General features: G+C 72.2%; 105 protein-coding genes and 1 pseudogene (1 of these 106 running past the window's edge). 71 read left to right on the forward strand and 35 right to left on the reverse strand.

What is annotated here, in order from left to right; genetic code table 11:
* Positions 1-554 precede the first annotated feature (554 nt).
* A protein-coding gene (locus JNK12_09210) for an IS3 family transposase (protein MBL8776098.1) occupies positions 555-1,723 on the reverse strand; the annotation gives its coding sequence in 2 pieces (ribosomal slippage) (positions 555-1,439 and positions 1,442-1,723; 1,167 coding nt in all).
* On the opposite strand from JNK12_09210, the gene JNK12_09215 reads away from it, so the two are divergent.
* The gene (locus JNK12_09215; GenBank protein ID MBL8776099.1) at positions 1,628-2,440 is read left to right on the forward strand and encodes an alkaline phosphatase family protein; all 813 of its coding nucleotides are present in this window, start codon (positions 1,628-1,630) and stop codon (positions 2,438-2,440) included. The two genes, JNK12_09210 and JNK12_09215, sit on opposite strands and share 96 nt — an antisense overlap.
* Before the next feature lie 36 nt (positions 2,441-2,476).
* Here JNK12_09215 and JNK12_09220 read toward each other — a convergent pair whose 3' ends face one another.
* The 3 genes from JNK12_09220 to JNK12_09230 all read right to left on the reverse strand — a co-directional run bounded on the left by JNK12_09220 (position 2,477) and on the right by JNK12_09230 (position 6,627).
* On the reverse strand, positions 2,477-3,685 hold the full coding sequence (locus tag JNK12_09220) for a PD40 domain-containing protein (protein ID MBL8776100.1): 1,209 nt from the start codon (positions 3,683-3,685) through the stop codon (positions 2,477-2,479).
* Between the two features lie 371 nt (positions 3,686-4,056).
* Positions 4,057-4,956 (reverse strand): SDR family oxidoreductase, encoded by a 900-nt coding sequence (locus JNK12_09225; protein MBL8776101.1) that lies wholly within the window; start codon positions 4,954-4,956, stop codon positions 4,057-4,059.
* Positions 4,957-4,995: 39 nt separating this feature from the next.
* Positions 4,996-6,627: an acyl-CoA synthetase gene (locus tag JNK12_09230; protein MBL8776102.1), complete on the reverse strand. Its 1,632-nt coding sequence runs from the start codon at positions 6,625-6,627 to the stop codon at positions 4,996-4,998.
* A gap of 146 nt (positions 6,628-6,773) precedes the next feature.
* Here JNK12_09230 and JNK12_09235 point away from each other — a divergent pair, with 146 nt between their 5' ends.
* The 3 genes from JNK12_09235 to JNK12_09245 are packed head-to-tail and all read left to right on the forward strand — an operon-like array spanning position 6,774 to position 9,876.
* Positions 6,774-7,949, forward strand: coding sequence for an acyl-CoA dehydrogenase family protein (locus JNK12_09235; GenBank protein ID MBL8776103.1), 1,176 nt, complete (start codon positions 6,774-6,776; stop codon positions 7,947-7,949).
* Positions 7,950-7,956: 7 nt separating this feature from the next.
* Entirely contained in the window at positions 7,957-8,799 is an 843-nt protein-coding gene (locus tag JNK12_09240) for a sugar nucleotide-binding protein (GenBank protein MBL8776104.1), read from the forward strand.
* Between the two features lie 39 nt (positions 8,800-8,838).
* Entirely contained in the window at positions 8,839-9,876 is a 1,038-nt protein-coding gene (locus JNK12_09245) for an LLM class F420-dependent oxidoreductase (GenBank protein ID MBL8776105.1), read from the forward strand.
* Here JNK12_09245 and JNK12_09250 read toward each other — a convergent pair.
* Together JNK12_09250 and JNK12_09255 are read right to left on the reverse strand one after the other, a co-directional pair.
* On the reverse strand, positions 9,857-11,113 hold the full coding sequence (locus tag JNK12_09250) for a geranylgeranyl reductase family protein (GenBank protein ID MBL8776106.1): 1,257 nt from the start codon (positions 11,111-11,113) through the stop codon (positions 9,857-9,859). The two genes, JNK12_09245 and JNK12_09250, sit on opposite strands and share 20 nt — an antisense overlap.
* 34 nt (positions 11,114-11,147) lie before the next feature.
* Complete coding sequence (locus tag JNK12_09255) at positions 11,148-12,548, reverse strand: DUF1298 domain-containing protein (GenBank protein ID MBL8776107.1); 1,401 nt, start codon at positions 12,546-12,548, stop codon at positions 11,148-11,150.
* A 136-nt stretch (positions 12,549-12,684) separates the two neighbouring features.
* Here JNK12_09255 and JNK12_09260 point away from each other — a divergent pair, with 136 nt between their 5' ends.
* Positions 12,685-13,401 carry a TetR/AcrR family transcriptional regulator gene (locus tag JNK12_09260; GenBank protein ID MBL8776108.1) on the forward strand — a complete coding sequence of 239 codons (717 nt, stop codon included), beginning with the start codon at positions 12,685-12,687 and terminating at the stop codon, positions 13,399-13,401.
* Here the strand turns inward: JNK12_09260 and JNK12_09265 are convergent.
* Positions 13,398-13,964: a hypothetical protein gene (locus tag JNK12_09265; protein ID MBL8776109.1), complete on the reverse strand. Its 567-nt coding sequence runs from the start codon at positions 13,962-13,964 to the stop codon at positions 13,398-13,400. The genes JNK12_09260 and JNK12_09265 overlap by 4 nt on opposite strands.
* Before the next feature lie 52 nt (positions 13,965-14,016).
* Positions 14,017-15,786, reverse strand: coding sequence for a VanW family protein (locus JNK12_09270; protein ID MBL8776110.1), 1,770 nt, complete (start codon positions 15,784-15,786; stop codon positions 14,017-14,019).
* Between the two features lie 119 nt (positions 15,787-15,905).
* On the opposite strand from JNK12_09270, the gene JNK12_09275 reads away from it, so the two are divergent.
* Entirely contained in the window at positions 15,906-16,811 is a 906-nt protein-coding gene (locus JNK12_09275; protein ID MBL8776111.1) for an SDR family NAD(P)-dependent oxidoreductase, read from the forward strand.
* A gap of 68 nt (positions 16,812-16,879) precedes the next feature.
* Positions 16,880-17,722 (forward strand): MaoC family dehydratase N-terminal domain-containing protein, encoded by an 843-nt coding sequence (locus tag JNK12_09280; GenBank protein ID MBL8776112.1) that lies wholly within the window; start codon positions 16,880-16,882, stop codon positions 17,720-17,722.
* Positions 17,723-18,207: 485 nt separating this feature from the next.
* Here JNK12_09280 and nucS read toward each other — a convergent pair whose 3' ends face one another.
* On the reverse strand, positions 18,208-18,867 hold the full coding sequence (gene nucS, locus JNK12_09285; protein MBL8776113.1) for an endonuclease NucS: 660 nt from the start codon (positions 18,865-18,867) through the stop codon (positions 18,208-18,210).
* A 92-nt stretch (positions 18,868-18,959) separates the two neighbouring features.
* Here nucS and JNK12_09290 point away from each other — a divergent pair, with 92 nt between their 5' ends.
* Positions 18,960-21,590 (forward strand): AAA family ATPase, encoded by a 2,631-nt coding sequence (locus JNK12_09290; GenBank protein MBL8776114.1) that lies wholly within the window; start codon positions 18,960-18,962, stop codon positions 21,588-21,590.
* Positions 21,591-21,609: 19 nt separating this feature from the next.
* Positions 21,610-24,246: an AAA family ATPase gene (locus JNK12_09295; GenBank protein MBL8776115.1), complete on the forward strand. Its 2,637-nt coding sequence runs from the start codon at positions 21,610-21,612 to the stop codon at positions 24,244-24,246.
* Between the two features lie 72 nt (positions 24,247-24,318).
* On the opposite strand, the gene JNK12_09300 is transcribed toward JNK12_09295, so the two are convergent.
* Positions 24,319-25,989: an AarF/ABC1/UbiB kinase family protein gene (locus tag JNK12_09300; protein MBL8776116.1), complete on the reverse strand. Its 1,671-nt coding sequence runs from the start codon at positions 25,987-25,989 to the stop codon at positions 24,319-24,321.
* A 24-nt stretch (positions 25,990-26,013) separates the two neighbouring features.
* Here JNK12_09300 and JNK12_09305 point away from each other — a divergent pair, with 24 nt between their 5' ends.
* Genes JNK12_09305 through JNK12_09315 form a run of 3 tightly spaced genes read left to right on the forward strand, consistent with a single transcriptional unit; the run spans position 26,014 to position 29,527 of the window.
* Positions 26,014-27,747 (forward strand): hypothetical protein, encoded by a 1,734-nt coding sequence (locus JNK12_09305; protein ID MBL8776117.1) that lies wholly within the window; start codon positions 26,014-26,016, stop codon positions 27,745-27,747.
* A complete protein-coding gene (locus JNK12_09310) occupies positions 27,744-28,916 on the forward strand; it encodes a CoA transferase (protein MBL8776118.1) in 1,173 nt (390 codons plus the stop codon). The genes JNK12_09305 and JNK12_09310 overlap by 4 nt, the downstream gene beginning before the upstream one ends.
* Positions 28,917-28,924: 8 nt before the next feature.
* Positions 28,925-29,527, forward strand: a complete 603-nt coding sequence (locus JNK12_09315; GenBank protein ID MBL8776119.1) for a hypothetical protein — start codon at positions 28,925-28,927, stop codon at positions 29,525-29,527.
* 43 nt (positions 29,528-29,570) lie between these two features.
* Here JNK12_09315 and JNK12_09320 read toward each other — a convergent pair whose 3' ends face one another.
* Together JNK12_09320 and JNK12_09325 are read right to left on the reverse strand one after the other, a co-directional pair.
* Positions 29,571-30,152: a hypothetical protein gene (locus tag JNK12_09320; protein MBL8776120.1), complete on the reverse strand. Its 582-nt coding sequence runs from the start codon at positions 30,150-30,152 to the stop codon at positions 29,571-29,573.
* A complete protein-coding gene (locus tag JNK12_09325; GenBank protein MBL8776121.1) occupies positions 30,149-30,979 on the reverse strand; it encodes an enoyl-CoA hydratase/isomerase family protein in 831 nt (276 codons plus the stop codon). The genes JNK12_09320 and JNK12_09325 overlap by 4 nt, the downstream gene beginning before the upstream one ends.
* A gap of 24 nt (positions 30,980-31,003) precedes the next feature.
* Here JNK12_09325 and JNK12_09330 point away from each other — a divergent pair, with 24 nt between their 5' ends.
* On the forward strand, positions 31,004-31,933 hold the full coding sequence (locus JNK12_09330) for an SHOCT domain-containing protein (GenBank protein ID MBL8776122.1): 930 nt from the start codon (positions 31,004-31,006) through the stop codon (positions 31,931-31,933).
* 28 nt (positions 31,934-31,961) lie between these two features.
* Positions 31,962-33,398, forward strand: coding sequence for an RNB domain-containing ribonuclease (locus tag JNK12_09335; GenBank protein ID MBL8776123.1), 1,437 nt, complete (start codon positions 31,962-31,964; stop codon positions 33,396-33,398).
* Between the two features lie 92 nt (positions 33,399-33,490).
* On the opposite strand, the gene JNK12_09340 is transcribed toward JNK12_09335, so the two are convergent.
* Entirely contained in the window at positions 33,491-34,243 is a 753-nt protein-coding gene (locus JNK12_09340) for a 3'(2'),5'-bisphosphate nucleotidase CysQ (protein MBL8776124.1), read from the reverse strand.
* 275 nt (positions 34,244-34,518) lie between these two features.
* Here JNK12_09340 and cysD point away from each other — a divergent pair, with 275 nt between their 5' ends.
* The 4 genes from cysD (at position 34,519) to JNK12_09360 (ending at position 38,128) form a co-directional block, all read left to right on the forward strand.
* The gene (cysD, locus tag JNK12_09345) at positions 34,519-35,424 is read left to right on the forward strand and encodes a sulfate adenylyltransferase subunit CysD (GenBank protein MBL8776125.1); all 906 of its coding nucleotides are present in this window, start codon (positions 34,519-34,521) and stop codon (positions 35,422-35,424) included.
* Positions 35,425-35,426: 2 nt separating this feature from the next.
* Complete coding sequence (cysN, locus tag JNK12_09350) at positions 35,427-36,683, forward strand: sulfate adenylyltransferase subunit CysN (protein MBL8776126.1); 1,257 nt, start codon at positions 35,427-35,429, stop codon at positions 36,681-36,683.
* A gap of 85 nt (positions 36,684-36,768) precedes the next feature.
* Positions 36,769-37,374 carry an adenylyl-sulfate kinase gene (cysC, locus tag JNK12_09355; GenBank protein MBL8776127.1) on the forward strand — a complete coding sequence of 202 codons (606 nt, stop codon included), beginning with the start codon at positions 36,769-36,771 and terminating at the stop codon, positions 37,372-37,374.
* 7 nt (positions 37,375-37,381) lie between these two features.
* Complete coding sequence (locus tag JNK12_09360) at positions 37,382-38,128, forward strand: hypothetical protein (protein MBL8776128.1); 747 nt, start codon at positions 37,382-37,384, stop codon at positions 38,126-38,128.
* Here the strand turns inward: JNK12_09360 and JNK12_09365 are convergent.
* The 3 genes from JNK12_09365 to JNK12_09375 form a co-directional block, all read right to left on the reverse strand.
* Positions 38,094-38,459: a hypothetical protein gene (locus JNK12_09365; protein ID MBL8776129.1), complete on the reverse strand. Its 366-nt coding sequence runs from the start codon at positions 38,457-38,459 to the stop codon at positions 38,094-38,096. The genes JNK12_09360 and JNK12_09365 overlap by 35 nt on opposite strands.
* A gap of 165 nt (positions 38,460-38,624) precedes the next feature.
* A complete protein-coding gene (gene ettA, locus JNK12_09370) occupies positions 38,625-40,337 on the reverse strand; it encodes an energy-dependent translational throttle protein EttA (protein ID MBL8776130.1) in 1,713 nt (570 codons plus the stop codon).
* Positions 40,338-40,568: 231 nt separating this feature from the next.
* A complete protein-coding gene (locus JNK12_09375) occupies positions 40,569-41,855 on the reverse strand; it encodes a hypothetical protein (protein MBL8776131.1) in 1,287 nt (428 codons plus the stop codon).
* Positions 41,856-41,916: 61 nt separating this feature from the next.
* On the opposite strand from JNK12_09375, the gene JNK12_09380 reads away from it, so the two are divergent.
* A complete protein-coding gene (locus tag JNK12_09380) occupies positions 41,917-43,257 on the forward strand; it encodes a M20/M25/M40 family metallo-hydrolase (GenBank protein ID MBL8776132.1) in 1,341 nt (446 codons plus the stop codon).
* Positions 43,254-44,690, forward strand: a complete 1,437-nt coding sequence (locus JNK12_09385) for a sulfatase (protein MBL8776133.1) — start codon at positions 43,254-43,256, stop codon at positions 44,688-44,690. Before JNK12_09380 ends, JNK12_09385 begins: the two co-directional genes overlap by 4 nt.
* Before the next feature lie 124 nt (positions 44,691-44,814).
* On the opposite strand, the gene JNK12_09390 is transcribed toward JNK12_09385, so the two are convergent.
* Positions 44,815-46,398, reverse strand: coding sequence for an SMP-30/gluconolactonase/LRE family protein (locus JNK12_09390; GenBank protein MBL8776134.1), 1,584 nt, complete (start codon positions 46,396-46,398; stop codon positions 44,815-44,817).
* Positions 46,399-46,516: 118 nt separating this feature from the next.
* Positions 46,517-50,323, reverse strand: coding sequence for a multifunctional oxoglutarate decarboxylase/oxoglutarate dehydrogenase thiamine pyrophosphate-binding subunit/dihydrolipoyllysine-residue succinyltransferase subunit (locus tag JNK12_09395; GenBank protein MBL8776135.1), 3,807 nt, complete (start codon positions 50,321-50,323; stop codon positions 46,517-46,519).
* Position 50,324: 1 nt separating this feature from the next.
* Here JNK12_09395 and xth point away from each other — a divergent pair, with 1 nt between their 5' ends.
* Both xth and JNK12_09405 read left to right on the forward strand, forming a co-directional pair.
* Positions 50,325-51,113, forward strand: a complete 789-nt coding sequence (xth, locus tag JNK12_09400) for an exodeoxyribonuclease III (protein ID MBL8776136.1) — start codon at positions 50,325-50,327, stop codon at positions 51,111-51,113.
* Positions 51,110-51,871, forward strand: coding sequence for a PaaI family thioesterase (locus JNK12_09405; GenBank protein ID MBL8776137.1), 762 nt, complete (start codon positions 51,110-51,112; stop codon positions 51,869-51,871). The genes xth and JNK12_09405 overlap by 4 nt, the downstream gene beginning before the upstream one ends.
* A 16-nt stretch (positions 51,872-51,887) precedes the next feature.
* Here the strand turns inward: JNK12_09405 and JNK12_09410 are convergent, their stop codons facing one another.
* Positions 51,888-53,978, reverse strand: a complete 2,091-nt coding sequence (locus tag JNK12_09410) for an ATP-dependent DNA helicase UvrD2 (GenBank protein ID MBL8776138.1) — start codon at positions 53,976-53,978, stop codon at positions 51,888-51,890.
* Between the two features lie 55 nt (positions 53,979-54,033).
* On the opposite strand from JNK12_09410, the gene JNK12_09415 reads away from it, so the two are divergent.
* The 3 genes from JNK12_09415 to JNK12_09425 are packed head-to-tail and all read left to right on the forward strand — an operon-like array spanning position 54,034 to position 55,868.
* Positions 54,034-54,804, forward strand: coding sequence for a hypothetical protein (locus JNK12_09415; GenBank protein MBL8776139.1), 771 nt, complete (start codon positions 54,034-54,036; stop codon positions 54,802-54,804).
* A gap of 25 nt (positions 54,805-54,829) precedes the next feature.
* Positions 54,830-55,177, forward strand: coding sequence for a metallopeptidase family protein (locus JNK12_09420; protein MBL8776140.1), 348 nt, complete (start codon positions 54,830-54,832; stop codon positions 55,175-55,177).
* A 58-nt stretch (positions 55,178-55,235) separates the two neighbouring features.
* The gene (locus tag JNK12_09425; protein ID MBL8776141.1) at positions 55,236-55,868 is read left to right on the forward strand and encodes a PH domain-containing protein; all 633 of its coding nucleotides are present in this window, start codon (positions 55,236-55,238) and stop codon (positions 55,866-55,868) included.
* Between the two features lie 25 nt (positions 55,869-55,893).
* Here the strand turns inward: JNK12_09425 and galK are convergent, their stop codons facing one another.
* The 4 genes from galK to JNK12_09445 form a co-directional block, all read right to left on the reverse strand.
* Positions 55,894-56,895, reverse strand: a complete 1,002-nt coding sequence (galK, locus tag JNK12_09430; protein ID MBL8776142.1) for a galactokinase — start codon at positions 56,893-56,895, stop codon at positions 55,894-55,896.
* A gap of 66 nt (positions 56,896-56,961) precedes the next feature.
* Positions 56,962-57,888 carry a hypothetical protein gene (locus tag JNK12_09435; GenBank protein MBL8776143.1) on the reverse strand — a complete coding sequence of 309 codons (927 nt, stop codon included), beginning with the start codon at positions 57,886-57,888 and terminating at the stop codon, positions 56,962-56,964.
* Positions 57,889-57,890: 2 nt separating this feature from the next.
* Positions 57,891-58,793 carry a TIGR03560 family F420-dependent LLM class oxidoreductase gene (locus JNK12_09440; protein ID MBL8776144.1) on the reverse strand — a complete coding sequence of 301 codons (903 nt, stop codon included), beginning with the start codon at positions 58,791-58,793 and terminating at the stop codon, positions 57,891-57,893.
* Between the two features lie 44 nt (positions 58,794-58,837).
* Complete coding sequence (locus tag JNK12_09445) at positions 58,838-59,269, reverse strand: GNAT family N-acetyltransferase (GenBank protein ID MBL8776145.1); 432 nt, start codon at positions 59,267-59,269, stop codon at positions 58,838-58,840.
* 54 nt (positions 59,270-59,323) lie between these two features.
* On the opposite strand from JNK12_09445, the gene JNK12_09450 reads away from it, so the two are divergent.
* Genes JNK12_09450 through JNK12_09465 form a run of 4 tightly spaced genes read left to right on the forward strand, consistent with a single transcriptional unit; the run spans position 59,324 to position 63,361 of the window.
* Positions 59,324-60,220: an alpha/beta fold hydrolase gene (locus JNK12_09450; GenBank protein ID MBL8776146.1), complete on the forward strand. Its 897-nt coding sequence runs from the start codon at positions 59,324-59,326 to the stop codon at positions 60,218-60,220.
* Positions 60,217-61,389: a CoA transferase gene (locus JNK12_09455; protein ID MBL8776147.1), complete on the forward strand. Its 1,173-nt coding sequence runs from the start codon at positions 60,217-60,219 to the stop codon at positions 61,387-61,389. Before JNK12_09450 ends, JNK12_09455 begins: the two co-directional genes overlap by 4 nt.
* A 35-nt stretch (positions 61,390-61,424) precedes the next feature.
* Positions 61,425-62,234, forward strand: coding sequence for a PIG-L family deacetylase (locus tag JNK12_09460; GenBank protein MBL8776148.1), 810 nt, complete (start codon positions 61,425-61,427; stop codon positions 62,232-62,234).
* A complete protein-coding gene (locus JNK12_09465) occupies positions 62,231-63,361 on the forward strand; it encodes an iron-containing alcohol dehydrogenase (protein MBL8776149.1) in 1,131 nt (376 codons plus the stop codon). The genes JNK12_09460 and JNK12_09465 overlap by 4 nt, the downstream gene beginning before the upstream one ends.
* On the opposite strand, the gene JNK12_09470 is transcribed toward JNK12_09465, so the two are convergent.
* Positions 63,355-65,730, reverse strand: a complete 2,376-nt coding sequence (locus JNK12_09470) for an EAL domain-containing protein (protein ID MBL8776150.1) — start codon at positions 65,728-65,730, stop codon at positions 63,355-63,357. The two genes, JNK12_09465 and JNK12_09470, sit on opposite strands and share 7 nt — an antisense overlap.
* 77 nt (positions 65,731-65,807) lie before the next feature.
* Between JNK12_09470 and JNK12_09475 the strand changes: the two genes are divergently transcribed.
* Together JNK12_09475 and JNK12_09480 are read left to right on the forward strand one after the other, a co-directional pair.
* Positions 65,808-66,221 carry an antibiotic biosynthesis monooxygenase gene (locus tag JNK12_09475; protein MBL8776151.1) on the forward strand — a complete coding sequence of 138 codons (414 nt, stop codon included), beginning with the start codon at positions 65,808-65,810 and terminating at the stop codon, positions 66,219-66,221.
* A gap of 9 nt (positions 66,222-66,230) precedes the next feature.
* A complete protein-coding gene (locus tag JNK12_09480; GenBank protein MBL8776152.1) occupies positions 66,231-66,584 on the forward strand; it encodes a hypothetical protein in 354 nt (117 codons plus the stop codon).
* A gap of 7 nt (positions 66,585-66,591) precedes the next feature.
* Here the strand turns inward: JNK12_09480 and JNK12_09485 are convergent, their stop codons facing one another.
* Entirely contained in the window at positions 66,592-66,828 is a 237-nt protein-coding gene (locus JNK12_09485; GenBank protein ID MBL8776153.1) for an Lrp/AsnC ligand binding domain-containing protein, read from the reverse strand.
* Between the two features lie 91 nt (positions 66,829-66,919).
* Between JNK12_09485 and JNK12_09490 the strand changes: the two genes are divergently transcribed.
* Both JNK12_09490 and JNK12_09495 read left to right on the forward strand, forming a co-directional pair.
* Complete coding sequence (locus JNK12_09490) at positions 66,920-67,768, forward strand: hypothetical protein (protein MBL8776154.1); 849 nt, start codon at positions 66,920-66,922, stop codon at positions 67,766-67,768.
* Between the two features lie 10 nt (positions 67,769-67,778).
* Complete coding sequence (locus JNK12_09495) at positions 67,779-69,005, forward strand: hypothetical protein (protein MBL8776155.1); 1,227 nt, start codon at positions 67,779-67,781, stop codon at positions 69,003-69,005.
* 75 nt (positions 69,006-69,080) lie between these two features.
* Here the strand turns inward: JNK12_09495 and JNK12_09500 are convergent, their stop codons facing one another.
* The 3 genes from JNK12_09500 to JNK12_09510 form a co-directional block, all read right to left on the reverse strand.
* Positions 69,081-70,874: a phosphoenolpyruvate carboxykinase (GTP) gene (locus JNK12_09500; GenBank protein MBL8776156.1), complete on the reverse strand. Its 1,794-nt coding sequence runs from the start codon at positions 70,872-70,874 to the stop codon at positions 69,081-69,083.
* Positions 70,871-71,161, reverse strand: coding sequence for a hypothetical protein (locus JNK12_09505; protein ID MBL8776157.1), 291 nt, complete (start codon positions 71,159-71,161; stop codon positions 70,871-70,873). Before JNK12_09505 ends, JNK12_09500 begins: the two co-directional genes overlap by 4 nt.
* Before the next feature lie 122 nt (positions 71,162-71,283).
* Positions 71,284-71,478, reverse strand: a complete 195-nt coding sequence (locus tag JNK12_09510; protein ID MBL8776158.1) for a 50S ribosomal protein L28 — start codon at positions 71,476-71,478, stop codon at positions 71,284-71,286.
* 136 nt (positions 71,479-71,614) lie between these two features.
* On the opposite strand from JNK12_09510, the gene JNK12_09515 reads away from it, so the two are divergent.
* The 13 genes from JNK12_09515 (at position 71,615) to JNK12_09575 (ending at position 84,748) form a co-directional block, all read left to right on the forward strand.
* Positions 71,615-73,276, forward strand: coding sequence for a DAK2 domain-containing protein (locus JNK12_09515; GenBank protein MBL8776159.1), 1,662 nt, complete (start codon positions 71,615-71,617; stop codon positions 73,274-73,276).
* The gene (gene recG, locus JNK12_09520) at positions 73,273-75,435 is read left to right on the forward strand and encodes an ATP-dependent DNA helicase RecG (GenBank protein MBL8776160.1); all 2,163 of its coding nucleotides are present in this window, start codon (positions 73,273-73,275) and stop codon (positions 75,433-75,435) included. The genes JNK12_09515 and recG overlap by 4 nt, the downstream gene beginning before the upstream one ends.
* 1 nt (position 75,436) lies before the next feature.
* Positions 75,437-75,604, forward strand: a complete 168-nt coding sequence (locus tag JNK12_09525) for a hypothetical protein (GenBank protein MBL8776161.1) — start codon at positions 75,437-75,439, stop codon at positions 75,602-75,604.
* Positions 75,605-75,681: 77 nt separating this feature from the next.
* Positions 75,682-76,161, forward strand: coding sequence for a pantetheine-phosphate adenylyltransferase (gene coaD / locus JNK12_09530; protein MBL8776162.1), 480 nt, complete (start codon positions 75,682-75,684; stop codon positions 76,159-76,161).
* Between the two features lie 52 nt (positions 76,162-76,213).
* Positions 76,214-76,810, forward strand: a complete 597-nt coding sequence (locus JNK12_09535; GenBank protein ID MBL8776163.1) for a hypothetical protein — start codon at positions 76,214-76,216, stop codon at positions 76,808-76,810.
* A gap of 4 nt (positions 76,811-76,814) precedes the next feature.
* Positions 76,815-77,354: a DUF177 domain-containing protein gene (locus JNK12_09540; GenBank protein MBL8776164.1), complete on the forward strand. Its 540-nt coding sequence runs from the start codon at positions 76,815-76,817 to the stop codon at positions 77,352-77,354.
* Between the two features lie 95 nt (positions 77,355-77,449).
* Entirely contained in the window at positions 77,450-77,629 is a 180-nt protein-coding gene (gene rpmF, locus JNK12_09545; GenBank protein ID MBL8776165.1) for a 50S ribosomal protein L32, read from the forward strand.
* 16 nt (positions 77,630-77,645) lie between these two features.
* Positions 77,646-78,638, forward strand: a complete 993-nt coding sequence (plsX, locus tag JNK12_09550) for a phosphate acyltransferase PlsX (protein MBL8776166.1) — start codon at positions 77,646-77,648, stop codon at positions 78,636-78,638.
* A gap of 92 nt (positions 78,639-78,730) precedes the next feature.
* Positions 78,731-79,018: an acyl carrier protein gene (locus JNK12_09555; protein MBL8776167.1), complete on the forward strand. Its 288-nt coding sequence runs from the start codon at positions 78,731-78,733 to the stop codon at positions 79,016-79,018.
* Positions 79,015-79,749, forward strand: a complete 735-nt coding sequence (rnc, locus tag JNK12_09560) for a ribonuclease III (protein ID MBL8776168.1) — start codon at positions 79,015-79,017, stop codon at positions 79,747-79,749. The genes JNK12_09555 and rnc overlap by 4 nt, the downstream gene beginning before the upstream one ends.
* Positions 79,742-80,578, forward strand: a complete 837-nt coding sequence (gene mutM, locus JNK12_09565) for a bifunctional DNA-formamidopyrimidine glycosylase/DNA-(apurinic or apyrimidinic site) lyase (GenBank protein ID MBL8776169.1) — start codon at positions 79,742-79,744, stop codon at positions 80,576-80,578. The genes rnc and mutM overlap by 8 nt, the downstream gene beginning before the upstream one ends.
* A gap of 56 nt (positions 80,579-80,634) precedes the next feature.
* Positions 80,635-84,105, forward strand: a complete 3,471-nt coding sequence (gene smc, locus JNK12_09570) for a chromosome segregation protein SMC (protein ID MBL8776170.1) — start codon at positions 80,635-80,637, stop codon at positions 84,103-84,105.
* Positions 84,106-84,145: 40 nt separating this feature from the next.
* Positions 84,146-84,748, forward strand: coding sequence for a hypothetical protein (locus tag JNK12_09575; GenBank protein ID MBL8776171.1), 603 nt, complete (start codon positions 84,146-84,148; stop codon positions 84,746-84,748).
* On the opposite strand, the gene JNK12_09580 is transcribed toward JNK12_09575, so the two are convergent.
* The 3 genes and pseudogenes from JNK12_09580 to JNK12_09590 all read right to left on the reverse strand — a co-directional run bounded on the left by JNK12_09580 (position 84,663) and on the right by JNK12_09590 (position 87,818).
* The gene (locus tag JNK12_09580) at positions 84,663-85,652 is read right to left on the reverse strand and encodes a VWA domain-containing protein (protein MBL8776172.1); all 990 of its coding nucleotides are present in this window, start codon (positions 85,650-85,652) and stop codon (positions 84,663-84,665) included. The genes JNK12_09575 and JNK12_09580 overlap by 86 nt on opposite strands.
* Positions 85,649-86,593 (reverse strand): DUF58 domain-containing protein, encoded by a 945-nt coding sequence (locus JNK12_09585; protein ID MBL8776173.1) that lies wholly within the window; start codon positions 86,591-86,593, stop codon positions 85,649-85,651. Before JNK12_09585 ends, JNK12_09580 begins: the two co-directional genes overlap by 4 nt.
* 256 nt (positions 86,594-86,849) lie before the next feature.
* Positions 86,850-87,818 (reverse strand): annotated as a pseudogene (locus JNK12_09590) (AAA family ATPase).
* Positions 87,819-87,962: 144 nt separating this feature from the next.
* On the opposite strand from JNK12_09590, the gene JNK12_09595 reads away from it, so the two are divergent.
* Positions 87,963-88,826 (forward strand): phosphotransferase, encoded by an 864-nt coding sequence (locus tag JNK12_09595; protein MBL8776174.1) that lies wholly within the window; start codon positions 87,963-87,965, stop codon positions 88,824-88,826.
* A 45-nt stretch (positions 88,827-88,871) separates the two neighbouring features.
* On the opposite strand, the gene mtnA is transcribed toward JNK12_09595, so the two are convergent.
* Positions 88,872-89,870, reverse strand: a complete 999-nt coding sequence (mtnA, locus tag JNK12_09600) for an S-methyl-5-thioribose-1-phosphate isomerase (protein MBL8776175.1) — start codon at positions 89,868-89,870, stop codon at positions 88,872-88,874.
* 50 nt (positions 89,871-89,920) lie between these two features.
* Between mtnA and JNK12_09605 the strand changes: the two genes are divergently transcribed.
* From JNK12_09605 to JNK12_09655, 11 genes are all read left to right on the forward strand, one after another.
* The gene (locus tag JNK12_09605) at positions 89,921-90,613 is read left to right on the forward strand and encodes a response regulator transcription factor (protein MBL8776176.1); all 693 of its coding nucleotides are present in this window, start codon (positions 89,921-89,923) and stop codon (positions 90,611-90,613) included.
* 5 nt (positions 90,614-90,618) lie between these two features.
* Positions 90,619-91,884 carry a HAMP domain-containing histidine kinase gene (locus tag JNK12_09610; protein MBL8776177.1) on the forward strand — a complete coding sequence of 422 codons (1,266 nt, stop codon included), beginning with the start codon at positions 90,619-90,621 and terminating at the stop codon, positions 91,882-91,884.
* Positions 91,885-91,962: 78 nt separating this feature from the next.
* Entirely contained in the window at positions 91,963-93,192 is a 1,230-nt protein-coding gene (locus JNK12_09615) for a trypsin-like peptidase domain-containing protein (GenBank protein ID MBL8776178.1), read from the forward strand.
* Between the two features lie 142 nt (positions 93,193-93,334).
* Entirely contained in the window at positions 93,335-94,429 is a 1,095-nt protein-coding gene (gene ftsY, locus JNK12_09620) for a signal recognition particle-docking protein FtsY (protein MBL8776179.1), read from the forward strand.
* A gap of 174 nt (positions 94,430-94,603) precedes the next feature.
* On the forward strand, positions 94,604-96,007 hold the full coding sequence (gene ffh, locus JNK12_09625; GenBank protein ID MBL8776180.1) for a signal recognition particle protein: 1,404 nt from the start codon (positions 94,604-94,606) through the stop codon (positions 96,005-96,007).
* Positions 96,008-96,158: 151 nt separating this feature from the next.
* Positions 96,159-96,482 (forward strand): 30S ribosomal protein S16, encoded by a 324-nt coding sequence (gene rpsP, locus JNK12_09630; GenBank protein ID MBL8776181.1) that lies wholly within the window; start codon positions 96,159-96,161, stop codon positions 96,480-96,482.
* A complete protein-coding gene (locus tag JNK12_09635; protein ID MBL8776182.1) occupies positions 96,479-96,838 on the forward strand; it encodes a KH domain-containing protein in 360 nt (119 codons plus the stop codon). Before rpsP ends, JNK12_09635 begins: the two co-directional genes overlap by 4 nt.
* Positions 96,839-96,857: 19 nt before the next feature.
* Positions 96,858-97,319 carry a 16S rRNA processing protein RimM gene (gene rimM / locus JNK12_09640; GenBank protein MBL8776183.1) on the forward strand — a complete coding sequence of 154 codons (462 nt, stop codon included), beginning with the start codon at positions 96,858-96,860 and terminating at the stop codon, positions 97,317-97,319.
* 44 nt (positions 97,320-97,363) lie between these two features.
* Positions 97,364-98,143 (forward strand): tRNA (guanosine(37)-N1)-methyltransferase TrmD, encoded by a 780-nt coding sequence (gene trmD, locus JNK12_09645; GenBank protein MBL8776184.1) that lies wholly within the window; start codon positions 97,364-97,366, stop codon positions 98,141-98,143.
* An 81-nt stretch (positions 98,144-98,224) separates the two neighbouring features.
* Entirely contained in the window at positions 98,225-98,572 is a 348-nt protein-coding gene (gene rplS / locus JNK12_09650; GenBank protein ID MBL8776185.1) for a 50S ribosomal protein L19, read from the forward strand.
* Between the two features lie 4 nt (positions 98,573-98,576).
* Positions 98,577-98,921, forward strand: coding sequence for a YraN family protein (locus JNK12_09655; protein ID MBL8776186.1), 345 nt, complete (start codon positions 98,577-98,579; stop codon positions 98,919-98,921).
* Between the two features lie 31 nt (positions 98,922-98,952).
* On the opposite strand, the gene JNK12_09660 is transcribed toward JNK12_09655, so the two are convergent.
* A complete protein-coding gene (locus JNK12_09660) occupies positions 98,953-99,189 on the reverse strand; it encodes a hypothetical protein (protein ID MBL8776187.1) in 237 nt (78 codons plus the stop codon).
* Between the two features lie 241 nt (positions 99,190-99,430).
* Here JNK12_09660 and JNK12_09665 point away from each other — a divergent pair, with 241 nt between their 5' ends.
* A complete protein-coding gene (locus JNK12_09665) occupies positions 99,431-100,939 on the forward strand; it encodes a YifB family Mg chelatase-like AAA ATPase (protein ID MBL8776188.1) in 1,509 nt (502 codons plus the stop codon).
* Positions 100,940-100,955: 16 nt separating this feature from the next.
* Positions 100,956-102,155: a DNA-processing protein DprA gene (locus tag JNK12_09670; protein ID MBL8776189.1), complete on the forward strand. Its 1,200-nt coding sequence runs from the start codon at positions 100,956-100,958 to the stop codon at positions 102,153-102,155.
* Positions 102,156-102,181: 26 nt separating this feature from the next.
* Here JNK12_09670 and JNK12_09675 read toward each other — a convergent pair whose 3' ends face one another.
* The gene (locus JNK12_09675; GenBank protein MBL8776190.1) at positions 102,182-103,594 is read right to left on the reverse strand and encodes a hypothetical protein; all 1,413 of its coding nucleotides are present in this window, start codon (positions 103,592-103,594) and stop codon (positions 102,182-102,184) included.
* Positions 103,595-103,689: 95 nt separating this feature from the next.
* Between JNK12_09675 and JNK12_09680 the strand changes: the two genes are divergently transcribed.
* The 3 genes from JNK12_09680 to JNK12_09690 all read left to right on the forward strand — a co-directional run bounded on the left by JNK12_09680 (position 103,690) and on the right by JNK12_09690 (position 105,961).
* Positions 103,690-104,565 carry a tyrosine recombinase XerC gene (locus JNK12_09680; protein MBL8776191.1) on the forward strand — a complete coding sequence of 292 codons (876 nt, stop codon included), beginning with the start codon at positions 103,690-103,692 and terminating at the stop codon, positions 104,563-104,565.
* A 12-nt stretch (positions 104,566-104,577) separates the two neighbouring features.
* Positions 104,578-105,354 carry an RNA polymerase sigma factor WhiG gene (gene whiG / locus JNK12_09685; GenBank protein ID MBL8776192.1) on the forward strand — a complete coding sequence of 259 codons (777 nt, stop codon included), beginning with the start codon at positions 104,578-104,580 and terminating at the stop codon, positions 105,352-105,354.
* A gap of 106 nt (positions 105,355-105,460) precedes the next feature.
* The gene (locus JNK12_09690; GenBank protein MBL8776193.1) at positions 105,461-105,961 is read left to right on the forward strand and encodes a M23 family metallopeptidase; all 501 of its coding nucleotides are present in this window, start codon (positions 105,461-105,463) and stop codon (positions 105,959-105,961) included.
* A gap of 423 nt (positions 105,962-106,384) precedes the next feature.
* Here JNK12_09690 and JNK12_09695 read toward each other — a convergent pair whose 3' ends face one another.
* Positions 106,385-107,002: a cytochrome b N-terminal domain-containing protein gene (locus tag JNK12_09695; GenBank protein ID MBL8776194.1), complete on the reverse strand. Its 618-nt coding sequence runs from the start codon at positions 107,000-107,002 to the stop codon at positions 106,385-106,387.
* Between the two features lie 167 nt (positions 107,003-107,169).
* Here JNK12_09695 and rpsB point away from each other — a divergent pair, with 167 nt between their 5' ends.
* The 8 genes from rpsB to ispG form a co-directional block, all read left to right on the forward strand.
* Positions 107,170-108,168 (forward strand): 30S ribosomal protein S2, encoded by a 999-nt coding sequence (rpsB, locus tag JNK12_09700; protein MBL8776195.1) that lies wholly within the window; start codon positions 107,170-107,172, stop codon positions 108,166-108,168.
* A 204-nt stretch (positions 108,169-108,372) separates the two neighbouring features.
* Positions 108,373-109,173, forward strand: coding sequence for a translation elongation factor Ts (gene tsf / locus JNK12_09705; GenBank protein MBL8776196.1), 801 nt, complete (start codon positions 108,373-108,375; stop codon positions 109,171-109,173).
* A gap of 17 nt (positions 109,174-109,190) precedes the next feature.
* The gene (locus JNK12_09710) at positions 109,191-109,925 is read left to right on the forward strand and encodes a UMP kinase (GenBank protein MBL8776197.1); all 735 of its coding nucleotides are present in this window, start codon (positions 109,191-109,193) and stop codon (positions 109,923-109,925) included.
* Positions 109,926-109,991: 66 nt separating this feature from the next.
* Positions 109,992-110,561: a ribosome recycling factor gene (gene frr / locus JNK12_09715; protein ID MBL8776198.1), complete on the forward strand. Its 570-nt coding sequence runs from the start codon at positions 109,992-109,994 to the stop codon at positions 110,559-110,561.
* A gap of 38 nt (positions 110,562-110,599) precedes the next feature.
* The gene (locus tag JNK12_09720; protein MBL8776199.1) at positions 110,600-112,486 is read left to right on the forward strand and encodes a phosphatidate cytidylyltransferase; all 1,887 of its coding nucleotides are present in this window, start codon (positions 110,600-110,602) and stop codon (positions 112,484-112,486) included.
* Positions 112,487-112,535: 49 nt separating this feature from the next.
* The gene (locus JNK12_09725; protein MBL8776200.1) at positions 112,536-113,696 is read left to right on the forward strand and encodes a 1-deoxy-D-xylulose-5-phosphate reductoisomerase; all 1,161 of its coding nucleotides are present in this window, start codon (positions 112,536-112,538) and stop codon (positions 113,694-113,696) included.
* Positions 113,693-115,099: a site-2 protease family protein gene (locus JNK12_09730; protein MBL8776201.1), complete on the forward strand. Its 1,407-nt coding sequence runs from the start codon at positions 113,693-113,695 to the stop codon at positions 115,097-115,099. Before JNK12_09725 ends, JNK12_09730 begins: the two co-directional genes overlap by 4 nt.
* A 19-nt stretch (positions 115,100-115,118) precedes the next feature.
* Positions 115,119-115,343: the start of a flavodoxin-dependent (E)-4-hydroxy-3-methylbut-2-enyl-diphosphate synthase gene (ispG, locus tag JNK12_09735; protein MBL8776202.1), read on the forward strand. 1,053 nt of this gene lie beyond the right edge of the window; 225 of the gene's 1,278 nt are visible here — the first part of the coding sequence; the start codon lies at positions 115,119-115,121; its stop codon lies beyond the right edge, outside the window.

Genomic DNA, 115,343 nt, shown 5'->3' on the forward strand with positions numbered 1-115,343 from the left:
CCATCGCCCGCCGCTACCTCTCCGAGACCTCGATGGCCCTCCTCGACCACCCGCGCGACACTGACCACGACCAGCCCCAACTCAAGGGCTGAACACACCGAGGATCACCCTCGAAACCCCACCACCTCACGGGACTCTGTCGACAGAAGCAGCACGATCGGCGGCAGGCCGCCTCAGCTAGTGCCGTTCCTGGGCACCGAACCCGAGCCATGGGATCCCCCTGTCAGCGGCGCCGTGTCCGGCATTTGTCCACCAGCACACGACACCTAACCCATGAGCGCGACCTGTCCTGGAACTGGAGGGCTGGCAGTCGTCGTCGTCGTACGGTCTTGGGTGTGGCACGGGGTGCGGCAGAGGTGCGAGGCCCGACGTATTTCCGGGTCTACCAATCACTGAACCTGTCTGTGGGATACGACGATTTCTGCGTCGTCTGCGAAACACAGGGTCTCCCGACACCGAGTCGGCGGATGTTCCAACACGTTCGGCGGCTGCTCCGCGCTCGCAAGTCCGCATACATGACCAGGGACTGCCGCGCGTTGAGGTGACACGGGTTGTCAGGCGGCGGTTGCCGTCTGTGGGGTCATGATCATCTCGAACTCGATGGGGGTCAAACGTCCGAGCCGGGCCTGGCGGCGACGGTGGTGGTAGGTGCGTTCGATCCAGGTGACGATCTCGATCCGGAGGTCGTCGCGGGTGGCCCAGCGGTGTCGACGGTCGAGGACGTTCTTCTGCAACAGGGCGAAGAACGATTCCATGGCGGCGTTGTCGCCGGCGGCACCGACCTTGCCCATCGATCCGACCATGCCGTAGCGGGCCAGCACCCGATGCACCTTGCGGGACCGGAACTGGCTGCCCCGGTCCGAGTGCAGGATGCAGCCGGCGACGTCGCCGCCACGACGGGCGACGGCCATCTCGATCGCGGCGACGACCAGGCGGGCCTTCATGCGGGAGTCGATGGCCCACCCGACGATCCGGTTCGAGAACACGTCTTTGATCGCGCAGCAATAGAGCTTGCCCTCGGCGGTGCGGTGTTCGGTGATGTCAGCCAGCCACAGCCGGTTCGGGGCCTCCGCGGTGAACACCCGGCGGACCAGATCGTCGTGCGACGGCGCACCGGGCTTGGTCGCCTTGCGGTTCTTGGGTTTGCCGAACGCCGACCACCACTGGTGGTCCCGGCAGATCCGCCACACCACCCGATCGGATACCTCAGGATGGTCGCCCTGGCGGACCTCGTCGGCGAGGAACCGGTAGCCGAACTCGGGGTCATCGCAATGCGCGTCGAAGATCGCGTTCGCGAGGTACGCCTCGTCGAGCTGGCCGGCGGTCACCGGCTCGTTGAGCCACCGGTAGTAGGGCTGACGAGCAAGGCCGAGTACCCGACACGACACCGTGACGGGGATCCCGTCGACGGCGAGCTCACGCACGAGCGGGTACATCATCCTTTTGGGAGGCTGGCCTGCCCCAGATACGCGGCCGCCCGTCGCAGCACCTCGTTCTCCTGCTCGAGGAGCCGGATCCGCTTCTTCGCCTCGCGCAGCTCGGCCATCTCGCCACGCGCCGAGGGATCCTGGCTGTCGTCGCGGTCCTGGGCCAGCCAGTTCCCCAGACACGACTCCGTGATCCCGAAATCGGCGGCGATGTCTTTGATCCGCACGCCGTCCTCGCGGTTCTGGGCGACCCGGACGACCTCCTCGCGGAACTCCTTCGGATACGGCTTGGGCATGGTGCACATCCTCTCCCGTGGCACCACTCAGCACCACAGATCAGATGTCACCCCGCCGCGCGGCAGTCCCCCTGGTGGGACCGGGCCCGCCAGCAGCAGGTCATCACCAACTCACCGGCCACTTGGCACCAGGCCATGGCCGACCTCGACCCCTCGGTGGAGACCCTCTACGCCGCCTTCGAACGCAACTGGCCGGGCGCCTTCACCGCCTCCATCAACGAGCCGTGCGACGCCGGCGCCGCCTACTCCACCTTCGGTGTCATCCGCGACGGCGGCCAGATCGACCGCCCGCCCCGCGCCGACGAGCTGCCCGACGCCACCGAGCGCTTCGTGCGACCCGTCAAGGAGTACGAGTGGTCGTCACGGGTGGACCACACCAGCGTCACCCAGGCCCGCCAGGCGTTCTCCGGTGAGCTCGGCGCCCTCCCGAAGTTCTGCTGGGTGAACTTCACCCTCACCGACGCCGCCTTCCACGAGGGCGGGCCCTACTCGGAGATCGCCGAGGCCAGCGTCGTGGACTCCGACGCCCGCCTCGGCCAGGTGCTCGATGCGGTGGAGGCCGCCGGCGTGTTCGACCGCACCGCCTTCTTCCTGGTGGCCGACCACGGCATGCAGGAGTCGAACCCCGAGGTCCGCGGCGACTGGGGCGACGCCCTGAAGGCCACTGGTCTGGCGTACCGCGACGAGGGCTACGGCTTCATCTACGTCAACCCCTGAAGGGGACGGTGTGCCGATCGACCTCACGGGCCGAGGTCAGGGCGCAGGGAGCCGCCGGGCGACATAGACCTGCCCCTGCCTGCAGCAGGGATCCGACCAGTGGACGAGCGCCAGTAAGTCGCCGGCTCGGGCGTAGGCGGCGCCGTACCCCGTGTCTGGCGTGACCCGCGTGATCGATCCCGCGACCAGGTCGCGCTCGAAGAGGTCGAGGCTGTCGGCTTCGTCGCCGGCCACTAGCGGTGCCGTTGACGTGAAGGTGAGGAACCGTCCGTCGGCGGTGAGGTCCCCCACCTGGCTGCTGCCGAGCGAATCCTGACCGATGGCGTCGACGCTGATCCGCGCCGTGGAGTTGGCCCGAGTGTCGCGGAGGAAGACATCTCGTCCTGAGTGGTTGGCGTCGGCGTTGTCGTCACCGGCGACGAGATCCGTCGCCTCTGAGTCAAACGCGACCAGACGCCCGTTCGGTGAAACCGCCAGACGGCCTTCGGGCTTGTTCCGCTGACCCGACGGCGGGCCCGCTTCGGTGCGGCTGATCAGTCGGGTGGTACCGGTGAGGAGATCACGAAGAAAGATGTCGGTGGTCCCGTTGTCGTCGTGGCGAACGAGGTTCGACGCGTCGGACGCGAACGCGACGAACCGACCGTTGGCCGAGATCGACGGCGCGTACGAACGTGCGTTGCCGAGTGCGCCGGCGCTCGAGCGGCTCACTGCGGTGGTGCGGCCGGTGCTCCGGTCGCGGACGAAGATGTCGCTGGCGATGTTCAGGTCGTCGCTCGCCAGATTCGCCCCAGTTGATGTGAAGGCGACATACCGTCCATCGTCCGAGATGCTTGGGCCAGAGGAGCTTCCGTCCGATTGGGTGCCGGCTTTGCTCACGCTCACGAGGTGGGTGGTTGCAGTGCGGAGGTCACGGACGAAGACGTCGGAGCCGCGACCGCGGTCGCCGGGAACGAGGTTCGAGGCCTCGGACGAAAACGCGACGAGACGTCCGTCGGCCGTGATCTGTGGTTCGTACGAGTTCCCGTTCGGGTAGTAACCGTTGCGGAGCGCCCGGCTGACCAGCCGGGTGACGCCTCGACGACGGTCCCGCACGAACACCTCTGGTCGGTGATCGGGTTGGTGGGCGACGAGGTTTCCCGCCTCCGAGGTGAACACGACGAACCGGCCGTCCTCGCTGATGGAAGGCAGCCACGAAGATTCGTCGCCGGACGCCCCGCTGGAGCTGACGCTCTGCTGCTGCCCCAACTGCCAGGTGCCCTGATCGTCAGTCAGGATTCGGCCCGCGGAGGCGGGGGGGGGGCCACGCCGGCGGCCACGCCGACCATCAGAAGACCGAGGAGAATCCGGCGCGCCATCGTGCAAAGGGTACCGGTCGGCGCACGGGGGGTTGCGAGACGGAGACTGACAACTACTGCCACCACAGTCCGTGGTCGCGGGCGACCGACCGTCTTCGTTGGAGGAAATAGCCCCCGGAATCCGGGAGCTATTTCCTCCAACGGCCTCGTCGCCAGGGGGTTGCGGTCCGCGGGACTCACGCTCGGTGGCCGGAGGGGGTCCTGGCGCGATCGGGCCCCTGGCGCAGTGCCAGGGGCCCGATCGTCCGGTCTTGGCGGTGGTCAGCTCTTGAAGTGGGCGAGGACCTGCTGGAGCTCGTCGCTGAGGCTCGAGGGGGTGATGTAGCCCTCCTCGCTGCGGATCTCGTCCCAGTGGTCGCGCACGTCCTCGAGAGTGAGCTCGGGGTTGTAGTAGCCGTGGGTGAGCCCGATGAACATGCGGGCGATCCGCCCGCCGGCGGCGGAGTAGATCTCGCCGCTGACGTCGCAGTCCTCGTGGGCGAGGAAGGCGACGAGGGGCGACACGAGCGCGGGGTCGAGCTTCTCGGCGAGGGGGCCGAGCAGCTCCTCGGTCATGCGGGTGCGGGCGATGGGGGCGATGGCGTTGGCCTTGATGTTGTTGCGGGCGCCCTCGACCGCGAGGACCCGGGTGAAGCCGACCAGGCCCATCTTGGCGGCGCCGTAGTTGGTCTGGCCGAAGTTGCCGAGGATGCCGGCGTTCGACGAGGTGTTGATGACCCGGCCGTAGTTCTGCTCTCGCATGAGCTTCCAGGCGGGGCGGGTGACGTAGAAGGCGCCCTTGAGGTGCACGTCGAGCACGGGCTCGAGCAGGTCGGGCGTCATGTTGTGGAACGCCTTGTCCCGCAGGATGCCGGCGTTGTTGATGACGATGTCGACCTTGCCGAAGGCGTCGACCGCGGTCTGGACGATGGCCTCGCCACCCTCGGGGGTGGCCACCGAGTTGGTGTCGGCCACGGCCACGCCGCCGAGGTCGTTGATCTCCTTGGCGGTGGTGTGGGCGGGGCCCTCGGTGCCCTCGCCGGAGCCGTCGACGGTGCCGCCGAGGTCGTTGATGACGATCTGCGCGCCACGCGAGGCGAGGAGGAGGGCGTGCTCGCGACCCAGGCCGCCGCCGGCGCCCGTGATGATCGCGACCTTGTTGTCGAAGCCGATGTCAGCCATGGCCGTCGAAGGTAGTCAGCGCACTCCCAGGCGCGTAAATCAGCCGGTGATGCCGAGCGCCTCGGCGGCCTCGCCCTTCAGGCGCTTGTAGTCCACCTTGCCGTTGGGGGCGCGGCCGATGGTGTCGATGACCACCACCCGCTTGGGGGCCTTGTAGTGGGCCAGGTGGGCCTTCACGTGGGCGATCACGTCGGCCTCGTCCACGGTCGCGTCCGGGAGGGGCTCGACCATGGCGGTGATGGCCTCGCCGAACTTCTCGTCGGGCACCCCGACGGCAACGGCGTCGGCGATGGCGGGGTGCTCCTTCAGCACCTCCTCCACCTCCTCGGGGAAGACCTTCTCGCCGCCGGTGTTGATGCACACCGACCCCCGGCCCAGCAGCACGAGGCCGCCGTCGGCGTCGACCTGGGCGTAGTCGCCGGGCATCGAGTACCGCTCGCCGTCGATCTCCACGAACGTGGCGGCGGACTTGGCCTCGTCCTTGTAGTACCCGATCGGGGTGACGCCCTTGACCGCCACGCGGCCGATCTCGCCCGACCCGGGGGCCACGTCGTTGCCGGCGTCGTCGATCACCCGGGCGTTGGCGCCCAACATGAACTTCGCCGTACCCGACGTCCCCCCGGCGCTCGATACCGACTGGCCCATGCCGAGCGCCTCGGACGACGAGAACGCGTCCATGAGGAACATCCCCTCGTTGTGGGTGAGCAGGCCCTGCTTGACGGGCTCGCTCCACATCACCCCGGACGAGATCATCAGGAACAGGCTGGAGATGTCCCAACGGTCGGGCTCGGCGTCGAGGGCCCGCAGCATCGGCTTGGCGAAGGCGTCGCCGACGATGACGATCATCTGGACGCCCTCGGCCTCGATGGTGTCGAAGAGCTCGGGGATGTCGAGGTGGCGGGACTCGAGGGTGACGACCAGGCCGCCCACGCTGAGGTTCTGCAGCATCATGAACCAGCCCGTGCCGTGCATGAGGGGGCAGGCGGGCATGGCCACGGGGCGACCGGGCTCGGCGGCCAGGGCGCGGACCGCGTCGAGGTCCTGCTCCTCGCCGTAGGTGGGGACGGTGGCGCTGGTGATGGCGACGAACAGGTCCCGCTGGCGCCACATCACGCCCTTGGGCATCCCCGTGGTGCCGCCGGTGTAGAGCATGAGGATCTGGTCGCCGGATCGACCCCATGGCGCCTGCACCCGCTCGGTGGCGGTGGCCGCGGCGGTCTCGTACGGGACGGCCCAGTCGGGGCAGGGTCCGCTGCCGTCGTCCACCCAGAGCCAGACGCGGACGCCCGGCACAGCGTCGCGGATGCCCTCGATGCGCTCGGCGAAGGTGCCGTGGAACACCACGGCAATGGCGTCGGCGTTGTCCCAGAGGTAGGTCAGCTCGGCGTCGGCGTAGCGGTAATTGGTGTTGACGGGCACGAGCCCGGCCTTGAAGCAGGCGAACACCGTCTCGAGGTACTCCGGGCAGTTGTGGACGTAGAGCGCGACCTTGTCCTGGACCGCGGTCGGCGTCTCGTCCGTGCCCGAGTCGAGGATGGTGCGGGCGATGCCGTCGGCCCGACGGTCCATCTCGCCCCAGGTGATGACGCGCTCGCCCTGGCGCTGCGCCGGTGCGTCCGGGATGGTGTCGGCCACCGCCTCCCACACGTCCGCGAAATTCCATCCCCCCATGGGGACCCCCCTGTCGATCGTCCGGTCACCCGCAGGCGGCGGGCGATCGGGTGAGTGTAGGAACGTTTACGCTGCGCAGCGGAGCGGAGCTGCCGCAGGGACGAACCGGATCCCGAAGGGGCGCCGACGAAGGAGGCGCAAGGCAGATGGATTTCGACGTGGCGCCCGACGACGACCCTCGGCGGCTCGCGGTGCGGTCCTGGCTGGCCGAGCACCCGGACCCGTCGGGCGCCCAGTTGGCCGAGGCGGGCTACGTGGCCCCCCATTGGCCCGAGCCCTTTGGCCTCGACGCCGACCCCATCCACCAGCTGATCATCGACGAGGAGCTCCGGGCGGCGAAGGTGCGGCGGCCGGAGAACCCCATCGGCATCGGCTGGGCCGGTCCGACCATCCTCCACGGCGGCACGGACGAGCAGCAGCGCCGCTACCTCCCCCACCTGCTGTCGGGCGAGGACCTCTGGTGCCAGCTCTTCAGCGAGCCGGGCGCAGGGTCGGACCTCGCCGGCCTCGGCACCCGGGCGGTCCGTGACGGCGACGAGTACGTGGTCAACGGCCAGAAGATCTGGACGTCGCTCGGCCACGTGGCCCGGTACGGCATCCTCATCGCCCGCACCAACCCGGACGCCCCGAAGCAGAAGGGCGTGTCCTACCTGATCTGCCCCATGGACACCCCGGGCATCGAGGTGCGTCCCATCGTCGAGATGACGGGCCTGCACCTGTTCAACGAGGTGTTCTTCACCGACGTGCGCATCCCCGTCGAGAATCTCGTGGGCGACGAGAACGAGGGCTGGTCCCTGGCGAAGGTCACGCTCGGCAACGAACGCGTGAGTCTCTCGAGCCCGGGTGCGCTGTGGGGCCGCGGTCCGACCGCCGACGACCTGCTCGACCTCGTCCGCGATCGCGGCGGCTGCGCCGACCCGATCGTGCGTCAGCGCCTCGCCCGCCTGCACACCGAGTCCGAGCTGCTGCGCCTCATCCGCCTACGCACGGTCAGCGCCCGCATCAAGGGCGAGCAACCCGGCCCTGAGTCGTCGATCCGAAAGGTGCTCGCCGACGAGCACGGCCAGCACATCATGGGCCTGGCCAAGGACCTCGCGGGCACCGCGGGCCTGCTCAGCGACGCCGGGCCCATGGGTGCGCCGGTCGACCTCTGGGAGTACGGATTCTTGTTCGCTCCGGCGCTGACCGTCGGCGGGGGCACGGGAGAGGTGCAGCGCAACATCCTCGGCGAGCGGGTGCTGGGCCTGCCCCACGACATCGACGTCGAGGCCAACCAGACCTGGGCCGAGACGCGCTCCCTCGTCGGCCGCGGCGCCGGCTGAGCCCGCGGTGCGCGTCCTCGTCACCGGCGGCGCCGGCCTTCTGGGGGCGCGCCTGGCCGTGGACGTGCCCGCCGGCGTCGACCTGCACTGCACCTGGCACCGCACCGCGCCGGCGTCGGGTGACGGCCTGGGGGAGTGGCACGAGGTCGACCTGGCCGACCACGAGGCCACCGCGGCGCTGGTCGCCGGCGTTGCGCCCGACCTCATCATCCACACGGCGTACGCGATGGCCGACGGCGATCGTCACATCGTCGCCGCCACCGCGCACGTGGCCGACGCCGCCGCTGCCCTCGGCGCCGGCCTGGTCCACCTCAGCAGCGATGTCGTCTTCGACGGCGAGCACGCGCCCTACGCCGAGGCCGATCCGCTGCTTCCCATCTCGCCCTACGGCCGCCACAAGGCGGAGGCCGAGGCCCACGTCCGCGCCGCCTGCCCGGACACTGCCGTGGTGCGCACGTCGCTGATCACCTGGGCGAACCCGTTCGACGCCCGCACGGCGTGGATCGTCGACACCCTCCGCGCCGGCGATCCGCTCACGCTCTTCACCGACGAGATCCGCTGCCCCGTGCGCCTCGACGACCTGTCCGCCCAGCTGTGGGACCTCGCCGCCCTCGACCCCGAGGCGCGGGCCGGGGCCTGGCACCTGGTGGGCTCGGAGGCGCTCTCCCGCCACGAACTCGGCGTGTGCATCGCCCGCCACGCCGGCCTCGACCCGGCGGGCATCACCGCGGCGTCGAGCCACTCGCAGCCGGTGCCCCGGCCCAGGGACCTGCACCTCACCACCGCCCGCGCCGACGCCGCCCTGCCCACGCCGTCCCGCTCGGCGCGGACGCTGTTCCCGCCCCGCTGATCCGGGCCGTCGCCGGCCGCGGGGCTACGGTCGACGGCCATGAAGATCAGCATGCAGCTGCAGTACTCGGGCGGGTTCAAGGAGTCGGCGGCCCGGGTGGTCGAGCTCGAGAAGGCCGGCCTCGACATGGTGTGGGTGGCGGAGGCCTACGGCTTCGATGCCCCCAGCCTCATGGGCTACCTGGCCGCCGAGACCGAGACCGTCGAGATCGCCGCCGGCATCCTGCCGATCTACACCCGCACGCCGACGCTGCTGGCCATGACCGCGGCGGGCATCGACGCCCTCAGCGACGGACGCTGCGTGCTGGGTCTCGGCGCCTCCGGCCCGCAGGTGATCGAGGGCTTCCACGGCCTCCCCTACGACAAGCCCCTCACCCGCACCCGCGAGATCATCGAGATCTGCCGGGCAGTCTGGAAGCGTGAGCGGGTCACCTACGAGGGCAAGGTGTACACCCTGCCCCTGCCGCCCGAGCAGGGGACCGGCCTCGGCAAGCCGCTCAAGATGATCACCCACCCGGTGCGCGAGCAGATCCCGATCTACGTCGCCTCGCTCGGCCCCAAGAACGTCGAGCTCACCGCGGAGCTGGCCGACGGCTGGCTGCCGATCTTCTACCACCCCGAGAAGGCCGCCAGCGTGTGGGGCGACGACCTCGCCGCCGGCCAGGCCAAGCGCCCGGCCGAGCTCGGCCCGCTCGAGGTGGTGGCCGGTGGTGCCGTGGCCATCTGCGGGCCCGACGAGGCCAAGGCCGTGCGGGACTTCGCCCGCCCGATGGTCGCCCTCTACGTGGGCGGCATGGGCGCCAAGGGCCGCAACTTCTACAACGACCTCGTGTGCCGCTACGGCTACGAGGCCGAGGCCGAGAAGATCCAGGACCTCTACCTCGACGGCAAGAAGCAGGAAGCCGCCGCCGCCGTGCCCGACGAGCTCCTCGACTCCCTGTCGCTCTGCGGCGACGAGGGCTACGTGCGCGAGCGCATCCAGGCCTTCAAGGACTCGGGGGTCACCAACCTCAACATCAACCCGATCGGGGCCGACCCCGTGGGGCTGACCGCCAAGATCAAGGAGTGGGTGTCTTGAACGCCCCGGCGGCGTCCAGCGCCCGGTAGGCCCCGGGCGAAGAGAACATGTGCCGGTGCCACCGGCCGGGCGTGGCCAGCAGGGCGCGGGGGTAGTCCTCCCAGAGCCAGCGGGCGAAGTTGCGCCGGGTCCAGTCGGAGGCGCCGGCGACCGCCACGGAGGCCCTCGCCCCCTTGCGGTGGCGCAGGGCCCGCACGAGCAGCGTCGACATCGCGTGGTCGGCGAAGAAGTGGTGGCGGACCGCTGCCTCGTAGCCCGTGGACGCGAGGCGCTGATCGGTGGGGCCGGCGTCGAGCAGGGCGTCGGCCGCGAGCACGCCCGTGAGCAATGCCTGGCCGATGCCCTCACCGCTCATCACGTCGCACGCGGCGGCGGCGTCGCCCACGAACAGGGCCCGGCCCGCGGTGAGGGGCACGCCATCGATGCGGGCGGGAATGGGCCACGCCCGGTGGGGCGCCTCGGGGGTGGCGCCGTCGCCCAGGACCGCTCGGACGGCGGGTCGCTCGAGGAGCTCGGGCCAGAGCTGCTTCATGGCGGGCACGGGCACCTTGCCGCCGCGGTGCACGCCGAAGCCGACGTTCGCCCCGCCACCGGGCAGCGGGAACGACCAGACGTAGCCCGGGAGGATGTCGGCCTCGAACCACACGAAGAGGTCACGGGAGGCGTCCGGCGAGACGTCGGTGAAGTACTGGCGGAAGGCGTGCCATTCGCCGCGGTAGTCGGGCAGCGCGGCGCCGAGGAACTTGCGCATGGGCGACCACATGCCGTCGGCGGCGACCGCATAGCGGGCGTCGAGCCGGCCGGCGCCGTCGGGGCCGTCGAACTCGAGGCGGATGCGCTCGTCGTCGGGGTGCGAGGCGCCGGTGACGGCGTGACCCTCGAGGACGGTCGCGCCGGCGGCGCGGGCAAGGTCGAGCACGGCCGCGTCGAGCTCCTCGCGACGGGCCACGGCGGCGTAGAGCCCGCGGCCCTCGGGGAGACGGAAGCGCACCTGGTGGCCTGAGGGGGAGGCGACGGCCACCTCGCCGACCACCTGCCACGACGGCACGTCGGCCGGGTCGAGGCCGAGCGTCTCGAGCAGACGGAGGGCGCCGGCGGTGAGGCCGTCACCGCAGATCTTGTCCCGGGGGAACCGGGCCTTGTCCACGAGCACCACGTCGAGCCCGGCTCGCGCCAGGACGGTGGCGGCGGCAGCACCCGCAGGGCCACCGCCGACGACGGCGACGTCGGTGATCACGGGAGCCAGTGTGGTGCGGTGGTGGGCGCTCGCCTCAAGCGAGGGCGAGGATCTCGTCGAAGCTCTCGCGCATCGACGTCATGAGCGTGTCGGGGTCGGCCACGGCGGCCGGATCGGTGTTGAAGCCGATGTTGAGGTCGTTGAGGTAGCTGAGGAGGGTGATGTTGCAGGCGGCGCCGGCCATGGGGCCGAAGGCGTACTGGCCGAGGAACTCGCTGCCGGCCAGGTAGAGCGGGATGGGGGCGCCGGGGACGTTGCTGGCGGTGAAGTCGATGCCGCGCATGATCGAGCCGAACAGCCCGGTGGCCACCTCCTTCGGGAAGCGGTTCAGCAGGCCGGCCATCGGGTCGAGCAGGGCCAGCGCGGGCTCGGTGCGGGCTTCCTCGACGAGGCGGCGAAGCGTGCGCATGCGCTCGACCGGGTCGGCGATGTCGAGAGGGACGGCGAAGCGCGCCGGGGCGAACTGGTTGCCGGCCTGGTCGGCGGTGTCGTCGGACCGGACGTTGATGGGCATGGACATGCGCAGGGCGGACACCTCGTGGCCGTGGCGGTCGTGGTAGCGGCGCCACCCGCCGACGAGGCCGGCGAGGAAGGCGTCGTTGAGCTTTCCCTCGGCCCGCTTGGCGGCCCGCTTGGCCTCGTCGAGCGGGATCGTGAGGGTGTCGAAGTGCACGCTCAGCGAACGGTCGCGCATGACCGGGCTGAGGGGGTCGTTGGCGGGCTGCAGCATGCGCAGCACCGACTGGGCCGTCTCGGTCACGGCCTCGGAGGTGCCGACGGGGTCGGCGGCCGCCAGGCCCAGCGCGCCCACCACCGTGCCCACCGAGCGCTTGGCGATACCGGCGCCGCGGCGGCCCTCGTGGGCCATGGCGTCGAGGAACCGCTCGCGCTGGTTCATCACGTGCACGGCCGGCGCCTCGGGCACGGGACCGCGGTCGCCCGGCTCGTGTTCGAGGTCGAAGGTGGCCAGCATCAGCGCCACGCCACCCACGCCGTCGGTGATGGCGTGGTGGATCTTCATCACGAGCCCGGCGCGACCGTCCTGGAGGCCCTCGACCACCGTGTACTCCCACAGCGGGCGGGCGCGGTCGAACCCCTGCATGGCGATGGGCTCGGCGATGTCGAACAGGTCCTGCACCGAGCCGTCTCCGCCGGCCCGCACCCAGCGGAGGTGGAAACCGAGGTCGAAGTTGGGATCGACCTCCCAGCGCGGAGGGGCCACCGAGAGCGGGTTCGACACGACGCGCTGGCGCAACCGGGGGACCGTGCGGCTCGCCCGGTCGATGATGTCGGTCATCACCGCACGATCAGGGGCTCGGTCGAGCAGGACCACCGACGTGATGGTGCTGCGCAACATGGGGTTGTGCTCGATCGTCCACATGAGCTTGTCCGCGTCGCTCATCCGGGACTCGTAGCGGATCTCACCGTCGGCCATGGCGGCAGGGTACGTCACGACCCCGCAGGGAGGGGGTGGCGTGGTGTGTCACAGCGCTCGCATACCCTCGGTCGCTGGCGGGCACCACCGGACGATCACGACCGACCACGACGAGAGGACCGAGAGGCAACCGCAGATGGCGCCCCAAGGACGAGACACGCGCGAGGCCCTGCTCGAGGGCGCCATGAACCTGCTCGCGGAGTCGAGCCGTGACCACCTGCGTCGGGTCCTCACCGCCGGGGCGGTCGCAGAGTCGGCGGGCCTGCACCGCCAGACCTTCTACCTCTACTGGAGCACCCAGGCGGAGTTCGTGGAGGACTTCGTGCGCTACGTCACCGACCCGGCGCACTCGTCGTCCTCCGAGCGCCTGACCCGGATCGACGACGATCTGGAGGACGCGTCCGACGACCCCGCCGCAGAGGTGCGTCGCATGAGTGCCCGCACGTATCAGAGCTGGGTCGACGACCCCGTGCACTTCGCTCGCATGGTGCTCTGGGCGACCCACCCGAACGACGAGTTGGTGCGCGAGTGCATGCAACGGCTCTACCAGGCCAACGACGGGGCCGCGGCCGAGGGCTTCGCCGCCGTCGGCGAGGCATGGGGCATCGAGCCCCGCCCTCCCTTTACCATCGAGACCGTCGCTCTGTTGTTCAACGCCCTGCGCGACGGGCTCATGCTCCAGCTGATGATCCGAGGCGACGAGATCCCCGCCTCGTTCTTCGGGGACGTGCACCTGGCCATGAGCCGGATGGTCACCCGGCCCATCGGCGAGACCGACACGCCGTCGCTGGACGACGCCTACCGCGCCCACGTGCGGGGCGCCCAGGTCGACGACGAGGGCGCGTCGACCTAGGGGACCAGCTTCCGCACGCGGTCGCCGGCGCGGACCACGCCGGCGGTGACCACCTTGGCGTTGACGCCACGCAGGTGGAGGGAACGGCCCTCCTCGGAGTTGACGAGGCGCATGGCTTCGACGCCGAACCGCTCGCGGAACTTGGGGCAGCCCCGGTGGGGCTGGTCGGTGACCTCGATCACCGCCCCGCCGAGCGCGAGTCGGGTGCCGGCGGGCAGGTTGTCCGCGCTGAGGTCGAGGTCGAGGTGCAGTTGGTCACCGGCGAGGGCGCGGTGGTCGACGTCGTTCGAGATGAGGCGGGAGAACCGGGCGCCGATCAGGTTGAGCTGCATGTCCGGGTGGGGCGCGCCGTCGGGCGTGCGCTTCGAGGGCCGGATGTCCCAGGTGTCACCCACGAGGCCGACCGCGGGATCCAGCGCTCCCTCGACGAGCACCTCCCGCTCGCCGAAGCCGGGACGGCGCACGATGAGCTCGACCGTACCGTCGTCCGCGGGAGCGGCCCGGACCTCGTCCAGTCCGGCCTGCAACTCGTCGTTGGTGCGGTGCTCCACCGGTGCGTCCACGCTTCCCAGCATGGCCAGTGGCGGCGTCGTCACCAAGCGGTTTCCCGCGCCGTCAGCAGGTGGGGCCGGCGTTGCGGTAGTAGCCGTGGAAGGTGTCGTTCTCGGTCCGGCCGTCCACGAACGTGCGCGTCCGCGTGGTGGTGACGTCGGTGCAGCTGCCTCGTGGGCTGGTGCTCTGCCCGGTCTGGGCGCCGACCGCGTACCGGGTGGAGTACATGGTCATGGTGATGCTGGTGTCGGTGTAGGTCGGCCACAGCAACACGCCGTAGGGGGTGTTGTTCTCGATGATGAAGTTCGGCTGCGGGTACGACACCGTCGATTCGCGCCCATAGGGGTAGCGGCTGATGTGCTCGGTGTGGAACTGGTAGCTGGGGATGTCGAGGCCCGCGAAGAAGGCGGCGTTGAACGAGGTGGTGGCGAACTGCGACACGCCACCGCCCACGGCGTCGACGTGCACGCCGTTCTCGATGGCGCCGGCGGCCACGAAGCCGTTCTCGACGGTGCGCGGCCCGACGACCTCGTTGATGGAGAACTGGCCGCCCGGCATGATCACGTAACCCCGCACCAGGTCGGCCATGCGGTTGATGTTGGTGTTGCGGCCCTCGCAGCAGTTGTGGTGGGTGGTCTTCCGGCACCCCTCGGCGGCGCCCGAGTTGCAGGGCTCCTCGTCGGGGAGGGTGATCTCCTCGACGATGCCCAGTGCCTCGGCCTCTTCGGTGGTGAGGTCCGGCTCGCGCGGGCCGAGCTCGAGTTGCACGCTCGTCTCGCCGCTGCGCAGCGCCGTGGCCACCTTCACCGCCGAGCCCGCCGCACAGCAGCCCGTGCCCGGCCGGCCGGGGATCACCTCGGGGCCGAACGCGCCCACCGTGAAGCTGGCGTCGACCGGCGCCTCCCCGAAGGCGGGCAGGATGAGGGGCAGGTCGGTCTTGATCTTCTCCTTGTCGATCTTCAGCTTCAGGCGCTCGGCGCCGACCTTGGCGCTGATCCAGTTCTGGAGCTGTGCCGTGGTGGCCGAGGCGGTCTCCCCGCCGGCGGTGATCTGGAGCGGCTCGTCGGTCATGTCGTTGGCCTGCACGGCCAGTGCCTCGGCGTCCGAGTCCGGGAAGCGGGGCGGGATGGTCTTGTTCTCGACCGTGAGGCTGATGGTGGCGTCGGGCCCCGCGCTGTCGACGCCGTCGGCGTTGAGGCCGGTGAGGATGTCGGCGGGGTCGATGCCCTCGCCGTCGACGCCGGGGACGACCTCGTAGCGGCCCTCCACCAGCTCGAGGCCGGGCTCGACCGGCGGCGTGCGCTCCTGGCCCTGGAGCGTGACGAGCGCCTCCTCCACCCGCACGGGGTTGGCCCGGAAGACGACCGGCGACACCTCGCCGTCGAGGAAGGACTGCCACCACGCGACCGGTTGGGCGACGACGGAGCCGTCGCGGCCGATCTCCATGGCCGCAGCGACGGTGGCCTCCTGGTCGACCCTGGCCCCCAGCTCGCCGACGGTGGTCTCGATGGTGCGCTCGGGCGTCTCGAGCGTGACCGGCGTGTCCTGGTACTCGTCGGCGAGCTCGGCCACGGTGTCGGTGAGCTCGGCCTCGGTCATCGTCCCGACGTCCACGCCGGCCACCGTGACGTTGCGGACGACGCGTCCGTCGTCCTTCGTGTCGACGGCCCACGCAGCCACCGCGGCACCGAGCAGCAGCACGGGGATGACCACGGCGAGGGTGAGCACGATGCGCCGGCCACGGCGCCGCTTGGCGCGGCGGAGATCGCCTCGCATCTCGGGGATCTCGTCGGCGAGATCCGAGATCTGCTCGTCAGGTTCGAAGACGCTCATTGGGGGGCGCGGGGTGGGGGAAGGGGGCGCGGGCCGCGCGTGCGACCGGGTGGGTCCACACACGCTAGACATGCCATCATCGCTGGCGGTCGCGCCCACGAGGGGGATTTCGGAAAAACATGTCAGGCATCTGCGAAGGACGAGTGGCAGTCATCACCGGCGCCGGCCGGGGCATCGGGCGTGAGCACGCCCTGATGCTGGCGGGTCAAGGGGCCAAGATCGTGGTCAACGACCTCGGCGGTTCCATGGACGGCACGGGCAAGGGCGAGGGCCCGGCCCACGACGTCGTGGCCGAGATCGAGGCCATGGGCGGCGAGGCCGTCGCCAACGGGGACGACGTCTCGGACTTCGAGGGCGCCGGCCGGCTCATCCAGCAGGCCATCGATCACTTCGGCGGTCTCGACATCCTCGTCAACAACGCCGGCATCCTGCGGGACCGGATGCTCACCAACATGACCGAGGCCGAGTGGGACGCCGTCATCAAGGTGCACCTCAAGGGCACGTTCGGCCCCACCCGCCACGCCGCCGCCTACTGGCGCGAGCGGGTGAAGGCCGGCGAAGACAACGACGCCCGGGTCATCAACACCAGTTCCGCGTCGGGCATCTACGGCAACGTGGGCCAGACCAACTACGGGGCGGCCAAGGCCGGGATCGCCGCCTTCACCATCATCGCCAGCCAGGAGCTGGGCCGATACGGGGTCACCGTGAACGCCATCGCTCCGGCCGCACTCACCCGCATGACCGAGGGCCTCGGCATGGGCGAGGCCTCGGAGGAGATCAAAGAGCAGATGTCGCCGCGGTGGATCGCGCCGATCGTCACGTGGCTCGCCAGCCCCGAGTCGAAGGACGTCACCGGGCGGGTGTTCGACGTGTCCGGCCGGGCGCTGTCGGTGGCCGAGGGCTGGCACATCGGCCCGTCCGTGGCGCCGTCCGACGATCCCACCGAGCTGGGCCCGCTCGTCGCCGACCTGATGTCCCAGGCGCGGCCGAACGCGGACATGAGCGGCCGCGACGCCCGCAGCTGAGCGGCCGCCCAGCCGAGCACGATCCGAACGATCCGAACGACCCTCGATCACGCAATTAGGAGATCCGCATGCCCATCAACCTGGATGCCGTCGGCGTCGAGTCCGAGCCCGGTGAGCGCTCGTGGGACTCGAAGGACTGCCTGCTCTACGCCCTCGGCGTGGGCGCCGGCACCGACGAGCTGGCCTTCACCACCGAGAACAGCGCCGACATCGACCAGAAGGTGCTCCCCACCATGGCGGTCGTGCTGAACGCCATGGGCTCGGGCATGCCCAGCCTCGGTGACTTCAACCCCGCCATGCTCGTACACGGCGAGCAGAGCGTCGAGCTGCACCGCGAGATCCCCGTCAAGGGCACCCTGCGCAGCACCGGCAAGGTCGAGGCCATCTACGACAAGGGCAAGGGCGCCGTCATCGTGATGTCCACCAGCGCCGTGCTGGCCGACACGAACGAGCCCCTGTTCACCAACACGATGTCGGTGTTCATCCGCGGCGAGGGCGGCTTCGGTGGCGACCGCGGCCCCTCGGGCCCGCAGAACGTGCCGCCGGACCGGGCGCCCGACCACTCGGTCACCTACCAGACCCGCGAAGACCAGGCTCTGCTCTACCGGCTGTCGGGCGACCGCAACCCGCTGCACTCGGACCCCAAGTTCGCCGAGATGGGCGGCTTCCCGAAGCCGATCCTCCACGGCCTGTGCACCTACGGCTTCACCGGCCGCGCCCTGCTGCACACCCTCTGCGGCGGCGATCCCGCCCGCTTCGGGAAGATGGAGGGCCGCTTCTCGTCCCCCGTGTTCCCCGGCGAGGCCCTCACCGTGAACCTGTGGGTCGACGGCGACGCCGCGGTCTTCCAGACCTGCGGTGACGACGGCCGCGTCGTCCTCGACGCCGGCCGCTGCACCTTCACCGCCTGACCGACGCCGGCGGCGGTTCGCCCCGGTTCACCTGCTCACGCCCGACGGTCTCGCGGGGTCAGTTCCTCGCGCTCTCTCGGAAGCTCGGTGACGGCCGTACCCGTTTCTGCGTCGGCAGACGACAAAGGCGCGAGGGAGGGGCGTGGCTCGGCCGTGTCCGCCGGGGAACCTCGGTGGTGACCCACCCCCAATCGGATCTCACCGACTGTGGTCGTCCGGCGGACCAATGGCGAGTTCTGGAGGGAATACCAGTCACCGGTGACTGGTATTTCCTCCAAAGATGGGCGTTTCGGCGAGATCGGCCCCCGGGACTGCCTCCCTGGTCACGCAGGGTGGCCATCGAAGGTCGAGCCCCGTCGGTGGACCACCCCCGCCCCCGTTCTTCGCACCGTTGCCTTTGACGTTTCGTCTTTCGCGAAGCGCCTCGCGTCGGGAACCGGGCGCCGGCGGCGTCCGTCCAACGCTCCGTGGACGGACGAGGGTGGTCAGAAGAGGCGGAGGACGTCGGACTCGATGCCGCGGAGGGCGTCGTAGTCGACCTCGACGCAGGCGATGTCACGGGCGCCGGCCAGCACCTTGGCCTGGGGCTTGATCTGCTGGGCCACGAAGACGCCGCGCACGGGCCGCAGCATCGGGTCGAGGTTGAGGCGCTCGAGGTAGCGGGCCAGCTGCTCGACGCCGTCGATGTCGCCGCGCCGTTTGATCTCGATCGCCACCGTGGCCCCGTCGGCGTCCTTGCAGAGCAGGTCGACCGGGCCGATGTCGGTGGGGTACTCCCGGCGCACGAGGCGCAGGCCCTCGGCGATGCTCTCGCAGTTGGCCGCCAGCAGCTCCTGGAGGTGGGCCTCGACGCCGTCCTTCTGGAGGCCGGGGTCGACGCCGAGCTCGTGGGCGCTGTCGGCCAGCACCTCCTCGAGGGTGATGGTGAGCACCTCGCCCTTCGGGTTGGTGACGGTCCACTCGCCGTCGCCCTCGACCAGCCGGTTCGGGGCGTTCATCCAGTTGAGCGGCTTGTACGCGCCACCGTCGGCGTGGATGGCCACACACCCGTCCGCCTTCACCATGATGAGGCGGGTGGCGAGGGGCAGGTGCGCCGTCAGGCGTCCCTCGTAGTGCACTTCGCAGCGGGCGATGACCAGACGCACCCGGCGCAGCGTATCGACGGCCCGACGCGCGCCCAGAAACCGGCGGTACGTACTGTCAGCGGTGCCGGTCAGCGCGTCATACTGGCGGCGCTGTGACCATCACCTGGCCGCTCATCGGGCGCGAGCAAGCACTCGACCTCGTGCGCGGTGAGCTCCGACGGACCGACATCACCGGCCTCGTGCTCGTCGGCCCGCCGGGCGTCGGCAAGACCCGCCTGGCCAAGGAGTGCCTCGCCGTCGGGGAGGCCGCCGGCTTCGCCACCGCGCTCGCGGTCGGGAGCCGCGCCGCCGCCGAGATCCCCCTGGGTGCGCTCGCGCCGCTCCTGCCTCCCGCCGCCGGCGCCGCCGAGCGGGGTGTGGCCATGCTCCAGGAGGCCACGGACGGCCTCGTCGAGCTGGCGGCCGGGCGTCCCCTCCTCCTCGTCGTCGACGACGCCCACAACCTCGACGATGCCTCCGCCCTCGTGCTCCAAGGCCTCGCGGTGGCGCGCACCGCCTACGTCGTGGCCACCGTCCGGTCCGGCGAGCAGGTCCCCGAGCCGGTGGTCGCACTCTGGAAGGACGGCCTCGCCGAGCGGCTCGAGCTGGGCCCCCTCGATCAGCTGGAGGTCGCAGAGCTCCTCGAGGCCGTCCTCGGGGGGCCGGTCGAGGGCAAGGTGCTCCAGCAGTTCTGGACGGCCAGCGAGGGCAACGTCCTCTACCTGCGCGAGCTGGTGCTGGGGTCACTCGACGCCAAGACGCTGGTCGACGACGCCGGGCTGTGGCGCCTCGTGGGCGAAGTGTCCAGCTCCCCCCGCCTGACCGACCTGGTGCAAGGACGCCTTGCCGGCCTCGACGAGGAGGAGCTCGCCGCGCTCGAGCTGGTGGCCTTCGGCGAGCCCATCGGTGTCGACGTGATCGAGCGACTCAGCAGCGGGGCCGCACTCGAGCGCCTCGAGCGCCGCGGGCTGTTGGCCACCGAGGTCGACGACCGGCGGGTCCAGGCCCGCCTCGCACACCCGCTGCACGGCGATGTCCTCCGTGAGCGCACCCCGCGCTTCCGGGCCCGTTCGGTGCGCCGGGCCCTCGCCGACGAGGTCGAGGCCGCCGGCGTGCGGCGCCGCGGCGACGTGCTCCGGGTGGCCCTGTGGCGCCTGGACGGCGGCGGCAGCGCCCGGCCCGACCTGCTGCTCGAGGCCGCCCGCCAGGCCACCTTCGCCAACAACTACGACATCGCCGTGCGTCTGGCCCGGGCCGCGTGGGAGGTGGCACCCAGCTTCGAAGCGGGCCACGTCCTCGCCGACGCCCTCTACTCCTCCGGCGCGGTCGCCGAGGTGGAAGAGGTGCTGTCCGCAGTCGAGCACCTCGCCGCCTCGGAGCCCGACCGCACCCGGGTCGCCCTGCTGCGCTCGTTCAACCTGTTCTGGCACCTCGGGCAGTTCGACCAGGCCGTGAAGGTCGTGGACACCCTGCTCATCGACCTCGAGGACCCCGAGCTCATCGGGGAGGCCAGGGGAGTGCTCGCCCTGTACGACGTCGCCGCTGGTCAGGCCGAGGTGGGCGTGCCCACCATCGAGGACCTCTTCCCTCGGGATGAAGGGCGGGCCTTCCTCCAGGCCGCCCTCGCCGGCAGCCTGGGGCTGCCCCTGCTCGGGCGCGGCGACCAGGCCGTCGACCTCGCCCGTCGCGGCTTCGCGGCGCACCGGGGGCGCATGCCGAGCATGTACGAGCCCTCGCTGCTCAAGGTGGCACGAGCACTCGCATTGACCGCGCTCGGCCGCATCCCCGAGGCCGAGCTGCTCGCGCACGAGGGCTACGCCATCGCCGTGGGGGAGGGTGACGGCGCGGGCTGGGCCTTCCACTGCCTCGCCCTCGGGCGCTGCACCCTCGACCGGGGGCGGGTCGTGGACTCGCTGCGCTGGTGGCGCGAGGCGGCCGCCCTCTTCGCCGCGGTGAACCACCCCGGCGCGCACCGCTGGGCCCTGATCGGACAGGTCTACGCCCACGCGCTCGCCGGCGACGCTCCTGCCGCGCGCGCCGCCCACGCCGAGGTCCTCGCCGTCGGCCCACACCCGGCCCGGCTCAACGACTCCGATCTCGAGCGGGCGCTGGCGTGGACGGAGGCGGCCGAGGGGGACCTCCGGCGTGCACGTGAGCGGCTGGCCGCCGTGGCGGCATCGGATCGGGCCGTGGGGCACTTCGGCCACGAGCTCGACGCGCTCCACGACCTGGCTCGACTCGGTGGCGCCGCCGAGGCCCAGGGCCGTGCGCACGAGCTCGCCGAGATCGTGGACGGTCCGCTCGCCGACGCCCGCGTGATCCACGTCGACGCTCTCGTCACCGGTGACGGCGCCTCCCTCGAGGCCGCCGCCGAGGCCCTCGCCGCGTGCGGCGCGTCGCTGGCCGCGGCCGAGGCCGCCGAAGAGGCAGCCGAGGCCTACCGGCGGTCCGGGGACGCCCGCGAGTCCACGGGATGTCGCCGTCGCGCGTCCGAGCTCCGTGGCGAGTGCGAGGGGGCGGCGACGCCCGGGCTGGCCCGGATCGAGGGCCCGACACCCCTCACCAAGCGCGAGGCCGAGATCGCCGGCCTGGCGGCGCGAGGCCTGCCCAGCAAGGACATCGCCGCCCAACTCTTCGTCTCGGTGCGCACGGTCGACAACCACCTCGCCCGCATCTACGACAAGCTCGGCGTGGCCGGGCGGGCCGGCCTCGCCGACGCGCTCAAGGCTGCCCCGCTGATCTGACGACGGACATGATGTGGGCGTGGGCGTGAGCGTGATCTGGCCTCTCACCGGCCGAGCGGCCGAGCTCGACCGGCTCCGCCGCATCGTGGAGGCGCGCGAGGTGGCGGGAATCGTCCTCGTCGGGCCCGCCGGCGTGGGCAAGACCCGCCTGGCGAAGGAGTGCCTGGCGGTGGGCGAGGCCGCCGGCCACGCGACGGCGCTCGCCGTCGCCAGCCGGTCGGCCGCCAGCATCCCGCTCGGCGCCCTCGCCTCGCTCCTGCCGGCCATGCCCGAGGCCGCCGCCTCGGGCCTCGGCCTGCTCCAGTACGCCCAGGAGGGGCTCGCGCGCCTGGCCGGCGACCGGCCCCTGCTGGTCGTCGTGGACGACGCCCACAACCTCGACGACGCCTCTGCCGTGCTGCTCCAGCAGTTGGCGGCGGCCCGGTCGGCGTTCATCGTGGCCACCGTCCGCACCGGCGAGCTCGTGCCCGAGCCCATCGCGTCACTCTGGAAGGAGGGCCTCGCCGAGCGCATCGAGCTGGAAACGCTCGACGCCGACGCCACCGAGGTGCTGCTCGAGGTGGCCCTCGGTGCGCCGGTCGAGGCCATCGCGGTCCGCCAGCTCTGGGACGCCAGCCAGGGCAACGTGCTGTACCTCCGCGAGCTCGTCCTGTCGGCGCTCGAGACCCACACCCTGGTGGACGACGCCGGCCTCTGGCGCATCGTGGGAGAGGTCTCGGCGTCGGCGCGACTTCGTGACCTGGTCGAGGTGCGTGTCGCCGGGCTCGACGACGAAGAGGTCGAGGCCCTCGAGTTGGTGGCGTTCGGCGAACCCGTCGACCTGGCCGTCATCGACCGCCTCGGCGTGACTGCGGCCGTCGAGCGCCTCGAGCGGAAGTCGATCGTGGCCATCAACGAGGACGGGAACGACGTCGAGGTGCGCCTCGCCCACCCACTCCACGGCGACGTGCTCCGCGATCGCACGCCGGTGATCCGCTCGCGTCGCGCCCGCCGGATGTTGGCGGACGCGGTCGAGGGGGTGGGCGCGGACCGTCCCGGCGACGTGCTGCGGGTCGCTCTGTGGCGCCTCGACGGCGGGGGGACGATCGAGCCCGACGCCCTCGTGGCCGGGGCGGCCCTGGCCGGCCATGCCTTCGACTACGCCACCGCCGAGCGCCTGGCCCGCGCCGCCTTCGAGGCCGAGCCGAGCTTCGCCGCCGGCTACCTCCTCGCCGGTGCGATGAACGAGCGGGGCGACGCCGCCGGCGTCGAGGGCGTGCTCGCGCAGCTCAGCGACCTGACCGAGGGCGACGACGACAAGGCGAGCATGGCCGGCCTGCGGGTGGCCAACCTCTTCTGGCGGGCGCGTGACCTCGAGTCGGCCATCGCCGTCGGCGAGAGCATCGCCGCGAGCCTGACCGAGCAGGAGGCGCGGAACTACGTGATCAGCCAGGTCGCGGTGGTGGAGGCCAGCGCCGGCCGGGCCGTGGACGCAGTGGCGAGGGCCGGCGAACAATTCTCCGCCTCGGGTGGTCGGGCCTTCTACCACGCCGCCCTGGCGGGGACGCTGGCCATGCAGCTGCTCGGTCGGGCCGGGGAAGGGGCGGAGCTCGCGCAGCGGGGGATCGACGCCCACACCGCTCTCGGCGTGCAGGGCCGCATCTTCGAGGTCTCGCTCATGGATGCGGCGAGGTGCATCGCGCTCTTCGAGGCCGGCGAGGTGGACGAGGCCAGGCGGCGCGCCGAGATCGGCTTCGACCAGGCCCTCCGTGACCAGGACGACGTGGGACGCTCGCAGTTCGCCCTCGCCCTCGGGCTCATCGCCCTCGACTCGGGCGACGCCCACGACGCCGTGCGTCGGTTCCGGGAGGCGGAGGCGCGCTTCCGCCGTGACCGCCACGACGGCATGACCCGGTGGGCCCTGGGTGGCCAGTTGTTCGCACAGGCACTGCTCCGCGACACCGGAGCGGCGCACGCCGTCCTCGAGGCCCTGGACGAGATCGGCCCCCACCCGGCGGGGTTCACCGAGATCATCCTGCTCCGGGCGAAGGCGTGGCTCGCCGTGGCCGAGCACGACCTTGCGACCGCGCTCGACCGACTCCGGGCCGCGGCGGCGAGCGCGGCGGACGCCGGTCAGCCTGCCCGCGAGCTCCCGGCCCTCCACGACCTGGCCCGCCTCGGCGAGCCCGACGAGGTGGTCGACCGGGCCCGGGCGGTCGCCGCGGAGGTGGCGGGCTCCTCTTCGACGGCTCGCTTGGCGCACATCGAGGCTTTGGTCGCCGGGGACGCGGACACTCTCACCGCGGCCGCCGACCTGCTCGAGCCCCGTGGCCTGGTCATCGCCGCGGCAGAGGCGATGGTGGCCGCGGCCGACGCCTGCCGTGCGGCCGGGGACGGCCGCCGTGCGGCGGCCTGCGTCCGGCGTTCCCAGGAGCTCGCCGCACGCTGCGAGGGGGTCACCACGCCGGGCCTCGTGCAGGCCGACGCCGTCGTCCCCCTCACCAAGCGTGAGCGCGAGATCGCCCTGCTCGGGGCCGAAGGCCTGTCCAGCCGCCAGATCGCCGAGCGCCTGGTGGTGTCCATCCGCACGGTGGACAACCACCTGGCCCGTATCTACGACAAGCTCGGCGTGGCCGGGCGCTCCGAGCTCGCCGACGCGCTGGCCACCGACCGCTGACCCGCCGGCGAGACGGTCACCCCACGCAGGCTGGCGCCAGAACGGGCAGGGCCGGGTCGGCGGCGCCGAGCGCTAGCGCCGGAAGACGCCGAGCTTCGACTCGCGGCGGGCGAAGCGGCTGCGGATGACCTCGCGGCGGGCCTGGAGCTCGGCGTAGGTCAGGCCCTCGGTGCTGGGATCCACACCGAAGCTGGCCTTCACCCCTTCGAGGTCGATCTCGTAGGACCGGGGGTCGATCCCCACGTCGGCGGCGATGCGCTCGCCGTGGGTCTGGGCGAAGTAGAGGGCGAGGTGTGCGATCTCGGCGAAGAGGTCGAGGTCGGGGGCGAGGGTGGCGATGGCCCCGTCCAGGAACACCATGTTCTTCACGAACAGCATGAGCTCCTTCGGGAGCCGGGCCCCGTAGGCGAGGAGCCCCTTCATGATCTGCTGGATCTCGGCGACCATCTCGTCGGGGGTCAGCGTCGTCGGGTCGATCGGAGGGCGGTCGAGCCCGAGGTCGGCGATGACGGCCTCGAGGTCGGTGTCGAGCGGGAGGGCGCCGAGGTCGCGCAGCGCGGCGAGCTGCCCGGGGATGTCGTTCATGGTGGCGCCCATGAGCAGGCGCAGGAAGGCGAGGCGACGGGGCTCGTCGAGGCGGCCGGTGATGCCGAAGTCGAGCAGCGCGGTGCGGCCGTCGGGGAGGACGCGGAGGTTGCCGCCGTGCAGGTCCCCGTGGAAGACGCCGTGCATCATGGCGCCTTCCATGAAGGCGATCATCCCGGTGCGGACGATGGCGTAGGTGTCCACCCCGGCCTCGACCATGCCGGCCACATCGTCGAAGGCGAAGCCGTCGAGGCGCTCCATCACGAGGATGCGCCGGGTGACGAGCTCGGGGTGGGGGCGAGGTATGACGTAGCCCCGCTGGCCGAGGGCGGCGAGCGACTGGGCGACGTCGAGCATGTTCTCGGCCTCGAGCCGGAAGTCGAGCTCCTCGTTGATGGTCTCGGCGAAGAGCTCGACCAGGGCGGGCGGGTTCGCCAGCGATGCGATGGGGATGCGGCCCACCAGGTACGGGGCCACCCACGCCATCACCCGGAGGTCGTCGTGGACCAGACGGCCCACGGACGGGCGCTGCACCTTGACCACCACGGACTCGCCGGTGCGGAGAACGGCGCCGTGCACCTGGGCGATCGACGCCGCCGCGATGGGCTCGCGGTCGAACGACGAGAACACGTCCTCGAGGCGTTGTCCGAGCTCGCCCTCGACCACGGCGCGCACGACGGCGAAGGGCTCGGCGGGGACGCGGTCCCGGCACTTCTTGAACTCCTCGACCAGCTCGGCCGGGAAGATGCCCTCGCCCGACGAGATGATCTGCCCGAGCTTGATGTAGGTGGGCCCGAGGCGCTCGGCCGCGACCCGGAGGCGCCGGGAGATCCCGGCGCGCGAGGCGCTGCCGCCGCGAGGGCGCTCCCGTAGCGCCCACCACGCCAGGGCGAGACCGAGGTGGCGCAGGACGCGGAGGAGGCGGCCGAGCGGCGGCAGATGACCCGGGTCGACCAGCTCGGGCACCTCTCGCCGGCTGACCTCGCGCACCAGGTCCAGGCCCCGGCGCCAGCGGAGGGCGTGGAGATCCGTGAGCACCCATGGTGGGTGGTCGCTGAACGCGGCCTGGTCGAGGTCGGCGGGCGCGGGCACGTCCTCAGGGTGGCATCCCGCCGGCCGTCCCCACGAACCGGGCGGGGTTACGATCCCGAGGCCCATCGGGAGCGACGCAGGGGGACGGCAATGGCTGAGCGGTGGATCGTCGACGACGAGCCGAGCGTCCGGTATCCCGTCTACACGCGGGGCAACGTCGGCGAGGTCTTCCCCGACCCGGTGACCCCCTTCTCCGCCTCGTTCGCGATCACGCCCTACAGCGAGCCCGGTTGGCGGGACGCCCTCGTGCGCTCGGGGATCTTCACCGAGGACGAGTTCGATCCCGACCACAACGAGATCATCGGGATCTTCGGCGGGTACTGCTACCTGAACGTCTCCATCAACCGGATCTCCGGCGTGCGGGTGCCGGGCATGACCCCCGAGATGATCGACCTCGCGCTGTACGGCTCCCAGCCGGGGATCCCGCCCTACGAGCCGCAGCCGGGCGACGACGATCCCGACCGGGCCACGGCGGCGTTCGAATGGTTGATCTGGATCATGACCGCGACGGAGCTGCCCGAGCTGGCCGCGGAGGAGGCCCTGACCAAGCAACTGCGCGAGGACCGCCCCGACCTCGCCGCGATGAGCGACGTCGAGCTCGTCGCCTACGTGCGCCGCCTGTACGACGCCCACTTCCGCCAGCTCTTCGGCCAGCACATCTACATCTCGACCGCGGTGCAGATCCCCCTGGGGATCATCACCCAGGTGTGCGAGGCCGTCGGTGATCCCTCGCTGGCGATGCGCCTCGTGGCCGGCCTCGGCGACGTCGAGTCGGCGGCGCCGTCGTTCGCGCTGTGGGAGCTGGGCCGGCGGGTGGCCCGATCCGACGTCCTCACCGCCGAGTTCGAGGCCGGCGTCCCCGGCTTGCTCGACCGCCTCGAGGGCGCGCGGGGCGACGGCGAGGTCGACACCTTCCTCGGCTCGCTCGCGGCCTTCCTCCGCGAGCACGGCTCCCGCGGCCCCAACGAGTGGGACACCACGTCGCACACCTGGGAGACGCGTCCGGAGCTGGCGCTCGCCGCCATCGACCGCATGCGCCTGCTGGCGGACGGTGAGGCGCCGGACGGCCACCACGCCGAGCGGGTGGCCGACCGCGAGGCAGTGGCGGCAGAGGTGGCGGCCCTCCTGGTCGATCAGCCCGAGGCGCTCGAGCAGTTCCAGCAGGCGCTCGCGTCGGCCGCGCTCTTCTTCCCGGCCCGCGAGCGCTCGAAGACCAACGCCGTGCGCTTCATCCACGAGACGCGGGTGGCCCTGCACGAGCTGGGCCGACGGATGGTGGCGGCGGGCCACTTCGGCCAACTCGACGACTTCGGGATGCTGCTGGCCGACGAGCTGGACGACTTCCTCGCCGATCCCGCCGGCTTGACCGCGACCCTCCGCGAGCGGCGGGCCCGCTACGACGAGCTCGCCGCCCTCGAGCCACCGTTCGTGTTCGCCGGCGAGCAGCCGCCGGTCGAGACCTGGGAGCGTCGGGGTGCGCACCACGAGGCGCCCGCGGCGGCGGGCGACGTGCTCACGGGGATCTCCGGCTGTCCGGGTCAGGCGACGGGAGTGGCCAGGGTCATCCTCGACCCGGCCGACCCGGGTGCGTTGGCGCCCGGCGACGTCCTCGTCGCGCCGATCACGGACCCGTCGTGGACGCCGCTGTTCGTGGCCGCCTCGGCGGTGGTCGTGGACGTCGGCGCCCAGATGAGCCACGCCATCATCGTGAGCCGGGAGCTCGGCATCCCGTGTGTCGTGTCGGTCACGGGGGCCACCCGCCGGATCCCCGACGGCGCGCTGCTCACCGTCGACGGCACCGCGGGCACGGTGACGCTGGCATGACCCTCGAGGGATTCCGCGTCGTCGAGCTCGGTGTCTGGGTGGCGGGCCCGAGCGCCGGCGGGCTGCTGGCCGACTGGGGCGCCGACGTCATCAAGGTCGAGGCGCCGGCCGGTGACCCGATGCGACGCCTGTTCGCGGTGCTCGCGGGGCACGGTCAGACCGAGAGCCCGCCGTTCGACCTCGACAACCGCGGCAAGCGCAGCGTCGTGTTCGACCTCACGACCGAGGAGGGCCGGGCCGACGCCCGTGCGCTGGTGGCCACGGCCGACGTCTTCCTCACCAACCTCCGACCCGAGGCCGTCGACCGCCTCGGACTCGGCGCCGACGACCTGCTCGCCGCCAATCCCCGCCTCGTCTACGCCAGCGTCACCGGCTACGGCCGCGAAGGCCCGGATGCCCATCGCGCCGGCTACGACGTCGGCGCCTTCTGGGCCCGCACCGGCATCGCCCGCTCGCTGATGCCCGACGACCAACCGCCCATCGACCTCCGGGCAGGGATGGGCGACCACGTCACCGGTCTCACCATCCTCAGCGGCATCCTGGCCGCGCTCCTCCAACGGGAGCGCACGGGCACCGGCCAACTGGTGGAGACGTCGCTCCTGCGCACCGGCATCTACTGCGTGGGATGGGACCTCGGCATCCGCCTGCGCTTCGACAAGTTGGCGCCCACCCAGCCCCGCACCGAGATCATGAACCCGATGGTCAACTGCTACCAGGGGTCGGACGGCGCCTGGTTCTGGCTCCTCGGCGTCGAGTCGGACCGGCTGTGGCCGAAGCTGATCGCGGCCATCGACCGGCCCGACCTGGGTGGGGACGAGCGTTTCGCCACCGCCCGGGCCCGCCGGCACCACCCCGGCGAGTGCATCGCCGCCCTCGACGAGGTCTTCGCCGGCGCCACCTGGGACGAGTGGATCGAGCGCTTCGACCGCCACGACGTGTGGTGGGCGCCGGCCAACACCCCGGCCGAGGTGCTGGAGGACCCGCAGGCAATCGCCGCCGGCGCGTTCGTCGACGTGCCCGGAGGGGCGTTCGGCCCCCCGCACCGGGCCGTGGCCACCCCGATCTCGTTCTCCGCCGACGACGGGGCGCGCCACCCTGGGCCTGTCCCGGCCCTCGGAGAGCACACCGACGAGGTGCGCCGTGAGCTCCACGGCGGCGACCTACGCTGATCGTCGCCATGTCCCGCCGATCCGCACCCCGCCTGCTCCTGCTCGGCCTCTCCGTGGCGCTCGTCGCCGCCGCGTGCAGCGTCGGCGTGGGGACGGCGCCGGAGGACTTCGTCGCACCCGACGAGCAGGGCGGGGGCAACGGTGGGTCCGGTGGTGCCGACGCCGACGTCGATCTCCTGGTGGACGGCCCCGAGGTGGCCGTCGCCGACCTCGAGTCGGCGGTCGGCACCGAGCGGGTGAAGGCCCTCGAGCTCGCGGTCTACGCGGACTCCGTCTACCTCGAGGCCCAGGACCCCGACGATCCCACCAGGGTCCTCGTCTACAACTGGAACGTGGGCGAGGGGGTGACCGAGAGCGGTGAGAAGGACGTCGCCGGGATCGACCTCGACGCCCGGCTCTTCGCGGTCAACCAGGTCGATCTGTCCGCCATCCCCGGTCTGGTGGCCGACGCGCCGAGCCTCACCGGGGTGCAGGGCGACATCACCAGCAGCGTGAGCGTGCAGCGCCCGGCGGGCAGCCCGACCCTCATCACGGTGTTCGTGTCGACCCCGCGGGGCCAGAACGGCGCCGTGGTGGCCGACCAGGACGGCAACGTCCTGACCAGCTCCTGAGGCATCATCGGGTCGCTGCGGTGGCGGCGGTCGCTCCGGTCGCCTACCGGCTGATGGTGTGCTCGCAGGCGTCGAGGGTGTCGAGCTGCTCGACGAGGGCGGCATCGGAGTAGTCGCCCTGGTCGGGCTGGGCCAGCGACTGCACCTTCTCCATGTCGATGAACACGGCGGAGAGGATCTCGCGGGGCCCCTCGTCGGGGAGGCCGTCGGTCAGCTCGGCGGTGATGCGGTCGAGCTGCTCGTCGACCGCGGCCGTGGCGGCGGAGGCATCGGCGACCAGTCGGCCGAGGTCACCCCGGTCGTCGACCTGGAGGGCGGCGTAGCGCTCGGGGAGGAACTCGGCGGCGCTGCGGATGTCGTCGGTGGCTTCCAGAAGCAGCGCTCTCGCCTCCGCAGGGTCGGTCTCGGAGGTGATCTGGCGGGACGCCTCGTTGACCTCGAGCGCGACCGTGCGATCGAACGCGACCAGGATCCTGCACACGCCGGAGGCCGCCTGGTGGGCCTCGGAATCGGCTCCGGTCGGCGCCGAGCCTCCGGCGCTGCCGTCGTCGCTGCTCGAGCACCCGGTGAGGGTGCCGGCGAGTACGGCGCCGGCGAGGAGCATCCCTGCCGTGCGGGGCCTCACGACGGGGTCCGGTGCGCGAAGGTCGGCCGCTGCTTCCGGCGGAGTGCTGCGACTCCTGCGGCGAAGTCGGGTTCGGTCACCATCTGCTCCAAGAGCTCCTCTGCTCGTTCCACGGCGGTGCCCACGTCGCCGTGCAGGTCGGTGTAGATCTGGCGCTTGGCCGTCGCCGTCGCCCGCGGGGAGACCTCGGTGGCCAGCCGCCGGGCGTAGTCGTAGGTCACGTCGAGGAGCTCGTCGCCCGGCACCGCCCGGTTGACGAGCCCCATCCGCTCGGCCTCGTCGCCCAGTACCACCCGGCTCGACAGGAGCAGGTCGGTGGCGTGGCCCACGCCCACGAGCCGGGGCAGCACCCACGACAGGCCGTACTCGGCGGGCAGGCCGAGTCGCCCCGACGCAGTCGTGAGCTTGGCGTCGGCCGCCGCGAAGCGCAGGTCGGCGAAGCAGGCGAGCACCAGGCCGACGCCGGCCGCGGGGCCGTTGATCGCGGCGATCACGGGCGTGGCCATGCCGTAGTGGAAGGCGAAGGCGTGGTCGAACTCGGGGCGCACGCCGTAACCGGGCTCGGCCAAGGGGGATCGGACCCCGCTGTCGTAGGCGCCGGCGGCGACGTGGCCGTCGAGCGCGGCGGCGTCGGCTCCGGCGCAGAACCCGCGTCCGGCGCCGGTGACCACGATGGCCCGCACGGCCGGGTCGTCCTCGGCCTGCGCCAGCACCCAGCGGTACTCCTCGTGCATGCGGCCGGTCCACGCGTTGAGGCGGTGCGGTCGGTCGAGGGTCACGGTGGCCACGCCGCTGTCGACGTCGTAGCGCACCACCTTGAGGTCCATGGGTACTGATTAGCATCGCGCCCAATGGGCCTCGTCGACGACCTCAACCGGCTGAGCGACCTCCACGCGTCCGGGCAACTCTCCGACGAGGAGTTCGAGGACGCCAAGACCCGCCTCATCCGCGAGTCCACGGGCACCTACACGCCGCCGGAAGCGCCGGTCGGCACCGGCGACACCGCCGCCGGCCCGGCCACCAGCTCGCCGTACGACCCCACCCTCTCGCCGCCCACTCCACCCTCGTTCAGCGAGGTCGCGGCCGGGACCACGGGCGCGGTCGCCGGAGCGGCCGGCGCCGGGGGCTCGGCCGTGGCGCCCCCGCCCCCGGGCAGCACCTCGGTGCACCAGGCGCCGTCGACGGTGATCACCTCGGGGTTGGGGACCGGGGGCGTCAGCCTCGGGGCCCTGCCGCCGACCGGACGTCTGCGCACCCGCGCGCAGGGGCTCACCTCGCCCGGTGCGGTCGAGCCGAAGCGCAGCGCCAAGGGCACCTTCCTGGCCAGCCTCGGCTGTCTCACCATCGTCATCGTGTTCGTGGCCCTGATGGTGGCCAGCGCCGGCGTGGCGATGTTCCCCGGCCTCGCCCGGCTCAGCGCCCCGTTCCTCTGCGAGGCACCGTTCGACCACAGCTACGTCGACATCACCTCGAGCAACCCGGTGCCCGGCGAGACCTACATCGAGTGGGAGCTCCAGTGCTACAACGACCGCGGCGCCATCGATGCCCAGAGCCAGTTCACGGTGATGGGCATCGTCTTCGTCGAGACGGTCGTCGTCCTGTTCGCCCTCTTCTTCCTGATCATCCTCATCGCCCGCATTCTGCGGCGGGTGAAGGGTGGGGGCGGGGGTCCCGACCAGGTGCAGCCGGTGCCTCCCGCGGGCTCGCTCGACGATCTGAGCGGCGGCGGGCCCACGGCCGGGTTCCCGGCGGGCGGGCCCGTCATCAACCCGCCCAGCTGAGCTTCACCGCACCTCGGCGCTGACCTGCGTGCCCCGGCTCCACCTCCCCCACACGACGCCGGCGGAGTTCGCCGCGGGCCTCGCGGCCATCCGGGCCGAGCTGGACGTCCCGGCCTCGTTCCCCGTCGCCGTCGAGGCCGCGGCCGAAACGGCCGCCGCGCGCGCCCCGGGCGAGGGTGCGTCCCGCGTCGATCGCCGGGACCTCGAGCTGGTGACCGTCGACCCTCCCGGAAGCCGGGACCTCGACCAGGCGTACGGCGCCGAGCGGCGGGGGAGCGGCTACCGCGTGCACTACGCCATCGCCGACGTGGCCGCCTTCGTCGCCCCCGGCGGGGCCCTCGACGGCGAGAGCCGTGCCCGAGGGGTCACCCTCTACCTGCCTGACGGCCGGGCCCCGCTCTACCCGCCGGCGTTGGCGGAGGGGGCGGGCAGCCTGCTGCCCGAGGTCGATCGGCCTGCGGTCCTGTGGACCCTGGACCTCGATCAGCGCGGCGTGCCGGTGGACGTGGGCGTGGCGCGCGCGACGGTCCGCAGTCGTCGCCAGCTGGACTACCGGTCGGTGCAGGCCGCGGTCGACGACGGCTCGGCGGCGCCGGCCCTGCTGTTGCTGCGGGAGGTCGGGCTCCTCCGTGAGGAGCGGGAGCGGGACCGGGGCGGCGTGAGCCTGAACCTGCCCTCGCAGGCCGTCGAGCGGGAGGCCGACGGCACCTTCGCCCTGCGCTACGACGGGCCCCTGCCGGCCGAGGGGTGGAACGAGCAGATCTCGCTGCTCACGGGCATGGCTGCCGCCGAACTCATGCTCGACGCCGGCGTGGGGATCGTGCGCACCCTTCCGCCGGCGGGGCCCGAGGTGTTCGACTCGCTGCGCGAGAGCGCCCGTGCCCTGGGCGTGGACTGGCCCGCCGACCGCTCGTACCCCGAGTTCGTGCGAGGCCTCGATCCACACGTGCCCGCTCACGCCGCCCTGATGACGCAGTCGGCCCGGGTGCTGCGGGGCGCGTCCTACGCCGCCTTCGACGGTGCGACGCCCGAGCAGCCGCTGCACGCCGCCATCGCCGCGCCATACGCCCACGTCACCGCCCCGCTGCGCCGCCTCGCCGATCGATTCGCGAACGAGGTGGTGCTCGCCGCGGAGGCGGGAGCGCGTCCGCCGGCCTGGGTGCTCGACGCGCTCCCGGTTCTCCCCGAGGTGATGGACGCGGCGCACCGTCACGAGCGGGCGCTGGAGCGGGCCGTGGTCGACTTCCTCGAGGCCGCCGTCCTCGCTCCCCGCGTCGGCGAGGAGTTCCCCGCGGTGGTCACCAGTGCCGGCCGGGGCCGGGCCACCGTGCAGCTGCGCGAGCCGGCCGTCCTCGCCTCGGTGGAGGACCCGTCGATGGCACCCGGCTCCGAAGTGCGCCTCCGCCTCGACGCCGCCGACCTCGTGGCCCGCACCGTCACCTTCTCCGTGGCCGCCGGCGCCTGACGCCGGCACCCAGTCCGATCCTCCCGTTCTGCCAGCACCAGCCTGTTCTGCAGAACAGGCTGGTGCTGGCAGAACGAGGGAAGGCGCAGCGATCAGGAGTTGAGGATGGTGAGGGCGCGCTCGGCCAGTTCGGGGCGGCAGATGAGCAGGTCGGGCAGGTACACGTCTTCCTGGTTGTAGAGGAGGGGCGACCCGTCGAGCCGCGAGGTGTGCAGCCCGGCGGCGGCGGCGACGGCCACCGGGGCGCACGAGTCCCACTCGTACTGGCCGCCCGAGTGGGCGTAGATGTCGACCTCGCCCTGGACCACGGCCATGGCCTTGGCCCCGGCCGAGCCCATCTCCACGAGCACGCCGTCGAGGGCCTCGGCGAGCTGCTGCGCCGCCGCCGGCGGACGGGTACGGCTCACCACGAGGCGAGGGGGACCGTCCACGGCAGGGGCGAGCGGGGGCGGCACCTCGGTGCTGAGGGTGACGCCCTGCGCCGGCAGGGCCACGGCCCCGGCGATGGGGCTGCCGCCTTCGACGAGCGCCACGTGCACGGCCCAGTCGGTCCGGGGCACCTCGCTGAACTCCCGGGTGCCGTCGAGGGGGTCGACGATCCAGACCCGGGAAGCCGAGAGCCGGGCGTGATCGTCCTTTCCCTCCTCAGAGAGCACGGCATCGGCGGGGGCGGCGTCGGCCAGGCCGGCCATGAGCAGCTCGTGCGCCTGGCGGTCGCCCTCGGCCTTGAGCGCGGCCGGCGTCTCTCCGGCGGCGGTGAGCCGGTCGCGCAGGGCGACGAGCAGCTCGCCCGCCTCGGTGGCCAACCGGTGGGCGAGGGCGTGGTCAGCGGCGGTAGCAGGCATGTTGGCTATGTCCCTCCTTCGTCGGGACGGCTTCGCCATCCGGTTCATCGGTGCGGCTGCTCCGCTCCGCTGCGCAGCGTACGGTCCTTCGTCGGGACGGCTTCGCCATCCGGTTCATCGGTGCGGCTGCTCCGCTCCGCTGCGCAGCGTAGGGATCCGCGGGGCCGTCGTTGCCATCCGGTTCATCAGCCCCTCTGCTCGGCCCGATGGCGCGGTCGTGAATCCCCATCGCGTTGGTCAGGAATTCCGGCCCTCAGATTAGGCTGTGCCCCCGCATGCACTACGAGCTCTCCCACCTGCGCGCCCTCGAGGCCGAGGCCATCCACATCATGCGGGAGGTCGGCGCCGAATTCGAGCGCCCCGTCCTGCTGTTCTCGGGTGGCAAGGACTCGATCGTCATGCTCCGCCTGGCGGAGAAGGCGTTCTGGCCGTGCCCCCTGCCCTTCCCGGTGATGCACGTCGACACCGGCCACAACTTCGACGAGGTGATCGCCTTCCGGGACAAGCGGGTCGCCGAGCTCGGCGCCCGCCTCGTGGTGGCCTCCGTGCAGGAGTCGATCGACTCCGGTCGGGTCCGTGAGGAGACCGGCCCCCGCGCTTCGCGCAACCGCCTCCAGACCACCACCCTGCTCGACGCCATCGAGACCCACGAGTTCGACGCCGCCTTCGGCGGGGCGCGCCGCGACGAGGAGAAGGCCAGGGCCAAGGAGCGGGTGTTCTCGTTCCGGGACGACTTCGGCCAGTGGGACCCGAAGAACCAGCGCCCCGAGCTGTGGAACCTCTACAACGGCCGACACCGCAAGGGTGAGCACATCCGGGTCTTCCCGCTGTCGAACTGGACCGAGCTCGACATCTGGCAGTACATCGCCGAAGAGGGCATCGAGATCCCCGAGATCTACTACGCGCATCGCCGCGAGGTGTTCCGCCGCGACGGCATGCTGCTGGCCGTCGGCCCCTACGTCACGCTCGCCGAGGACGAGGAGCCGTTCGAGATGGTCGTCCGCTATCGCACCGTCGGCGACGCCTCGTGCACGGGTGCGGTCGAGTCCAGCGCCGACACCATCGACAAGGTGATCGCCGAGGTGGCCGCCACCCGTATCACCGAGCGCGGCGCCACCCGCGCCGACGACCGGGTCTCCGAGGCCGCCATGGAAGACCGCAAGCGCGAGGGGTACTTCTAGACATGGAACTCCTCCGACTCGCCACCGCGGGCTCCGTCGACGACGGCAAGTCCACCCTCATCGGCCGCCTCCTCTACGACTCGAAGGCCATCTTCGAGGACCAGCTCGAGGCGGTCGAGCGCACCAGCCGGGACCGGGGCGACACCTACGTCGATCTCGCCCTGCTCACCGACGGCCTGCGGGCCGAGCGCGAGCAGGGCATCACCATCGACGTGGCCTACCGCTACTTCGCCACCCCCCGCCGCAAGTTCATCATCGCGGACACCCCCGGGCACCTGCAGTACACGCGCAACATGGTCACCGGCGCGTCCACCGCGAACCTGGCGCTGGTGCTGATCGACGCCCGCAAGGGCATCCTCGAGCAGTCCCGCCGCCACGCCTTCATCGCGTCGCTGCTGCGCATTCCGCACCTCGTGCTGTGCGTCAACAAGATGGACCTCGTCGACTACGACCAGGCCGTCTTCGAGCGCATCAAGGACGAGTTCCGCGAGTTCGCCGCCCGCCTCGACATCAGCGACCTCACCTTCATCCCCATCTCCGCGCTGAACGGGGACAACGTCGTCGACCGCTCGGCCAACATGCCCTGGTACGAGGGCACGTCGCTGCTGCACCACCTGGAGGAGGTGCACATCGCGTCCGACCGCAACCTCCAGGACGTGCGCCTGCCCGTCCAGTACGTGCTGCGCCCGAAGAGCGACGAGTTCCACGACTACCGCGGCTACGCCGGCACGCTGGCGGGCGGGGTGCTCAAGCCCGGCGACGACGTGGTGGCCCTGCCGTCGGGCTTCGCCACCAAGGTGGCGCGCATCGACACCTTCGACGGACCGGTCGACGAGGCCTTCAGCCCCATGGCCGTCTCGGTGCTGCTGGAGGACGAGATCGACATCTCGCGCGGCGACATGATCTGCCGCCCCCAGAACCGCCCCGAGACGGGGCAGGACATCGACGCCACCATCTGCTGGATGTCCGAGTCGTCCATCCTGGCGCCGGGGGCCAAGCTCGCCCTGAAGCACACCACCCGCTCGGTGCGCGCCCTCGTCAAGGACCTGCACTACCGCCTCGACATCAACACGCTGCACCGCGACGAGGCGGCGAGCGAGCTCACCCTCAACGAGATCGGCCGGGTGAGCCTCCGCACCACGGCGCCGCTGTTCTACGACGAGTACCGGCGCAACCGCACCACCGGCAGCTTCATCCTCATCGACGAGGCCACGAACGAGACGGTGGGCGCGGGCATGATCCTCGGCCCCACCAGCTGAGCCCGTGCACGTCGTCCGTGGCGTCCCCGGCCACCGGGCCGTCCGGCGCGCCGCCGCCGGCCGTCCGGCCGCCTAGCGTCTGACCATGGCCAGCGAGAACGTGGTGTGGCACCAGTCCGACCTGCCACGGGCCGATCGCTGGGCCGCGCTCGGGGTGCGGGGAGCGACGCTCTGGTTCACCGGACTCTCTGGTTCCGGCAAGTCCACCGTGGCGGTGGCCGTCGAGCGTCGCCTGCTCGAAGCCGGCGCCCCCGCGTACCTGCTGGACGGCGACAACCTTCGGCACGGCCTCAACGGCGACCTCGGCTTCAGCGCCGACGACCGGTCCGAGAACGTCCGTCGCGTCGGCGAGGTGGCCCGGCTCTTCGCCGATGCCGGCGTCGTCGCCCTGGTGCCGCTCATCAGCCCCTACCGGGCTGACCGCGACCGCTCCCGGGCCGCCCACGAGGCCGCCGGGGTCCCGTTCTACGAGGTCTTCGTGAACACCCCCATCGAGGAGTGCGAGGCCCGGGACCCGAAGGGTCTCTACGCCAAGGCGCGGGCCGGCGAGATCACCGGCTTCACCGGCATCGACGACCCCTACGAGGCGCCCGTCACGCCCGATCTCGAGCTGACCCCCGCCGACGGCGACCCCGCCGCGCAGGCGCAGCTCGTGCTCGACCTGTTGCACCGCACCGGTTCGCCGGCCTGACCTGTCCGTGCGCCCCGCTCCGCCTGGACCCTTCACCACCCGGCGCCTGGGCGCCCTGGTGGTGATGAGCGTGCTGCTGGCCGCTGCGGCGGCGTGCGGCGGCGATGGGGATGGCACCGGAGCGGCTGCCGGGACCGCGGTGGCCGCTGCCGGGCCCACCACGGCCACCGCCACCGCCGAGGAGCTGGCCGACCTCGACCTCACCCCGGCGCTCCTGCGAGCGCGGGACTTCCCCGACCCCGAGGCCGTGGAGCCCATCCTGGTGGGAGCCGACTTCGGGGCCGTCGGCCCCGGTCAGCGCATCAAGGTGTGCGGGCAGGACATCCGCGCCGATGTGGGGGCCGACCGGGGCCGCTTCTCGCAGTTCCGGGTGGACCGGTACGCGGTCACGCAGACCATCACGGCCCTGCCCGAGCCGCAGGCCACCGCCCTCGGGCAGCGCTTCGCCGCCCTGGGCCGCACGTGCACCGAGCCGTGGACCCAGCCCGACCCCAACGGGGGCGAGATCACCCGTCGCATCGTCGGCCCGGTGCCCCTGCCGGACCTCGGCGCCGACGCCGCTGCCTACCTGGTGCGGGCCGAGAACCGGCTCGGCCGGGACGACTCGATCCTGCTGATGGTCGTCGACGGCCCCTACGTGTCCACGCTGACCGTCACCGGCCCGGTGGACGACCGCTTCGAGCTGGTCGAACCCCTGGAGCTGGCCCTGGCCGAGCGCCTCAGGACGCTGCCGGCGCCCGGCGGGGAGGCGTAGGGGCGGGCGCCGCGGCCTCACCGTGGGGCTGGCCGGCGGACTCGTAGCACTCGGCGTGGTAGTGCTCGACCCGGTCCCACACGCCCTTCACGTACACGTTGCAGATCACCTGCTGGAGGCGGACCTTGGCCCGGAACTTCACGGGCTCACCGCACTCGCGACAGGTGACGGAGCTGCCTGGCTCGATGGCCCGCAGCACCGCTCGGCTGGTCCAGCGCGTGGCCGTGCGGCGCTTCGCCCTGGTCTTGGCCGGCGAGGAGCGGGGGGTGCTTCGGCCGGCGGGGGCCTTGGCCTCCGCTGCCCGAGGCCGGGTGGCGGTCTTGGGAGCCATGCCCTTCCCGTCGGCCGTTCTCGGGCTGGTCTGAGGATCCGGGTGATGCCGTCGGCTCCGGATCGGCGCTGCCGCATCGCTTCCGGATGCCGTTCTCGAGGCAATGCCCCCTGGATTCCGGGGGCCATTGCCTCGAGTTCGCGGATGCGGGCCGGCCCGGTGGGCTCAGCCGCGGACGAGGGGCTTGTACTTGATGCGGTGGGGCTGGTCGGCCTCGGCGCCGAGCTCCTTCTTGCGGAAGGCCTCGTATTCGGTGAAGTTGCCCTCGAACCAGCGGACCTGGGAGTCCCCCTCGAAGGCCAGCACGTGGGTGGCCACCCGGTCGAGGAACCAGCGGTCGTGGCTGATGATCACCGCGCAGCCGGGGAACGACTCGAGGCCCCCTTCGAGGGCCCGCAGGGTGTCGACGTCGAGATCGTTGGTGGGCTCGTCGAGCAACAGCACGTTGCCGCCGGTCTTCAGCACCTTGGCGAGGTGCACGCGGTTGCGCTCGCCGCCCGACAGGGTGCCGACCTTCTTCTGTTGGTCGGAGCCCTTGAAGTTGAACGACGCCACATAGGCACGGCCGTTGACGACCCGGCCGCCGACGGTGACCTCGTCGAGGCCGCCGGTGATCTCCTCGTAGACGGTGGCCTCGGGGTCGAGGGAGGAGCGGGACTGGTCGACGTAGGCGAGATCGACGGTGGGGCCGATGGTGAGGGCGCCGGCGTCGGGTGCGGTGGGGCCTTCGGCGTCCCCCTCGGCGGCGGCCACGATCATGCGGAACAGCGTGGTCTTGCCGGCGCCGTTGGGGCCGATGACGCCGACGATGCCGGCGGGCGGCAGCGAGAACGACAGGTCCTCGACGAGCAGGTGGTCGTCGAAGCCTTTGGCCAGGTGGTCGGCTTGGATGACCAGGTCGCCCAGGCGCTGGCCCGAAGGGATCGAGATCTCGAGCTCGCTGGCCCGGCCGTCGGCGGCTTTGGCCTCGGCCAGGAGCTTGTCGTAGGCGGCGAGGCGGGCCTTGCCCTTGGCCTGGCGAGCCTTGGCCCCCATGCGCACCCATTCCAGCTCGCGCTCGAGGGTCTTGGCCCGGGCCGAGTCGGCCTTGTCCTCCTGGGCGAGGCGCTCACGGCGCTGCTCGAGCCACGAGCTGTAGTTGCCCTCGAACGGGTGGCCACGGCCGCGGTCCAGCTCGAGGATCCAGCCGGCCACGTTGTCGAGGAAGTAGCGATCGTGGGTGATGGCCACGACGGTGCCGCTGTAGTCCTGGAGGGTGCGCTCGAGCCACGCCACCGACTCGGCGTCGAGGTGGTTGGTGGGCTCGTCGAGGAGCAGCAGGTCCGGCCGGGAGAGCAGCAGGCGGCAGAGCGCGACGCGGCGCTTCTCGCCGCCGGAGAGCGTGGAGACGTCGGCGTCGCCGGGGGGCAGGCGCAGGGCGTCCATGGCGATCTCGATGGTGCGCTGGAGGTCCCAGGCGCCGGCGGCCTCGATCTTGGCCTCGAGGTCGGCCTGCTCGGCGCCCAGCTTCTCGTAGTCGGCGTCCGGGTCGGCCCAGCCGGCCAGCACGGCGTCGTAGCGGGCCAGCAGCGTGGCGGTCTCGCCCACGCCGTCCATGACGTTGCCCTGGACGTCCTTGCTCTCGTCGAGGTGCGGCTCCTGCTCGAGCATGCCGACGGTGAAGCCCTGGGTGAGCTTGGCGTCGCCGGTGAAGTCCTCGTCGAGGCCGGCCATGATGCGCAGCAGCGACGACTTGCCCGACCCGTTGGGCCCGATGACGCCGATCTTGGCGCCCGGGTAGAAGGCGAGGGTGATGTCCTTCAGCACCTCGCGATCGGGCGGGTAGAACCGGCTGACCTTGCGCATGGTGAAGATGAACTGGGCGCTCGAAGCAGACATGACCCTCTTGTCTATCGACTCCCGCACCTGACGCCTGCTTCGGCCTGAGATTGCCACCGGCGCCGTTTTGCGAGAGGCGCAGCCTCTCGCCTGACAAACGGGGTAGCGACGGAGCGGGTGGCGCCGGTCCGGAGGGTCCAGGAGCCGCCGCCGGTTCTGGTTTTTGGCGGCGGTCCTGGATACCGGACCGGTGACAGGACCCGCTCCGTCGCGGGGGTAGCCCCCAGGCTCCTACTTCTTGCGGCCGATGAGCTTCTTGGCGGCCTCGGCGATGCCGCCCTTCTTCTTGGTGGCGGGCGCCGTGTCCTGGACGCCGTCGCCGCCCCGCTGGCTCTTGAGGGGTGCCGCGCCGGTGCGGGGGGCGCCCTCGGTGGCCTTCTGGGTGGCCGCCCGTCGGGCCGACGCGGCCTTCGGGCTGGCCTCCTCCGCGCTGGGCGGCGCCGGCGTGTTGGGTAGGCCGGGCACGATGAGGTCGATGCCGCGGCGGGGCGTGTCGAAGGCCAGGACGACGAAGTCGCGCACCTCGCCCCGCTCGAGCACGTCGCGGGCGCTGCGGGGCGGCGGGTCACCGAGGGCCTTGAGGGCCACGTAGCAGCGGGCGCCGCCGGCCAGCACGTAGGCGCCGTGGGACGAGAACTGCTCGACTTCGCCCGAGACCGTGCTGCCGACGGGGTAGTTGGCCACGAACTCGATGAAGGGGAGCGGGTCGTTCGTCTTGTTGACGCTGGCGCGCTTGGCCGGCGCGTTGCCCGCCGGCTCGGCTTTCGCCTGGGAACGGCCACTCGACTTGGTCCCCGCGGCGGTCTGCTTCGCCGGCGATTTCGCGGTCTCCTGGGTGGTGCTCCCGGCGCCTGAGTCGCCGCCTCGCCCGCCGCGACCTCGTCCGCCCCGGCTGCGACGGGAGCCGGTCGAGGGGCCGGCGGCGCTGTCCTCGGTGGCGTTCGTCGTCTCCGCGGCGCTCGAGGAGCGTCCTCGGCCCGATGCGCTGGATGAGGACGACCGGGAGGAGCTGCGGCCGCGACCGGCGGGCGCCTCGGCCGGCTCGGCGGCTCGGCTGTTGCGCTTGCGGGCGTCGCGCACGGCGCGCTGGCTGGTCGCGCCTCGCACGGGGCTGCGCGACACGAACACCCATCCCACGTCGGGCACGGGCTTGCCGCCGATGAGGCGACCCTCGTCGAACAGCCAGGGATGGGTGCCGTGGAACTCCTGGAAGGAGTCGTTGGACAAGATGAGGGCGCCGGCCCGCTCGGCGATCTCGAGCACGAAGGCGTCGCCCCGGCCGATGGCGCCCGCCGGCGGCGTGACCATCTCGTTGTTGGCGATGGCCTCGTCGAAGAGCGCACGCTCCGAGGGGTCGATGCGGTGGCCGAACGTGGCGTCGACCACCACGGTCAGCTTGTCGTGCGGATGCTCCTCGAGGAAGGCCCGCACCGCTTCGTCGAGTTGTTTGAGGCTGGGGGTCGAGCGGCCCTCGGTTGCGATGTTCGAGCCGTCGACCACGACATGCGTGGATGCCATGACAGGCCTAGTCAACCACCTGGAGGGTCCGAAACCGGACATCACCTAACGTGCTGGCGTGCTGCCTGCCGCCGACACCGTCACCGCGGAGGTCACGGACCTCCTTCAGAACCTGATCCGCAACGCGTGCGTGAACGACGGGACCGAGGCGTCCGGGCAGGAGGTGCGCAGCGCCGACCTGCTCGCCACGTACCTGGAGGGCCCCGGCCTCGACCTCGAGCGCTACGAGGCCGCCCCGGGGCGCACCAGCCTCGTCGGGCGCATCGAGGGCACCGACCCCGAGGCGCCCACCTTGCTGCTCATGGGCCACACCGACGTCGTGCCCGTCACGCCCTCCGGGTGGAGCCGCGACCCCTTCGGCGGCGAGCTGGTGGACGGCGAGGTGTGGGGCCGGGGCGCGGTCGACATGTTGAACCTCACCGCCTCGATGGCCACCGCGTTCAAGTACCTCGCCCGCGACGGCTTTCGACCCAAGGGCACGCTGATCTACCTGGCCGTGGCCGACGAGGAGGCCAACGCCACCTACGGCGCCGGCCATCTGGTCGAGCACGAGCTCGACGCCGTCCAGGCCGACTACGTCATCACCGAGTCGGGCGGTATCCCCATCCCGTCGCCCACCGGCCTCAAGCTGCCGGTGATCGTGGGGGAGAAGGGCCTGCACGGCGTGCACCTCAAGATCAGCGGCACCCCGGGGCACGGCTCACAGCCCTTCAAGACCGACAACGCGTTGGTCACCGCGGCCGAGGTCGTTCGCCGCATCGCCGAGCACCAGCCCGCCACGCAGATCCACGACATCTGGCGGGCCTTCCTCGAGGGCATGGAGTACCCCGAGGAGCTCGTGGCGCCCCTGCTCGACCCCGAGCAGCTCATGGGCGCCCTCGACTTCCTCCCGGTGGGCATGGCCCGCCAGTTCCACGCCTGCACCCACACGACGATGGCGCCGACGGTCGTGCACGGCGGGACCAAGATCAACGTCATCCCCGACGAGGTCGTCCTCCAGGTCGACATCCGCACCCTGCCCGGGCAGACCGCGGCCGACATCGACGCCATCCTCGCCGACGCCCTCGGCGACCTCGCCGACCGGGTCACCATCACGGTGGACAGCGACGATCCGTCCAGCTCGTCGCCGGTGGACACGCCGCTCTGGGACAGCCTCGCCCGCCTCACCCCCCGCTGGTACGGCGAGTCGAAGCTGGTGCCCTTCCTCACCGTGGGCGCCACCGACGGCCGCTTCTTCCGCCGCCGCGGCGTCCCCGCCTACGGCTTCGGCCTGTTCAGCGAGAAGCTCACGATCGAGGACTTCGGCGACATGTTCCACGGCAACGACGAGCGTGTCGACCAGGACTCACTGCGCCTGTCCACCGAGCTCTGGGACGCCGTCGCCCGCGACTTCCTGGCATGACCGCCGACGGGTCGTCGCCCCGCCGGCGGCCGAACGTCGTGCTCATCAACTGCGACGACCTCGGCTACGGCGACCTGGGCTGCTACGGCTCGACCCGCAACGACACCCCGGTCCTCGACCGGATGGCCGAGGAGGGCCTCCGCCTCACCGACTTCTACATGGCGTCACCCGTGTGCTCGCCGTCACGGGCGGCGATGCTCACCGGCTGCTACCCGCCCCGGATCGGCTTCGACCAGTTCGACGGGCTCCCCGTGCTGTTTCCCGGGCAGCGCTTCGGCCTCCACGAGGACGAGGTCACCCTCGCCCAGGTCCTGTCCGACGCGGGCTACGCCACCAAGCTGGTGGGCAAGTGGCACTGCGGCGACCAACCCGGCTTCCTGCCCACCCGGCGCGGCTTCGACGGCTACTTCGGCCTGCCGTATTCGAACGACATGGGCCGCCAGCGCACCGAGAACGACTTCTCCCTCCCCGCGCTCATGGCGAAGCTCGGGATCCCCTTCGTGGACGAGATGCCTCCGCTCCCGCTGCTGCTCGACGACGAGGTGCTCGAGCAGCAGCCCGACCAGACGTCGCTGACGGCGCGCTACGTGGACGAGAGCATCCGCTTCCTGCGGGCCAATCGGGACCGGCCCTTCTTCTTGTACCTCGCCCACATCTACGTGCACCTGCCCATCTACGTGCAGGAGCGCTTCGCGGTCGCCTCCCGCAACGGCCGCTACGGGGCCGCGGTGGCGTCCATCGACTGGGCGGCCGGCGTGCTGCTCGCCGAGCTGCGCTCGCTCGGCCTCGACGACGACACCATCGTCATCTTCACGAGCGACAACGGCTCGCGGGCGCGCGACGAGGGCGGCAGCAACCTGCCCCTTCGGGGCGAGAAGGCCACCGCCTGGGAAGGCGGACTGCGGGTCCCGTGCATCGTGCGCTGGCCCGGGCAGGTGCCGGCCGGGGAGGTCCGCTCGGACCTGACCACGGCCATGGACCTCCTGCCCACACTGGCGACGCTGTGCGGCGGCGAGGTGCCGGGCGACCGGACCATCGACGGCCGGGACATCTCCCCGATCCTCCTCGGCGACGCCGGCGCCACCTCCCCCCACGAGGCCTTCTGGTACTACGTCGGCGACCAGCTCCATGCCGTCCGGGCGGGCCGGTGGAAGTTGCACGTGTCCCGCGAGGGGGCCGCGGTCGAGGAGCTCTACGACCTGGTGGACGACCCTGGCGAGACCAGCGACGTCGCTCCGTCGCACCCGGAGGTGGTGGCCGACCTCCTGCGCCATGCCGAACGGGCACGGGCCGAGCTCGGTGATCGCGCCACTGGTCGCATCGGCGGCGGGCGCCGTCCGGTCGGCGAGGTGTCCGATCCGGTCCCGCTGACCACCTTCGACCCGGCCCACCCGTACTACCTCGCCGAGTACGACCTCACCGACATGGGCTAGCGGCGGTGCACCGGCGGACGGATCGCCGGGCGCCCATCGCCGACCGCTTCCTGGGCGCGGCCGCGCCGCCGCCCTCCGCCGCCGGCCACCACCGCTCACACGGTGGCCGGCGGCGGGGCGTGGATCAGGGGACGCCGGTGACGACCTCGCAGCTCTGGGCGATGTCCGTGCCGGTCTGGCCGGCGCAGCTGTCCCGGTTGGTGCCGCCGACCATGCGGTCGTTGCCGGCGCCGCCCTGGATGCCGTCGTTGCCGCTGCCGCCGCTGAGCTGGTCGTCGCCGTTGCCGCCGAGCACCGCATCGGCGCCCTTGCCGGTGTTGACGGTGTCGTCACCGCCGCCGGCGTTGACCAAGTCGAGGCCGTTGCCGCCGGTGACGGTGTCGTCGCCTCGGCCGCTGCGGACCGTGTCGGAGCCGTCGCCGGCGTTGATGGTGTCGTCGCCGTCACCGCCTTCGATCTCGTCCTTGCCGATGTAGCCGGTGATGGTGTCGCCGCCGCCGAGGCCACAGATGACGTCGCCGCCCCCGAGGCCGTCGATGGTGTCGGCCGCGCCGGTCCCCACGATCACGTCGGCCCCGCCGGTCGGCGTGCCGGCCACGCCGACGAGCACGGTGGCGGGCTCACCGTCGCAGGTGGTGCTGGACGGGTCGAGCAGGAGCCGCCCGAGGCGTGTCGTGCCGCTGCTCGTGTACCAGAGGTTGCCGTCGGGACCGACGGTGATGTCCAGCGGCTGGCTCGTAGACGACACGCCGGCAGGGTCGACGAACTTCGTCATCGCTCCGGTCGGGGTGACCCGCACGATCATGTTGGAGGCGTAGGAGGTGAACCAGAGGTTGCCGTCAGGGCCCGAGGTCAGGCCCGACGGACTGCCGATCTCGAAGTCCGCGTCCCCGAAGGTGGTGATCGAGGCGGCGATGTCAGCGGCGTCGGGGTCGAGGCGGCCGATTCGATGGTTGAACTGGTTGGTGTACCAGAGGTTCCCGTCGGGCCCGGTCACGATCTCGTAGGGGCCGTCGCTCGACGAAGGGCCGCCGGGGTCGGCGAAGGTGGTGATGACGCCAGCGGGGGTGATGCGCCCGATCCGGTCGCTGACCGAGTTCGTGTACCAGAGGTTGCCGTCGGGACCAGCGGTGATGCGGAAGGGACCGTTCGTCGACGCCGTGCCCCCGGGGTCGGCGAAGGTGGTGATGGTTGCCGCCACGTTGGGGGCGTCCGGGTCGAGGCGGCCGATGCGGTTGTTGCCCTGGTTCACGTACCAGATGTTGCCGTCGGGACCGGCGGCGATGCCGTCGGGGATGCTCGTCGAGGCCGTGCCCGCCGGGTCGGCGAAGGTGGTGATCACGCCGGCCGTGGTGATGCGTCCGATGCGGTTGTTGCCCGGGTTGGTGAACCAGAGGTTGCCGTCGGGCCCGGCCACGATGTCGGCCGGTTCGTTCGTGGACGAGCTGCCGTTGGGGTCGGCGAACGAGGTGATGACGCCGGCGGGGGTGATGCGCCCGATGCGGTCGGTGTCGGGGTCGGTGAACCAGAGGTTGCCGTCCGGCCCGGGCGTGATCGAGTACACGTCCTCGATGGTCGCCCCGGGGTCGGCGAAGGTCGTGATGGGCGCCGGCACCGTCGCCGCCGCGGCAGGCGGGACGGAGGCGACGACGACGCCGAGCGGGGCGGTCAGGAGGACGAGGGCCGAAGCGGCACGACGGAGGTGCATGGCGCCATCCTCCGGGAACCGCCTGCAGCGCGCATCCGTAGCACTACGGAGACCGGGGCCTGTTCCTGGCCGCCGACGCCGCCCGGTCGAGACCTGGGGTGCCGACCCGAGTGGGTTGCTAGATCGAGAGGGCGGCCTCGAGGAGGGCGGCCTGCTCCTGGCCGTGGACGGCGTGGCTGCCGGTGGCCGGGCTGCCCGACTCGGTGCGGCTGATGCGGCGGATCTCGTGGGTGTCCTCGTGGGCCTCGTACAGGCGGCCCTTCACGAAGTTCCAGGGGCCCATGTTCTCGGGCTCCTCCTGGAGCCACACGAGCTCACGGGCGTTCGGGTAGTGCTCGAGCGTCGCCGCCACCTGCTCGTACGGCCACGGGTAGAGCTGCTCGACCCGGGCGACGGCCACGGGGGTACCCATCTCGTCGCGCTTGGCCAGGGCGTCCTGGGACACCTTGCCGCTGGCGAACACGACCCGTGTGACCGCCGCCGGGTCGGCCACGCCCACGTCGTCGATGACCTCCTGGAAGGTGCCCGACGTGAGCTCGTCGACCGACGACCGTGCCGAGCGGGCCCGCAACAGGGACTTCGGCGTGAACACCACCAGCGGCTTGCGCACGCCCCGGTGCATCTGGCGGCGCAGCAGGTGGAAGTACTGCGCCGCCGTGGACGCGTTGCACACCTGGATGTTGTCCTCGGCGCAGAGCGTGAGGAAGCGCTCGATGCGCGCCGACGAGTGCTCGGGGCCCTGGCCCTCGTAGCCGTGCGGGAGCAGCATGACGAGGCCCGAGGTCTGACCCCACTTGTCCTCGGCGGCCACCAGGTACTGGTCGATGACGATCTGGGCGCCGTTGACGAAGTCGCCGAACTGCGCCTCCCAGCACACGAGGGCGTCCTTGTGCGTGACGGAGTACCCGTACTCGAATCCGAGGGCGGCGTACTCGGACAGCAGCGAGTCGTAGATGAAGAACTTGCCCTGCTCGGCGCCGAGGTGGGCGAGCGGGGCGTACTCGGCGCCGGTCTCGTAGTCCACGAGGGTGGAGTGGCGGTGCGAGAACGTGCCACGCCGGCTGTCCTGGCCGGCGATCCGCACCGGGGTGCCCTCGAGCAGGAGCGAGCCCAGGGCGATGGCCTCACCGAAGCCCCAGTCCACCTCGCCGTCGAGGAACATCTGGTACCTGGTCTCGAACTGCTTGGCCAGCTTGGGGTGGATGTGGAAGCTCTCGGGGGCCTCGACGAGCGCAGCCATGATCCGGTCGACCACCTCGCGCGGGACGGCGGTGTCGACGTGGGGCAGCACGCCGGCGGGCGGCGGCGGCGCCTTGGCCACCGCGTTCTCGGGCGGGGCCGACTCGCGGGTGTGGTCGAGCGCCTGCTGGAGCTTCGTCTGGAAGTCGTCGAGGGCGCGCTCGCACTCCTCGAGGGTGATGTCGCCGCGCTTGACGAGCGACTCGGTGTAGAGCTTGCGGACGGAGCGCCGCGCCTCGATGCGCTTGTACATCAGCGGTTGGGTGTAGCTCGGGTCGTCACCCTCGTTGTGGCCGTGACGCCGGTAGCAGATCATGTCCACGACCACGTCCTTGTGGAAGCGCTGGCGGTAGGCGAACGCGAGGCGGGCGACGCGCACGCAGGCCTCGGGATCGTCGCCGTTCACGTGGAAGATGGGGGCCTGCACCATCTTGGCGATGTCGGTGCAGTACTCGGAAGAGCGTGCCGCCTCGGGAGAGGTGGTGAACCCCAGCTGGTTGTTGATGATGACGTGGATGGTGCCGCCGACCCGGTAGCCCTTGATCTGCGAGCAGTTGAGGGTCTCGGCCACGACGCCCTGACCGGCGAAGGCGGCGTCACCGTGGAGCAGGAGCGGCAGCACCGAGAAGGTCTCGGGCTGGTCGATGATGTCCTGGCGGGCCCGGGTCATGCCCTCGACGATGGGACCGACCGTCTCGAGATGCGACGGATTGGCCGCGAGCTCGATGGGCAGCAACTTGCCGGTGCGGCTGACGAACTTGCCGGACTGGCCGAGGTGGTACTTCACGTCCCCAGAGCCCTGGATGGTCTCGGGGTCGACGTTGCCCTCGAACTCCTTGAAGATCTGGTCGTAGCTCTTGCCCACGATGTTGGCGAGCACGTTGAGCCGGCCGCGGTGGGCCATGCCCATGACTGCGCCGTCGAGGTCCTCGTCGGCCGCAGCCTCGAGGATGGCGTCGACGAGGGGGATCACGCTCTCGCCGCCTTCGATGCCGAAGCGCTTCTGGCCGATGTACTTCTGGCCCAGGAAGCGCTCGAAGGCCTCGGCACCGTTGAGCTTCTCGAGGATGTGGCGCTGGTCGTCGGTGGGGAGGTGGGGGCTGACCCCTTCGACCTGCTCTTGGATCCAGTGCTTCTCCTCGGGCTCCTGGATGTGCATGTACTCGATGCCCACGGTGCGGCAGTAGGCGTCGCGGAGCACGTGGAGGATGTCACCGAGGGGCAGCGACTGCGTGCCGCCGAGGCCCTGGGTGAGGAACTCCCGGTCGAGGTCCCAGATGGTGAGCCCGTAGGTGGCGGGGTCGAGCTCGGGGTGCATGTGGGGCTCTTTCCACGCCAGCGGATCGAGATCGGCGATCAGATGGCCCCGCACCCGGTGGGCGTTGATGATCGCGTTGACCTGCATCTGCTTCTCGAGGAGCGCCTGCTCGCGGTCGCGCGGGTTGAAGTCCCGGCGCCACTGGACGGCCTCGTAGGGGACGCCCATCGAGCGGAAGACGTCGACGTAGAAGTCCTCCTCGCCGAGGAGCAGACCGCTGACGGCCTTGAGGAACATGCCGGACTCGGCACCTTGGATGATGCGGTGGTCGTAGGTCGAAGTGACGGTGGTGACCTTGGAGACGCCGAGGTCGGCCAGGGTCTGGGGGTCCGCGGCCTGGTAGGCGGTGGGGTACTCGATGCTGCCGACGCCCACGATGAGCCCCTGGCCCGGCATGAGGCGGGGGACCGACTGCTTGGTACCGATGGTGCCGGGGTTGGTGAGGGTGACGGTGACGCCGGCGAAGTCGTCCGGGGTGAGCTTGTTGGTGCGGACCTTGCGGATGAGCTCCTCGTAGGCGCCGTGGAACTCCTTGAAGTCCATGGTGTCGGCGTCTCGGATGCAGGGCACGAGGAGGGTGCGCGAGCCGTCGGACTTCTCGACGTCGACCGCGAGGCCCAGGCCGACGTGCTCGTGACGCAGGACCTGGGGCTTGCCGTCGTCGGACTCGACGTAGGTCGAGTTCATGACCGGCATCGTGTCGGCGACGGCACGGACGATGGCGTAGCCGATGAGGTGGGTGAACGAGACCTTGCCACCCCGGGTGCGACCCAGGTAGCCGTTGATGACCTGGCGGTTCACCTCGAGCAGGCGGGCGGGCACCTCACGGAAGCTGGTGGCCGTGGGGACGGTGAGGCTGGCCTCCATGTTGGCCACGATGCGGGCGGCGGCGCCCCGGATGGGCTGCGCCTCGGGGGCGTCGGAGGCGGTCGCCGGCGCCTCGACAGGAGCGGCCGGTGCCTTGGCGGGAGGGGCGGAGGGCGAGGGAGCGGAGGCGGCGGCGGTGGCCGGAGGGGCCGTTGCGCTCGCGGCCTGCTGTCCGTTGCCGGCTGGGGTCGGAGCCGAGGCGTCGGCGGTGGGTGCGGGTGGTGCGGCGGTCGCCGCCGCCGTCTGCACAGGCGCCTCGGGCCGGTAGTCCGCGAAGAACTCCCGCCAGCTCGCGCTCACCGAATTGGGGTCTTCGCGGTACTGGTCGTACATCTCGTCGACGAGCCACTCGTTCGGGCCCACCGTCGGTGTCGCGGGTTCGTCAGCCACGATTGGGATCCTAACGGTGCCCTGCAACCTGGCTCCGGGGTCAGGTCGGGTCGCGGGGCCGGGTGGGTCGGGGGTGGTTCGGTGGTCGGGCACAGGGGGTACCTTCCCCATCGTGCGCATCGTCACCTGGAACGTGAACTCGCTGAAGGCGCGCCTGCCCCGGGTGGAGGAGTGGCTGGCCCAGGTGGGGCCCGACGTCATCTGCCTCCAGGAGACGAAGCTGGCCGATCCCGCCTTCCCGGCGTTGACCTTCCAGGCCCTCGGCTACGAGGCGGCCCACCACGGCGAGGGGCGCTGGAACGGCGTCGCCATCCTCTCCAAGGTCGGCCTCGACGACGTCGCCTACGGCTTCGGCGGCGACGACCCCGAGCTCGAGCGCGAGGCCCGCATCCTCACCGCCACGTGCGGGGGTGTGCGGGTGTCGAGCGTCTACGTGCCCAACGGGCGCGAGGTCGGCCACGACCACTACCACTACAAGCTGGCGTGGCTGGCCGAGCTCCTCCGGTTCCTCGACCGTGACGGCGCCGCCGGTGCGTCCGGCAACCGGGTCCTGTGCGGCGACTTCAACATCGCCCCCGACGACCGTGACGTGTGGGACGCCAGCGCGGTGCACGGCGCCACCCACGTCAGCGCGCCCGAACGCGATGCCCTCGCCGAGCTGTGCGACTGGGGCCTGGTCGACGTGTTCCGCGAGCGCTACGACGCCGGCGGGCTGTACTCGTGGTGGGACTACCGGGCGGGGAACTTCCACAAGGGGATCGGCATGCGCATCGACCTCATCCTGGCCACCCGCCCTCTGGTCGACGGCCTGGGGGCCGTGCTCATCGACCGCAACGCCCGCAAGGGCCAGTCTCCGTCCGATCACGCCCCGCTGCTCGCGGACTTCGAGGTGCTCACATGACCGACCAGCCGCCCCCTGCGTCCTCCCCGCCGCCGAAGACCTCCGTCCACGACACGGTCACGCCCGAGGAGGCCCGCCGGCGCCTGACCGACGCCTGGGACGACGGCGTCGAGCACAACCTCACCCCGCGCCACCTGGAGATGCGCCGCCTGGCCGACGCCACCCGGCTCGTCATCGAGCACCTGATGTCCACGGGCGCGCCCGAGGAGGCCCTGTCGGCCGCGGCCGACGCGGTCGAGCGCATCGCCGCCGATCTCGACGAGTTCCCCCACGGCAGCATCTACGAGGGCTTCGCCGAGGCGGCGAACTCGGGGGCCAACCCGTCGATGGGCTTCTTCGACCACAGCCCACTGATCGGCAAGGCCAACCCGCTGGCGTCCCCGATCGAGGTCTCCATCGAGGGTGACATGGTGGTGGGCAAGGCCACCTTCGGCAGCGCCTACGAGGGGCCGCCCGGGTGCGTGCACGGCGGCTTCGTGGCGGCCGCGTTCGACGAGATCCTCGGCGCCGCCCAGTCCATGAGCGGCCTGCCCGCCATGACCGGCACCCTCACCATCCGCTATCGCAAGCCCACGCCGCTGCACCGAGAGCTCCGCTTCGAGGGCGAGCTGGTGGAGGTGCAGGGCCGGAAGGTCTTCGCCACCGGCCGCGTCTACGCCGGCGACACCCTGACCGCCGAGGCCGAGGGCATCTTCGTGACCATCAACTTCGACCGCTTCAAGGCCCTCATCGACGAACGCGACCAGCCCGCGGGCTGAGCCCAGCGCGACGTCCTCAGGCGTCGGCGTGCTCCGCCACGACGGCGAGGAGGGTCTCGCCGTAGCGGGTGGCCTTGACCTGGCCCACGCCGGGCAGCGAGAGCAGACCGGCGATGTCGCGGGGGCGGGCCACGGCCATCGCTTCCAGCGTCCGGTCGGGGAACACCACGTACGCCGGCACGCTGGCGGCGCGGGCCTGCTCGAGGCGCCAGGCCTTGAGGGCGTCGAAGACCTTGGCGTCGCCGGCGCTCAGGGTGGCGGGGCTCTTGGCCCCTCGGGCGCGCCGACCGGTGCCCTGCTGCGCGGCCAGGAGCTGACGCTCCTTGCGCACCTCGGTGAGGCTGTCGACGGGCTCGCGCCCGCCGGCCAGGGCGTCGAGCACCGACCGCACCTCGAGCAGGTACGGGGAGGGCTGGCGTCGCGAGCGGCGTGAGCCGAAGGTGCGCTCGGCGGCCCACGACAGGCGCAGGACGCGCTCGGCCCGGGTGAGGGCCACGTAGAACAGGCGACGCTCCTCGGCCTCGGCGTCGGGGGTCTTGGCGTGGCCGATGGGGACGAGGCCGGCCTCGACGCCCGCCACGTGGACGATGGGCCATTCCAGGCCCTTGGCGGCGTGGAAGGTGGCCACCTCGACGGCGTCGCTGCCGCCGCCGGCGTCCTCGGAGCGGGCCGCGGCGTTGAGCCACTGGACGAAGCCGGCGGCGCTGGCCGACGGGTCCAGGCCGACGTAGTCGTTGCCCAACTGCACGAGGGCGGCGAGGTTCGCCCGGCGCTGCTCCTGTTGCTCGGTTTCCTGCGGCACCTCTCGCTCGTCGCCCTCGTCCGTCGGGAGGGCGTCGCCCCCGTCGGTCTCCTCGGCGAAGCGGCCGGACACGTCGGCCTCGAGGTCGGCCAGGGCCACCGGGAAGGGCGCGCGCGACCCGCGTAGGCGCCGCAGCGCCTCCTTCACCTCGGGCTGGGCCGTGAGGGTGGCGCCGCCGCGCACCCGGTGGGGGATGCCCACCCGACCGAGGGCGTCGGCGATGAGCGCGGCCTGGGCGTTGGTGCGGGAGAGGACGGCCTGGTCCGACCACGGGCGCCCCGGGCCGTGGGTGTCGCGGACGGACCGTGCGATGCCCCGGGCCTCGTTGGCGTCGTCGGCGTACTCGACGATCGCGGGCGGCTCGCCCGGGGGCCGGTTCGGGCGCAGGGGTGCCCCGACCTCGCGCTCGGCGATCACGGCGTTGGCCACCGCCAGGATCTGCGGCGTGGACCGGTAGTTGTCCCGGAGCTCGTGGACCTCGGCTCCCGGGAAGTGGCGGGCGAACTGGTTGAGGTAGCCGGCGTCGGCGCCGTTCCAGGCGTAGATGGCCTGGCGGGGGTCGCCCACCACGCAGAGGTCGGTTCGGTCGCCGAGCCAGGCCCGCAGGAGCGCGAACTGGAGCGGGTTGACGTCCTGGAACTCGTCCACGAACAGGTGACGGAAGCGCCACCGCTGCGTGGCCGCGAACTGCGCGTCGCTGCTCAGGGCACGCTCGCAGAGGACGAGCAGGTCGTCGAAGTCCACCAGGCCCCGCTTCGCCTTGTCCTGCTCGTAGCGCTCGTAGACGGTGGCCATCTCCCGACCCGGCAGCGGGGGTCGCCGGTTGTGGTGCAGGGCCTCGTCGGCGTAGTCCTGGGGGGCGATGCGGCGGGCCTTGGCCCATTCGATCTCGCCGATGGCGTCGAGTGGGTTGACCTCGCGCTGACCCGAGCGGCGGGGGATGTTGCGGGCGACGAGGGCGAACTTCCGGTCGAGCAGGGTGGGCTCGGGCTCGCCGCGCTCGAGCCAACGGGTGCGGAGCTGAGCGAGCGCGATCCCGTGGAAGGTGCCGGCGGCGACGCCGTCGCGCAGGCCCAAGCTGCCGAGTCGGGCACGGAGTTCGCCCGCGGCCTTGCGGGTGAAGGTGAGGGCCAGCACCCGGTGGGGCTCGGCCGTGCCCGTGGCCACCCGGTGGGCGATGCGGCGGGTGAGCACCCGGGTCTTGCCCGAGCCGGCACCGGCGAGGATGCAGAGAGGGGCGGCATCGGTGGTGACGGCGGCGCGCTGGTCGGCGTTCAGCCCCTCGAGCAGCCCGTCGGCGTCCACCGGTGCACCCTACCGACCGGGTCCGACAGCGGAGCCGGGGGTGCCACCATGGGGCATGCAGTTGCCCGAGGGGCAGGCGCTCCGCGCCATCTACGACGAGTCGGGGCCCGGGTCCACGGGCCGGCGCCTCGACGTCCTGGCCGACCCCGACGGGCGCTTCGTGGTGCGCGACCCGGCCACGGGCACGGAGTCCCGGTGCGACGGCACCACCGTCTGGTCCCTCGCCGACGCATCGTCGGCGTTCGTCGGTCGGGTACCACCCGGCCCGCTCGACACCTTCGCGCTCCTGCCGCCGCTGCTCGCCGAGCTGTTGCACTCGGGCTCCGAGTACCTCAGCGCCGCCTTCGCCGACCCGGCCACCACGGACGAGGAGCTGCCCCTGGGCTGCGTGCGCATCTCGGGCTCGGACCTCTCGATCGTCTACGACCGCAGCATCGACGTGGTCCACGAGTACCGCCGCCCCGACGGGCTGCGGCGCCGCCTCACCGCGCTCGAGGTGGTGGCGGTCGGGCCCGGCGACGACGGGGCGCCGGCTCCCTGGTCGGGCCCGGCGGTGGCCCACCGCGGCGGGACGGTGACGGTGTCCACCACGGCACCGGTGGCTCGGGTCGAGGACGCACTGGCCGGCGCGTGCTTCGCCGCCCACCTCGAGCACGAGTCACCGGTCCTCACCTACTGGTTGGACGGACCGGGGGTCGACGGTGAGGGGTTGGCCCTCGATCGGTGCCTGGCGTGGGCGCAGGCCCTTGACGCCGACGTGCGCGTCTCGGTGGACCTGCTCACGGGCGAGACCGTCGACCTTCGGGGCACGACGTACGGGGACTGACCCGGGGCCGGTACCGTCCCGGTCCATGGTGGCGGTGAGCCCGGAGCGCTTCGAAGAGCTGGTGGGCGATGCCCTCGACGGCATCCCCGACGAGCTGGCCGACCTGATGGACAACGTGGCGGTGTTCGTCGAGGACCGGTCGCGCAAGCGCGGGCTCCTGGGCCTGTACCAGGGCATCCCGCTCACCGAACGGGACGCCGGCTACGGCGGGATGGTCATGCCCGACCGCATCACCATCTACCGCGAGCCCATCTGCGCGATGTGCCGCACCGAGCAGGAGGTGGTCGAGCAGGTGCGCATCACCGTCGTCCACGAGGTCGGCCACCACTTCGGCATCTCCGACCACCGCCTCCACGAGCTCGGCTACGGCTGACCGGGCACGGTTCGTCGGAAGCCGGTGACGCCGCCGCCGAGGGGTCTAGTCTCCCGCCATGGCGTACCCCAAGAACCTGTTGATCCCGGGTGAGGAGGTCGTACTCGACCTGCGCCCCCACTGGTGGTTCCTGACCCCGCGGGCGTTGCTGTCAGTGGCGGCCATCGTCGTCGGCATCGTGGTGCTCGCGCAGGGCTGGGAAGGCGCCGGCGCCAGCACCCTGAACATCATCCTGGGCGTCGCCATCCTCGTCGCGCTCGTGTGGTTCCTCCTGCGTCTGGCCAAGTGGGCCACCACCGAGTTCGTCCTGACCAACAAGCGGGTGATCTACCGGTACGGCGTGATCGGCAAGAACGGCAAGGAGATCCCTCTCGACAAGATCAACACCGTGTTCTTCGACCAGACGGTGTTCGAGCGCATGATCGGGTGCGGCACGGTGGCCATGGAGTCGGCCGGCGAGTCCGGCAAGGACTCGTTCACGCACATCCGCAAGCCGTCGGTGGTCCAGGGCGAGATCTACCGCCAGATGGAAGAGGACGAGCGCAAGGACCACGAGGCCATCGGGCACGCCGCCCGAGGGGGAGCGGGGGGCCTGAGCGTCGCCGAGCAGCTCGAGAAGCTGCACCAGCTCCACCGCGACGGCGCCCTGAGCGACGCCGAGTACGAGGCCCAGAAGGCCAAGCTGCTCTAGGTGGTGGGGCGCCGCCGCCGGCGCTTCAGCGCAGGGTGCGGACGCGGGCGCCGCCGGACGGCTGCACCACCGTGCCGTGGCGCACGGCCCCGGGCGCGGCCAGCGCCACGATCGAGCCCCCGAACCCACCGCCGGTGAGGCGGGCGCCGTACACGCCCTTGCGTCCCAGCAGGCCGGCCACGGCCTCGTCGAGGCCAGGGGTGGAAACCTCGAAGTCGTCGCGGAGGCTCTCGTGGCTGGCCGCCATCAGCCCGCCGGCCTCGTCCAGGTCGCCGGCGCCGAGGGCGCGGACGAAGGCCAGCACGCGGCCGTTCTCGGTGATGACGTGACGGGCCCGGCGACGCAGGAGCGGGTCGTCCAACGCGTCGAGGTCGTCGAGCGACGCCTGAGCCAGCGGGCCGATGACGGCCTGCGCCGCCTCGCACTGGGCCCGGCGCTCGGCGTACCCCGACCCGGCCAGCGTGCGGGGCTCGCCCGAGTCGATGACGACGATCTCGGCCCGCTCGGGCAGCTCGACCGGGGTGACCGTGAGGTTGGTGCAGTCGATGAGGGCGGCGTGGCCCTCCACGCCGGCCAGGGACGTGAGCTGGTCCATCACCCCACACGGGACGCCGGAGGCGCGCTGCTCGGCCCGCTGGCAGAGGGTGGCCACCTCGGGTGCGGTGCCGCGGACGCCGAGGGCCAACGCGACCGCGACCTCGAGCGCCGCGCTGGACGACAGGCCCATGCCCATGGGCAGCGTCGAGCGCACCTGGCCGATGAAGCCGTGCTCGGGACGGGCCTCGGCCACCACGCCGGCGACGTACCGGGCCCACGCCGGGTCCACGCCGGCGGGGTCGCCGACGTCGAGCTCGACGATCGCGGGCTCGTCGTCGAGGTCGGACTCCAGCACGACCCGGGCCCCGACGGGCTCACCGGTGATGGTGATGCCCATCTGCACGGCCATGGGCAGCACCAGGCCCCCCGTGTAGTCCGTGTGCTCCCCGATGAGGTTGACCCGACCCGGGGCGTAGGCCTCGATGGTCACGATCCCGACCTCTGGCGGACCTGCCCGCCGGCCGGTGGAACCTCGATCGAGCGCACGCCCGCGACGCTACTGCCGGTCGCCGCCGGCGTCCCGGAGCGCCGCGGCGGCATCGTCCGGATCGACCGGGTTGAAGAACATGCCGCTGCCCAACTCGCCGGCGGCGACGTAGCGCTGCGTGCCGGGGGAGCGGTAGAGCGGGGCGACGTGGACGTGCAGGTGGGCCGTGGGCCACGCGCCGCCGTCGGTGGGGCGCTGGTGGAACCACAGCATGTACGGCATCGGCGCGTCGAAGAGTGCGTCGAGGCGCCCGAGGGCGTCCACCAGCACCTCGGCGAGGCCGGTTCGGCCGGCGTCGCCCAGGCCGGGCAGGTCGGGCTCGTGCGCGTCCGGCGCCACGAGGAGGGCGTAGGGCCACGTGGCGGCGTCGGGCACCCAGGCCCGCCATCCGCCGACGGCGTGAACCAGGCGGGGGCCGGGGTCGACCCCGCACAGCGCGCACGCCGCCTCGTCCAGCTCGCGGCGGGGCGCCGGCGGCACCTCGGGGAAGGCGTAGATCTGGCCGTGGGGGTGGGGGATGGTGGCGCCCACCTCGGGGCCCCGGTTCTCGAACACGAGGACGTAGGCGACGTCGTCGCGCCCGCCGAGGGCGGCGGTGCGCTCGGCCCAGAGGTCGACGACCTTGCGGGCGCCGTCGACCCCGAGGGAGGCGAAGCTGGCGTCGTGGTCAGAGGTGTAGAGCACCACCTCGCAGCGGCCGTCGGAGATGGAGGGCCACCGGTTGGTGAAGGCCTTGACGTCGTAGTCCTCGGGGGCCTCGACGCCCCCGGGGCAGAACGGGCAGGCGACCGTCGACGCCGTGTGCATGCCCTCGCCGAGGTTCGGTCGGGCCTGGCGCTTCGCCACGATCACCGCGGCCTCCCCGGTGAGGGGGTCGATCCGCCGGTCGTAGGGCGCCGCCGGTGGAGACGACGCCGCGCCCGGCTCCTGCGCCACCGTCAGCCGCCGAGCTCGTCGATGGCGTCGGCGAGGTGGTCGAGGCTGGCGACGTCCCACGGTGCCCGCATGGCGATGTTCACCTGGTCGGCGCCGGCGGCGACGTACTCGCCGATGCGGTCCACCATCTGCGCCTGCGACCCCATGACCACCCCCGGGCGCACGTAGTCGGCCATCGCCCCGAACTGGGCCGCCAACGCCTCCTCGTCCTTCGCCACCCCGACGTTGACCGCGCACCGGATGTCGTCGACGTAGCGCCCGGCGGCGGTGCAGTGCTCGGCCAGCACCCGCCGCTTGTGGGCGAACGTGGCGGGCTCGACGAAGGGCACGTTCCAGCCGTCCGCCCACCGGGCGACGATGGCGAGGGTGCGCTGCTCGCCGCCGCCGCCGATCCAGATGGGCAGCTCGGCCTGGACGGGCTTCGGCTCGCAGCGCGCTTCAACGAGGGTGAAGTACTCGCCCTCGAAGTTCGTGACCTCCTCGCGCAGGAGGCTGCGCACGCACTGGACGGACTCCTCGAGCAGGTCGAGGCGCTTGCCCGCCGAGGGGAACGGGATGCCGTAGGCCTCGTACTCGGGCTGGGCCCATCCGGCGCCGATCCCGAAGTCGACCCGCCCGTCGCAGAGTTGGTCGATGGTGGCCATGGCGTTGGCCAGCACGGCGGGGTGGCGGTAGCCGGCGCAGTACACGAGCGAGCCGCAACGCACCCGGGTGGTGTCCATGGCCAGTGCCGTGTGGGCGGCCACCGCTTCGTGGCAGTGCGGGCCGGTGAGGTCGGCTGCGTAGAAGTGGTCCCAGATCGAGATCCAGTCGAAGCCCAGCTCCTCGATGTGGTGCCACAGGCCGCGCAGCTCGCCCATGGTCGTGTTCTGCAGGCCGGTGTGCACGCCCCAGGTCGGTGACATGGATCGATCGTAGAAGGGGTGGGCGGTGGGCGGCTCGCCGAGGGCTACGGGCGCCGCATCGGCACGTGGGGGATGCCGTCCTCGACGAACTCCGGTCCGTCGGCGGCGAAGCCGAACCGGGCGTACCAGTCGACCATCCGGGACTGGGCGTCGAGCACGGCGGGCCCCTCGACCCCGTCGAGCGCCGCTTCGACGAGGGTCGCGGCGAGCCCCCGCCCCCGCTGGTCGGCCCGGGTGGCGATGCGCCCGATGCGGGTGACGCCGCCGGGGTCGACGAGGCGGCGCAGGCAGGCCAGCACCTCACCGTCCTCCTCGACCCAGAACTGGAGCGTGGCCGGCTCCGCGTCGCGCCCGTCGAGGTCGGGGTAGGCGCACTCCTGTTCCACCACGAAGACGTCGGCCCGCAGGCGGAAGAGGTCGTGGGCGAGGGTGGCGGGGAGCTCGGCCAGCGGCGCCGTGCGCACGGTCGGGGGCACGGCCCCATCGTCGCACGCTTCCTTGACCGATCGGTCAAGTGGAACAATGACCCGATGCCCTTCACCGACCGCAGCGGCGTGTCCATCTGCTACGAGACGTTCGGCGACCCCGATGACGTCCCCTTGATGCTCGTGTGCGGGCTGGGGATGCAGCTGGTCCGCTGGGACGAGGAGCTGCTCGCCGGGCTCACCGCCCGGGGCTTCTTCGTGGTCACCCACGACAACCGCGACATCGGGCTGTCCGAGAGCTTCGCCCACGTCGAGGTCGACGTGGTCGCCGCGGTCATGGCCGCCATCGAGGGGGCGGCGGTGGACGCGCCCTACCTCCTGAGTGACATGGCCGCCGACGCGATCGCCGTGCTCGACGATCTCGGCATCGAGCGGGTGCACGTGGTGGGCACGTCGATGGGCGGCATGATCGCCCAGACGATGGCCATCGAGCACCCGGACCGGGTGGCGAGCCTCACCTCCATCATGTCGACCACGGGTGACCCCGACGTCGGCCAGCCCAAGCCCGAGGTGCTGCCCACGCTCCTGGGGAACAGCGGCGAGGACCGCGAGGCCATCATCGAGGCCACCGTCGAGACCTTCCGCACGATCGGCAGCCCCGACCACTTCGACGAGGACCTCACCCGGGCGGCCGCCGCCCGCGCCTACGACCGGGCCCACGACCCGACCGCGCAGAGCCGCCAGCTCGTGGCCAGCATCGCCAGCGGCAGCCGCTCGGAGGCGCTGCGCTCCGTGTCGGTCCCGACGCTGGTCGTGCACGGCGAGGCCGACCCGCTGATCGACGTCAGCGGCGGACGCCGCACCGCGGAGGTGATCCCCGGCGCGGAGCTGCTGGTCATCGAGGGCATGGGCCACGACATCCCCCGGGTGTTCCAGCCGCAGGTCATCGAGGCCGTCCTGGCCCTGGTGAGCCGCGCCGAGTCGGCGGCGGTGACGTCGTGAGCGCGAATGCACACCTCGATGCCAAGCAGGGCCCGCTGAAGGGTGTCCGGGTCGTCGAGCTCGCGGGCATCGGCCCGGGCCCGTTCTGCGCCATGTTGCTCGCCGACATGGGCGCCGAGATCATCCGCATCGACCGCGCCGGAGCGGTGCGGGGGTTCGACCCCGCCACGCCGTCGAGCGATCTGCTCAACCGCGGCCGCCGGTCGGTGGGCGTCGACCTGAAGCACCCGGACGGTGTCGCCACCGTCCTCGATCTCGTCGAGCAGGCCGACGCGCTGATCGAGGGCTTCCGTCCTGGCGTCACCGAGCGCCTCGGCCTCGGTCCCGACGAGTGCCTCGCCCGCAACCCCCGCCTGGTCTACGGGCGGATGACGGGGTGGGGCCAGGAGGGTCCGTGGGCTCTCGAGGCGGGCCACGACATCAACTACATCGCCCTCGCCGGCGCCCTCGACCCCTGCGGGCGCAAGGGTGAGGCTCCGGTGCCGCCCATGAACCTGGTCGGCGACTTCGGCGGCGGGGCGATGTTCCTCGCCTTCGGCGTGGTGTGCGGCATCCTCGAGGCCCGCACGTCGGGCCAGGGCCAGGTGGTCGACGCGGCCATGGTCGACGGCGCCGCCCTGCTCACCACGATGATGCACGGGATGATGGCCATGGGCATCTGGGACGTCGAGCGGGGCACCAACATGCTCGACACCGGCGCCTTCTTCTACGAGGTGTACCGGACCAAGGACGACAAGTTCGTGTCCGTGGGCTCCATCGAGCCGCAGTTCTACGCCGCGCTCGTCGAGCTGACCGGTCTGGGCGACGGCACCGCGCCGCCGCAGATGGATCGTGCCAGCTGGCCCGAGCTGAAGGAGCAGCTGGCCGCCATCTTCCTGACGAAGACGCGCGACGAGTGGTGCGAGATCCTCGAGGGCCATGACGTGTGCTTCGCCCCGGTGCTCTCGATGGCCGAGGCGCCCGACCATCCGCACATGGTGGCGCGGGGGACCTTCACCGAGGTCGCCGGCATCCGCCAGCCCGGACCGGCCCCGCGTTTCAGCCGTACGCCCGGCGCCATCACCGAGCCACCGCCGCACGCCGGCCAGCACACCGACGAGGCCCTCGTCGACTGGGGCCTCGACCCCGAGCGCGTCGCCGCCCTGAAGGAGTCCGGCGCCGTCCGCTGACGCTTCGGGCGGGTCACCCTTAGGCTGGTCCGCCCATGGCCACCCTCGCCTGCTTCCACGCCCATCCCGACGACGAGACCATCGCCACGGGCGGGGTCATGGCGTTGGCGAAGAGCCAGGGTCACCGCGTGGTGCTCGTGGTCGCCACCAAGGGCGAGCACGGCGAGATCCAGCCCGACGTGCTCGACGAGGGCGAGACGCTCGCGGAGCGCCGGGTGCGAGAGGTCGCCGAGGCCGCCGCCATCTTGGGGATCGACCGGGTCGAGTACCTGGGCTACGTCGACTCCGGGATGATGGGCGAGCCGACCAACGACCTGCCGGGCTCGTTCTGGACCGCCGACCTCGACGAGGCCACCGAGCGGCTCGCCGCCATCCTGCGCGACGAGGCGGTCGACGTCCTGACCGTCTACGACAGCCATGGTGGCTACGGCCACCCCGACCACATCCAGGTCCACCGGGTGGGCCACCTGGCCGGAGCCGCCGCCGATGTCCCCCGCGTGCTCGAGGCGACGATGGACCGCGACGCCATCTTCGCCCGCATGCGCGAGGCCGCCGAGCGCGGTGAGCTGCCGGACGACTTCGAGCTCCCCGACCCCGACGGTGAGGAGTCGTTCGGGAGCCCCGCCGACGTGATCACCCACGAGATCGACGTGACCGCGTTCGTGGGCCAGAAGCGGGAGGCGCTCGTCGCCCATGCCAGCCAGGTGGGCCCCGATTCGTTCTTCCTCGCCATCCCCGACGAGGCGTTCCTCGAGAACTTCGGCCGGGAGTGCTTCATCGACCCGAGCGAGCCGCGCCCGCCGGGGGCGCCCCGCCACACCGACCTGTTCGAGGGACTGTCATGAGCGATGCACCCGTCGTCGGACCGCCGACCGCGTGGGTCCACACCGGTTACACCCAGCAGCTGCACTTCGGAGCCGGGGCCGTCGACCGCCTCGGGGAGGTGCTGAAGGGCCTCGGGGCGCGACGGGCGATGCTCATCACGACCGCGGGGCGCTTCCAGTCCGACGACGGCGCCCGGGTCCGCAAGGCGATGGGCCGCATCCTCGCCTCGAGCTTCGCCGAGGCACTCGCGCACGTCCCGACCACGGCGGTGCGCGAGGCGGGCCTCGAGGCCCGGCGCGACGCCGTCGACGCGGTCGTCTCCTTCGGCGGCGGCTCCTGTGCCGACCTCGCCAAGGCCGTCTGCTACTTCAGTGAGCAGGAGTCGGGCACGCCGGGCGCGTCCTACGCCGACCGCCCTGCGATCCTCCACGTCTCCGTGCCCACCACCTACTCGGGCGCCGAGCTCACCCCGTTCTTCGGCATGACCGACCCCGCCACCCGCCAGAAGCAGGGGGCGGGCGGCCCGACAATCGCCCCGATCGCGGCCGTCTACGACCCGGAGCTCACCCTCGCCACCCCGGCGCGGGTGAGCGCCGAGACCGGGATGAACGCGCTGGCGCACTGCGTCGAGGCGGCGTGGTCGCCGACCCGTACCCCCGAGGCCGAGGCCATCGCCCTCGCCGGGGCGCACCGCATCCACGCCGCGCTGCCGAAGGTGGTGGAGGCCCCGGACGACCTGGCCGCCCGCACCGACATGCTGCAGGGGGCGGTCCTCGGTGGGCGCTGCCTCCAGAACGGGTCCATGGGCGTGCACCACGGGCTGGCCCAGCTCGTGGGCGGCCGGACCGGCATCCCCCACGGCCTCGCCAACGCGATGATCCTGCCCCACGCCATCCGGTACAACGCCGACACCGTCCCGTGGGCCATCGCCGGCCTCGCCCTGTCCATGGGGGTGGCGGACCCCGCCGACGCCGTGGCCGACCTGGTCAGGCGCCTCGGTCTGCCGACCGGGCTGCGCGAGTGCGGCGTCACCGAGGAGGATCTCGACGCGGTGGCGCAGCTCTCCCAGTCCAACGGCAACGTCTTGAACAACCCGCGGCCGGTGTCCGAGGAGGACGCCCGGGCCATCCTCGCCGCCGCCTACTGAGGCTCGCCGACCGCCTCTTCGCGTGGGGTGGGGCCCACGTCCTCGAGGGTGGTCCCGTCGATGATGCGGGGGCAGCCTCGCTCGGCGAGCCAGGCCGTGATCTCGGCGGCCGTGCCCGGGCGACGGTCGACATAGCCCTGCGAGCGGTCACAGCCGAGCTCGGCGGCCAGGATGCGCGTGATCTCGTCCTCGATGCCCTCGGCCACGACGGTCAGTCCGAGGGTGGCAGCGAGGGTGACGATGGAGGTCACGATGGCCTGGTCGTCGTCGTCGACGGCGAGGTCGGTGATGAAGGCGCGGTCGATCTTGAGCTCGTGCACCGGCAGGCGCTTGAGGTGGGACATCGACGAGTAGCCCGTGCCGAAGTCGTCGATCGAGAGGCGGACGCCGAGGCTGGCGAGGCGCTCGACGAGCGAGACCAGGTCGTCGGTGCGACCACCGAACGCGCTCTCGGTGATCTCGAGGGTCACGCACTGGGAGGGAAGGCGGGCCTCCAGGATCGTGGCGTGGAGGGTGCGGGCGAGGTCCGGGTCCTCGAGCGCCTTGGGCGACACGTTCACCGACATCGCGACGTCGAGGCCGTCGGCACGCCATCGAGCGCATTGGGTGAGCGCGGTCCGCACGACCTGCTTCGTGAGCTCGCCGATCAGTCCGGTCTGCTCGGCGAAGGGGATGAAGCGGTCAGGTCCGATCCACCCCAGCTCGGGGTGCTCCCAGCGGGCCAGCGCCTCGAGCCCGACGACCTCCCCGGTGTGCAGGTCGACCTGGGGCTGGTAGTGGACTGCCAGCTCCTGGCGCTCGAGCAGCTCCCGGAGGTCGTTGAGCAGGGCCAGGCGCCCTGGGCGGTCCTCCTGGTCCTCGCTCCCGTAGACCGCGATGTCGATGCCGTCGCGCTTGGCCCGGTACATGGCGACGTCGGCGGACTGGAGCAACGATGCGGCCCGGTCGGCTTCGCTGCTGTGGCAGATGCCGATGCTGACGCCCACGGCGAGGCTGAGACCGTCGACCTCGATCGGGTCGCGGAGGGCGGCCAGGAGCAGCCGGGCGACCCGCTCGGGCCGGTCCTCGCCCGGTGGGTCGTCGAGGAGCAGCGCGAACTCGTCCCCTCCGAGGCGTACGACCGTGTCACCCGAGGGGGTGGCGGCGTGGAGTCGCTGGGCGACCTCGCGGAGCACGCGATCACCGACGTCGTGGCCGAGGCCGTCGTTGATCTCCTTGAACCGGTCCAGGTCCATCAGCAGGAGCGCTGACTGGGGCGGATGCGTGCCGTCGAATCGCCCGGCGAGCTCACGCATGAGGTGGGAGCGGTTGGGCAGGCTGGTGAGGGGGTCGTGCAGGGCCTGGTGGCGGAGGTGCTCCCGGCTCGAGGCGAGCGCGGCGATCTGCTGCTCGAGGCGCTGGGTCAGCGCGGTGTTGTCCTGGTGGACGATGACCTGGCGCACGATCAACAGGAGGACGAGCGGCACGCCCACCCAGGTGAACACCGCCCCGAGGTGCCCGTCCCGGAGGTGGGTGGGGATCGCCAGCAGGACGAACACCGCCATCGGCACGTAGGGGAGCATCATCACCCACGAGGGCTGGACCTCGGAGGTGGCGACGTCGACCGCCGTGGTGCGCCCCCAGCGGGCGGCGAGGGCCAGGACGAGGAAGCCGGCGAACCAGCCGACGTTGAAGGGGCTGGTGGCGGCGGAGTCGGTGGTCGACAGGTAGGCGAAGGCAGAGTCGGCCAGAGCGAGGAGGGTGAGCCCGACGGCGATGGTGGCGACCGTCGGCCGGTAGGCCGCGAGCGATCGGGAGAGCACCGTGAGCGTCATCACGAGGATCACCACGTCGCCCGAGGGGTAGGCGATGGCGAGGACGAGGTCCGTGCCGGAACCGGCGTCGGCCGCGACGTGGCCCATCACGAGGAGCCAGCTCACCCCGATGCAGGCACAGGCGATGGTGAGTCCGTCGAGGAGGGCGCGCACCCGGCCCGAGGTGCGCACGTTGGACGGGAACGTGAGCAGGGCGGCGGCGATGAGCGGGATCGACGCGAGGAACCCGAGGTCGGCCAGCGACGGGAAGGGCGCCTCGTGGACGACCGACTCGTAGTAGGTCCAGATGAGCTGCCCGAGGCCCCACGAGAGCGTGCCGGCGCCGAGCAGGAGCCAGGAGCGCCGACTGCCGTCTCGCGCCCGCCCGGCCGCCCGGAAGCACGACCAGGCTGCCAGGAATGCAGCGAGCGTCTCGGCGACGTTGTCGAAGTCGCCCACGAAGGGCTCGCCGCCGAGGCCCGGGCCGACGACGGCGAGGTAGGCCACGACGGCCGCCACGACCGCGAGCGACGCGCGCCGCTGGGACGCGGACATCGACGCGGGCGTCGCGGACATCGTCGCCTATCGGCCTGGGGACGCCATCTCTGAGCCCCGCTTGCGCCCGCAGGGTCGGGCGCGGCGATGATGGGGCCATGTCGATCATCAAGATCAACGCCATCACCGTGCCCGCCGACAGCGGCGACGAGCTCGCCCAGCGCTTCGCGGCCCGTGCCGGTGCCGTGGACGGCCAGGACGGCTTCGAAGGCTTCGAGCTGCTCAAGCCCACCGACGAGCGCACGACCTGGCTGGTCGTGACCCGCTGGCGTGACGAGGCCGCCTTCGAGGCGTGGCTGGCCTCGCCGGCCTTCGCCCACGGCCACCGGTCGGAGGGTGGCGGCGAGGGCGGCGGCCACCCTGGCGCTTCCGGTGGACACCCCGGCGCGTCCGGCGGTCACCCGGGCGCCGAGGGAGGGCACCCCGGCGGCGAGCGGCCGGTGGCGGTCGCCAGCGAGGTCTGGTCCTACGAGGTGGCTGGCGGCTCGGCGGGCGCCGGGGCGGCCGGCTGACCACTGCCGGTGCTGCGTCTGCACGCCGACTGGGCGTGGGTGGTCGTCGGTGTCAATGCCGTGGCCGGGCTGTGGGCCCTGGCGGCCCAGTGGGTCCCCCGGCTGCGGGTGCGGGCGCTGTGGTGGGTCGTGGTCGCAGGCTGGGCCACCGTGGCCGTCCAGGTGGTGCTGGGCGTCCAGCTCAGCGCGGGCGAGAACCTCGAGGCCCCCGAGTTCCACGAGTTCTACGGCTTCGTGGCGCTCATCTCGGTGGGGCTCATCTACAGCTACCGCGCGCAGGTCAAGGAGTACCAGCACCTGCTCTACGGCGTGGGTGGTCTCTTCCTGATGGGACTGGCCCTGCGGGCCATCTTCCTGGCCTGAGCGAGGGTCAGAGGTTCACCACGGGGCAGGTCAGCGTGCGGGTGATCCCGTCGATGAGCTGCACCCGGCTGACCACCATCTTGCCGAGTTCGTCCACGCTGGCCGCCTCGGCCACGGCGATCACGTCGTAGGGGCCGGTGACGTCGTCGGCCGACCGCACGCCGTCGATGGCGGCGACCTCGGCGGCCACCTGGCCGCTCCGCCCCACTTCGGTCTGGATGAGGATGTAGGCACGCACGGACATCGGCGCCGATGCTAGTGCCGGCGAAGGCCCGGCCGCCCGAGCCGGAGGCGCCGATGGTCCGGCGGGCGAACGGCGGGGCAAGCTGTCCGCCGTGATCCGGGCCGGGATGGTGTGCGCACTGGCGCTCGTGGTGTGCCTGACGACCGGCGCCTGTGGCTCGTCGGGTCCCGAGGCTTCCCCGGGAGCGCGCCCGACCACCACGACCGCAGCCTCGGACGGGGCCCCGCCGTCGGTCCGTGTCGTCCTCGGCGGCGACTCGGTGATGGCGAGCCTCGTCCCTGCGGTGCGGGCGGCGCTGGGCGACCAGGCCCAGGTCGATTACCTGGCGGCGCCGACCATCAGCACGGCCAGCGACCGGGCGGCCTGGGAGGCGGGGATCGAGGAGCACGACCCCGACCTCGTCGTCGTGCTCGTGGGGCCGTGGGAGGTGCTCCAGCCGGGCTTCGCTCCGACCGAGACGGGCTGGCCCGCCACCTACGCCGACGAGGTGCTCGACCCGCTGGTGGCGTCGCTCACCGCGGGCGGGGCCCGGGTGCTCTGGGTGGAGATGCACAGCTCGACCAAGGTGGCCACGACGTTGTCGTTCGCCGTGCTGGGGGCGCAGGCGCGCGCCCTCGCCGAGCGCGAGGAGGCGGTCGACGTGATCGACGCCGGCGCCTTCGTCGACCACCCCGACGGCACGCTCGCCGACGTGCTGCGGGCCGCCGACGGAGCGCCCGAACGCATCCGGCGCCTCGACGGCACCGGCGTGCACCTCTGCCCGGCCGGTGTGGTCCGCCTCGCGACCCCCGTCCTCGACTGGCTCACCGACCACGCCGACGAGCCCGTGTCGCTCGTCCCGGGCTGGGAAGGCGCCGCGTGGCGCTGGCCTCCCGAGCTCGAGCATCCGGAGCAGTGCCCACCCGCGTCCGACCCGGCACGGTCGACGGGGGCTCCCTAGACTCGCCGCGGTGCGGCGGGCGGTGGTGTTCCTCCTCGCGCTGGGGGCGGCAGTGGGACTCGGGCTGGCGTCAGCGTGCGCGGGCGGGGCCGCGCCGGCCGGTCCGGCTGCGGCGGCGACCGCTCCCGTGAGCGAGGTGGCGCCCGAAGCGGCGGCACCTGCCGCGCGGCTTCCGGCGGGCCAGGACCTCTACCGACCTCCGGCGTCGCTGGTCGAGGCCGGGCCGGCCGGCTCGCTGATCTGGTACCAGGGCATCGTGAGCCCGGTGGCCGGCTCCCGTGCGTGGCGCGTGGTGTACCGGTCGCGTGGCCTCGAGGGCGAACCCGTCGCGGTCTCGGGCCTGCTGATCCGCCCCGGGGGCCCGGCGCCGGCCGGGGGCTTCCCCGTCGTCTCGTGGGCCATCGGCACGCCGGGGATCGCAGACGTGTGCGCTCCGTCGAGATACCCCCCAGTGGTGCCCCGGCTCGCTCGCCTGCTGCGGGCGGGCTTCGCGGTCGTGGCCACCGACGGGCAGGGCCTCGGCACCCGTGGGCCGTCGCACTACCTGATCGGCGAGAGCGAGGCGCATGCCCTGCTCGACGCGGCGCGCGCCGCCGGCGGCATCCCGGGCCTTCCCGTCGCCCGGCGGGTGGGCCTCTGGGGGTACTCCTCGGGTGGCCACGGCGTGCTCGCCGCGGCCGAGGCGGCGGCCGAGTACGCCCCCGAGCTCGAGATCCTCGGCACCGCCGCGGTCTCCCCCGTCGTCGACGTCGAGCGCTTCATCGCCCCCGTGGACGACCATCCCGGCTTCACGTTCATCACGGTCGGGGCGTGGGCCAAGGTGCACGGCATCGACACCCGGTCGATCTTCACGCCACGCGCCCAGGAGCGGGTGCCCCGCCTGCGCACCGAGTGCGCGCTCACCCTCGCCTTCGACTGGCCGCTCTGGCGACGAGTCGATCTGCTGCGCCACGACCTGCGCACCACCTCGCCGTGGAGGGAGCTCATGGCCGACGAGCGGGCCGGGGAGGACCCGGTCGAGGGACCCCTCCTCGTCATCCACGGTCTCCACGACAGCATCGTCGTCCCCGGCCCGTCGCTCTCGCTCGTGCGGCGCCAGTGCCGGGCGGGCGTGGCCGTCACCTGGTCGCCGATCGCGGGGGAGGACCACTTCATCGCCGACACGACCGGCGCTCAGGTGGTCGACTGGCTGGCGGCGCGGGCGGCCGGTGTGCCCGCCTCGTCCACCTGCGCCTGACACCCGGGAACGGCGAAGGGCGCCGACCCCAGCGGGTGTCGGCGCCCCTCGGTCAGGACGGTGGAGCGGTCGGCGTCAGCCGGCCAGGCGCTTCTCGAGGTTCTCGAGCTCGTCGCGCATCGCGCTGGGGAGGCGCTCGCCGACGAACTCGTAGTGCTCCTCGATGAGCGGGATCTCGGAGCGCCAGCGGTCCTCGTCCACGTCGAGGAGGCGGTGCACCTGCTCCTCGGTGAGGCCGAGGCCGTCGACGTCGAGGCTGCCATGGGTGGGCACCCGCCCGATGGCGGTGTCGACAGCGTCGACCTGGCCCTCGACGCGCTCGATGATCCACTTGAGCACCCGGCTGTTCTCGCCGTAGCCCGGCCAGATGAACTTGCCCTGGTCGTCCTTCTGGAACCAGTTCACCCAGAACATCTTGGGGAGGTTCTCGTTGTCGGTGGCCTCACCGATCGAGAGCCAGTGGGCGAAGTAGTCGCCGACGTTGTAGCCGGTGAAGGGACGCATGGCGAAGGGGTCGAAGCGGACCTCGCCGACGGTGCCGGCGGCCGCCGCCGTCTTCTCGGACGACATGATCGAGCCGAGGAAGACGCCGTGCTGCCAGTCGAAGGCCTCGGTGACCAGCGGGATGGTGCTGGCCCGTCGACCGCCGAAGAGGATGGCGGAGATGGGCACGCCGGCCGGGTCCTCCCACTCGGGGGCGATCGAGGGGCACTGCGATGCCGGGGCGGTGAAGCGGGCGTTGGGGTGCGCCGCGGGGGTGCCCGACTCGGGCGTCCAGTCCTGGCCCTTCCAGTCGATCAGGTGGTCCGGCGTGTCGTCGGTCATGCCCTCCCACCACACGTCGCCGTCGTCGGTCCTGGCGCAGTTGGTGAACAGGCAGTTGGCCTCGAGGGTGGTCATGGCGTTCGGGTTGGTGGACTCACCCGTGCCGGGGGCCACACCGAAGAAGCCGGCCTCGGGGTTGATCGCGTACAGGCGGCCGTCGCTGTGGAACTTCATCCAGGCGATGTCGTCGCCGATGGTCTCGATCTTCCACCCGGGCAGGGTGGGGATCATCATGGCCATGTTGGTCTTGCCGCAGGCCGACGGGAACGCCGCGGCCACGTAGCGCTTCTCGCCGTTCGGCGGGGTGACGCCGAGGATGAGCATGTGCTCGGCGAGCCAGCCGTCGTCGCGGGCCATGGTGGAGGCGATGCGCAGGGCGAAGCACTTCTTGCCCAGCAGGGCGTTGCCGCCATAGCCCGAGCCGTAGGACCAGATCTCGCGGGTCTCGGGGAAGTGCACGATGTACTTGTTCTCGGCGTCGCAGGGCCACGGGACGTCGGCCTGGCCGGGCTCGAGGGGGGCGCCCACCGAGTGCATGCAGGGCACGAACGGGCCGTCGCCGAGGACGTCGAGCACCGGGGTGCCGATGCGGGTCATCACCCGCATGTTGAGCGCCACGTACGGCGAGTCGGTGATCTCGACGCCGATGTGGGCGATGGGCGAGCCGATGGGGCCCATGGAGAAGGGGACCACGTACATGGTGCGGCCCTTCATGCAGCCGGCGAACAGGCCTTCGAGCTCGGTGCGCATCTCGTCGGGCGCCCGCCAGTTGTTGGTGGGGCCGGCGTCGATCTCACGCTCGGAGCAGATGTAGGTGCGGTCCTCGACCCGGGCCACGTCGCCGGGGTCGGAGAGGGCGAGGTAGCTGTTGGGACGCTTGTCGTCGGCCAGCGGCTCGACGGTCCCGCTCTCGACCAGCAGCCGGCAGAGGCGGTCGTACTCCTCGTCGGAGCCGTCGCACCACTCGACCCGGTCGGGCTGGCAGAGGGCCTCCGCCCGTTCGACGAAGTCGAGCAGCGAGCGGTTGCTGGTCGGTGCGGTCATGACGTCTCCGAAGGGTTGTCGACGGCCTCGCCGTCGGTGGGGGAGGGATCGGTCGTCGGAACCTGGTCGAAGCCGGGGGTGCCCATGTCCACCTCGGAGCCCAGCCGGATGCCCGCGGCCTGGCCGTGGGCATCGACGTCGAAGACGACGCGCTGGCCCTGGCGGAGCATGCGGAACACCGAGCCCTCGAGGGCGCCGGCGGCGAGGTCGTACTCGTCGAGGTCGGAGTCGCAGATCACGACCCCCACGCCCGACCCGGGGTCGTAGGACTTGACTACGCCCTGCACTTCAGCTCCACATGCACGCGAACTCGCTCCCGAGAGGCTGGTGACCAGATGGGGCCGAGGGTAGCGAGCCGCATCGTGACCAGGCCAGACCGCGGTCAGGAGCCGTGTGTCCGGGGGAGCTTCTAGTGGACCAGCTTCTGGACCTTGCCCGCCTTGAGGCAGGAGGTGCAGACCTGGACCCGCTTGGGCGAGCCGTTCACCAAGGCCCGGACCCGCTGGATGTTCGGGTTCCAACGACGCTTGGTGCGCCGGTGCGAGTGGCTGACGTTCATGCCGAACGACGGCTTCTTGCCGCACACATCACAGACCGAAGCCATCGAAAGCACCTTCTCGCTACGTCACGGGACCAGGGACGGCTGACCACGCTACCAGCGGCCCCCGCGGTTCCCCAATCGCCGGGGGAGGTCGGGTGGCCGATGGTGGACGGTGCCGCATCCTCTAGTCTCACGGCGCATGGCGTTGCTCGAACAACTCGGGGCCGATGATCTGCGGCGGGCGGTCCAGGGCTACCGCGACGCGCTCGCCACCCACCGCGACGCCATCAACCGCCTGAACGTGTACCCGGTGCCCGACGGCGACACCGGCACGAACATGGCCCTCACGCTCGAGTCCGTGGTCGCCGAGCTCGACGGCGCCGGCCCTGACATGGCCGCCACGTGCAAGGCCATCAGCCACGGTTCGCTCATGGGGGCCCGCGGCAACTCGGGCGTGATCCTGTCCCAGGTGCTGCGCGGGCTCGCCGACGTGTTCGCCGAGCACGACGAGTGCGACGCCGCCGCCTTCGTGCGGGCGCTCGACGCCGCCGCCGCAGCCGCCTACGGGGCGGTGATGCGACCGGTGGAGGGCACCATCCTCACCGTCGTGCGCGAGTCGGCCGAGGCGGCCACCGCGCACGCCGCCGCCGAGGGTGACGCCCTCACGCTGGTCTCGGTGCTCGACGTCGCAAGGGTCGCCGGCGGCGAGTCCCTCGAGCGCACCCCCGAGCTGCTGCCCGTGCTCGCCGACGCCGGCGTGGTCGACGCCGGGGGCGCCGGCTTCCTCCTGCTCCTCGACGTGCTGCTCAACCTCACCGACGGCCGAGACATCCCCGAGCCGCCCGAGGGATCGGTCGAGCCGCAGATCTCGACCCACGGCGACGACCACGCCCGCTCCGCCGAGCACGACGCCCTCGCCGGCCTCAAGTACGAGGTCATGTACTTCCTCGAGGCGCCGGACGAGACCATCCCCGCCTTCAAGGACGTGTGGGCCGGCATCGGCGACTCCATCGTGGTGGTCGGCGGCGACGGCATCTGGAACTGCCACATCCACACCGACGACATCGGCGCCTCCATCGAGGCCGCGCTCGACTGCGGCCGTCCCCGCAACATCCGCGTCACCGACCTGCTCGAGCAGGTGGGCGAGGAGAAGTGGGTGCGCGAGGCCGAGGCTCACCCCGAGCCGGCGCCCGACCTGGCGCCCGTCCCGTGCGCCGTGGTCGCGGTGTCCACCGGCGACGGCATCCGCCGCATCTTCCATTCGCTCGGGGTGCAGGGCACCGTCACCGGCGGCCAGTCCATGAACCCCTCCACTGCCCAGCTGCTCGAAGCCGTCGAGGCGGCGCCGGCCGACCACGTGGTGATCCTGCCCAACAACAAGAACATCATCCCGGTGGCCCAGCAGGTCGACGCCCAGACGTCGAAGACCGTGCGCGTGGTGCCCACCCGGGGCATCGCCGAGGGCTTCGCCTCCCTGCTCGCGTACGACCCGCAGGCCACCAGCGACGACAACCTCGAGGAGATGGCGGCGGCGGCCGAGGCCGTGCTCGCCGGCGAGGTCACCCAAGCCGTGCGCGACTCCACCTGCGACGTCGGCCCCATCAAGGAGGGCGACTTCCTCGGCATCGCCCGCGAGGGCATCCGCTCCGTCGAGCCCACCGTGGCCGAGGCCGCGACGGTGCTCCTCGGCGAGCTCATCACCGACGACCACGAGATCCTCACCATCATCGAGGGCGAGGGCGCCACCGACGGGATCACCCGCCAGATCACCGAGTGGCTCGCCGAGCACCACCCCGACGTCGAGGCCGAGGTGCACCACGGCGGCCAGCCCCTCTATCCCTACTTCTTCGGGATCGAGTGAGCGGGCCGCCGCTCACCCTGGGGGACCTGGCCGCCCTTCCCGTCACCACGGTCAACGGCATCGGCCCCAAGAAGGCCGACGGCCTGAAGTCCATCGGCGTCGAGACCATCCTCGACCTGTTGATGCACTACCCCCGGCGGTGGATCGACCGCACCAAGGAGGCCACCATCGGCGACCTCGAGGTGGGGGAGGAGGCCACTGTCCTCGTCCGGGTGCAGAAGGTGACGTCCCGACGCACCCGCAACCGCAAGACCCTGGTCGAGGTCACCGTCACCGACGGCACGGGCACGCTGCGCTGCACCTACTTCAACCAGCCGTGGCGCGAGCGCCAGCTCACCCCCGGGCTCGAGGTGCTGGTGTTCGGCAAGCTCGAGCTGTTCCAGGGCCGGCGCCAGATGTCGAATCCGATCATCGACATGGTCGGCGGCGACAAGACCCTTCGCATCGTGCCCGTGTACCCCCAGTCGGAGAAGGCGGGGCTCTACACCTCGGACTTCCAGGACTGGGTGGCGCGCACGCTGGTGAAGGCCGCGCCGCGGGGCTTCGCCGAGCCCGTCCCGGCGCCCGTGTTGGCCGAGCACGACCTCATCGAGCGGGGCCGGGCCTTCCGCCAGATCCACGCCCCGGACAACATGGGCGAGGTCGTCCAGGCCCGCAAGCGGCTGGTCTTCGACGAGCTCCTGCGGGTGCAGCTCGCCCTCGTGCTGCGGAAGCGCCACCTCGAGCGCACGTCGAAGGGCCTGGCCCACCGGATCGACGGGGGTCTCGTCGGCCGCTTCCTCGAGCGCCTGCCCTTCCCGCTGACCGGCGCGCAGGAGCGGGTGATCGCCGAGATCCGCGAGGACCTCGGTCGGCCCCTGCCCATGCACCGGCTGCTCCAGGGCGACGTCGGCGCCGGCAAGACGGTGGTGGCCGTGTGCGCCCTGCTCATCGCGGTCGACGGTGGCCACCAGGGGGCGCTCATGGCGCCGACGGCCGTGCTCGCGGAGCAGCACCACCTCGGCATCAACGCCCTGCTGGAGGGCTTCACCGTGCCCGACGAGTCGGGCTCGCTCTTCGAGGACCGCCCGCTGCGGGTCGAGCTGCTGACCAACCGCACCACCGCGGCCGAGCGGCGGCGCCTGGCCGAGGACCTGGCCGCGGGTCACGTCGACCTGCTGGTGGGCACCCACGCACTCCTGGAAGACGCCGTGGCGTTCCGCTCGCTCGGGGTCGTCGTCATCGACGAGCAGCACCGCTTCGGCGTCGAGCAGCGGGCTGCGCTCCGGGCCAAGGCGGCCGATGACGCCGTGCCCGACGTGCTGGTCATGACGGCCACGCCCATCCCGCGCACCGCGGCCATGACCGTCTACGGCGACCTCGACGTGTCGGTCCTCGACGAGCTGCCTCCCGGGCGCACCCCCGTCGAGACGGAGTGGGTGAAGATCGGCGAGGGCGGCGGCATCCCGGGCATCGAGGACGAGCTCGCTCTCTGGCAGGTGGTGCGCGACGAGGTGGCCGCCGGCCGCCAGGCCTACGTCGTGTGCCCGCTGGTCGAGGAGTCCGAGAAGCTCGAGGTGCGCTCCGCCGAGGAGACCTACGAGGCCCTCCAGCACGGCGAGCTGTCCGACCTCCGCCTGGGCCTGCTGCACGGGCGGGTGTCGGCGGCGGACAAGGAGCGGGTGATGGCGCAGTTCCGGGCCGGCGACCTCGACGTGCTCGTCGCGACGACGGTGATCGAGGTCGGTGTCGACGTCCCCAACGCCACGGTCATGGTCATCCTCGACGCCGACCGCTTCGGCATCGCCCAGCTGCACCAGCTCCGCGGCCGCGTCGGCCGGGGCGCGGCGCGCTCCCGCTGCTTCCTCGTCGGCGCCGGCGCCACCGAGGAGGCCGAGGAGCGCCTCGCCGCCATGGTGCGCACCACCGACGGCTTCGAGCTCGCCGAGGTCGACCTCGACCTGCGGGGCGAGGGCACCCTGATGGGGGAACGCCAGAAGGGCCGCAACGACCTGCGCCTCGCCTCCCTGCGCCGCGATCGTGAGTGGGTGGCCAAGGCACGAGACGCCGCCTTCGCCATCGTCGACGCCGACCCCGAGCTGGCCGCCCACCCCGCACTGCGGGACGAGGTCGAGCTCCTCCTCGGCGCCGACGACGCCGACAACCTGCTCAAATCGTGACGTGATCCCGCCCCAGAACATCGTCTGCGTCGACTGCGGGGGCACGTGCCACCTCCTCTCGTACCTCCCCGAGGACGAGGAGCTCGAGCCCGGCGACGTGGTCGCCTACCGCTGCTCGGACTGCAACGACCGCTGGGACGTCGTGCTCGGCGACCCCGACGACGACTGAGGGGGCCGACTCCCCTGTCCGGGGGTCCACGTTGCGGAACCGTTACGAGCGTCGTTTCGTGCCTGTACGGTTTCTCCGTGGCCACCGTCTTGTATCCCGGCTCCTTCGACCCGATCCACAACGGGCACCTCGAGATCGTCGAGACGGCGTCGCGGCTGTTCGACAACGTCGTGGTGGCGGCCATGCGCAACCCCCAGAAGGGCGAGCCGCTGTTCAGCCTCGAAGAGCGGGAGGCCATCCTCAACGAGGTGCTCGGCCACCTCGAGAACGTGCGCATCACGATGTTCTCGAACCTGGTGGTGGACCTCGCCCAGGAGGTGGGCGCCGACTTCATCGTCAAGGGCCTGCGGGCCGTCTCCGACTTCGAGAGCGAGCTCCAGATGGCCCAGATGAACCACGCCATCTCCGGTGTCGACACGCTCTTCATCCCTTCGGCCTCGACCCACTCCTTCCTCGCGTCGAAGCTCATCCGCGAGATCGCCCGTTTCGGCGGCAACGTGGACTCCATGGTCCCGCCGGCGGTGGCCAAGCGCCTCCAGGGGAAGTACGAACGATGAGCGCAGCGGTGGCCCGAACGGCCCGTCGACGGAGTCGACAGGAGTGGACGAGATGAGCGGCAGGGACGACTTCGTCACCTCGCTGCCGCCGAGCCCGCACCAGGTCCCCGAGGTCGAGCCGCTGCTGCGGCGCGTCGTGGACCTGCTCGAGGCGGCCCGACCGATGCCGCTGTCGACCTCGGTGATGATCCAGAAGGACGAGATCCTCGAGCTGCTCGATGAAGCCCTCGAGCGCCTGCCCGAGGAGCTCCGGGCCGCCCGGTGGCTGTTGAAGGAGCGCGAGGAGTTCCTCGTGAAGGTCCGCCGTGAGGGCGACGACATCCTCGACGAGGCCCGCGGCCAGGCCGCCCGCATGGTCGAGCGCACCGAGGTGGTGAAGTCCGCCGAGCAACGTGCCCGCGGGATCATCGAGGCCGCCGAGGAAGAGGCCCGGCGCATGCGCCACCAGGTCGAGGACTTCTGCGATCAGCGCCTCAGCACCTTCGAGACCGTGCTCGACCGCACCATGGCGGCGGTGCACGCCGGTCGCGAGAAGCTCCAGGCCACCGCGCCGCCCCCGCCCGAGCCGGAGCACGACGACCTCGCCGGCATCGAGGATTTCTCACCCTCCACCGAGGGCTCGGGCGGCTTCTTCGACCAGGACGTCTAGTCCGGTGGCCAAGCGGCTGCGGGTGGGGGTCACCGACCTCCTCCGCCACCCGGGCACCCGCCTCGACGTCCTGCGGGTCGTCCCCGCGTCGGACCTCGGCGAGCTCGTGGTCGGGTCCAGCCGCGTCGATCCCGAGGCCGACGTCTCCGTCGACCTCGTCCTCGAGTCCCAGCCCGGCACCGTCGTCGCCGCCGGCACCATCGAGGCGGTCTGGGACGGGGAGTGCCGTCGTTGCCTCGGCGACGTCGTCGGCGAGCTGCGGGCCGAGGTGCGAGAGGTGTTCGGCGACGCCTCGGAGGGCGCGCCCGACGAGGGCGACTTCTATCCGCTCCTCGGCGACCAGGTGGACCTCGAGCCCCTCGCGCGCGATGCCGTCCTGCTCAACCTGCCCGTCGCCCCGCTGTGCGGCCCCGACTGTCGTGGCCCCGTGCCCGAGGCGTTCGCCGATCCGGCCGACGTCGAGGAGGAAGACGGCGACGGGTCGGGCGAGGCGCCCCGAGACCCGCGGTGGGCGGCGCTCGACGCCCTCGACTTCGACCAATGAGGGCGCGCCCCGGTAGGCTCGTGCATTCGTGCCCACCCGGGCACCCCGTCGCACATCACGTTCCATCACGGTCCAGGTAGAGAGCGCTAGAAGCCATGGCTGTCCCCAAGAAGAAGACCTCGAAGGCCAAGAGCCGGAGCCGCCGGGCGTCGGCGTGGAGCCTCAAGGCCCCGTCGCGCAGCGTCTGCCCCCGCTGCAACGCCGCGAAGCAGCCCCACATCGTGTGCGGCAACTGCGGCTGGTACGCCGGCCGCCAGGCCATCGACGTCGACTGAGCCGGCGGAAGCACTGATGCTGCCCGTCGCGGTCGACGCCATGGGCGGCGACCACGCGCCCGACGTCATCGTCGCCGGCGCCCGTCGCGCCGTCGACGAGCTCGGCGTGCCGGTCCTCCTGGTCGGCCGCCCCGAGGACCTCACCGACACCGGTGGCCTCGAGGTCCTGCCCGCCTCTGAAGTGATCGCCATGGACGCCGACCCCGGCTCCAGCGTGCGCACCATGAAGGACTCGTCGCTGGTGAGGTCCGCCGAGGCCGTCCGCGACGGCGTCGCCTCGGCGATGGTCAGCGCCGGCAACACCGGCGCCACGATGGCCAGCGCCCTGCTGCGCATGGGGCGCATCAAGGGGGTGGCCCGCCCGGCCATCGCCACGCCCATCCCGGTGCCCGACACCACGCCCACGATCCTCCTCGACGCCGGCGCCAACGCCGAGTGCAACCCCGAGTGGCTGGTGCAGTTCGGCCAGATGGGTGCCGTGCTGTGCCGCGAGCGCTACGGCATCGAAACCCCCCGCGTCGGCCTGCTGTCGATCGGCGAGGAGAAGACCAAGGGCAACCCCCTGGTCAAGGCCACCCACGCCCTCATGGACGAGCCCGGCTGGCTCGACGTGGCCGGCGGCACCTTCGTCGGCAACGTCGAGGGCCGGGACATCATGTCGGCCGACGTGGACGTGGTCGTCACCGACGGCTTCACCGGCAACGTGGCCCTCAAGTCCCTCGAGGGTGGCCTCGGCTCGCTCATCAACGCCCTCTACGGGGTGTTCGGCTCCACCGACGAGACCAAGAAGGCCGCCGAGGTGCTCCTGCCCGCACTCGTGCCCCTCGCCGAGCAGTTCGACCCCAACAACACCGGCGGGGCCATGCTCCTCGGCGTCAAGGGCGTTTGCATCATCAGCCACGGCTCGTCCAACGACACTGCCATCGTCAACGCGGTGAAGGTGGCCGACGAGATGATCCGCGGCGGCCTGGTCGACCTGCTGGCCAAGGCCGTCGCCACCGACGCGTAGCGCTCGGCCACCCCCGGCCCACTCGTTCACAAGCGCACAAGCGCGGCCCCGGTATACTCCCGGCCGTTCACCAGCCGTTTGAGGAGTATTCCGTGCCCGCCGAAACCCACGTGGAACAAGGCCCCCTCGACCGCCAGGGCGTGTTCGAGCTGGTCCGTGACCGCCTCGCCGACATCCTCGAGGTGGATCCGTCCACGATCAACGAGGGCGACTCCTTCGCCGACGACCTCGACGCCGACTCCCTCGCCCTCATCGAGCTGGTCGAGGCCCTGGAAGAAGAGCTCAGCGAGCGCACGGTCGGGTTCCGCATCGACGACGAGGACCTCGAGGACCTGAAGACCGTCAGGGACGCCGTCGACTACGTCGTCGGCCGACTCTGATCGCGACCCGCCCGGTCGACCACGCGGACGCCCTGGCCGAGCGCCTGGGCCACGTCTTCGCCGACCCCGAGCTGGCCAACCACGCCCTGCGGCACCGCTCGTGGTGCGCGGAGCACGGGGGCGCGTCGAACGAGCGCCTCGAGTTCCTGGGCGATGCCGTGCTCGGCGCGGTGGTCAGCGACCACATCTACCGGCACCATCCCGAGCGCTCCGAGAGCGAGCTCTCCAAGATCCGCTCCGCGGTCGTCTCCGGGCAGGCCCTGTCCGAGGTGGCGCGTGAGATCGGGCTCGGCGAGCTGCTCCTGTTGGGCAAGGGCGAGGAGCAGACCGGAGGCCGGGACCGGCCGTCGATCCTGTGCGACACGATGGAGGCACTGTTCGCGGCGGTCTTCCTCGACGCCGGCCTCGACGCCGTCACCGAGGTGATCCACCGGCTGCTCGGCACCCGCATCGACGAGGCCGCGCTGGGCCCGGGCGCCGGCGAGTACAAGTCCCAGCTCCAGGAGCTGGCCGTCCGCCGCTTCGAGGCGCCGCCGCGCTACTCGGTGGTGGAGGACGACGGCCCGCCTCACGACAAGCGCTACTTCGCCACGGTCCGCATCGACGGCGACGTGGTGGGCGAGGGCGAGGGCCGCTCCAAGAAGCAGGCCGAGACCGCGGCGGCGCACCAAGCCTGGTTGCGCCTGGCCGCAAACGAAGACCACATGGTGGGAGAGGAACCCAGTGCCTGAACTACCCGAAGTCGAGACCATCCGACGCGAGCTCGACCGTGAGGTCGTGGGCAAGCGAGTCAAGAGCGTCGACGTCACCGGCGAGCCCTCGTCACGTGGCGCGAAGGCGTCGAAGGAGCTCGTCGCCAAGCTGGAAGGCGCCAAGATCTCCGGCGTCGAGCGCCGCGGCAAGTACCTCGTGTTCAAGCTCGACACCGGTGACCTGCTGGTGTGCCACCTCGACACCACCGGCCAGCTGCGGCGTGCCCAGGCCAAGGACGCGGTGGCCGACGGCACCCGGGTCGTGGTCACCTTCACCCAGGCCGGTCAGCTGCGATACATCGACCCACGGGGCAGCGGCGAGCTGTTCGTGACGACGCCCGACGGGCTCGTCGAAGACGTTCCCGAGCTCGGCGAGCTGGGCTTCGACCCAGTCGAGACCCCCATCTCGTGGACGGTGTTCGGCGAGATGCTCGTCAAGCGCTCCAACAAGCTCAAGGCGCTCTTGATGGACCAGCGGTTCATGGCCGGCCTCGGGGCCATCTACAGCGACGAGATCCTCTTCGCGTCCGGACTGCGTTACGACCGCCCGGCCAACTCGCTCAGCACGCAGGAGATCCGCCGGCTCTACCGCTCGGTGGTCGAGACCCTGCACGACGCGGTCAAGTACCGGGGCTCGACGCTGGCCGACCAGGGCTATGTGGACCTGTTCGGCAAGGCCGGCGACTACCAGGAGCACCACAAGGTGTACGCCCGCGACGGCCTCGCCTGCCGGCGCTGCCGCACCCCCATCCAGAAGGCCCGCTTCAGCAACGGCACCACCTACTACTGCCCGCAGTGCCAGGTCTGACGGCCGGGCGGCGGGGGCCCGGCCGGCCCACCGGGCGCTTGTAAGGTCGGCGCGCCATGTTCCTCAAGACCCTGACGCTGAAGGGCTTCAAGTCCTTTGCCGACAACACCGTGCTCGAGCTCGAGCCCGGCATCACGGTCGTGGTGGGCCCGAACGGCAGCGGCAAGTCCAACGTCGTCGACTCCATCGGCTGGGTGCTCGGCGCCCAGGCCCCCAGCGTCGTGCGCTCGAAGAGCATGGACGACGTCATCTTCGCGGGCACGGCCAAGCGACCGGCCCTGGGTCGCGCCGAGGTGGCCCTCACCATCGACAACACCGCGGGCCTGCTCCCCATCGAGTTCACCGAGGTCACCATCAGCCGCACGCTGTTCCGCACCGGCGACAGCGAGTACGCCATCAACGGCGTGCCGTGCCGGCTGCTCGACATCCAGGAGCTGCTGTCCGACACCGGCGTGGGCCGCCAGCAGCACGTCATCGTCTCGCAGGGCCAGATCGACGCGGTGCTCAACGCCCGCCCCGAGGACCGGCGCCTCATCATCGAGGAGGCCGCCGGCGTCCTGAAGTACCGCCGTCGCAAGGAGAAGTCCGAGCGCCGCCTCGCTGCCACCGAGGGCAACCTGACCCGGCTGGCCGACCTGCTCCGCGAGGTGCGCCGGTCGCTGCGACCCCTCGAGCGCCAGGCCGACGCCGCCCGCCGCCACGGCGCCGTCGTCGCCGAGCTCACCGCCCTGCGCATCTTCATGGCGGGTCGCGAGCTGACCACGCTGCGCAACCGTCTCGCCACGGGCGAGGCCCGCAAAGCCGATCTCGAGCAGCAGGTGGCCGCTCTCAAGGGCGAGCTGGTCGAGCTCGACACCGCCGTGCTCGCCGCCGAGGCCAAGCTCTCGGCCGCCGGCGGCGACGACCTGGGCGACGCCCTCGCCCGCTTCGAGTCGCTGCGTGAGCGCGCCCGCGGTCTGACCGCCGTGCTGGCCGAGCGCCGGCGCGGGGTCGAGCGCGACCGCATGGCCTTCGTCGACCAGGCCGTGATCTTCAGCCTCGAGTCCGACGCCGCCCGGGTGCGCGACGAGCTGGCCGAGGTCGAGGCCGAAGCCGCCGGGCTGGTCCCCGACTGGGCCGACCTCTCCCGCGTCGAGGCCGAGCTGGCTCAGGCCCGCTCGTCGTTCGAGCAGCAGTGGGGCGACGGGGTGGTGGCCACCACGGGTGGCGGCGAGGCCGCAATGGCCCGGGGTGAGCTGGCTGCCCGGCGCGGTGGCCTCGAGCGCGACACCGCCGAGATGGAACGCGCCCGCCACCGCCTGGACAGCCTCCAGCAGCGGGCCGCCCGCCTGACCGAGGACCTCGCCCGCTTCGTGGCCACCATCGCCGACGCCGGCGAGGCCGCTCCCGACCTGATCGCTGCCCGTGACGAGGCCGCCGCCGCGCTGGCCACCGCCGAGGCCGCGGTCACCGCCGCCGAGGACGAGCGCCGGGCCGCAGAGAAGGAGCACCACGCCTGGGAGGCCCGCGCCGAGGCGCTGGCCGTCGCCCTCGACGAGGCACGGGCCCGGGCCGGCGCCGACCACCTCGCCGGGGTGAGCGGTGTGCTCGGCACCCTGCTCGACCTGGTCGACGTGGACGAGGGCTGGCAGGCCGCCTTCGAGGCCGCCGCCGGCAGCGCCGTCACCGCCGTGGTGGTGGACGACGCCGCCTCGGCCCGCCGGGCCCTCGAGTCGCTCCATGCCGGCGACCTGTCGGGCGCGGTCGTGCCGCTGCTCGACCGACACACCGCGGTGTCGCCGCCGCCGCTGGGCGAGCCCGTGCGCGGGCACGTGCGCTCGAGCCGGGCCGACGTGAACGCGCTGCTCGACGCACTCATCGGCGGCGTGGTCGCGGTGGCCGACTGGCCCGCCGCGGTCGACGTCGCCATCGCCCACCCCGACGCGGTGGTGGTCACCCATGACGGCGACCGCTTCGGCCCGTCGGGTTGGCGGGTGGGCTCGGCGCAGACCGGCGCCACCGGGGCCGCCCTGGAGGAGGCCCGGGAGAAGGCCGCGGCGCACGCCACGGACTCGGCGCGCGCCGGCGCCCGGGCCGAGGACACCCGCGCCGCCGTCGCCGAGGCCCGCAAGGTGGCCGAGGCGGCACGTCGCGCCGCCGACGAGAACGACGGCCTGCTGGCCACCGCGGCGGAGACCCGCGGCCGGGTCGAAGCCGACCTCGCCGACGCCAACACCGAGATCGAGTCCCTCCAGGGTCACGTGGACGAGCTGGTGGCCCGGGTCGCTCGGGACGAGCAGCACATCGCCGAGCTCGAGGCCCGCCTGCCCGACCTCGAGCGGGTGGACGAGGAGCACGCCGAGCGTGGTCGGGCGCTCGCTGACGCCCGCGGCTCCATCGAGGAGAAGGCCGCCGCCATCGGCGCACTCCGCACCGATCTCGAGGTGCGCGCCGCCGGCCTCGACGAGCGCCGCCAGTTCCTGCGCCGGCGCCTCGACGAGCTCGAGGAGCGCCTGGCCCGCGACGCCGCCGAGCGCGGCGCGGCCGAGGCCAAGCGGGTCGAGCTGGATCGCCGTCAGACCGCCCTCGACCGCCTCGCCGCCTTCGTCACCGAGCGCAGCGCGGTGGTCGAGGAGGGCCTCACCGAGTTGCGCGAGCGCCGCCGCAAGCAGTCCGAGGCGGCCCGGGCGGTGGCCAGCCGCCTCGACGTCCTGCGCCGTGAGCGCGCCGACGCCGAGCGCCGCCTCCAGGAGGCCCGCGAGCTGCTCCAGCGGGCCGAGCTGGACGACACCGAGACCCGCCTGCGCCTCGAGTCCCACGTCGAGACGCTGCGCCGCGACCTCGACTGCGATCCCGAGCAGGCGATGGCCACCGAGCAGCCGGAGCTCCCCGAGGGCACCACGCCCGCGGCCCGGGCACGCGACCTCGACCGCGACCTCCGCCTGATGGGCCCCATCAACCCCCTCGCCCTCGAGGAGTACGAGGCCCTCCAGGAGCGCCACGAGTTCCTCCAGGCCCAGCTCGAGGACGTCAAGGCGTCCCGCCGGGACCTCGGCAAGGTCATCCGGGCCATCGACAACGAGATCATGAGCGTGTTCGCGGCGGCCTACGCCGACGTGTCCGCCAACTTCGAGGCGCTCTTCGAGACCCTCTTCCCGGGCGGCAAGGGCCAGCTGCGTCTCACCGACCCCGAGAACCTGCTCGAGACCGGCATCGAGGTCGAGGCCCGGCCCTCGGGCAAGAACGTGAAGAAGCTCTCGCTGCTCTCCGGCGGCGAGCGCTCGTTGACCGCCCTCGCCTTCCTGTTCGCGGTGTTCCGCAGCCGCCCGTCGCCGTTCTACGTGCTCGACGAGGTCGAGGCCGCCCTCGACGACATGAACCTGCACCGGTTCCTCGACCTGCTGGCGGAGTTCCGCCAGGAGGCGCAGTTGCTCGTGGTGAGCCACCAGAAGCGCACCATGGAGGCCGCCGACGTCCTCTACGGCGTCACCATGCAGCCCGGCGGGTCGTCTCGGGTGCTGTCCGAGAAGGTCGACGCTGCCACCTGAGCCCGCCGGGCCCGGCGGCCGGGGCGGGCCGTTGGCTCCAGTGCCCGATCCGGACCGGCCTGCGCCGGCCCTGCTGCGGGTGGTGCTGCTCGTGGCCCTCGCCCTGGTCGCGGTGCTCGTGGTGACGGGGCTGGTGCTGACGTGGGGGTATCGACCCGCCCCGAACGGCCCGGAGGCCGTGCGCACGGTCCACCGCCTCGCATCGGTCCTCCTGCTGCCGGCGTCGTGGGTGCTGGTGTTCGCGCTCGTCCAGGCCCGATGGGGTCGGGTCGGAGCATCGGGCGTCGGTCGCTGGGTGGCGCCGGCGCTGCTCGTCCTGGCCGTTCCCGCGGCCGCCTTCACCGGCTTCCTGTTGCCCTGGGAGCGGGTCTTCTACGCCACCGCGGTGGTCGTCCCCGACGTGCGGGGCATGGGCCCGGCCTTCGACGCCGCCGTGTCGGCGGTGACCTTCGGCGGTGCCCCGGTCACCCGTCCCACCTTCCAGCGCTACGTGCTCGCCCACCTCTTCCTCGGCGCCGCCGTGACCGCCCTCGTGCTGATCGTGGCGAAGGGGGCCGTCAGGGGAGGCGGGCGAACCAGGCGAGGGACAGGCTCGCCGCCGCCAGGAAGAACAGCAGGGCCGCGCCCACGAACCACGGCGTGATCTCGCGCTGCTCGGTCTCGTAGCCCACCGAGCTGCCGATGTCCGCGAACACCTGGCTCAGCTCGGCCTCGCTGGCTGCGGTGAAGGCCGAGCCGCCGGTGGCGTCGGCGATGTTCTGGAGCGAGATCTCGTCGACCGGCACCGGCACGATGGTGGGCGGCGTGGTCTCGTCGGTGTACTCGATGGTGCCGTTCGGGGTGCCGAAGGCGATGGTCGACACGGGCACGCCGGCCTCGACCGCGGCCGCCGAGGCGTCACCCTCCGACCGGCCCACGGTGCGGGTGCCGTCGGACATGAGGACGATGCGGGCGGGGACGGGCTCGTCGGCGCCGTCGTCGGGCACCGACTCGATGGCGTCGAGGCTGGCGAAGATGGCGTCGCCCGTCGCGGTGCTCTCACCGAGCTCGAGGCCGTCGATGGCGCGGGTCACGGCGGCGCGGTCGGTCGTGGGGGCGACGGCGACCTGGGCGGTGCCGTTGAAGGTGACGAGCCCGAGGTTGATGGAGGGCGGGAGGAGCTCGACGAACCGGTTGGCCGCCTCCTGTGCCGCCTCCAGGCGTGACGGGGCGACGTCGGTGGCCTCCATCGAGAGCGAGGTGTCGATGGCCATCACGACGGTGGCCCGCTCGACGGGCACCTGCACGTCCCGGGTGGGGCGGGCCACCGCCACGATCAAGGCGGCGAGGGCGAACAGGAACACGCCGGCGGTGACGTGGCGGCGCCAGCCCGGGCGCTTGGGGGCGACCTTGTCGAGCAGCTCGAGGTTGGTGAAGCGCACCGCGTACTCGGGGCGGCGCTGTTGGAGCACGACGTAGACGGCCAGCATCGCCGCCGGGGCGAGCAGGAGGAGCAGCCAGGCGGGGTCGAGGAAGCTGACGGCGAGCACGACGGGGGCGGCGGTCACGGCAGGGGCCTCGGGAGGGTCTCGACGCGCTGGCGGCGCAGGGTCACGAAGCGGACGAGATCGAGCAGCCAGTCCCGGTCGGTGCGCAGGATCAGGTGGTCGGTGCCGGCGCCACGGATGGCGGCGGCGATCTCGGCCCGCTGGGCCCGGGCGGCGTCGGCGTACTCGGCCCGCAGGCGGGCGCTGGTGCGCACCTCGCGGCGCGCGCCCGTCTCGGCGTCGATGAGGTCGAGCACGCCCACGTCGGGCAGCTCGAGCTCGCGGGGGTCGATGATCTCGACGGCGAGCACCTCGTGGCGGGCGGCCAGCAGGCGCAGCGGGTGCTGCCAGCCGGCGTCGCCGAGGAAGTCGGAGACCACCACGACGAGGCCGCGGCGGCGGGCCAGCCCGGACACGCGTCGCAGGGCGCCGCCCAGGTCGGCGGCCGCGGGGGTGGCGCCGCCCGCGCCGGACAGATCGTGGCCCGTGGGGGCGGTGACGAGGCGGTGGAGGACGCCGAGCAGATGGGCGCGGCCGCCGCGGGCCGGGAGGGTGTCGATGCCCGCGCCGCCGGAGGCGAGCACGCCGAAGCGGTTGCCGGTGCGGGCGGTGAGGAAGCCGATGGCCGCGGTGGCGGCGACAGCGAGGTCGCGCTTCTCGCAGGCGGCGGTGCCGAAGTCCAGGCTGGGGGAGCGGTCGACCACCACCCACGTCTCGAGCTCGCGGTCGGCGATGGTCTCGCGGACGTACGGCTCCTGCATGCGGGCCGTGACGTTCCAGTCGATGCGGCGCACGTCGTCGCCCGCCTGGTAGCCGCGCGTCTCACCGGGCTCGCTGCCGTGGCCGGGCACGAGGCCGCGGTAGTCGCCCTGGAGCATCCCGTCGAGGCGGCGGGTGATGTCGATCTCGAGGCGGCGCAGGATCTGCTCGGGCGCGCCCCCGATGGCCGGCGGCGTGTTCACGAGCGGGCGGTGGGGTGGTTCACGCGGACTGCTCGGTCTCGCCGGCGGCGTCGTCGGCCGCCGAGGTCTCGGGCCGGGTCGGGGCGTCCGCCGACGTCGCCGCCGGGGCGGGGGCGGGAGCGGCCGCCGGTGCGGGGGCCGGGGGAGGAGCAGGCGAAGTGGTCGGGGCGGGCACCGGCGCGGCCGTGGCCTGCTGGTGGGCGTGGAGACGGGCCGGGTCCTGCGACGGCGCGATGCGGGGGGCCGGCACGGTGGAGAGGAGGCGCGCCAGCACCTGGTCGGCACTGATGGACTGGGCCAGGGCCTCGTAGGAGAGGACGAGGCGGTGGCGCAGCACGTCGGGGGCCACGTCGAACACGTCCTGGGGCAGGGCGTAGCTGCGGCCCCGCAGCAGGGCGAGGGCGCGGGCGCCGGCGAGCAGGCCGAGGCTCGCCCGGGGGCTGGCGCCATAGGCGATGAGCTCGGTGATGTCGGCCAGGCCGTGGGCGGCAGGGTCACGGGTGGCGAGCACCAGGCTCACCGCGTAGTCCACGACCGCCCGGTCCACGTACACGGCGTCGGCGGCGTCCTGGAGGCGCAGGACGTCCTCGGGGGTGAGGACCGGCTCGGGCGTCGGGGGCGAGACGCTCATGCGGTAGACGATCTCGACCTCCTCCGCCGGTGTGGGGTAGCCGAGCACCACCTTCATGAGGAAGCGGTCGCGCTGTGCCTCGGGCAGGGGGTAGACGCCTTCGGACTCGATGGGGTTCTGCGTGGCCAGCACCAGGAAGGGGTCGGGGGCCGGGAAGGTCTGGCCGCCGATGGAGACGTGGTGCTCGGCCATGACCTCGAGGAGGGCGGACTGCACCTTGGCTGGCGCCCGGTTCACCTCGTCGGCGAGGACGAAGTTGGCGAAGATGGGGCCGAGCTCGACGTCGAACTGCTCGCTCGACGCCCGGTAGATGCGGGTGCCGACGATGTCGGCGGGCAACAGGTCGGGCGTGAACTGGAGGCGGGTGAACGAGCAGCCCGAGACCTTCGCGAGGGTCTCGATGGCGAGGGTCTTGGCCAGGCCGGGCACGCCCTCGAGCAGGACGTGGCCGCGGGCCAGCAGGCAGACGACGAGGCGCTCGAGGGCCCGCTCCTGGCCCACGATCACCTTCTTCACCTCGAACAGCGCCGTCTCGAGCAGTCGGCTGGTCTCGGCGGCGTCGGGTGCGGTCGGCACGTCGGGGGAGGGGTCCATCAGGCGCTCCTGTCGGTTCGGGGCACGGTCACCCTAAAGGCTCGGCCCGAGCGCGCACCGTCAGCATCCGATGCGCCGCCGCGGTCCGGGTGACACGATGGTGGCGTGGCGGTGACGCGCCGGCGGGGGGCTGGTGAACACACGGTGGACGACGCAGACGGCCGCGCCGTGGCGGCCGTGATCGACGCGGCCGGGCTCGGCGTCGTCGACGACCTCGTGCCCCTGGGCGGCATGACCAACCGCAACTACCGCGTGGACACCGTGTCGGGGTCGTTCGCCGTGCGCCTCCCCGGCTCCGGCAGCGACGCCTACATCGACCGGGCCGCCGAGGCCCACAACGCCCGCCGGGCCGCGGATCTGGGCCTCAACTGCGAGGTGCTCCACCTCGATGCCGACGGGACGATGGTGTGCCGGTTCGTCGAGGGCGAGGTGGTCGCGCCCGAGTGCCTGGCCACGAGCGGGCAGCGCCTGGAGGAGGTGGCCCGCGCACTGTGGCGCCTGCACGCCGCGGCGCCGCCCTTCGTCGGCCGTTTCGACCCCGTGGCCGAGGCCCGTCGCCACCGGGCGGCGCTCGCCCTCGGCGGGGGTGCCGCGATGCGCGCGGTGCCCGCCGTCGTGGACGACCTCCTGGCGACCGTCGCGACCTTCGACCTCACCGCCCCCCTCGTGCCTTGTCACAACGACGCCTGGCCGCTGAACTTCGTCTTCACCGCCGAGGCCGTGGTGCTCGTCGACTGGGAGTACTCCGGCCTCAACGACCCGGGGTGGGACCTCGCCCACCTGTCGGTCGAGTGCGGCCTCGACCCCGACGACCACGAGCGCCTCCTGCAGGCCTACTGCGGCGGCGCGCCGCCGAGGGACCTCCGCCGTCGGGTCGACCTGCTGCGGGGCGTCAGCGACGTGGTGTGGGGCCTGTGGGCGCTCGTCCAGCACGCCGACGGCAACACCGCCACCGACTTCGAGGCCTACGCCCTCGAGCGTCTCCGCCGCGCCCCCACCTGGTGGTAGCCGCGCCGGCGGCGCCGGCGGTGCCTGCCGACGACGGGACCACCGTCAGCGCCGCTCGACGCCGTCTTCGGTGATGTAGGCCGTCACCAGCTCGGCGGGGGTGACGTCGAAGGCGCGGTTCTGGGCCTGCACGTTGGCGGGAGCGATGCGCACGCCGGCCAGCGAGGTCACCTCGTCGCCGTCGCGCAGCTCGATGGGGATCGACGCGCCGTCGGGGGTGTGGGGGTCGAAGGTGGACTTCGGGGCGGCCACGTAGAACGGGACGCCGTGGTGGTGGGCCAGGACCGCCACGTTGTAGGTGCCGATCTTGTTGGCCACGTCGCCGTTGGCGGCGATGCGGTCGGCGCCCACGACGACGAGGTCGACGTCGCCCGAGGCCATGAGCGAGCCCGACATCACGTCGGGCACCAGGGTGCACGGGATGCCGAGACGTTCGAGCTCCCACGAGGTGAGGCGGGCGCCCTGGAGCAGCGGGCGGGTCTCGTCGACCCACACCGAGGGCCGACGTCCCGCCTCGTGGGCCGAGCGGATGACGCCGAGGGCGGTACCCCAGCCCACGCAGGCCAGGGCGCCGGCGTTGCAGTGCGTGAGTACCCGGGCGCCTTCGGGCACGAGCTCGGCACCGTGCCCGCCGAGGGCCCGGTTGCGGGCCACGTCGTCGGCGGCGAGGCGCACGGCCTCGGCCACCGGGTCGTCCGCGGCCATGGCCATGTCGACGCCCCAGCCCAGGTTCACCGCCGTCGGGCGGGTGGCCTTGACGGTGGCGGCGGCCTCGTCGAGGTCGAGCCCGAGGGTGGCGGCCAGGGCGACCCCCATCGCGCCGGCGGCGCCGAGGGCGGGGGCGCCCCGCACCGCGAGGGTGGCGATGTACTCGCAGAGCTCGGGGATGGTGCGGGCCTCGACCACGGTGAGCTCCCCCGGGAGCAGGCGCTGGTCGATGAGCTCGACGTGGGCCCCCTCGCCGGCGGTGGCCAGCGTGTCGCCGCCCACCCACTCGATGGTCGGCGGGATGGGCGATTCGGCGGCGGCGGGGGAGGCGGTCACCGGCCCGTTTTACCTCTGCGTTAGGGGCGCTGCCGGTACCGTCGGGTGTGATGCGCGTGCTGGTGGTGGACGACGAGGCGGACCTCACCGAGGCGGTGGCCCTGGGCCTGCGCCGCGACGGCTACGCGGTGGACACGGCCTTCGGGGGCAACGAGGCCCTCGACAAGCTGTCGGTGAACACCTACGACCTCGTGTGCCTCGACCTCACCATGCCCGACCTCGACGGCCTCGAGGTCTGCCGCTGGATCAAGGGGCCGGACGGTCCCGACGCCGCGCCGCGGGTGCTGATGCTCACCGCCAGAGACAGCCTCGCCGACCGGGTCGCCGGCCTCGACGAGGGTGCGGACGACTACCTGGTCAAGCCGTTCGCGTTCGAGGAGCTGCGGGCCCGGGTTCGCTCGCTGCTGCGCCGTGAGGCCGCCCGCACCGGCTCGGTGCTCGCCGTGGGCGACCTCGAGCTCGACGACGCCCGCCACGAGGCCCGGCGGGCCGGCACCCTGCTCGAGCTGACCGCCAAGGAGTTCGCCCTCCTGCGCTACTTCATGGCCCACGCCGGCGAGGTGCTCTCCCAGGAGGACCTCCTCGAGCACGTGTGGGACGAGCACGCCGACCCCTTCACCAACACCGTGCGGGTCACGGTGGGTACCCTGCGCCGCAAGCTCGAGAAGGCGGGACCGTCGGCCCCCATCGAGACGGTGATCGGCCGCGGGTACCGCCTCGTCGACGCCCCGGCGGAGAGCTGAGCGGCGTGCCGGCCTGGATGGGGTCGATCCGGGTCCGCCTGACCCTGCTGTACTCCGTGCTGTTGTTCGGCCTCGCCGGCCTGGTCGTGGCCGGGGTGTACGTGGGCCTGTCCCGCGACCTCGACGACGAGCCCATCTCCGAGACCATCAACGTCACCCGCCTCATGGTCGACCCCCGCACCGGTCAGGTCATCCGTGAGGAGCAGCCGATCCGGGCGCAGATCAGCGGCCTCGAGCACCTCGTCAACGAGCGGGCCCTCGAGAAGCTGCGCAACTACTCCTTCGCCTCGCTCGGCGTGTTGTTCGTGGCCAGCCTCGGGGTGGGGTGGATGGTGGCCGGTCGGGTCGTGCGCCCCATCGGGCACATCACCGAGGTCGCCACCGAGATCCAGGCCACCGACCTGTCCCGCCGCATCGCCCTCCATGGCCCCGATGACGAGCTCAAGCAACTGGCCGACACCTTCGACGAGATGCTGGGGCGACTCGACGACGCGTTCGAGGCGCAGCGGCGCTTCATCCAGGACACCTCCCACGAGCTGCGCAACCCGCTGGCGGTCATGCGCACCAACCTCGACGTGGCCCTGAGCGACCCCGACGCCTCGGCGGAGGACCTGCGCCAGGCCGCCTCGGTGGTGGCGCGCACCGTCGATCGCCTCACCCACCTGGTGGACGACCTGTTGCAGTTCGCCCGCCACGGCGCGCCCACCTTCGCGCACGAACCCGTCGACCTCGCCGACGTCGTCGGTGAGGTGGCGGCCGAGTTCGCCGGGGCCGCCGCCGAGCGCGGCCTGGGTGTGGACGCCGCCGCCCCGCCCGGGCTGTGGGTGGTGGGCGACCGCGTCGCCCTTCGCCAGGCACTGCACAACCTGGCCGGCAACGCCGTGCGCCTGGCCCCCGCGGGCTCGGCGGTCCGAATCGCCGGCGGCGCCGACGGCGGGTGGGTGTGGATGGCGGTCGAGGACCGTGGCCCCGGCATCCCCGAGAGCGAGCGCGACCTCGTGTTCCAGCGCTTCTGGCGCAAGTCCCGGGCCGGCGACGAGGGCGAGCGGGGGAGCGGGCTCGGGCTCACCATCGTCCGCCAGGTCGCCGAAGGCCACAACGGCGAGGTGCGTCTCGCCTCGGAGGAGGGACGGGGCTCGACCTTCTCGGTCTGGCTGCCCGCGGCCCCCGCGGGGACCGTCTCCCATGGCTCGGGACCCGAGGGCGCCGACGCCGCCCCCGACCCTGACGCCGACGCCGCGCCGCAGGTCGGCTCGGCGCACTTAGCCTGATTTTCGGGCGGTCTTACCCCGTCTTTCGCGGCGGTGCGGGACAGTGCGCTCATGGCCCTCACGGAGGAAAACGTTCAGATGTCCAACCCCTGGTCCCCGGACCCGGTGCCGCCGCTCGATCCGGGTGCGGCGCCGAGCGCACCGCCCTACGCCTACCAGCCGGCACCCCCGTACGGGGCACCGCCCGCCGGCCCCACCTTCCCCCCGGCGGCCGGCCAGCCGCAGCTCCCCCCGCCGTCCAACCGCACCAAGGCCGGCCGTCGCGGCCCCTGGTTCTTCGTGCTCGGCCTCTTCGCCGTGCTCGGCCTGATCGCCGCCGGCTTCGGCCTCGGCAAGGTGGTCAGCGACGACAGCAGCAGCCCGTCCGCCAGCGAGGTCCCCACCTCCGACGTCAGCCAGTCCCGACCGGCCGATCCCGCCCCGATCGACGGCACCGGCACCGAGCCCATCGCCGACGTCGCCGCTGCGGTGGCTCCCACGGTCGTGCAGATCGAGACCGACACGGGCCTCGGGTCCGGCTTCGTCTACGACGAGGCGGGCCTCATCCTCACCGCCGCCCACGTCGTCGGCACGTCCACCGCCGTCAACGTCCGTCTCGCCGACGGCACGCTCCTCGAGGGCGAGGTCCTCGGCGCCGATGACGGCACCGACGTCGCCGTCATCAAGGTGGATCCGAGCCAGGCCGACCTCCAGGTGGCGGCCCTCGCCACCGGCGTGCCCATCGCGGTGGGTCAGACCGCCGTCGCCGTCGGCAGCCCGTTCGGCCTCGACCAGACCGTCACCGCCGGCATCGTCAGCGCCGTCGACCGCTCCTTCCCCACCAGCGCTGGCGTGCTCAACGTGATCCAGACCGACGCCCCCATCAACTCGGGCAACTCGGGCGGTGCGCTGGCCGACCGCCAGGGCCGGATCATCGGCATCAACGACGCCATCCTCACCGATGGCCAGAGCACCGGGAACGTGGGCGTCGGCTTCGCCATCCCGATCGACACCGCGATCGCCGCCGCCGAGCGCCTCGAGCAGGGTCTGCCCGTCGAGTTCGGCTTCCTCGGCGTCGAGAGCCGGCCCAGCCAGGGCAGTCAGTCCGGCGCCCAGATCGTCAGCGTCAGCGCCGGCAGCCCCGCCGAGTCCGCCGGGATCCTCGAGGGCGATCTCATCATCCGGGTGGGCGAGGACGCGGTGCAGTCGAACACCGACCTCGCCGCCGCCATCCGGGCCTTCCAGCCCGGCGACACGGTCGACATCACCCTGGTGCGCAACGGCCAGGAGACCACGGTGACCGCCACCCTGGTCAGCGCCGACAACTAGGCGACTCGCACCACGCCGGCCCCGGGCCGGGTCGGACAACCGAGACCACCAGCCCGTCGCACCGGGGACGATCCACCGCCGTCCCCGGTGCGGCGCGTCCGGGGTCGGGCGTCCGGGGTCGGGTCGTTAGGCTCGACCCCTCATGGAATTCATCATCATCGCCGTCGTCACGCTGGTGCTCCTCGCCGGCGTGGCCACCCTGGTCGCCGTCCGGGGTCGTCGTGAGCTCCCGGCCCCGCCGCCCACCCCGGCGGTCGAGGCCCCACCCACCGTCGAGGAGGACGGGGGCGACGCCGAAGCCGTCACAGAGCCCGCGGCACCGCCGGCGCCCGTCGAGGCCCCGGCCCGTTGGCGCGACCGCCTGGCCAAGGCCCGTGGGGCCCTGTCCGGCACCATCGGCGGGCTGCTGTCCCGGGGCGCCATCGACACGGAGACCTGGGACGACCTCGAGGCGGGCCTGCTCCAGGCCGACGTCGGCGTGGCCACGACGATGACGTTGATCGACCGCTTGAAGGACCAGGTCAAGGCCGAGGGGCTGACCGAACCCGACCAGCTCGTCGAGGCGCTCAAGGCCGACCTCAAAGAGCAGCTCGGCGGCGTCGACCGCGAGTTGCACTACGAGGAGGGCCATCCCAACGTGTGGCTCTTCGTCGGGGTCAACGGCGTCGGCAAGACCACCACGATCGGCAAGCTGGCCAAGCACCAGATCGGCGAGGGCCGCTCGGTGATCCTCGCCGCCGGCGACACCTTCCGGGCGGCCGCCGCAGAGCAGCTCCAGCACTGGGCCGAGCGCGCCGGTGCCGACAGCGTGCGCGGAGCCGAGGGCGGCGACCCCAGCTCGGTCATCTTCGACGCCGTCCAGCGGGCCGGCGCCCGTGACATCGACCTCGTGCTCGCCGACACCGCCGGCCGCCTCCACACCAAGGTCAACCTCATGGAGGAGCTCCGCAAGGTGCGCCGCGTCGCCGACCGCGAGCCCGGCAAGGTCACCGAGGTGCTGCTGGTGCTCGACGCCACCACCGGCCAGAACGGCCTCACCCAGGCCCACCAGTTCACCGAGGCGGTCGAGGTGACGGGCGTCGTGCTCACCAAGCTCGACGGCTCGGCCAAGGGCGGCATCGTGCTCGCCATCCAGTCCGAGCTCGGCATCCCCGTGAAGCTCGTCGGCCTCGGTGAGACCGAGGACGACCTCGTCGCCTTCGACCCCGACGACTTCGTCGACGCCTTGTTCGCTTAGTCCCGTTGCTTTGACCCTCCTTCGTCGGGTCGCCTTCGACATCCGGTTCGTCGTACCCGCGGCTCCGCTCCGCTCCGCCACGTGAACACTTCCGGGTCGAAACCGTCCCGCGGCACGGCTGCGCACCACCGGCACCGCCGAGCACGCTCCCCGCGCCGGTAGGATCAGGCCTCCATGTTCGACGCCCTTTCCGATCGTTTCGACGGCATCTTCACCCGCCTGCGGGGCCGTGGCCGCCTCAGCGACGCCGACATCGACGAGGTCCTGCGGGAGATCCGCGTGGCCCTCCTCGAGGCCGACGTCAACGTCACCGTCGTCAAGGGCCTGGTCGGCCGCATCCGCGAGCGCTGCGTCGGCGAAGAGCTGAGCAAGAGCCTCACGCCGGCCCAGCAGGTCATCAAGATCGTCAACGAGGAGCTGGTCACCACCCTCGGCGGCGAGACCATCAAGATCACCTACGCCTCCAAGCCTCCCACGGTCGTGCTCATGGCCGGCCTCCAGGGCTCGGGCAAGACCACCACCTCGGCCAAGCTGGCCCGCTGGTTCAAGCAGCAGGGCCGCAACCCGATGCTCGTCGCCGCCGACCTCCAGCGACCGGCCGCCATCGAGCAGCTGCGCACCCTGGCGGGCCAGGTCGACGTTCCCGTCCTCGCCGGCGAGCCCGGCGGCGACCCGCGTGACGTCGCCCGCACCGCCGTGGCCGAGGCCCGGGCCAAGGGCCGAGACGTGGTCATCGTCGACACCGCCGGCCGTCTCGCCATCGACGCCGAGATGATGCAGCAGGTCAAGGACATCTCGGGCCTCGTCGAGCCGGACTACACGTTCCTCGTCATCGACGCCATGATCGGCCAGGACGCGGTCACCACCGCCGAGGCCTTCCACCAGACCCTGGCCCTCGACGCGGTGATCCTCACCAAGCTCGACGGCGACGCCCGAGGCGGCGCCGCCCTCTCCGTGAAGGAGGTCGTGGGCAAGCCCATCGCCTTCGCCTCCACGGGCGAGAAGCTGGCCGACTTCGACCTGTTCCACCCCGACCGCCTCGCCGGGCGCATCCTCGGCATGGGTGACGTCCTCACCCTCATCGAGAAGGCCGAGGAGGTCTACGACCAGAAGGAGGCGGAAGAAGCCGCCGCCCGCCTGTTCGAGGGCCAGTTCACCCTCGAGGACTTCCTCGAGCAGATGCAGCAGATCCGCAAGATGGGCCCGCTCAACAGCCTCATGAGCATGATGCCCGGGGTCCCGAAGGAGATGAAGAACGCCGAGATCGACGAGCGCGAGCTCGATCGCCTCGAGGCCATCATCCGCTCGATGACCGCCGAAGAGCGGGTCAACCCCGTCATCATCGACGGCTCGCGTCGCCGCCGCATCGCCGATGGCAGCGGCACCTCGCCCAACGAGGTCACCCAGCTGGTCAAGCAGTTCCGCGAGATGCAGAAGATGATGAAGAAGATGGGCGGCATGGGCGCGATGGGCGGGCGCAAGGGCAAGAAGGCCAAGAAGGGCAAGGGCCGGACCACCACGCCGCCGGCCCTTCCGGGGCCGCCGAAGGCGCCCCTGAAGCTCCCGGGTTTGAATTAGCGGCTCCCGACGCCTTCAATGGTGGGTTCTGCCGGGCGCGGGTCACCCCTGATCCCTCTCTGACGACCCGCCCGCCGCACCGATCGCCGATCGCCGACGGTCCCCGACAGCACCGATCTCCAACCAGCAACGACGACAGGAAGACCAACCAGTGGCAGTCAAGCTCCGCCTCATGCGGATGGGCAAGAAGAAGCAGCCGACCTACCGCATCGTGGCCGCCGACTCCCGGTCGCCCCGCAACGGCCGGTTCATCGAGATCGTGGGCACCTACGACCCCCGCCCCGATCCCTCCGACATCACCATCGACAACGAGAAGGCCGTCAGCTGGCTGCGCAAGGGCGCCCAGCCCACCGAGCGTGTCGAGAAGCTGCTGAAGGTCACCGGCGCCTGGGACGAGTTCAAGGGCGTCGCTCCCGCCGCCGCGGCCGCCCCTGCGGCCACCGAGGCCGCTGACGCCGACGAGTCCGACGCATGAGCGACGACGAGTACGACGACACCTACGCCGACGAGGCCGATCCAAACCGGATCGACGACGACGAGTTGGATGACGACGAGGACGACGACGAGACCGGCGGCGACGCCAACACCATCACCGCGGCCAGTGCCCGCGCGGTGCTCGAGTACCTGGCCAAGTCGGTGGTCGACGATCCCGACGGCGTGCGCGTCGAGGTCACCGACGGCCGCCCCGTCACCCTCGAGGTCCACGTGTCCGAAGGCGACATGGGCCGCGTGATCGGCAAGCGGGGTCGGGTGGCCAACGCCATCCGCACCGTGGTGCGGGCCGCTGCGGCCCGTGACGGCGTCGAGGTCGACGTCGAATTCGTCGACTGACCCCGAACCCCTCCCGCCCGTGACCCTCCTCGAGGTCGGCCGGGTGGCCAAGGCGCACGGCCTCCGCGGAGAGGTGATCGTCGCGCTCAGCACCGATCGCACCGAGCGCCTGGACCCGGGCACGGTGCTCTTCAGCGACGACGGCGAGCTCACCGTCGTGACCGCCCAGCCCCACCAGCGGCGCTGGATCGTGCAGTTCGCCGGCGTCGAGTCCCGAGAGGCCGCGGAGGCGCTCCACGGCCTCGTGCTGCGCGCCGAGCCCCTCGACGACCCCGACGCACTCTTCGTGCACGAGCTGATCGGCAGCGAGGTGGTGGACGAGACGGGCGCCATGCTCGGGACGGTCGAGTCGGTGGAGCAGAACCCGGCCAGCAACCTGCTCGTGCTCGACGGCGGCGCCCTCATCCCCGTGCGCTTCATCACGGCGCGCGGAGGGGACCGCTTGGTGGTCGACGTTCCGGCGGGACTCCTCGAGCTTTGACCGGAGGCGCGGTGAGCGAGGGACGAGCGAGCCTTGACGGTGCGATGAGGCGACAGCCGAAGAGCGGTCCAACACGCATCGACATCTTCACCATCTTCCCCGACATGGTCGGCGACTTCACCGGCCGCAGCCTGCTGGGCAAGGCCGCCGGCGAGGGGCTGCTCGACATCCGCGTCCACGACCTGCGGTCCACCACCACCGACCCGCACCGCTCGGTCGACGACAGCCCGTACGGGGGCGGCGCCGGCATGGTCCTCATGCCCGAGCCCCTCTTCGGCGCGGTCGAGGCCGTGGCCCCGCCCCGGCCCCTGTTCCTGCTCGGTCCCGGCGGCCGGCGCTTCGACCAGGACATGGCCGTCGAGCTCGCCTCGCTCGACGGCTTCTCACTGCTGTGCGGGCGCTACGAGGGGGTCGACGAGAGGGTGCGCACCGCCCTCGTGGACGGTGAGCTGTCGGTGGGCGACTACGTCCTCGCCGGCGGCGAGGTCGCAGCGATGGTGGTGCTCGAAGCGGTCGGCCGGCTGGTCCCCGGGGTGATGGGCAACGACCAGTCCGCGGGCGACGAGTCCTTCAGCGACGGCCTGCTCGAGTACCCCCAGTACACCCGTCCCGCCGAGTTCCGGGGCATGGCGGTGCCCGACGTCCTGCGCTCGGGCGACCACGGCCGCATCGCCCGGTGGCGTCGGGCCCAGGCGCTCGTGCGCACCGCCACCCACCGTCCCGATCTGCTCGCGGCCCGTGGCGGCATCACCGCCGACGAGGAGGCGCTCCTCGACGAGTTCGGCCTCGGTGTTGGTCCCAGCGCACCCCCTCACGTATCCTGACCCGTCCTGCGAACGTGCGACGTTCGCCACCGCTTCCCCTCACGGTCCCCGAAGAATTCCACGCCAGGAGCGTGTTGCGCCATGAACTCCACCGATCTCGTCGACCACGCCAGCCTGCGTGACGACATCCCCGACTTCGCCGCCGGCGACACGCTGAAGGTGCACGTCCGCGTCGTCGAGGGCACCCGTGAGCGCGTCCAGGTCTTCCAGGGCGTGGTCATCCGCCGCCAGGGCTCGGGCATCCGCGAGACCTTCACCGTCCGCAAGGTCAGCTTCGGCGTGGGCGTCGAGCGCACCTTCCCGGTGCACTCGCCCATCCTGGCCAAGGTCGAGGTCCACAGCCGCGGCGACGTGCGCCGGGCCAAGCTCTACTACCTGCGCGATCGCGTCGGGAAGGCCGCGAAGGTCAAGGAAAAGCGCGACTACTGACGCGATGAGCCGCCAACGCCTCGAGCTCGGGGCGGCCGGCGAGGCGGCCGTGGCGGCCTGGTACACCGCCAACGGCTACGAGGTGGTCGAGACCAACTGGCGCTGCCGTCAGGGTGAGCTCGACCTCATCGTGCGCAAGGGGCGGGTCCTCGTGTTCTGCGAGGTCAAGACCCGCTCCTCCGACGCCTACGGCCTGCCCGCGGAAGCCGTGACCCGCGAGAAGCGTGACCGCATCCGCCGCCTCGCCGCGGTGTGGCTCGAAGACGCCCCCTTCCGAGCCCGCGAGGTGCGCTTCGACGTCGCCGCCGTCCTCGACGGCCAGATCGAAGTCATCGAAGCGGCCTTCTAGCGCCGCCGCAGCTCGGCCCGCACGCCGTCCGCTAGTGGCGGGGACGGCGCCGGTGGCGGTTGGTCCAGCAGGCCCGGTGCCAGTGGCGGCGCAGGTCGGGCGCGTCGTGGGGCACCGCCACCATGTGCCCGGTGCCCGGGGGGATGTCGCGGTTGCAGCCGGGGCAGAGGTACGACTTGGTGGCCTGGTAGGGCTGGATGAAACGGGTCTCGACGGCGTCGTCGGCCCAGAGGTCGGGGTGGTCCACCGTCAGCCCAGGAACGCCCAGGCCACGAGGGCCACGGCCACGATGAGCGCGGCGGCCACGAACACGTAGTCGCTGTTTCGGCGTACGTGGCGACGGGTCGGGTCCATTCCCATCGCCTCAGTGTGCCCGGCCTGCGCCCCCGCGCCGCGTCGACAACCCTGTCCATTCCGGATTCCTGTCGCACCCCCTTCGTACGGTGGGCGCACGCCTCGGCGGCCGGCGCACGGCCCCTCCCCATCCGCACCACCCGGGAGGTCCCACCGTGCTCGCCACCATCTCGTCCGCCACCGTCCTCGGCGTGGAGGGTCGGCCCGTCACCGTCGAGGTGCACGTGGCCAGCGGCCTCCCCGGCTTCACCATCGTGGGCCTGCCCGACACGGCCTGCCGCGAAGCCCGCGATCGGGTCCGGGCGGCACTCCAGTGCACCGGTCTGCCGTGGCCCAACCGGCGCATCACCGTGAACCTCGCCCCCTCGGGGCTGCGCAAGGTGGGCTCCGGGCTGGATCTGGCCATCGCCGTGGCCCTGCTGGTGGCGCAGGAGGAGGTCGAGCCGGCGGCGGTCGCCGGGGTCGGGTTCCTCGGCGAGCTCGGCCTCGACGGTTCGCTCCGCCCGGTCCCGGGCATGGTCTCGCTCTCCGAGGCCCTCGACGGCGAGGTGGCGGTCGTGCCGGTGGCGGCGGCGGGAGAGGCCCGCCTGGTGGCCACCCACGAGGTGCGGCCCGTCGCCCACCTCCGGGAGGTGGCCGCGGCACTGAAGGGCGAAGAGCCGTGGCCCGACCCGCCACCGCCCCCGGGAGCGGCGCCGCCACCTCCCGAGCCCGACCTCGCCGACGTGCGGGGCCAGCCCGTGGCCCGACTCGCCCTCGAGGTGGCGGCGGCCGGCCATCACCACCTGCTCATGGTGGGCCCGCCCGGTTCCGGCAAGACGATGCTGGCCCGCCGGCTCCCGGGCCTTTTGCCCCGCCTGTGCCAGGCGCACGCCCTCGAGGCCACCCGCATCCACTCGGCCGCGGGCATCCCCCTGCGGGCGGACTCGCTCATCTGGCGACCGCCCCTCCGAGCGCCCCACCACGGGGCGTCGCCGGTGTCGATCATCGGCGGCGGCACCGCCGTCATGCGCCCCGGTGAGGTCAGCCTCGCCCACCGGGGCGTGCTCTTCCTCGACGAGATGGGCGAGTTCGCGCCGCAGGTCCTCGACACGCTGCGCCAGCCCCTCGAGGAGGGTGAGGTGCGGGTGGCGCGGGCCAAGGCCAGCGCCACCTTCCCCGCCCGCTTCCTGCTCGCCGGCGCCATGAACCCGTGTCCCTGTGGCGAGGGGTCGTCCCCGGGAGCGTGCTCGTGTTCGGATGCGGCCCGGGCCCGCTACCGGCGGCGCCTCTCGGGCCCGCTGCTCGACCGCTTCGACCTCCGGGTCGAGGTGCTGCGCCCCGATGTGGACGACCTGCTGCGCGGTGCCCCGGGTGAGACGAGCTCGGTGGTGGCCGAGCGCGTGCTCGCCGCCCGCGAGCGGGCCCAGGGGCGTGGCGTCTGGGCCAACGCCGAGCTGAACGCCGCCGCCCTCGACGAGCTGGCGCCGTTCTCGGACGGAGCCGCCCTCATCGTCGAGCAGGCGCTGCGTTCCGGCCGCCTCTCTGCCCGGGGGCTCCAGCGCGTCCGGCGGGTGGCCCTCACCCTCGCCGACCTGTGGGGGCGCAATGGCCCCCTCGGCTCCGACCAGGTGAGCCTGGCCCTGAGCCTGCGCGCCGACCCGGTGGGGCTCGGTCGTGGCTGAGCGCGAGGTGCGCCGAGTGCCCGAGCCTGGGCACGTCGGGACGGCGACGCAGGGACCGACGGTCGGCGCCGGGTCGGGAGCCGGTGCCCTCCCGCCCGAGGCCTACGGGGCGGCGCTCTGCACGTTGCCCGGCATGGGCCCGGCCCGGCTCACCGCCGTCGCCCGGGCGTGGCCCGCGCTCGGGGAGGCCTGGCGCCACGTGTGCGCAGGGACCGCCGGGCGCGACAAAGGGGTCGCCGCGGCGCTCGGGAGGCAGGCCGAGACCCTGCCCCCCACGTGGGCGACGCGGGCTCGCTCCCTCGACCCTGAGGCGGTGCTCGCCGCCCACCATGACGCGGGCATCGGGGTGACGGTGCTCGGGGGAGTGGCGTACCCCGAGGCACTGGCCGCGGACGTCGAGCCGGCGGTCGTGCTGTTCCACCGCGGCCGGCCCGACGTGGTGCCCGGCCCCCGCGTGGCCATCGTCGGCACCCGCACCGCCAGCCGCTACGGGCGGGACGTGGCCTGGGGCCTGGGGCGAGACCTGGCGGGCGCTGGGGTGCGGGTGGTGTCGGGTCTCGCACTCGGCATCGATGGGGCCGCCCACGAGGGGGCTCTGGCCGCCGAGGCGGCGCCACCGCTCGCCGTCGTGGGGTCGGGCCTCGACGTCGTCTACCCGCGGCGTCACGCCGGACTGTGGCGCCGGGTCGAGCAGGCCGGGGTGGTGCTGTCGGAAGCGCCCCTCGGGGCGGCGCCCGAGCCATGGCGCTTCCCGGCGCGGAACCGCCTGGTCGCCGCGCTGGCCGACGTCGTCGTGGTGGTCGAGTCGCCTCGTCACGGCGGATCGATGCACACGGTCGACGCCGCGCTCGAGCGCGACGTGCCCGTGCTCGCCGTGCCGGGGCCCGTCACCAGCCCCACGTCCACGGGCTGCAACCAGCTGCTCGCCGATGCCGTCGCCGGGGTGGCCCGGGGCGCCGAGGATGTCCTCTCGTTGTTGGGCCTGACCGCAACCGCCGCCACCCGTGGGGCGCCCGACCCGCGTCCGGCGCCCACCGCCGAGCAGGCCCAGGTGCTCGACGCCTTCGGATGGCAGCCCGCCGCGCTCGAGCAGCTGGCCGTGCGCACCGGGCTGGGCCTGGGTCCCCTGGCCGAGGCGTTGCAGCACCTCGAGGCGGCCGGCTGGGTCGCGGCCGACGGGGGCTGGTTCGAGCGGGTGGCGAGGCCGGACCGATGAGGGCCAGGGCCCGTGGTCGGCCGCGGTCAGTCGATGCGGGCGATCTTCCTGGTGTAGGCGAGGGCGCGGGCCGAGTCGTACGAGCGCAGGATCTGCATCTTCTCGGCCTCGATCGAGCCTTCGGCGTGCACGGCCAGCACCGCGTGGTAGCCGCCCAGGTCGCGGGCGGTGAGATCGCTGATCACGTGCATCAGGCGCAGTCGCTGCTCGGCGGTGCCCTTGGCCTGGAAGTACTTCTCCAGCACGGGGCGCACGTCCGGGCTGTCCCAGTCCTCGCCGCCCGGGCCCGTCACCAGCAGGCCGCCGGCGCAGTCCTGCACCCACTCGAGGGCCTGGTGGTAGCCGCTGGCGAAGGTGAACTTGGCCATGTTGGTGGTCATCGGGTCGGGGTAGGCGATTTCCTCCTCCACCTTGGCCCGCAAGGCCGCCATCTCGGTGAGGGCCCGCACCGTCTCCGAGTACGAGATCAGGTGGGTGAGCTTGTCGCGGATGTGGCCGGCCTTGCCCACGCCGTTCAGCTCGGCGATCAGGGCCGAGGCGCCCACGAAGGCGTCGAGCAGCGGCAGCTTGTAGGACACCGCGGTGAAGCGGTGGTACTCGACGAAGGTGAGGGCAACGGCGCCCGCCAGCTCGGGCTCGCGGCACAGGAACACGCGGTCCCACGGCACGAACACGTCGTTGAACACGGTGAGGGTCTCGAGCAGCTTGTGGTTGCTCGAGAGTGGGAACTCGAACTCGTTGTGCTCGCGCCCCGAGTACGACGACACGTAGAGCTCGAGGCCGGGAGTGTCGATGGGGATGGCGAAGGCCACCGCGTAGTCGGCGTCCTCCGCGCTCATGGCCCGGGTGGGCAACACGATGAGCTCGTCGGCGTTCGCGCTGCTCGTGGTGTGGCACTTGGCGCCCCGTACCACGATGCCGTCCTCGTTCTCGGAGACCACGTGCACGTACAGGTCGGGGTCGGCCTGCTTGCTCGGGCCCATCGAGCGGTCGCCCTTCACGTCGGTCTGGGCCACCGCCACGGCCAGGTCGTTGTCGCGGCAGTGGTCGTGGAAGGCCTGCACCTTCTCCCGGGCCTCGCCTTCGAGCTTGCGCAGCAGCGCGAACGTGGCGTCGGTGCCGATCTCCTTGATGAGGGTGACCACCGTGCCCCCCTCGGCCGTGCTCGCGTCGATGAGGCGCATGCGGTCCAGCAGGTCGTCGGCGTTGCGGGGGATCTTGTAGTAGGTGCTGTATTCGGCGCCCGTGTCGGGGTCGGTGGTCACGGCCAGCGCGCGGAAGTCGGGGTCGGTCACCAGGTCGAAGTCGTGGGCGGCGTGGTCCACCGCCACGCGCAGGGCCGGCACCTCGTTCACGTTCGGGACGGGCTGACCCCGGTAGAAGAGGGTGCGGCCGTCCTCGAGGCCGGCGCGGTACTCATCGGCAGTGCGCAGGGGCATGGTGCGACCCTAGACCGAGCGGCGAGGGGCACCCGCAGACGGACCCCGGCGAGAAGGGGGTTCTCGCGACGGCCGGCGAGGGTTAGCGTGACCCCATGGCCTGGGACCTCGACGGCTTCTCGGCGTCGCTCACCGGCGTCTCCGATGCCACCCGTGAGGCCTACGGGCGTGACCTCGCCGCCTTCTGCCGGTGGACCGACCGCCTCGGGCTGGAAGGGCCGGCCGAGGTCGATCGCCGCACCCTGCGGCGCTACCTCGCCTTCTTGTCCACCACGGGCAAGGCCCGCCGCTCCATCGCCCGGTCCGCGTCCTCGCTCCGGCGCTACTTCGGGTGGCTCCGGGTCACCGGGCGCATCGAGGTCGATCCCTCGGCGGGCCTCAGCGCGCCGAAGGGCGACGGGCGCCTGCCGCGGGTGCTGCCCGAGGCCGAGGTCCACCAGCTCCTCGACGAGCCCCTGCACGACGACGACCCGCCCGAGATCGCCGCCCGGGACGCCGCCGTGGTCGAGCTGCTCTACGGCAGCGGCCTGCGCGTCGCCGAGCTGTGCGGCCTGCGCCCCGGCGACCTCGACCTCGGCCGGCGTCGGGTCGTGGTGTGGGGCAAGGGCTCGAAGCAGCGTCAGGTCCCCTTGAGTCCCCCAGCGGTCGAGGCCGTCGAGCAGTGGCTCGAGCACGGTCGGCCCGCGCTGCTCGGGCCCACCAGCCCGGACGACGCGGTGTTCCTCAACCGCCGGGGCAACCGGCTCACCCCCCGGGACGTGCGCCGCATCCTCGACCGGCGCTCGGCCACCCCGGTGCACCCGCACGCCCTCCGCCACACCTTCGCCACTCATCTTCTGGACGGAGGTGCCGATTTGCGTGCTGTGCAGGAGTTGCTCGGCCACGCCGACCTCGCCACCACGCAGCTGTACACCCACGTCAGCAAGGAACGGTTGAAGAGCGTGTTCCAGGCCACCCACCCTCGAGCGTGAGACGAGCACTCCGTGATCGATGACGGTGCCCGCCTCGACGCGCTCTGGGCGCGGTACAAGGACACCAAGGGCCGCGACGCCCGCGACCAGCTGATCCTGCACTACTCGCCCTTGGTGAAGTACGTCGCCGGTCGGGTGGGGGTGGGCCTGCCGCAGAACGTCGACCAGGCCGACCTCGTCAGCTACGGGATCTTCGGGCTCATCGACGCCATCGAGAAGTTCGACCCCGAACGGGGCTTCAAGTTCGAGACCTACGCCATCTCCCGCATCAAGGGCTCGATCCTCGACGAGCTGCGCTCCATCGACTGGGTGCCGCGTTCGGTGCGGGCCAAGGCCCGTTCGCTCGAGAAGGCGTACGCCAAGCTCGAGGGCGAGCTCCACCGGGCCCCCACCGACGAGGAGCTGGCCGAGGAGCTCGATCTCACCGAGGCGCAGCTGGCCCAGTTGCTGTCGCAGATCTCGTTCGTGGGCATGGCCGCCCTCGACGAGATGCTCGCCGGCGGCGACCGCGGCGAGTCCATCACCCTCGGTGACACCATCGCCGACTCGGGCCGGGGTCCGGTCACGGTCTACGAGGCCGAGGAGACCCGCCAGCTCCTCGCCGAGACCATCAACCGGATGCCCGAGCGCGAGCGCCTCGTGCTCACGCTCTACTACTACGAGGCGCTGACCCTGGCCGAGATCGGCGAGGTCCTCAGCGTCACCGAGAGCCGGGTCTGCCAGATCCACACCAAGGCCGTGCTGCAGCTGCGCTCGCGCATCGCCGCCGCCGAGCGCGAGCCGGCCTGACCGGACGCCGGCGCCGGTAGCGTCGATCTCGCGCCACTCGGTGCCGGCACCAGAGGCTCGCCGCACCACCTTCCCCCTTCTGCGCCGCCCATCTGAAGGGGGACCCATGTCCCGATCGCTCCGCCTGCTCGTGGTCCTGCTGGCCGTCACGGCCGCCACCACCTGGGTCGCCGATGCGCCGGCCGCCGGCCAGGCCACCGTCGTCATGTACCGACCGCCGGTCGACGCTCCCGTCGTCGACCCGTTCCGCGCCCCCACCTCGCCCTACGGCCCGGGCAACCGCGGCATCGACTACGCCACCGTGCCGGGCACCGTCGTGCGCGCCGTCGCGGCGGGGACGGTGTCGTTCGCCGGGTCAGTGGCCGGCGTGCGCTACGTCACCGTCACCCACGCCGACGGCCTGCGCAGCAGCTACGGCGGGTTGGCGTCCGTCTCGGTGGCCCAAGGGGCCGTGGTCGCGGCCGGCGCCGAGGTGGGCCGCGCCGCCGACACGCTGCACCTCGGCATCCGCCGGGGCGACGAGTACCTCGACCCCGAGGCGCTCTTCGCCGCCGCGGCCCCCCTCGTCCGGCTCATCCCCGTCGCCGAGTTCGACGCCGCCGCGTGAGCCTCGGTCCAGGGCCGTGCGTCCTTCGCGTGGCGGATGCGTTCGCGGTCACGGGGACGACGTCCGGGCCCGGTTGAGAGTCACGGTCGCACGGCACGGTCGCCGCTTCACTGACGAGCGAGACGCGGCTCGAGCACGGCACCGGCGCTTTTGAAGGTGCCGATGCCTCGTCGCGACGCCAGTCGTCGCGGCGCACCACGCTCTGTGGCCGAATGACGGCGCGCTGACCGTCTGAGGAGTGCCTTGGAGGAAATAGCTGTTCGAATCGAGGGGCTATTTCCTCCAGAGGGACCGCCGGAACGCATTCCCGTCACGCACAGTGACCTTTCATGCCAGCGGGCAACCGACGAGACCTGCGCCCCAACGCCTCGGCCGAGCGGCCTCGCCCCGTCCTTCGCGTCGTTGCTGTTGATGTAGTGAGCCTCAGACGCCGACCGGCACCTCGGCCGACGGCTCGTTGGCGGCAGGCGCCGCCGGCTCGATCGGGGGCGTTCGGCGGGCCCGTCGCCACCCGAGTGCCGTCAGCCCAACCACGGCAACGCCCAACACGACATGCAGGACGAGCCACTTCAGCAGCGTCCTCGGGAGGATCTCGATGCCGTCCATCAACACGAAGCGGACGCTGCCGTCGCGCAGCCAGGTGTAGCCGCTGATGTTCTCGCCGACGGTGACCGCGAACAGGGCGAGCTGGTCCCAGGGCAGCAGGTAGCCGGTGACCGACGCCGCCACGACGGCGAGCACGAGGCCGACGCCTGTGGCGAGGCCCGGCGCCACTCGTTCGGTCGGCCTCGTCCGCAGGGTGAGCAGGACGGCGGCCACGATCGAGGTGGGCAGAGCGAGCCACGCCGCGACGCGATGGAGGTCCTGTGCAAGGTGCGCCACCCGGACCTCACGGCCCAACGCGCTACCCACCCCGTAGGTGTCCGTCCAGGCGGCGGCGGCCTCGGGCCGGTAGACGAAGTACAGCGCCGCGCCGGTCGCGGCCAGGATCACGACCTGCGCGGTCAGCAACCACAGCACGATCGTCCGGGCCCGGGCCATGGGGCACGTTACGCCCCGGCTGGCCCGAGGTGGGGGTGTTGCCGGTAGGATCGACCCTCGGTCCGGCGTCCGCCGGTCCGCGACCAACCTCACCCCCGGGCCTCCCCACGGTCGCCGCAAGGCGCACGGCCCAGGGCACACCTCAACCGTGGGGAAGGAGTTGCGCCATGGCGCCCGTCGTTTCCATGAAGCAGTTGCTCGAGGCCGGTGTCCACTTCGGTCACCAGACCCGCCGCTGGAACCCCAAGATGAAGCGGTTCCTCTGGGGCGAGCGCAACGGCATCTACATCATCGACCTCGAAGAGACGCTGCGGCGCATCGAGATCGCCTACAGCTTCGTCCGCGACCTCGTCGCCGACGGCGGCTCGCTCATGTTCGTGGGCACCAAGAAGCAGGCCCAGGACGGCGTGCAGTCCTACGCCGAGAAGTGCGGCATGCCCTACGTGAACCAGCGCTGGCTGGGCGGCATGCTCACCAACTTCGAGACCATCTCCAAGCGCGTCGGCAAGATGCAGGAGTACGGCCGCATGCGCGACTCGGGCGAGTTCGCGGCCATGCCCAAGAAGGAAGCCCTCATCCTCGGCCGCGAGCTCGAGAAGCTCGAGCGCAACCTCAGCGGCATCCGCAACATGACCAAGCGCCCTGCGGCGATCTTCGTGCTCGACACGAAGAAGGAGCACATCGCGGTCACCGAGGCCAACAAGCTCGGCATCCCGATCGTGGCCCTGGTCGACACCAACTGCGACCCCGACGTCATCGACTACGTCATCCCCGGCAACGACGACGCCATCCGCTCCGGCGACCTGATGTGCCGCATCCTGGCCGACGCCGTCCAGGAGGGCCTGTACATCCGCTCGAAGCGCAACCCCGACGTGGCGCCCCCCGTCGAGCGTTCGGCCGAGGAGGAGGCAGCCGTCTCCAAGCAGCAGGCCGAGGCTCGCCGTGAGGCCGCCGCCCAGGCCGCCGAGCGCGAGGCCCGCCTCGCCGCCGCCAAGGCCGAGCAGGCCGCCAAGTCCGCCGGGGCCCCCGCGGCGGCTCCTGAGGCCCCCGCCGCTGAGGCGCCCGCCGAGGAGGCTCCTGCGGTCGAGGCCGCAGCCGACGCCCCCGAGGCGGAGGCCGCGGCGCCCGAGGCCGACGAGACCGCGGACGCTCCCGCCGCCGAGTGATCGGCGGCGCCGAACTCGAGGCCGACCGGCGGCGCCCGCCGCCTAGCCTCGAGGGACGCGACGGCGCCGACCTGGTCGGTCGCCCTGCGGGCCTCGCCCGCCCCGGCGGTCGCCATCGCCACCACCTGGAAACGACGGTCCCCGGGCTCGCACCCGGCGACCGACCCCCGCAACGAGAACACTGAGCCTGAGGAGGCCAACGCTGTGCCCGAATTCACCGCGAAAGACGTCCAAGCGCTCCGCCAGTCGAGCGGCGCCGGGATGATGGACGCCAAGCGCGCCCTCACCGAGAACGACGGTGACTTCGAGGCCGCCGCCCAGTGGCTGCGGGAGAAGGGTCTGGCCAAGGCCGCATCGCGCTCGGACCGCGAGAACAACCAGGGCGCCGTCGCCGTTGCCGTCGACACCCAGAACGTGATCGGCGCCATCGTCGAGCTCAAGTCCGAGACCGACTTCGTGGCCAAGTCCGACCAGTTCAAGGACCTCGCCCAGGAGATCGCCTCCCTCGTCCTCGCCGAGGGTGAGGAGGCCGCCTCCCAGAAGGCCGCCGCCATCGACGAGCTCAAGGTCACCCTGAAGGAGAACATCGAGCTCGGGCGCGTCGTGCGCTTCGCCGCCGCCGAGGGCAACATCCTCGACACCTACCTGCACGTCCAGAGCGAGCGCGGCGTGAACGCCGTGCTGGTCGAGGTGGCCGGCGGCACCCCCGAGCTGGCCCACGACCTCGCGGTCCACATCGCCTTCACCAAGCCGCCGTTCCTGACCCGTGACGAGGTCCCCGCCGACGAGGTGGAGGCCGAGCGCAAGAGCCTCGAGGCCATCACCAAGGCCGAGGGCAAGCCCGAGCAGGCGTGGCCCAAGATCATCGAGGGCCGGCTCAACGGCTGGTACAAAGAGCGGGTGCTGCTCGACCAGGCCTTCGTGCGCGACGAGAAGCAGACCGTCACCCAGCTCCTCGGCGATGCCACCATCGTCCGCTTCGCCCAGGTCGTGATCGGGGCTTGAGCAACGACGGCCCGAGCGTGCCCGAGGGCGACACCCCCCGCTGGCAGCGGGTGGTCCTGAAGCTCTCGGGCGAGGCCTTCGCCGGCGACGCCGGCTACGGCGTCGACGGCGTCATCGTCAAGCAGATCGCCGAGGAGATCGTCGAGGTCCGTCGTGAGCTCGCGGTCGACATCGCCATCGTGGTCGGCGGCGGCAACATCTGGCGAGGCATGACCGGCGCCGGCGCGGGCATGGACCGCGCCCAGGCGGACTACATGGGCATGCTCGCCACCGTCATCAACGCGCTCGCCCTCCAGGACACCCTCGAGCAGCTGGGCCAGCCGACGCGGGTCCAGACCGCGGTGCACATGTCCCAGATCGCCGAGCCCTACATCCGGCGGCGGGCGATCCGCCACCTCGAGAAGGGCCGCGTCGTCATCTTCGCCGGCGGCACGGGGAACCCCTTCTTCACCACCGACACCACCGCTGCCCTCCGGGCCGCCGAGATCGACGCCGAGGCCATCCTGCGGGGCACCCACTCGGGCGTCGGGGGCATCTACACCGACGATCCGAAGACCAATCCCGAGGCCACCCTGCTCACCGAGGTGTCCTACATCGAGGTGTTGAACCGGGGCCTCCGGGCCATGGATTCCACCGCCATCACGCTCTGCATGGACAACGCCATCCCCATCGTGGTGTTCGACCTGCTGGAGCGCGGCAACGTGAGGTCCATCCTCGAAGGCAGGTCGATCGGTACGCTTGTCTCCCAGTGACGCGTACCGACCCATCCGCCCACCCGGGCTCCTTGCCGCAACCGACCGCTGAAGCGGAGGGCTGCCGTGTCTGAGGAGACCGTCGATCTCGTCCTCGACGACGTGACCGAGAAGATGGCCAAGGCCGTCTCCCACGCCCGCCACGAGTTCAGCACCATCCGCACGGGCCGGGCCGCGCCGGCGCTCGTAGAGAAGCTGCCGGTCGACTACTACGGCCAGGAGGTGCCCCTCCAGCAGCTCGCGGGGTTCTCCGTGCCCGAGGCCCGCCAGCTCATCATCTCGCCGTACGACAAGGGCTCGATGCCCGCCATCGAGAAGGCGATCCAGAACTCCGACCTGGGCCTCAACCCCAGCAACGACGGCCACGTCATCCGGTTGAGCTTCCCGCCGCTCACCGCCGAGCGCCGTCAACAGCTCGTGAAGGTCGTCAAGGGCATGGCCGAGGAGGGGCGGGTCGCCATCCGCAACCTGCGCCGCGCCGCCCGCCACGAGCTCGAGGCCTTCGACAAGGACGGCGAGCTCACCCACGACGAGCTGGCCCGGGCCGAGAAACGCCTCGACGAGATCACCCACCGCGAGGAAGCCGCCATCAACGCCGCGCTCGACGTCAAAGAACAGGAACTGCTCGAGGACTGATGGGCCTTTCCCGAGTCACCGACCAGTAGGAGGTTCCGGTGGACCAGGACTCCGGCGCACCGCCGCCAGAAGACCAAGAACCCGAGAAGGTGGTGCGCGAGCCCACCGAGGGTGTGCGCATCATCGGGGCCGAAGAGGCGGCCGAGGCATCGAGCCGTCCCGATGTCGTCGGCCGCATCCCGGCCGACCGCCCCAAGTTCGGTGATCCCCCGACCAGCGACGACGCGCCGCCGCCCCCGCTGCGCTTCCCGGCGCCCGAGGCCGACGACCCGAACACGTTCGGCGCCGTCCCCATCATCTCCGCCGACTCGCCGCCCCCACCGGGCGTGGGCAGTGCCTCCGGTTCGTCCGGCTCCTCGGGTTCGGGCCGTCGTTCATCGAGCCCCTTCGAGGACGACGACTCCCTCGAGTTCGACGCGCCGCCCCCGCCTCGTCCCACCGCGCCGGTCGAGCGGGCGTCGGAGTCGCCCTTCGACGCTCCCTCCGGGTCGAGCCGCACCATGGCGGGCGACGAGGACGACCTCGGCCGCATGCTCGGTGGACGCCGCGACCGCCGTGAGGTCGCCAAGGAGGACATCGGTGCCCGTCGCCGCGGGCGTCGGGGCCGGCGTGGACGGCGCGACGACGCGCTCGAGCCGAGCCCCTTCGAGGATCTGCTGCCCACCGAGGACGAGGTGGCGGACGTGAGCGATCACGACCTGCCCCACTGGAGCGCGCCGCCCACGGGCGAGGTGCCGAAGGTGCTCGCACCGACGCCCGAGCCCGGCGACGAGGACGACGCCTCCGTCTGGGCGCCCACCTCCGGCGCCGGTCCCCGCTGGCAGGACGAGCACGGCCACGCCGAGGCCGACGACTTCTCCGACCTCACCGACATCACCCGCATCGAGTCGGTCCCCGGGGTCGACGCCCCGGTCGAGCCCGCTGACGAGTTCGGGGCGGTCCCGCCACCCGTGTCCGAGCCGGCGGCGCAGGCGCCCCCGCCCGGGTACGAGCCCGAACCGGCCTACGAGCCCGAACCTGGCTACGAGCCCGAGCCCAGCCGCACCCCCGGCTCGCCCTACCCCGAGGACCGTCGCCCCCACGGGAGCGTCGGCGACCTCGGTGTCCACGACGACGGCAGCGGCGCGGGCCGAGACCTGCCCACCGCGGTCGGCGTCGGCGTGGGTCTCTTCGTCGGCTTCGTGGTGCTCGCCATGATCGGCACCGCCGCGCTGACGCTGCTCGTGCTCGTCGTCATCGTCATGGGTGCCATCGAGTTCTTCAACGCGGTGCGACGCGTCGGCTACCACCCTGCGGTCCTGCCGGGCCTCGTGGCCACCGGCTCGTTCGTGCTCGCGGTGCACTGGAAGCCGGCGGGCGGGTTCCAGATGGTCACCTTCCTCACCATCGCCGTGCTCATGCTCTGGTACGTCATCGGCCTGCAGCACGAGCGGGCGGTCGCCAACATCGGCATCACCCTCCTCGGCGTGCTCTGGATCGGTGGCCTCGGCTCCTTCGCGGCGCTGATGCTCGCCGCACCGGACGGCATCGGCATGCTCACCGGCGCCATCATCGCCACCGTGGCCTACGACGTCGGCGCCTACTTCGTGGGCCGGCAGTTCGGGAAGACCCCGCTCTCGCCGTCGAGCCCCAACAAGACCATGGAAGGCCTCGTGGGGGGCGCCGCGGCCGCCGTGGTCGTGAGCGTGATCGTGCTCGGCATCGTGGGGGTGTTCCCCTGGGACACGGGCTCGGCGCTCATCCTCGGCCTCGCCGTCGCCATCGTGGCGCCGGTGGGCGACCTGTGCGAATCGATGCTCAAGCGCGACCTCGGCCTGAAGGACATGGGGTCGATCCTGCCGGGCCACGGCGGCCTGCTCGATCGCTTCGACGCCCTGCTCTTCGTCCTGCCCGTCACGTACTACGTCTTCCTCCTGACCGCCTGATCCGTCGCCCGGCCCCGTCCGCACCCGGTTCGCGCTCTACCCTGAGGCCATGACGACCCGCGTCGCGGTCATGGGCTCGACCGGGTCCATCGGCACCCAGACCCTCGAGGTCGTGGCCGCGGAGGCCGGCGACTACGAGGTGGTCGCCCTCGGCGCGGCATCCTCGGTCGACCTGCTCATCGAGCAGGCCAAGGCCGTGCGCCCCGGGGTGGTGGCCATCGCCGACGAGACGAAGGCCGCGGCCGTGGCCGACGGCGTCCCCCCGGGCACCGACGTGGTGGCCGGTCCCGACGCCCTGGCCCTGGCCTGCGCCGGTGCCGACGTGGTCGTCAACGGCGTGGTGGGCTTCGCCGGGCTGTCGGTGACGCTCGCCACCCTCGAGGCGGGCAAGCGCCTGGCGCTGGCCAACAAGGAGTCGCTGATCGCGGCGGGCCCGGTCGTCGCCCGCGCCCGAGCCACCCCGGGTGCCGAGCTCGTGCCCGTGGACAGCGAGCACTGCGCGGTGCACCAGTGCCTGCGGGCCAACGACAACGCCGAGCGACTGTCGCGCATCGTGCTCACGGCCAGCGGCGGACCGTTCCGTGGCCGTACCCGGGCCGACCTGTCCGGGGTCACCATCGACGACGCCCTCGCCCATCCCACGTGGAGCATGGGGCCGAAGATCACCATCGACTCCTCGACACTGATGAACAAGGGCCTCGAGGTCATCGAGGCCCACGAGCTCTTCGGCGCGTCCTACGACCAGATCGAGGTCGTGGTGCACCCGCAGTCGATCGTCCACTCGATGGCCGAGTTCACCGACGGCGCCACCATCGCGCAGCTCTCACTGCCCGACATGCGCCTGCCCATCGGCTACGCCCTGGCCTACCCCGACCGCATCGCCACCCCCTTCGGTCGCATCGACTGGGCGCAGCTGGGTCGCCTCGACTTCGAGCCGCCCGACCTCGAGGCCTTCCCGTGCCTCGGCCTGGCCTACGAGGCGGGACGGGCGGGGGAGACCGCACCGGCGTGGCTCAACGCCGCCAACGAGGTGGCGGTGGCCGCCTTCCTCGACGGGCTCATCTCCTGGGTGGCGATCGCCGACGTACTCAAAGCCACCCTCGACCGGCATGATGGAACCAGAGCCACCTCGGTCGACGTTGTCATCGACGTGGACCACCGGGCCCGCGAGGCTGCCCGGGACGTGATCGAGAGGACGTACCGCGCATGAGCGCCACGGACACCAACCAGGGCGGCGGGTCGGGGACCCCCGAGGGACCGGACGTCCCGGACCACGACGGTGCGCCCGTGGCCATGGTCCACGAGGCGGAGGTGCCGGCCGAGGACGTCGCCGGCGACGGGACCGAGACGGACGACATGGTCCAGTCCAGCCCGTTGCGCATCCTCGCCGTGCTCGCGGCGCTCGCCGCCGTCTGGATCCTGGCCAGCCCCGTGTGGGTGGCCGTCATCCTGGCCATCGTGTTGATGCTGTTCCTCCACGAGCTCGGCCACTACCTCACCGCGAAGCGCGCCGGCATGCTCGTCACCGAGTTCTTCATCGGCTTCGGGCCGCGCATCTGGTCGTTCCGGCGCGGCGAGGTCGAGTACGGCCTGAAGGCCATCCCCGCCGGCGCCTACGTGCGCATCGTGGGCATGAGCAACCTCGACGAGGTCGACCCCGCCGACGAGGCCCGCGCCTACCGCCAGCAGCCCTTCTGGCAGCGCTTCTCGGTGGCGGTGGCCGGGTCCACCATGCACTTCCTGCTCGCCTTCGCCCTGCTCTTCACCCTGTTCGTGGGCTTCGGCGAGCCCGACCGCTCGGCCTGGACGGTCGACCGCGTCACCCCGTCGGACGCGCTCGAGCAGAACGGCGAGCCGGTGGACAGCCCGGCGGTCGAGGCCGGCCTGCGCCCCGGTGACCGCGTCGTGGCCGTGAACGACGAGGTCGTCGGCGACTTCGCCGAGCTGAAGGACGTCGTCGAGTCGCTCCCCGGTGAGACGGTGACCCTCACCGTCGAGCGCGACGGCGACACCTTCGAGACCACCACCACCCTGCTGAGCCAGGGCCCGGACGGGGCGGAGGAGGGCTTCCTCGGCATCAACGGGGACGTGCCCCTGCGCCGCCTCGGGCCGATCGCCGCCGTCCAACGCTCGGCCAGCACCTTCGGCGAGGTCGTGGCCGGCTCGCTCACCAGCATCCCCAAGGGAGTTTCCAGCCTCTTCCAGGCCGCGGCGGACAGCACCAGTTCGGATGACTCCAGCACCCCGACGGTCTCGGACGACGGCGTGTCCTCGGATCCGAACCAGAACCGCATCGTGTCGATCTACGGTGCCGCCCGCCTCGGCGAGCAGGCCGCGCGCCTCGGCATGGCCACGGTGCTGATCCTCTTCGCGATGGTCAACATCTTCATCGGCATCTTCAACCTGCTGCCCCTGTTGCCGCTCGACGGTGGCCACGTGGCCATCGCCATCTACGAGAAGTTCCGGGAGTGGCGCCTGGGCAACAACCGGCGCTACTTCGTCGACGTCGGCAAGTTGCTGCCGGTCACCTACGCGGTGGTCATGGTGATGGTGGGAATCGGCGTCCTCACGCTGTACATGGACGTCATCAACCCCATCAACCTGCCCAACTAGCCGGGATGCACGCCCGCTGATGCCCGAGCCCGAGGCCCAGAGCCGGTACCCGCGCCGGGTGACCCGCAAGATCACGCTGCCCCACCCGTCGCGACCCGTCGACGTGGGCGGCGACGCCCGCATCACGGTGCAGTCGATGACGACCACCAAGACCGCCGACGTCGAGGGCACCCTCCAGCAGATCTACGCCCTCGCCGGCGCCGGCGCCGACATCGTGCGCTGCACGTGCAACGAGATCGAGGCG

The organism is Acidimicrobiales bacterium (assembly GCA_016794585.1).
Classification (GTDB): domain Bacteria; phylum Actinomycetota; class Acidimicrobiia; order Acidimicrobiales; family DATDAH01; genus JAEUJM01.

Excerpts from the sequence above, each read along its gene's own strand:
- JNK12_09225 (MBL8776101.1), bottom strand. The coding sequence starts at position 4,956 with ATGGCTGACATCGGCTTCGACAACAAGGTCGCGATCATCACGGGCGCC.
- JNK12_09230 (MBL8776102.1), bottom strand. The coding sequence starts at position 6,627 with ATGGGGGGATGGAATTTCGCGGACGTGTGGGAGGCGGTGGCCGACACC.
- JNK12_09235 (MBL8776103.1), top strand. The coding sequence starts at position 6,774 with ATGGATTTCGACGTGGCGCCCGACGACGACCCTCGGCGGCTCGCGGTG.
- JNK12_09245 (MBL8776105.1), top strand. The coding sequence starts at position 8,839 with ATGAAGATCAGCATGCAGCTGCAGTACTCGGGCGGGTTCAAGGAGTCG.
- JNK12_09255 (MBL8776107.1), bottom strand. The coding sequence starts at position 12,548 with ATGGCCGACGGTGAGATCCGCTACGAGTCCCGGATGAGCGACGCGGAC.
- JNK12_09260 (MBL8776108.1), top strand. The coding sequence starts at position 12,685 with ATGGCGCCCCAAGGACGAGACACGCGCGAGGCCCTGCTCGAGGGCGCC.
- JNK12_09270 (MBL8776110.1), bottom strand. The coding sequence starts at position 15,786 with ATGAGCGTCTTCGAACCTGACGAGCAGATCTCGGATCTCGCCGACGAG.
- JNK12_09275 (MBL8776111.1), top strand. The coding sequence starts at position 15,906 with ATGTCAGGCATCTGCGAAGGACGAGTGGCAGTCATCACCGGCGCCGGC.
- JNK12_09280 (MBL8776112.1), top strand. The coding sequence starts at position 16,880 with ATGCCCATCAACCTGGATGCCGTCGGCGTCGAGTCCGAGCCCGGTGAG.
- JNK12_09300 (MBL8776116.1), bottom strand. The coding sequence starts at position 25,989 with ATGGGCCTCGGGATCGTAACCCCGCCCGGTTCGTGGGGACGGCCGGCG.
- JNK12_09305 (MBL8776117.1), top strand. The coding sequence starts at position 26,014 with ATGGCTGAGCGGTGGATCGTCGACGACGAGCCGAGCGTCCGGTATCCC.
- JNK12_09310 (MBL8776118.1), top strand. The coding sequence starts at position 27,744 with ATGACCCTCGAGGGATTCCGCGTCGTCGAGCTCGGTGTCTGGGTGGCG.
- JNK12_09315 (MBL8776119.1), top strand. The coding sequence starts at position 28,925 with ATGTCCCGCCGATCCGCACCCCGCCTGCTCCTGCTCGGCCTCTCCGTG.
- JNK12_09325 (MBL8776121.1), bottom strand. The coding sequence starts at position 30,979 with ATGGACCTCAAGGTGGTGCGCTACGACGTCGACAGCGGCGTGGCCACC.
- JNK12_09330 (MBL8776122.1), top strand. The coding sequence starts at position 31,004 with ATGGGCCTCGTCGACGACCTCAACCGGCTGAGCGACCTCCACGCGTCC.
- JNK12_09340 (MBL8776124.1), bottom strand. The coding sequence starts at position 34,243 with ATGCCTGCTACCGCCGCTGACCACGCCCTCGCCCACCGGTTGGCCACC.
- cysD (MBL8776125.1), top strand. The coding sequence starts at position 34,519 with ATGCACTACGAGCTCTCCCACCTGCGCGCCCTCGAGGCCGAGGCCATC.
- cysN (MBL8776126.1), top strand. The coding sequence starts at position 35,427 with ATGGAACTCCTCCGACTCGCCACCGCGGGCTCCGTCGACGACGGCAAG.
- cysC (MBL8776127.1), top strand. The coding sequence starts at position 36,769 with ATGGCCAGCGAGAACGTGGTGTGGCACCAGTCCGACCTGCCACGGGCC.
- JNK12_09365 (MBL8776129.1), bottom strand. The coding sequence starts at position 38,459 with ATGGCTCCCAAGACCGCCACCCGGCCTCGGGCAGCGGAGGCCAAGGCC.
- ettA (MBL8776130.1), bottom strand. The coding sequence starts at position 40,337 with ATGTCTGCTTCGAGCGCCCAGTTCATCTTCACCATGCGCAAGGTCAGC.
- JNK12_09375 (MBL8776131.1), bottom strand. The coding sequence starts at position 41,855 with ATGGCATCCACGCATGTCGTGGTCGACGGCTCGAACATCGCAACCGAG.
- JNK12_09385 (MBL8776133.1), top strand. The coding sequence starts at position 43,254 with ATGACCGCCGACGGGTCGTCGCCCCGCCGGCGGCCGAACGTCGTGCTC.
- JNK12_09390 (MBL8776134.1), bottom strand. The coding sequence starts at position 46,398 with ATGCACCTCCGTCGTGCCGCTTCGGCCCTCGTCCTCCTGACCGCCCCG.
- JNK12_09395 (MBL8776135.1), bottom strand. The coding sequence starts at position 50,323 with ATGGGGAAGGTACCCCCTGTGCCCGACCACCGAACCACCCCCGACCCA.
- JNK12_09405 (MBL8776137.1), top strand. The coding sequence starts at position 51,110 with ATGACCGACCAGCCGCCCCCTGCGTCCTCCCCGCCGCCGAAGACCTCC.
- JNK12_09415 (MBL8776139.1), top strand. The coding sequence starts at position 54,034 with ATGCAGTTGCCCGAGGGGCAGGCGCTCCGCGCCATCTACGACGAGTCG.
- JNK12_09420 (MBL8776140.1), top strand. The coding sequence starts at position 54,830 with ATGGTGGCGGTGAGCCCGGAGCGCTTCGAAGAGCTGGTGGGCGATGCC.
- JNK12_09425 (MBL8776141.1), top strand. The coding sequence starts at position 55,236 with ATGGCGTACCCCAAGAACCTGTTGATCCCGGGTGAGGAGGTCGTACTC.
- JNK12_09440 (MBL8776144.1), bottom strand. The coding sequence starts at position 58,793 with ATGTCACCGACCTGGGGCGTGCACACCGGCCTGCAGAACACGACCATG.
- JNK12_09450 (MBL8776146.1), top strand. The coding sequence starts at position 59,324 with ATGCCCTTCACCGACCGCAGCGGCGTGTCCATCTGCTACGAGACGTTC.
- JNK12_09460 (MBL8776148.1), top strand. The coding sequence starts at position 61,425 with ATGGCCACCCTCGCCTGCTTCCACGCCCATCCCGACGACGAGACCATC.
- JNK12_09465 (MBL8776149.1), top strand. The coding sequence starts at position 62,231 with ATGAGCGATGCACCCGTCGTCGGACCGCCGACCGCGTGGGTCCACACC.
- JNK12_09470 (MBL8776150.1), bottom strand. The coding sequence starts at position 65,730 with ATGTCCGCGACGCCCGCGTCGATGTCCGCGTCCCAGCGGCGCGCGTCG.
- JNK12_09475 (MBL8776151.1), top strand. The coding sequence starts at position 65,808 with ATGTCGATCATCAAGATCAACGCCATCACCGTGCCCGCCGACAGCGGC.
- JNK12_09485 (MBL8776153.1), bottom strand. The coding sequence starts at position 66,828 with ATGTCCGTGCGTGCCTACATCCTCATCCAGACCGAAGTGGGGCGGAGC.
- JNK12_09500 (MBL8776156.1), bottom strand. The coding sequence starts at position 70,874 with ATGACCGCACCGACCAGCAACCGCTCGCTGCTCGACTTCGTCGAACGG.
- JNK12_09510 (MBL8776158.1), bottom strand. The coding sequence starts at position 71,478 with ATGGCTTCGGTCTGTGATGTGTGCGGCAAGAAGCCGTCGTTCGGCATG.
- JNK12_09515 (MBL8776159.1), top strand. The coding sequence starts at position 71,615 with ATGGCGTTGCTCGAACAACTCGGGGCCGATGATCTGCGGCGGGCGGTC.
- JNK12_09535 (MBL8776163.1), top strand. The coding sequence starts at position 76,214 with ATGAGCGGCAGGGACGACTTCGTCACCTCGCTGCCGCCGAGCCCGCAC.
- rpmF (MBL8776165.1), top strand. The coding sequence starts at position 77,450 with ATGGCTGTCCCCAAGAAGAAGACCTCGAAGGCCAAGAGCCGGAGCCGC.
- plsX (MBL8776166.1), top strand. The coding sequence starts at position 77,646 with ATGCTGCCCGTCGCGGTCGACGCCATGGGCGGCGACCACGCGCCCGAC.
- smc (MBL8776170.1), top strand. The coding sequence starts at position 80,635 with ATGTTCCTCAAGACCCTGACGCTGAAGGGCTTCAAGTCCTTTGCCGAC.
- JNK12_09605 (MBL8776176.1), top strand. The coding sequence starts at position 89,921 with ATGCGCGTGCTGGTGGTGGACGACGAGGCGGACCTCACCGAGGCGGTG.
- JNK12_09615 (MBL8776178.1), top strand. The coding sequence starts at position 91,963 with ATGTCCAACCCCTGGTCCCCGGACCCGGTGCCGCCGCTCGATCCGGGT.
- ftsY (MBL8776179.1), top strand. The coding sequence starts at position 93,335 with ATGGAATTCATCATCATCGCCGTCGTCACGCTGGTGCTCCTCGCCGGC.
- ffh (MBL8776180.1), top strand. The coding sequence starts at position 94,604 with ATGTTCGACGCCCTTTCCGATCGTTTCGACGGCATCTTCACCCGCCTG.
- JNK12_09635 (MBL8776182.1), top strand. The coding sequence starts at position 96,479 with ATGAGCGACGACGAGTACGACGACACCTACGCCGACGAGGCCGATCCA.
- trmD (MBL8776184.1), top strand. The coding sequence starts at position 97,364 with ATGAGGCGACAGCCGAAGAGCGGTCCAACACGCATCGACATCTTCACC.
- rplS (MBL8776185.1), top strand. The coding sequence starts at position 98,225 with ATGAACTCCACCGATCTCGTCGACCACGCCAGCCTGCGTGACGACATC.
- JNK12_09655 (MBL8776186.1), top strand. The coding sequence starts at position 98,577 with ATGAGCCGCCAACGCCTCGAGCTCGGGGCGGCCGGCGAGGCGGCCGTG.
- JNK12_09675 (MBL8776190.1), bottom strand. The coding sequence starts at position 103,594 with ATGCCCCTGCGCACTGCCGATGAGTACCGCGCCGGCCTCGAGGACGGC.
- JNK12_09680 (MBL8776191.1), top strand. The coding sequence starts at position 103,690 with ATGGCCTGGGACCTCGACGGCTTCTCGGCGTCGCTCACCGGCGTCTCC.
- JNK12_09690 (MBL8776193.1), top strand. The coding sequence starts at position 105,461 with ATGTCCCGATCGCTCCGCCTGCTCGTGGTCCTGCTGGCCGTCACGGCC.
- JNK12_09695 (MBL8776194.1), bottom strand. The coding sequence starts at position 107,002 with ATGGCCCGGGCCCGGACGATCGTGCTGTGGTTGCTGACCGCGCAGGTC.
- rpsB (MBL8776195.1), top strand. The coding sequence starts at position 107,170 with ATGGCGCCCGTCGTTTCCATGAAGCAGTTGCTCGAGGCCGGTGTCCAC.
- JNK12_09725 (MBL8776200.1), top strand. The coding sequence starts at position 112,536 with ATGACGACCCGCGTCGCGGTCATGGGCTCGACCGGGTCCATCGGCACC.
- JNK12_09730 (MBL8776201.1), top strand. The coding sequence starts at position 113,693 with ATGAGCGCCACGGACACCAACCAGGGCGGCGGGTCGGGGACCCCCGAG.